The sequence below is a fragment of the Streptomyces sp. NPDC059875 genome, from assembly GCF_042731085.1.
GTDB lineage: Bacteria > Actinomycetota > Actinomycetes > Streptomycetales > Streptomycetaceae > Streptomyces.
Genome location: NZ_JBHWJZ010000027.1, coordinates 1 through 110,636, shown reverse-complemented (window position 1 = coordinate 110,636; position 110,636 = coordinate 1). Strand labels below are relative to the sequence as shown.

The 110,636-nt window shown below is 70.7% G+C and carries 113 protein-coding genes; 47 read left to right on the top strand and 66 right to left on the bottom strand.

The features are described 5' to 3' along the window. Positions 1 to 115 precede the first annotated feature (115 nt). The 6 genes from ACFV9D_RS28845 to ACFV9D_RS28820 all read right to left on the bottom strand — a co-directional run bounded on the left by ACFV9D_RS28845 (position 116) and on the right by ACFV9D_RS28820 (position 8,169). Entirely contained in the window at positions 116 to 1,687 is a 1,572-nt protein-coding gene (locus ACFV9D_RS28845) for an APC family permease (RefSeq protein ID WP_385152357.1), read from the bottom strand. 248 nt (positions 1,688 to 1,935) lie between these two features. After that, positions 1,936 to 3,387 carry an aldehyde dehydrogenase family protein gene (locus tag ACFV9D_RS28840; protein WP_385152355.1) on the bottom strand — a complete coding sequence of 484 codons (1,452 nt, stop codon included), beginning with the start codon at positions 3,385 to 3,387 and terminating at the stop codon, positions 1,936 to 1,938. Next, the gene (locus ACFV9D_RS28835; protein ID WP_385152352.1) at positions 3,384 to 5,111 is read right to left on the bottom strand and encodes an amidohydrolase family protein; all 1,728 of its coding nucleotides are present in this window, start codon (positions 5,109 to 5,111) and stop codon (positions 3,384 to 3,386) included. The genes ACFV9D_RS28840 and ACFV9D_RS28835 overlap by 4 nt, the downstream gene beginning before the upstream one ends. A 131-nt stretch (positions 5,112 to 5,242) precedes the next feature. Next, positions 5,243 to 6,367 (bottom strand): LLM class flavin-dependent oxidoreductase, encoded by a 1,125-nt coding sequence (locus ACFV9D_RS28830; RefSeq protein ID WP_385152349.1) that lies wholly within the window; start codon positions 6,365 to 6,367, stop codon positions 5,243 to 5,245. Between the two features lie 106 nt (positions 6,368 to 6,473). After that, positions 6,474 to 7,235, bottom strand: coding sequence for an SDR family NAD(P)-dependent oxidoreductase (locus tag ACFV9D_RS28825; RefSeq protein WP_385152347.1), 762 nt, complete (start codon positions 7,233 to 7,235; stop codon positions 6,474 to 6,476). A 13-nt stretch (positions 7,236 to 7,248) separates the two neighbouring features. Next, complete coding sequence (locus tag ACFV9D_RS28820) at positions 7,249 to 8,169, bottom strand: LLM class F420-dependent oxidoreductase (protein WP_385152371.1); 921 nt, start codon at positions 8,167 to 8,169, stop codon at positions 7,249 to 7,251. A gap of 205 nt (positions 8,170 to 8,374) precedes the next feature. Here ACFV9D_RS28820 and ACFV9D_RS28815 point away from each other — a divergent pair, with 205 nt between their 5' ends. Then, positions 8,375 to 9,229 (top strand): hypothetical protein, encoded by an 855-nt coding sequence (locus tag ACFV9D_RS28815; RefSeq protein WP_385152344.1) that lies wholly within the window; start codon positions 8,375 to 8,377, stop codon positions 9,227 to 9,229. 58 nt (positions 9,230 to 9,287) lie between these two features. Here the strand turns inward: ACFV9D_RS28815 and ACFV9D_RS28810 are convergent, their stop codons facing one another. After that, positions 9,288 to 10,505, bottom strand: coding sequence for an amidohydrolase family protein (locus ACFV9D_RS28810; protein ID WP_385152341.1), 1,218 nt, complete (start codon positions 10,503 to 10,505; stop codon positions 9,288 to 9,290). 177 nt (positions 10,506 to 10,682) lie between these two features. Between ACFV9D_RS28810 and ACFV9D_RS28805 the strand changes: the two genes are divergently transcribed. Together ACFV9D_RS28805 and ACFV9D_RS28800 are read left to right on the top strand one after the other, a co-directional pair. Next, positions 10,683 to 13,643 carry a BTAD domain-containing putative transcriptional regulator gene (locus tag ACFV9D_RS28805; protein WP_385152338.1) on the top strand — a complete coding sequence of 987 codons (2,961 nt, stop codon included), beginning with the start codon at positions 10,683 to 10,685 and terminating at the stop codon, positions 13,641 to 13,643. 216 nt (positions 13,644 to 13,859) lie between these two features. Continuing rightward, a complete protein-coding gene (locus tag ACFV9D_RS28800) occupies positions 13,860 to 14,063 on the top strand; it encodes a hypothetical protein (RefSeq protein ID WP_385152335.1) in 204 nt (67 codons plus the stop codon). A gap of 671 nt (positions 14,064 to 14,734) precedes the next feature. On the opposite strand, the gene ACFV9D_RS28795 is transcribed toward ACFV9D_RS28800, so the two are convergent. Together ACFV9D_RS28795 and ACFV9D_RS28790 are read right to left on the bottom strand one after the other, a co-directional pair. Next, positions 14,735 to 15,394, bottom strand: coding sequence for a hypothetical protein (locus ACFV9D_RS28795; RefSeq protein WP_385152332.1), 660 nt, complete (start codon positions 15,392 to 15,394; stop codon positions 14,735 to 14,737). An 83-nt stretch (positions 15,395 to 15,477) separates the two neighbouring features. Beyond that, positions 15,478 to 17,028 carry a FadD3 family acyl-CoA ligase gene (locus ACFV9D_RS28790; protein ID WP_385152329.1) on the bottom strand — a complete coding sequence of 517 codons (1,551 nt, stop codon included), beginning with the start codon at positions 17,026 to 17,028 and terminating at the stop codon, positions 15,478 to 15,480. 92 nt (positions 17,029 to 17,120) lie between these two features. On the opposite strand from ACFV9D_RS28790, the gene ACFV9D_RS28785 reads away from it, so the two are divergent. From ACFV9D_RS28785 to ACFV9D_RS28775, 3 genes are read left to right on the top strand one after another with little or no spacing between them, the layout of a single operon-like run. Continuing rightward, positions 17,121 to 18,263 (top strand): lipid-transfer protein, encoded by a 1,143-nt coding sequence (locus ACFV9D_RS28785; protein WP_385152326.1) that lies wholly within the window; start codon positions 17,121 to 17,123, stop codon positions 18,261 to 18,263. A 7-nt stretch (positions 18,264 to 18,270) separates the two neighbouring features. After that, positions 18,271 to 18,696 (top strand): Zn-ribbon domain-containing OB-fold protein, encoded by a 426-nt coding sequence (locus ACFV9D_RS28780; RefSeq protein WP_385152323.1) that lies wholly within the window; start codon positions 18,271 to 18,273, stop codon positions 18,694 to 18,696. Next, positions 18,693 to 19,463, top strand: a complete 771-nt coding sequence (locus ACFV9D_RS28775) for an enoyl-CoA hydratase/isomerase family protein (RefSeq protein ID WP_385152320.1) — start codon at positions 18,693 to 18,695, stop codon at positions 19,461 to 19,463. Before ACFV9D_RS28780 ends, ACFV9D_RS28775 begins: the two co-directional genes overlap by 4 nt. Here ACFV9D_RS28775 and ACFV9D_RS28770 read toward each other — a convergent pair. Then, the gene (locus ACFV9D_RS28770) at positions 19,429 to 20,046 is read right to left on the bottom strand and encodes a hypothetical protein (protein ID WP_385152317.1); all 618 of its coding nucleotides are present in this window, start codon (positions 20,044 to 20,046) and stop codon (positions 19,429 to 19,431) included. The genes ACFV9D_RS28775 and ACFV9D_RS28770 overlap by 35 nt on opposite strands. A gap of 106 nt (positions 20,047 to 20,152) precedes the next feature. On the opposite strand from ACFV9D_RS28770, the gene ACFV9D_RS28765 reads away from it, so the two are divergent. Then, positions 20,153 to 20,749: a hypothetical protein gene (locus ACFV9D_RS28765; RefSeq protein ID WP_385152315.1), complete on the top strand. Its 597-nt coding sequence runs from the start codon at positions 20,153 to 20,155 to the stop codon at positions 20,747 to 20,749. Positions 20,750 to 20,795: 46 nt separating this feature from the next. On the opposite strand, the gene ACFV9D_RS28760 is transcribed toward ACFV9D_RS28765, so the two are convergent. From ACFV9D_RS28760 to ACFV9D_RS28745, 4 genes are all read right to left on the bottom strand, one after another. Beyond that, a complete protein-coding gene (locus ACFV9D_RS28760; protein ID WP_385152312.1) occupies positions 20,796 to 23,195 on the bottom strand; it encodes a PQQ-binding-like beta-propeller repeat protein in 2,400 nt (799 codons plus the stop codon). A gap of 103 nt (positions 23,196 to 23,298) precedes the next feature. After that, a complete protein-coding gene (locus tag ACFV9D_RS28755; protein WP_385152309.1) occupies positions 23,299 to 23,532 on the bottom strand; it encodes a hypothetical protein in 234 nt (77 codons plus the stop codon). Positions 23,533 to 23,689: 157 nt separating this feature from the next. Continuing rightward, on the bottom strand, positions 23,690 to 25,249 hold the full coding sequence (locus tag ACFV9D_RS28750) for an RICIN domain-containing protein (RefSeq protein WP_385152306.1): 1,560 nt from the start codon (positions 25,247 to 25,249) through the stop codon (positions 23,690 to 23,692). A gap of 396 nt (positions 25,250 to 25,645) precedes the next feature. Next, on the bottom strand, positions 25,646 to 26,527 hold the full coding sequence (locus ACFV9D_RS28745; RefSeq protein WP_385152303.1) for a VOC family protein: 882 nt from the start codon (positions 26,525 to 26,527) through the stop codon (positions 25,646 to 25,648). A 304-nt stretch (positions 26,528 to 26,831) separates the two neighbouring features. Between ACFV9D_RS28745 and ACFV9D_RS28740 the strand changes: the two genes are divergently transcribed. Further along, positions 26,832 to 27,479 (top strand): TetR family transcriptional regulator, encoded by a 648-nt coding sequence (locus tag ACFV9D_RS28740; protein ID WP_362367284.1) that lies wholly within the window; start codon positions 26,832 to 26,834, stop codon positions 27,477 to 27,479. A gap of 117 nt (positions 27,480 to 27,596) precedes the next feature. On the opposite strand, the gene ACFV9D_RS28735 is transcribed toward ACFV9D_RS28740, so the two are convergent. The 3 genes from ACFV9D_RS28735 to ACFV9D_RS28725 all read right to left on the bottom strand — a co-directional run bounded on the left by ACFV9D_RS28735 (position 27,597) and on the right by ACFV9D_RS28725 (position 29,676). After that, complete coding sequence (locus ACFV9D_RS28735) at positions 27,597 to 28,067, bottom strand: nitroreductase family deazaflavin-dependent oxidoreductase (protein WP_385152300.1); 471 nt, start codon at positions 28,065 to 28,067, stop codon at positions 27,597 to 27,599. Further along, on the bottom strand, positions 28,067 to 29,236 hold the full coding sequence (locus tag ACFV9D_RS28730; protein ID WP_385152297.1) for an acyl-CoA dehydrogenase family protein: 1,170 nt from the start codon (positions 29,234 to 29,236) through the stop codon (positions 28,067 to 28,069). Before ACFV9D_RS28730 ends, ACFV9D_RS28735 begins: the two co-directional genes overlap by 1 nt. Positions 29,237 to 29,304: 68 nt before the next feature. Continuing rightward, positions 29,305 to 29,676: an iron chaperone gene (locus tag ACFV9D_RS28725; RefSeq protein WP_385152294.1), complete on the bottom strand. Its 372-nt coding sequence runs from the start codon at positions 29,674 to 29,676 to the stop codon at positions 29,305 to 29,307. A gap of 33 nt (positions 29,677 to 29,709) precedes the next feature. Here ACFV9D_RS28725 and ACFV9D_RS28720 point away from each other — a divergent pair, with 33 nt between their 5' ends. The 4 genes from ACFV9D_RS28720 to ACFV9D_RS28705 all read left to right on the top strand — a co-directional run bounded on the left by ACFV9D_RS28720 (position 29,710) and on the right by ACFV9D_RS28705 (position 33,209). Beyond that, a complete protein-coding gene (locus ACFV9D_RS28720) occupies positions 29,710 to 30,885 on the top strand; it encodes an acetyl-CoA acetyltransferase (RefSeq protein WP_385152291.1) in 1,176 nt (391 codons plus the stop codon). A 121-nt stretch (positions 30,886 to 31,006) separates the two neighbouring features. After that, a complete protein-coding gene (locus tag ACFV9D_RS28715) occupies positions 31,007 to 32,266 on the top strand; it encodes an FAD-dependent monooxygenase (protein WP_385152288.1) in 1,260 nt (419 codons plus the stop codon). After that, a complete protein-coding gene (locus ACFV9D_RS28710) occupies positions 32,263 to 32,919 on the top strand; it encodes a pyridoxal 5'-phosphate synthase (protein ID WP_385152285.1) in 657 nt (218 codons plus the stop codon). The genes ACFV9D_RS28715 and ACFV9D_RS28710 overlap by 4 nt, the downstream gene beginning before the upstream one ends. Positions 32,920 to 32,960: 41 nt before the next feature. After that, positions 32,961 to 33,209 carry an SCO4226 family nickel-binding protein gene (locus tag ACFV9D_RS28705; RefSeq protein ID WP_385152282.1) on the top strand — a complete coding sequence of 83 codons (249 nt, stop codon included), beginning with the start codon at positions 32,961 to 32,963 and terminating at the stop codon, positions 33,207 to 33,209. Between the two features lie 65 nt (positions 33,210 to 33,274). Here ACFV9D_RS28705 and ACFV9D_RS28700 read toward each other — a convergent pair whose 3' ends face one another. From ACFV9D_RS28700 to ACFV9D_RS28675, 6 genes are all read right to left on the bottom strand, one after another. Continuing rightward, positions 33,275 to 33,925 (bottom strand): TetR/AcrR family transcriptional regulator, encoded by a 651-nt coding sequence (locus ACFV9D_RS28700; RefSeq protein WP_385152279.1) that lies wholly within the window; start codon positions 33,923 to 33,925, stop codon positions 33,275 to 33,277. Between the two features lie 210 nt (positions 33,926 to 34,135). After that, a complete protein-coding gene (locus tag ACFV9D_RS28695) occupies positions 34,136 to 35,455 on the bottom strand; it encodes a dicarboxylate/amino acid:cation symporter (RefSeq protein ID WP_385152277.1) in 1,320 nt (439 codons plus the stop codon). Positions 35,456 to 35,806: 351 nt separating this feature from the next. Beyond that, positions 35,807 to 36,097, bottom strand: a complete 291-nt coding sequence (locus ACFV9D_RS28690; protein ID WP_385152275.1) for a DUF4229 domain-containing protein — start codon at positions 36,095 to 36,097, stop codon at positions 35,807 to 35,809. Between the two features lie 112 nt (positions 36,098 to 36,209). Next, positions 36,210 to 36,734, bottom strand: a complete 525-nt coding sequence (locus ACFV9D_RS28685; protein ID WP_385152272.1) for a GNAT family N-acetyltransferase — start codon at positions 36,732 to 36,734, stop codon at positions 36,210 to 36,212. A gap of 13 nt (positions 36,735 to 36,747) precedes the next feature. Further along, on the bottom strand, positions 36,748 to 37,911 hold the full coding sequence (gene mqnE / locus ACFV9D_RS28680; protein WP_329119378.1) for an aminofutalosine synthase MqnE: 1,164 nt from the start codon (positions 37,909 to 37,911) through the stop codon (positions 36,748 to 36,750). Between the two features lie 48 nt (positions 37,912 to 37,959). Next, a complete protein-coding gene (locus tag ACFV9D_RS28675) occupies positions 37,960 to 38,415 on the bottom strand; it encodes an Lrp/AsnC family transcriptional regulator (RefSeq protein WP_031013392.1) in 456 nt (151 codons plus the stop codon). 125 nt (positions 38,416 to 38,540) lie between these two features. Between ACFV9D_RS28675 and ACFV9D_RS28670 the strand changes: the two genes are divergently transcribed. Further along, entirely contained in the window at positions 38,541 to 38,669 is a 129-nt protein-coding gene (locus ACFV9D_RS28670; RefSeq protein ID WP_385152374.1) for a hypothetical protein, read from the top strand. On the opposite strand, the gene ACFV9D_RS28665 is transcribed toward ACFV9D_RS28670, so the two are convergent. From ACFV9D_RS28665 to ACFV9D_RS28655, 3 genes are read right to left on the bottom strand one after another with little or no spacing between them, the layout of a single operon-like run. Beyond that, entirely contained in the window at positions 38,666 to 39,346 is a 681-nt protein-coding gene (locus tag ACFV9D_RS28665; protein WP_385152269.1) for a UbiX family flavin prenyltransferase, read from the bottom strand. The two genes, ACFV9D_RS28670 and ACFV9D_RS28665, sit on opposite strands and share 4 nt — an antisense overlap. A 39-nt stretch (positions 39,347 to 39,385) precedes the next feature. Beyond that, a complete protein-coding gene (locus ACFV9D_RS28660; RefSeq protein WP_385152266.1) occupies positions 39,386 to 39,637 on the bottom strand; it encodes a type II toxin-antitoxin system RelE/ParE family toxin in 252 nt (83 codons plus the stop codon). After that, entirely contained in the window at positions 39,634 to 39,906 is a 273-nt protein-coding gene (locus ACFV9D_RS28655; protein WP_385152263.1) for a type II toxin-antitoxin system Phd/YefM family antitoxin, read from the bottom strand. Before ACFV9D_RS28655 ends, ACFV9D_RS28660 begins: the two co-directional genes overlap by 4 nt. A 253-nt stretch (positions 39,907 to 40,159) precedes the next feature. Between ACFV9D_RS28655 and ACFV9D_RS28650 the strand changes: the two genes are divergently transcribed. Both ACFV9D_RS28650 and ACFV9D_RS28645 read left to right on the top strand, forming a co-directional pair. Beyond that, positions 40,160 to 40,738, top strand: a complete 579-nt coding sequence (locus ACFV9D_RS28650) for a phosphoesterase (RefSeq protein WP_385152260.1) — start codon at positions 40,160 to 40,162, stop codon at positions 40,736 to 40,738. Next, on the top strand, positions 40,735 to 42,309 hold the full coding sequence (locus tag ACFV9D_RS28645; protein WP_385152257.1) for an alkaline phosphatase D family protein: 1,575 nt from the start codon (positions 40,735 to 40,737) through the stop codon (positions 42,307 to 42,309). The genes ACFV9D_RS28650 and ACFV9D_RS28645 overlap by 4 nt, the downstream gene beginning before the upstream one ends. Before the next feature lie 65 nt (positions 42,310 to 42,374). Here ACFV9D_RS28645 and mqnP read toward each other — a convergent pair whose 3' ends face one another. Both mqnP and ACFV9D_RS28635 read right to left on the bottom strand, forming a co-directional pair. Continuing rightward, positions 42,375 to 43,277, bottom strand: coding sequence for a menaquinone biosynthesis prenyltransferase MqnP (mqnP, locus tag ACFV9D_RS28640; protein WP_385152254.1), 903 nt, complete (start codon positions 43,275 to 43,277; stop codon positions 42,375 to 42,377). After that, a complete protein-coding gene (locus tag ACFV9D_RS28635) occupies positions 43,274 to 44,725 on the bottom strand; it encodes a menaquinone biosynthesis decarboxylase (RefSeq protein ID WP_385152251.1) in 1,452 nt (483 codons plus the stop codon). The genes mqnP and ACFV9D_RS28635 overlap by 4 nt, the downstream gene beginning before the upstream one ends. 89 nt (positions 44,726 to 44,814) lie before the next feature. Here ACFV9D_RS28635 and ACFV9D_RS28630 point away from each other — a divergent pair, with 89 nt between their 5' ends. Beyond that, positions 44,815 to 45,201, top strand: coding sequence for a PLD nuclease N-terminal domain-containing protein (locus tag ACFV9D_RS28630; protein ID WP_385152249.1), 387 nt, complete (start codon positions 44,815 to 44,817; stop codon positions 45,199 to 45,201). Next, on the top strand, positions 45,201 to 46,091 hold the full coding sequence (locus tag ACFV9D_RS28625) for a LysR family transcriptional regulator (protein ID WP_385152246.1): 891 nt from the start codon (positions 45,201 to 45,203) through the stop codon (positions 46,089 to 46,091). The genes ACFV9D_RS28630 and ACFV9D_RS28625 overlap by 1 nt, the downstream gene beginning before the upstream one ends. On the opposite strand, the gene ACFV9D_RS28620 is transcribed toward ACFV9D_RS28625, so the two are convergent. Beyond that, positions 45,988 to 46,935 (bottom strand): DMT family transporter, encoded by a 948-nt coding sequence (locus ACFV9D_RS28620; protein ID WP_385152243.1) that lies wholly within the window; start codon positions 46,933 to 46,935, stop codon positions 45,988 to 45,990. The genes ACFV9D_RS28625 and ACFV9D_RS28620 overlap by 104 nt on opposite strands. A gap of 180 nt (positions 46,936 to 47,115) precedes the next feature. On the opposite strand from ACFV9D_RS28620, the gene ACFV9D_RS28615 reads away from it, so the two are divergent. From ACFV9D_RS28615 to ACFV9D_RS28595, 5 genes are all read left to right on the top strand, one after another. Further along, complete coding sequence (locus ACFV9D_RS28615) at positions 47,116 to 47,856, top strand: DUF6879 family protein (RefSeq protein WP_385152240.1); 741 nt, start codon at positions 47,116 to 47,118, stop codon at positions 47,854 to 47,856. Continuing rightward, the gene (locus ACFV9D_RS28610) at positions 47,853 to 48,698 is read left to right on the top strand and encodes a helix-turn-helix domain-containing protein (RefSeq protein ID WP_385152237.1); all 846 of its coding nucleotides are present in this window, start codon (positions 47,853 to 47,855) and stop codon (positions 48,696 to 48,698) included. Before ACFV9D_RS28615 ends, ACFV9D_RS28610 begins: the two co-directional genes overlap by 4 nt. Before the next feature lie 434 nt (positions 48,699 to 49,132). Beyond that, positions 49,133 to 49,345 (top strand): hypothetical protein, encoded by a 213-nt coding sequence (locus ACFV9D_RS28605; protein WP_385152234.1) that lies wholly within the window; start codon positions 49,133 to 49,135, stop codon positions 49,343 to 49,345. A 161-nt stretch (positions 49,346 to 49,506) separates the two neighbouring features. Continuing rightward, positions 49,507 to 49,941 carry a glycine-rich domain-containing protein gene (locus ACFV9D_RS28600; protein WP_385152231.1) on the top strand — a complete coding sequence of 145 codons (435 nt, stop codon included), beginning with the start codon at positions 49,507 to 49,509 and terminating at the stop codon, positions 49,939 to 49,941. A gap of 74 nt (positions 49,942 to 50,015) precedes the next feature. Further along, on the top strand, positions 50,016 to 50,432 hold the full coding sequence (locus ACFV9D_RS28595) for a hypothetical protein (RefSeq protein ID WP_385152228.1): 417 nt from the start codon (positions 50,016 to 50,018) through the stop codon (positions 50,430 to 50,432). An 85-nt stretch (positions 50,433 to 50,517) separates the two neighbouring features. Here the strand turns inward: ACFV9D_RS28595 and ACFV9D_RS28590 are convergent, their stop codons facing one another. Both ACFV9D_RS28590 and ACFV9D_RS28585 read right to left on the bottom strand, forming a co-directional pair. After that, on the bottom strand, positions 50,518 to 50,850 hold the full coding sequence (locus tag ACFV9D_RS28590; RefSeq protein WP_385152225.1) for a hypothetical protein: 333 nt from the start codon (positions 50,848 to 50,850) through the stop codon (positions 50,518 to 50,520). A 23-nt stretch (positions 50,851 to 50,873) separates the two neighbouring features. Then, a complete protein-coding gene (locus ACFV9D_RS28585; protein WP_385152223.1) occupies positions 50,874 to 51,221 on the bottom strand; it encodes a hypothetical protein in 348 nt (115 codons plus the stop codon). A gap of 162 nt (positions 51,222 to 51,383) precedes the next feature. On the opposite strand from ACFV9D_RS28585, the gene ACFV9D_RS28580 reads away from it, so the two are divergent. After that, a complete protein-coding gene (locus ACFV9D_RS28580; protein ID WP_385152220.1) occupies positions 51,384 to 51,647 on the top strand; it encodes a GntR family transcriptional regulator in 264 nt (87 codons plus the stop codon). Between the two features lie 249 nt (positions 51,648 to 51,896). Here the strand turns inward: ACFV9D_RS28580 and ACFV9D_RS28575 are convergent, their stop codons facing one another. Further along, positions 51,897 to 52,385 carry a MarR family winged helix-turn-helix transcriptional regulator gene (locus ACFV9D_RS28575; protein ID WP_385152217.1) on the bottom strand — a complete coding sequence of 163 codons (489 nt, stop codon included), beginning with the start codon at positions 52,383 to 52,385 and terminating at the stop codon, positions 51,897 to 51,899. A gap of 135 nt (positions 52,386 to 52,520) precedes the next feature. Between ACFV9D_RS28575 and ACFV9D_RS28570 the strand changes: the two genes are divergently transcribed. The 6 genes from ACFV9D_RS28570 to ACFV9D_RS28545 all read left to right on the top strand — a co-directional run bounded on the left by ACFV9D_RS28570 (position 52,521) and on the right by ACFV9D_RS28545 (position 59,887). Continuing rightward, complete coding sequence (locus ACFV9D_RS28570; RefSeq protein ID WP_385152214.1) at positions 52,521 to 53,369, top strand: NAD(P)H-binding protein; 849 nt, start codon at positions 52,521 to 52,523, stop codon at positions 53,367 to 53,369. Between the two features lie 33 nt (positions 53,370 to 53,402). Next, complete coding sequence (locus ACFV9D_RS28565) at positions 53,403 to 54,809, top strand: DHA2 family efflux MFS transporter permease subunit (protein WP_385152211.1); 1,407 nt, start codon at positions 53,403 to 53,405, stop codon at positions 54,807 to 54,809. A 30-nt stretch (positions 54,810 to 54,839) separates the two neighbouring features. Beyond that, positions 54,840 to 55,292 carry a nucleoside deaminase gene (locus ACFV9D_RS28560; protein ID WP_385152208.1) on the top strand — a complete coding sequence of 151 codons (453 nt, stop codon included), beginning with the start codon at positions 54,840 to 54,842 and terminating at the stop codon, positions 55,290 to 55,292. Beyond that, on the top strand, positions 55,285 to 56,193 hold the full coding sequence (locus ACFV9D_RS28555) for an isopenicillin N synthase family dioxygenase (RefSeq protein ID WP_385152205.1): 909 nt from the start codon (positions 55,285 to 55,287) through the stop codon (positions 56,191 to 56,193). The genes ACFV9D_RS28560 and ACFV9D_RS28555 overlap by 8 nt, the downstream gene beginning before the upstream one ends. Before the next feature lie 89 nt (positions 56,194 to 56,282). Further along, positions 56,283 to 58,343 carry a hypothetical protein gene (locus tag ACFV9D_RS28550; protein ID WP_385152202.1) on the top strand — a complete coding sequence of 687 codons (2,061 nt, stop codon included), beginning with the start codon at positions 56,283 to 56,285 and terminating at the stop codon, positions 58,341 to 58,343. Positions 58,344 to 58,348: 5 nt separating this feature from the next. Next, the gene (locus ACFV9D_RS28545; protein WP_385152200.1) at positions 58,349 to 59,887 is read left to right on the top strand and encodes an ABC transporter substrate-binding protein; all 1,539 of its coding nucleotides are present in this window, start codon (positions 58,349 to 58,351) and stop codon (positions 59,885 to 59,887) included. 5 nt (positions 59,888 to 59,892) lie between these two features. Here the strand turns inward: ACFV9D_RS28545 and ACFV9D_RS28540 are convergent, their stop codons facing one another. The 8 genes from ACFV9D_RS28540 to hemL all read right to left on the bottom strand — a co-directional run bounded on the left by ACFV9D_RS28540 (position 59,893) and on the right by hemL (position 68,209). Next, on the bottom strand, positions 59,893 to 60,420 hold the full coding sequence (locus ACFV9D_RS28540; protein ID WP_385152197.1) for an SRPBCC domain-containing protein: 528 nt from the start codon (positions 60,418 to 60,420) through the stop codon (positions 59,893 to 59,895). A gap of 44 nt (positions 60,421 to 60,464) precedes the next feature. Then, a complete protein-coding gene (ccsB, locus tag ACFV9D_RS28535) occupies positions 60,465 to 61,541 on the bottom strand; it encodes a c-type cytochrome biogenesis protein CcsB (protein WP_385152194.1) in 1,077 nt (358 codons plus the stop codon). 11 nt (positions 61,542 to 61,552) lie between these two features. After that, the gene (locus ACFV9D_RS28530; RefSeq protein WP_385152191.1) at positions 61,553 to 63,229 is read right to left on the bottom strand and encodes a cytochrome c biogenesis protein ResB; all 1,677 of its coding nucleotides are present in this window, start codon (positions 63,227 to 63,229) and stop codon (positions 61,553 to 61,555) included. A gap of 8 nt (positions 63,230 to 63,237) precedes the next feature. Further along, a complete protein-coding gene (locus tag ACFV9D_RS28525; RefSeq protein WP_385152188.1) occupies positions 63,238 to 63,975 on the bottom strand; it encodes a cytochrome c biogenesis CcdA family protein in 738 nt (245 codons plus the stop codon). Between the two features lie 4 nt (positions 63,976 to 63,979). Continuing rightward, on the bottom strand, positions 63,980 to 64,585 hold the full coding sequence (locus ACFV9D_RS28520; RefSeq protein ID WP_385152185.1) for a TlpA family protein disulfide reductase: 606 nt from the start codon (positions 64,583 to 64,585) through the stop codon (positions 63,980 to 63,982). 95 nt (positions 64,586 to 64,680) lie between these two features. After that, positions 64,681 to 65,931 (bottom strand): hypothetical protein, encoded by a 1,251-nt coding sequence (locus tag ACFV9D_RS28515; RefSeq protein ID WP_385152182.1) that lies wholly within the window; start codon positions 65,929 to 65,931, stop codon positions 64,681 to 64,683. 278 nt (positions 65,932 to 66,209) lie between these two features. Then, positions 66,210 to 66,905 carry a histidine phosphatase family protein gene (locus tag ACFV9D_RS28510; protein WP_385152179.1) on the bottom strand — a complete coding sequence of 232 codons (696 nt, stop codon included), beginning with the start codon at positions 66,903 to 66,905 and terminating at the stop codon, positions 66,210 to 66,212. Next, entirely contained in the window at positions 66,902 to 68,209 is a 1,308-nt protein-coding gene (gene hemL, locus ACFV9D_RS28505; RefSeq protein ID WP_385152176.1) for a glutamate-1-semialdehyde 2,1-aminomutase, read from the bottom strand. Before hemL ends, ACFV9D_RS28510 begins: the two co-directional genes overlap by 4 nt. Before the next feature lie 256 nt (positions 68,210 to 68,465). Here hemL and ACFV9D_RS28500 point away from each other — a divergent pair, with 256 nt between their 5' ends. Next, positions 68,466 to 69,068, top strand: coding sequence for a hypothetical protein (locus ACFV9D_RS28500; RefSeq protein ID WP_385152174.1), 603 nt, complete (start codon positions 68,466 to 68,468; stop codon positions 69,066 to 69,068). Positions 69,069 to 69,109: 41 nt separating this feature from the next. On the opposite strand, the gene ACFV9D_RS28495 is transcribed toward ACFV9D_RS28500, so the two are convergent. Further along, complete coding sequence (locus ACFV9D_RS28495) at positions 69,110 to 69,730, bottom strand: hypothetical protein (RefSeq protein ID WP_385152165.1); 621 nt, start codon at positions 69,728 to 69,730, stop codon at positions 69,110 to 69,112. A 98-nt stretch (positions 69,731 to 69,828) separates the two neighbouring features. Then, on the bottom strand, positions 69,829 to 71,031 hold the full coding sequence (locus tag ACFV9D_RS28490; RefSeq protein ID WP_385152369.1) for an RNA-guided endonuclease InsQ/TnpB family protein: 1,203 nt from the start codon (positions 71,029 to 71,031) through the stop codon (positions 69,829 to 69,831). Positions 71,032 to 71,411: 380 nt separating this feature from the next. Here ACFV9D_RS28490 and ACFV9D_RS28485 point away from each other — a divergent pair, with 380 nt between their 5' ends. Further along, positions 71,412 to 71,798: a MerR family transcriptional regulator gene (locus tag ACFV9D_RS28485; RefSeq protein ID WP_385152366.1), complete on the top strand. Its 387-nt coding sequence runs from the start codon at positions 71,412 to 71,414 to the stop codon at positions 71,796 to 71,798. Positions 71,799 to 72,005: 207 nt separating this feature from the next. On the opposite strand, the gene ACFV9D_RS28480 is transcribed toward ACFV9D_RS28485, so the two are convergent. Continuing rightward, a complete protein-coding gene (locus ACFV9D_RS28480; RefSeq protein ID WP_385152163.1) occupies positions 72,006 to 72,863 on the bottom strand; it encodes an ABC transporter substrate-binding protein in 858 nt (285 codons plus the stop codon). Between the two features lie 251 nt (positions 72,864 to 73,114). On the opposite strand from ACFV9D_RS28480, the gene ACFV9D_RS28475 reads away from it, so the two are divergent. From ACFV9D_RS28475 to ACFV9D_RS28465, 3 genes are all read left to right on the top strand, one after another. Continuing rightward, a complete protein-coding gene (locus ACFV9D_RS28475; protein WP_385152161.1) occupies positions 73,115 to 73,360 on the top strand; it encodes a hypothetical protein in 246 nt (81 codons plus the stop codon). A gap of 120 nt (positions 73,361 to 73,480) precedes the next feature. Beyond that, on the top strand, positions 73,481 to 74,341 hold the full coding sequence (locus tag ACFV9D_RS28470) for a DUF6597 domain-containing transcriptional factor (RefSeq protein WP_385152158.1): 861 nt from the start codon (positions 73,481 to 73,483) through the stop codon (positions 74,339 to 74,341). 14 nt (positions 74,342 to 74,355) lie between these two features. Further along, positions 74,356 to 74,943, top strand: coding sequence for a GNAT family N-acetyltransferase (locus ACFV9D_RS28465; protein WP_385152155.1), 588 nt, complete (start codon positions 74,356 to 74,358; stop codon positions 74,941 to 74,943). Here the strand turns inward: ACFV9D_RS28465 and ACFV9D_RS28460 are convergent. After that, positions 74,940 to 75,383, bottom strand: coding sequence for a GNAT family N-acetyltransferase (locus tag ACFV9D_RS28460; RefSeq protein ID WP_385152152.1), 444 nt, complete (start codon positions 75,381 to 75,383; stop codon positions 74,940 to 74,942). The genes ACFV9D_RS28465 and ACFV9D_RS28460 overlap by 4 nt on opposite strands. Positions 75,384 to 75,532: 149 nt before the next feature. Here ACFV9D_RS28460 and ACFV9D_RS28455 point away from each other — a divergent pair, with 149 nt between their 5' ends. Further along, positions 75,533 to 76,384 (top strand): NAD(P)H-binding protein, encoded by an 852-nt coding sequence (locus tag ACFV9D_RS28455; RefSeq protein WP_385152149.1) that lies wholly within the window; start codon positions 75,533 to 75,535, stop codon positions 76,382 to 76,384. 134 nt (positions 76,385 to 76,518) lie between these two features. Beyond that, positions 76,519 to 77,256: a Mut7-C RNAse domain-containing protein gene (locus tag ACFV9D_RS28450; protein ID WP_385152146.1), complete on the top strand. Its 738-nt coding sequence runs from the start codon at positions 76,519 to 76,521 to the stop codon at positions 77,254 to 77,256. 31 nt (positions 77,257 to 77,287) lie between these two features. On the opposite strand, the gene ACFV9D_RS28445 is transcribed toward ACFV9D_RS28450, so the two are convergent. After that, positions 77,288 to 77,773 (bottom strand): MarR family winged helix-turn-helix transcriptional regulator, encoded by a 486-nt coding sequence (locus tag ACFV9D_RS28445; RefSeq protein ID WP_385152144.1) that lies wholly within the window; start codon positions 77,771 to 77,773, stop codon positions 77,288 to 77,290. Between the two features lie 32 nt (positions 77,774 to 77,805). Then, a complete protein-coding gene (locus ACFV9D_RS28440; RefSeq protein ID WP_385152141.1) occupies positions 77,806 to 78,366 on the bottom strand; it encodes a TetR family transcriptional regulator in 561 nt (186 codons plus the stop codon). A gap of 122 nt (positions 78,367 to 78,488) precedes the next feature. Between ACFV9D_RS28440 and ACFV9D_RS28435 the strand changes: the two genes are divergently transcribed. Further along, positions 78,489 to 79,889: an FAD-dependent monooxygenase gene (locus ACFV9D_RS28435; RefSeq protein ID WP_385152138.1), complete on the top strand. Its 1,401-nt coding sequence runs from the start codon at positions 78,489 to 78,491 to the stop codon at positions 79,887 to 79,889. A gap of 37 nt (positions 79,890 to 79,926) precedes the next feature. Here the strand turns inward: ACFV9D_RS28435 and ACFV9D_RS28430 are convergent, their stop codons facing one another. Continuing rightward, complete coding sequence (locus ACFV9D_RS28430; protein WP_385152135.1) at positions 79,927 to 80,397, bottom strand: hypothetical protein; 471 nt, start codon at positions 80,395 to 80,397, stop codon at positions 79,927 to 79,929. Positions 80,398 to 80,472: 75 nt separating this feature from the next. Between ACFV9D_RS28430 and ACFV9D_RS28425 the strand changes: the two genes are divergently transcribed. Next, the gene (locus ACFV9D_RS28425; protein WP_385152132.1) at positions 80,473 to 80,808 is read left to right on the top strand and encodes a YnfA family protein; all 336 of its coding nucleotides are present in this window, start codon (positions 80,473 to 80,475) and stop codon (positions 80,806 to 80,808) included. Between the two features lie 50 nt (positions 80,809 to 80,858). Further along, the gene (locus ACFV9D_RS28420) at positions 80,859 to 81,623 is read left to right on the top strand and encodes an SDR family NAD(P)-dependent oxidoreductase (protein WP_385152363.1); all 765 of its coding nucleotides are present in this window, start codon (positions 80,859 to 80,861) and stop codon (positions 81,621 to 81,623) included. Between the two features lie 62 nt (positions 81,624 to 81,685). Here the strand turns inward: ACFV9D_RS28420 and ACFV9D_RS28415 are convergent, their stop codons facing one another. Next, positions 81,686 to 82,879, bottom strand: a complete 1,194-nt coding sequence (locus ACFV9D_RS28415) for an RtcB family protein (protein ID WP_385152129.1) — start codon at positions 82,877 to 82,879, stop codon at positions 81,686 to 81,688. Positions 82,880 to 83,053: 174 nt separating this feature from the next. On the opposite strand from ACFV9D_RS28415, the gene ACFV9D_RS28410 reads away from it, so the two are divergent. The 3 genes from ACFV9D_RS28410 to ACFV9D_RS28400 all read left to right on the top strand — a co-directional run bounded on the left by ACFV9D_RS28410 (position 83,054) and on the right by ACFV9D_RS28400 (position 86,214). Continuing rightward, positions 83,054 to 83,938: a DUF3558 domain-containing protein gene (locus tag ACFV9D_RS28410; protein ID WP_385152127.1), complete on the top strand. Its 885-nt coding sequence runs from the start codon at positions 83,054 to 83,056 to the stop codon at positions 83,936 to 83,938. A gap of 107 nt (positions 83,939 to 84,045) precedes the next feature. Further along, positions 84,046 to 84,774 (top strand): DUF3558 domain-containing protein, encoded by a 729-nt coding sequence (locus ACFV9D_RS28405; protein WP_385152124.1) that lies wholly within the window; start codon positions 84,046 to 84,048, stop codon positions 84,772 to 84,774. A gap of 138 nt (positions 84,775 to 84,912) precedes the next feature. Then, complete coding sequence (locus tag ACFV9D_RS28400; RefSeq protein WP_385152121.1) at positions 84,913 to 86,214, top strand: DUF2637 domain-containing protein; 1,302 nt, start codon at positions 84,913 to 84,915, stop codon at positions 86,212 to 86,214. 24 nt (positions 86,215 to 86,238) lie between these two features. On the opposite strand, the gene ACFV9D_RS28395 is transcribed toward ACFV9D_RS28400, so the two are convergent. Beyond that, positions 86,239 to 86,445 (bottom strand): hypothetical protein, encoded by a 207-nt coding sequence (locus tag ACFV9D_RS28395; protein WP_385152118.1) that lies wholly within the window; start codon positions 86,443 to 86,445, stop codon positions 86,239 to 86,241. A 149-nt stretch (positions 86,446 to 86,594) separates the two neighbouring features. Next, complete coding sequence (gene lysS, locus ACFV9D_RS28390) at positions 86,595 to 88,319, bottom strand: lysine--tRNA ligase (protein ID WP_385152115.1); 1,725 nt, start codon at positions 88,317 to 88,319, stop codon at positions 86,595 to 86,597. A gap of 172 nt (positions 88,320 to 88,491) precedes the next feature. Between lysS and argS the strand changes: the two genes are divergently transcribed. After that, positions 88,492 to 90,255, top strand: a complete 1,764-nt coding sequence (gene argS / locus ACFV9D_RS28385) for an arginine--tRNA ligase (protein ID WP_385152112.1) — start codon at positions 88,492 to 88,494, stop codon at positions 90,253 to 90,255. 49 nt (positions 90,256 to 90,304) lie between these two features. Here the strand turns inward: argS and ACFV9D_RS28380 are convergent, their stop codons facing one another. Beyond that, complete coding sequence (locus tag ACFV9D_RS28380) at positions 90,305 to 91,771, bottom strand: helix-turn-helix domain-containing protein (protein WP_385152109.1); 1,467 nt, start codon at positions 91,769 to 91,771, stop codon at positions 90,305 to 90,307. A gap of 126 nt (positions 91,772 to 91,897) precedes the next feature. Next, positions 91,898 to 92,167 carry a DUF1876 domain-containing protein gene (locus tag ACFV9D_RS28375; protein ID WP_385152360.1) on the bottom strand — a complete coding sequence of 90 codons (270 nt, stop codon included), beginning with the start codon at positions 92,165 to 92,167 and terminating at the stop codon, positions 91,898 to 91,900. 173 nt (positions 92,168 to 92,340) lie between these two features. Between ACFV9D_RS28375 and ACFV9D_RS28370 the strand changes: the two genes are divergently transcribed. Next, positions 92,341 to 93,252 carry an NAD(P)-dependent oxidoreductase gene (locus tag ACFV9D_RS28370; protein ID WP_385152106.1) on the top strand — a complete coding sequence of 304 codons (912 nt, stop codon included), beginning with the start codon at positions 92,341 to 92,343 and terminating at the stop codon, positions 93,250 to 93,252. 32 nt (positions 93,253 to 93,284) lie between these two features. Here the strand turns inward: ACFV9D_RS28370 and hemB are convergent, their stop codons facing one another. From hemB to ACFV9D_RS28340, 6 genes are all read right to left on the bottom strand, one after another. Then, positions 93,285 to 94,286 (bottom strand): porphobilinogen synthase, encoded by a 1,002-nt coding sequence (gene hemB, locus ACFV9D_RS28365; protein ID WP_385152103.1) that lies wholly within the window; start codon positions 94,284 to 94,286, stop codon positions 93,285 to 93,287. 173 nt (positions 94,287 to 94,459) lie between these two features. Continuing rightward, the gene (locus tag ACFV9D_RS28360; RefSeq protein WP_385152100.1) at positions 94,460 to 96,130 is read right to left on the bottom strand and encodes a uroporphyrinogen-III synthase; all 1,671 of its coding nucleotides are present in this window, start codon (positions 96,128 to 96,130) and stop codon (positions 94,460 to 94,462) included. Next, positions 96,127 to 97,113 (bottom strand): hydroxymethylbilane synthase, encoded by a 987-nt coding sequence (hemC, locus tag ACFV9D_RS28355; RefSeq protein WP_385152097.1) that lies wholly within the window; start codon positions 97,111 to 97,113, stop codon positions 96,127 to 96,129. The genes ACFV9D_RS28360 and hemC overlap by 4 nt, the downstream gene beginning before the upstream one ends. Further along, entirely contained in the window at positions 97,110 to 98,465 is a 1,356-nt protein-coding gene (locus ACFV9D_RS28350) for a glutamyl-tRNA reductase (RefSeq protein WP_385152094.1), read from the bottom strand. The genes hemC and ACFV9D_RS28350 overlap by 4 nt, the downstream gene beginning before the upstream one ends. Continuing rightward, positions 98,462 to 99,253, bottom strand: a complete 792-nt coding sequence (locus ACFV9D_RS28345; RefSeq protein ID WP_385152092.1) for a redox-sensing transcriptional repressor Rex — start codon at positions 99,251 to 99,253, stop codon at positions 98,462 to 98,464. Before ACFV9D_RS28345 ends, ACFV9D_RS28350 begins: the two co-directional genes overlap by 4 nt. A gap of 272 nt (positions 99,254 to 99,525) precedes the next feature. Continuing rightward, positions 99,526 to 99,825 (bottom strand): glutaredoxin family protein, encoded by a 300-nt coding sequence (locus ACFV9D_RS28340; protein WP_385152089.1) that lies wholly within the window; start codon positions 99,823 to 99,825, stop codon positions 99,526 to 99,528. Between the two features lie 137 nt (positions 99,826 to 99,962). Between ACFV9D_RS28340 and ACFV9D_RS28335 the strand changes: the two genes are divergently transcribed. The 3 genes from ACFV9D_RS28335 to ACFV9D_RS28325 all read left to right on the top strand — a co-directional run bounded on the left by ACFV9D_RS28335 (position 99,963) and on the right by ACFV9D_RS28325 (position 103,637). Next, a complete protein-coding gene (locus ACFV9D_RS28335) occupies positions 99,963 to 100,913 on the top strand; it encodes an HAD family hydrolase (RefSeq protein WP_385152086.1) in 951 nt (316 codons plus the stop codon). A gap of 428 nt (positions 100,914 to 101,341) precedes the next feature. After that, positions 101,342 to 102,133, top strand: a complete 792-nt coding sequence (locus ACFV9D_RS28330) for an ECF subfamily RNA polymerase sigma factor, BldN family (RefSeq protein ID WP_137988687.1) — start codon at positions 101,342 to 101,344, stop codon at positions 102,131 to 102,133. A gap of 298 nt (positions 102,134 to 102,431) precedes the next feature. Continuing rightward, positions 102,432 to 103,637, top strand: coding sequence for a DUF5667 domain-containing protein (locus tag ACFV9D_RS28325; protein ID WP_385152082.1), 1,206 nt, complete (start codon positions 102,432 to 102,434; stop codon positions 103,635 to 103,637). Positions 103,638 to 103,719: 82 nt separating this feature from the next. On the opposite strand, the gene ACFV9D_RS28320 is transcribed toward ACFV9D_RS28325, so the two are convergent. The 8 genes from ACFV9D_RS28320 to ACFV9D_RS28285 form a co-directional block, all read right to left on the bottom strand. Then, positions 103,720 to 104,775, bottom strand: coding sequence for a lysophospholipid acyltransferase family protein (locus ACFV9D_RS28320; protein WP_385152079.1), 1,056 nt, complete (start codon positions 104,773 to 104,775; stop codon positions 103,720 to 103,722). A 2-nt stretch (positions 104,776 to 104,777) separates the two neighbouring features. Then, positions 104,778 to 105,818 carry an NAD-dependent epimerase/dehydratase family protein gene (locus ACFV9D_RS28315; RefSeq protein ID WP_385152076.1) on the bottom strand — a complete coding sequence of 347 codons (1,041 nt, stop codon included), beginning with the start codon at positions 105,816 to 105,818 and terminating at the stop codon, positions 104,778 to 104,780. A gap of 195 nt (positions 105,819 to 106,013) precedes the next feature. Then, a complete protein-coding gene (locus ACFV9D_RS28310) occupies positions 106,014 to 106,112 on the bottom strand; it encodes a 30S ribosomal protein bS22 (RefSeq protein ID WP_003948845.1) in 99 nt (32 codons plus the stop codon). Positions 106,113 to 106,244: 132 nt separating this feature from the next. Beyond that, complete coding sequence (locus tag ACFV9D_RS28305) at positions 106,245 to 106,454, bottom strand: helix-turn-helix domain-containing protein (protein WP_158988220.1); 210 nt, start codon at positions 106,452 to 106,454, stop codon at positions 106,245 to 106,247. Between the two features lie 131 nt (positions 106,455 to 106,585). After that, positions 106,586 to 107,401 (bottom strand): phosphatase, encoded by an 816-nt coding sequence (locus tag ACFV9D_RS28300; RefSeq protein ID WP_385152073.1) that lies wholly within the window; start codon positions 107,399 to 107,401, stop codon positions 106,586 to 106,588. A gap of 87 nt (positions 107,402 to 107,488) precedes the next feature. Continuing rightward, complete coding sequence (locus ACFV9D_RS28295; protein ID WP_385152071.1) at positions 107,489 to 108,667, bottom strand: acetoin utilization protein AcuC; 1,179 nt, start codon at positions 108,665 to 108,667, stop codon at positions 107,489 to 107,491. Next, positions 108,636 to 109,832, bottom strand: coding sequence for an MFS transporter (locus ACFV9D_RS28290; protein WP_385152068.1), 1,197 nt, complete (start codon positions 109,830 to 109,832; stop codon positions 108,636 to 108,638). The genes ACFV9D_RS28295 and ACFV9D_RS28290 overlap by 32 nt, the downstream gene beginning before the upstream one ends. 43 nt (positions 109,833 to 109,875) lie before the next feature. Then, the gene (locus ACFV9D_RS28285) at positions 109,876 to 110,523 is read right to left on the bottom strand and encodes an HAD family hydrolase (RefSeq protein WP_385152065.1); all 648 of its coding nucleotides are present in this window, start codon (positions 110,521 to 110,523) and stop codon (positions 109,876 to 109,878) included. Positions 110,524 to 110,636 lie beyond the last annotated feature (113 nt).

The following is a 110,636-nucleotide window of genomic DNA, read 5'->3' as shown; positions in this document are numbered from 1 at the left end:
GCGGGTCCCCGCCCGGGGCGCAGCGCCCGCGCCCCCCCAAACCGCCCTGGGGGGGGCCCCCGATCCGGTCCCGCCACCTCGGCGTTCGTGACTCAGGGGTGGGTACGGAGGACGGTCAGTCCGCCACCACCAGCGACGGCGTCTCCTTGGTGAGCACCTCGCCGCGGAAGAACGCGGGGCTCTTGCGCTGCATCACCAGCATGATCACCACGCCGACCAGCAGCAGTCCGACGCCGATCACGAAGACCGAGCCGACGCCGAAGACGGACGAGCCGCTGCCGTAGGCCGGGTCCCACATGTCGTACAGCGTCTTGCCGAAGACCGCGGTCAGCAGGATGCCGCCGAGGACCGGGCACAGGCCCTTGTAGACGAAGTCGCGGCCGGAGCGGAAGAGCTCCTTGCGGAAGTACCAGGCGCAGGCGAACGCGGTCAGCGAGTAGTAGAAGCAGATCATCAGGCCGAGCGCGTAGATCGTGTCGACCAGGACGTTCTCGCTGACGAGCGTCATCACCGTGTAGAAGACGCCGGTGGCGACACCCGCGACGACCGTGGCCTTGCCGGGGGTCTTGAAGCGCGGGCTGACCTTGGCGTACGAGGCGGGGAGCGCCTCGTACGTCGACATCGCGAGCACGGTGCGGGCCACCGGGATGAACGTCGTCTGGAGGCTGGCCGCCGCCGAGGCGAGGACGGCGATGAAGAGCAGGATGCCGAGGGCCGGGCCCATGACCGGGCCGGCGAGGGCGGCGAAGACGTTGTCGGAGGTCTCCGGGTTGGCGAGGCCGAGGCCGGTGTCGCCGGAGCCGACCGCCATCTGGGCGGCGATGCCGGTGGCGAGGTAGGAGCCGACCAGGACGACCATCGCGATGAGCGCCGCGCGGCCCGGGGTCTTCGCGCTGCCCGTGGTCTCCTCGTTGGTCGCCATGCAGGCGTCCCAGCCCCAGTACATGAAGATCGAGAGGGAGAGGCCGGCGGTGAAGGCCGCGAAGGACTGGACCGCGAACGGGTTCATCCACTCCCAGGAGAAGGACAGGCCCGTGTCGAAGGCGCCGCTGCCGGCCTTCTGGAAGGCCATGGCGACGAAGAGCGCGAGGACGACGAGCTGGAGGCCGACGAGGGCGTACTGCACGCCCTTGGTGGCGGTCATGCCGCGGTAGCTGATCGCGGTGGCGACGGCGATGAGCACGAGGCAGGTGCCGATGTGGACGGCCTTGTTGTCGTCCAGGGCGGCGATGGACTCGCTGCCGGTGATCTCACCGGCGAGGAGCCAGAAGTAGGAGGTCGCGACGCCGGCGAGGTTGGAGAGCACGATGATCGTCGCGATGACGAGGCCCCAGCCGCACATCCAGCCGATCCGGGGGCCGAAGGCCTTCACGGTCCAGGTGAAGGAGGTGCCGCAGTCGGGCATCACCCGGTTCAGCTCGCGGTACGCGAAGGCGACGAGCAGCATCGGGAGGAAGCCCGCGAGGAAGATCGCGGGCATCTGGAGTCCGACCTCGCCGGCCGTGGAGCCGAGCGTGGAGGTCAGACAGTAGACGGGGGCGACGGTCGAGATGCCGATGACGGCACTGCCCATCAGCCCGACGGAGTTCCCGCCGAGTCCCTTGGTGCGTACGCCTTGGGTGTCGCCCTTGGCGGCGACGCCCCTTACCGTGTCTCCGGCCTGGGGCCGTGCATCCACCTGAGTCATGAACAGGACGTTAAGTGCTGCGGTTTCCACATCCGGAGGCGTTGAGTCCGGGACGTTGGCCGATCTTCACCTTGCATTGAGAGGGCGACAAGACCCTCTCGGCATTGATTGAAAGATCGACCACCGGTTCGGACCGACCGATTGGTAGGCGTCTCAGAGGCCGTCCGATATGCGGGAACCGCAGCCGTGCCCTAAATGTCCGTTTCCAAATTTTCCCGAAGTATTTTCCGAGCCGCTCGGGGAGGGGGTCAGCCGGGCCAGACCACCGCCTGCGTCTCGCTGTACGCGTGCAGGGCGTAGGACCCCACATCCCGCCCCACGCCGCTCTTCTTGAAGCCGCCGAACGGCGCCTCCATGTTCCGACCGATCGTGTTCACGCCGACGCCGCCCGCCCGCAGCCGGGCCGCGATACGGAATGCGCGGGCCACGTCCCCGGACCACACGTAGTCGAGGAGCCCGTAGTCGCTGTCGTTCGCCAGCGCGACCCCCTCCTCCTCGTCGTCGAAGGGGACGACCACGACGACCGGTCCGAAGATCTCCTCCCGGACCACCCGCATGTCGTTCGTGCACTCCGCGAGCAGGGTCGGGGCCACGTAGAAGCCGCGCTCCATGGCCGGGCGCTCGCCGCCCGCCACGATCCGCGCGCCCTCCTTCCTGCCCAGCTCGATGTACGCCTCCACCCGGTCGCGGTGGGCCGCCGAGATCACCGGCCCGACCACCGTGCCCTGCGCCGCCGGGTCGCCGACCTTCAGATACCCCAGATAGCCGGTGAGCTTCTCGATCAGCTGGTCGTAGATCCCGCGCTGGGCGAGCACCCGGGTCGGAGCCGTACAGATCTGCCCGCTGTAGAAGGAGAAGGTGGTGCCGATCCCCATCACCGCGGAGTCCACATCGGCGTCGTCGAAGACCAGCGCCGCGCCCTTGCCGCCCAGCTCCATCAGCTGCCGCTTCAGCTCCCGCCCGCAGACTTCGCCGATGCGCTGCCCGACGGCCGTCGAGCCGGTGAAGGAGACCATGTCGACGTCCGGGGAGTCGACGGCCGCCTCGCCGACGGCGGTGCTCGTGCCGGTGACGACGTTGACGACCCCCGCCGGGACGCCCGCCTCCGCCAGGGCCCGGGTCATCGCGTACACGGAGAGCGGGTCCTGCGGAGCGGGCTTCACCACCACCGTGTTGCCCATCGCAAGCGCCGGGGCGATCTTGCCGGCCGGGTTGGCCCAGGGGTTGTTGTACGAGGTGATGCAGGTGACCACACCGACCGGGCGCCGTACCGCCACCGCCCCGAAGACCCCCGCCCTGCCCATCGGCCCGGCCTCGTTGATCTGCGGGGGCAGCGCCTGCTCGACCGGCTCCAGGGCGCCGCGCGCGTACCGCCGGAAGCGGGAGGAGCCGACGGCGACCTGCATCCCGCGCGCGGTGCCGGTCGTCGCCCCGGTCTCGGCCTGCGCGAGGGCCGTGTTCGCGTCGGCGTCGCGGGCCATCAGGTCCGCGGCCCGGTCGAGGATCGCGGCCCGCTCCTCCGGTTTCGTACGGGACCAGGTCGCGAAGGCCGCACGGGCGGCGGCCGCCGCCTCGTACACCTGGCTCCTGCTCGCCTCGGGCGCGAGGCCGACGACCTCCTCGGTGGCCGGGTTGACCACCTCGTAGTGCCCGCCGTCGGGCTCGACCCACTCGCCCCCGATGAACAGCCGCTGACTCATCGCGTGGACACCGTCCTCGTGTCGCGGCCGGAGCGCAGCACCCGGCCCGGTATCGCGCCGGTCACCTCGTCGTCGCGGATGGTCTCCACGCCGTTGACACGCACCGACACGATGCCGATCGCCCGCGAGTCGAGGCGCGGGCTGTCGCCGGGCAGGTCGTGCACCAGGGTCGCCGGGCCCGCCTCGATCCGCTCGGGGTCGAAGAGGACCAGATCGGCGTGGAAGCCCTCCGCGATCCGCCCCCGCTCGCGCAGCCCGAACAGCCGGGCCGGATCGTCGGTGAGCATCTTCACCGCCTGTTCGAGGGGGACCAGCTTCCGGCCCCGCAGACAGTCGCCGAGGAAGCGGGTGGTGTACGGGGCGCCGCACATGCGGTCCAGGTGCGCGCCGGCGTCGGAGCCGCCGAGCATCACGTCCTCCTGCTCCCAGGTCTCGCGGCGCAGCGCCCAGGAGGCCGGGTCGTTGTCGGTGGGCATGGGCCACAGCACGGTCTTCAGCTCGTCGTTGGCGCAGATCTCGACAAGGCACTGGAAGGGGTCCTGGCCGCGCTCGGCGGCGATGTCCTTCACGACGCGCCCGGTGAGGCCCTCGTTCTCCTTGGAGTACGTGTCCCCGATGACGTACCGGCCGAAGTGCGCGAGGCGGCGGAAGACACCGGCCTCCTTGGAGTCGGCGCGACGCAGCATCTCGGCCCGTACGGCCGGGTCGCGCAGCTTGGCGATCCGCTCGGGGACGGGGAGTCCCAGGATCTCGCCCCAGCCGGGGATGAGGTTGAGCGCGCAGAACGTGCCGAGCGACATGTTCATGGGGGTCAGGATCGGCATGGTGAGGGCGACGATCCGGCCGCCGGACTTGCGGGCGCGTTCGGAGGCGACGAGCTGGCGCGGGACGCGCTCGGGGACGGCGGCGTCGATGGTGAGGACGTTCCAGTTCAGGGGCCTGCCGGCGGCCGCCGTCATGTCGACGAAGAGGTCGATCTCCTCGTCGGAGAACTGGTCGAGACAGCCGGCCAGGATGGCTTCGAGCTGGGTGCCCTCGTGTTCGCCGACGGCCTTGGAGAGCGCGATCAGCTCGGCGGGCGTGGCGTGCCGGGAGGCGACGGGGGCGCCGTCGCCGTCGGAGTGGGTGGACGACTGGGTGGTGGACAGACCCCAGGCGCCGGCGTCCATGGCCTCGTGGAGCAGCGCCGTCATCCGGTCGAGCTGCTCGGGCGTGGGCTGCCCGCCGACGGCCTCGGCGCCCATCACGTACCGGCGCAGGGCGCAGTGCCCCACCATGAAGCCGGCGTTGACGGCGATCCGTCCTTCGAGGGCGTCGAGGTACTCGCCGAAGGACGACCAGCTCCAGTCGACGCCCTCCTCCAGGGCCTTGAGGGCCATGCCCTCGACCTTGGACATCATGCGGCGGGTGTAGTCGGCGTCCTCGGGCCGGTCCGGGTGGAGGGGCGCGAGGGTGAAGCCGCAGTTGCCGCCGGCGACGGTGGTGACGCCGTGGTTCATGGAGGGGGTGGCGAAGGGGTCCCAGAAGAGCTGGGCGTCGTAGTGGGTGTGGGGGTCGACGAAGCCGGGGGCGAGGACGAGGCCGGTGGCGTCCTGGGTGGTGCGGGCGGTGGCGTCCGCGTCGGCGAAGACGATCCGCCCGTCCTGTATCCCGATGTCGGCGACGCGTGCGGGGGCGCCGGTGCCGTCCACGACGGTGGCGCCCTTGATGAGGTGATCGAGCATGGGGTCCCTTCCTTCGTACGCCGGACATGCCCCGGCCGGGGACGCGGTAGCCGGCCGCGGCTACGACGTCCCCGACCGGGGCCGGTGCGGGGTGGTGGTCCGGGAAGACACCGCCCCGGTACGGGGCGGCCCTACTCCCCGGCCTGCTGCCGGAAGCGGGTCGTGCGGTGGACCGGGTCCGTGTCGATCTTGGGGATCACGTGCTCGCCGATCAGCTTGATCGAGTTCATCGTGTCCTCGTACGGGATCCCGATCGGCAGTCCGAAGGAGAGCTGGTCGGCCCCCGCCTGCTCCCAGCGCTTGCACTGGCGCAGGACCTCCTCCGGGTCGCCGCAGATCATCAGCTCCTCGGCGATGAGGAGTTCGATGATCTCGGCGCTGTACTCCGGCAGCAGCTCCGGCCACTCCGGGATGCCCTCGGGCCGCGGGAAGGTGTCGTGGTAGCGGAAGAGCAGCGACTGCAGGTAGTTGAGCCCGCCGCTCACCGCGATCTCGACGGCCTTGTCGTGCGTCTCGGCGCAGATCGCGGTCGAGGTGACCATCACGTTGTCGTTGACGAAGTCGCCGACCGCCTTGGCCTCCTTGATCGCCGTCTTGTACGACTCGACGACCCACTCCATGTCGGAGACCTTCTGCACGCTGAAGCCGAGGACGCCGAGACCCTTCTTGCCGGCCATGGCGTACGAGGACGGGGAGCCGGCCGCGTACCACATGGCCGGGTGGGACTTCCCGTACGGCTTGGGCAGGACCTTGCGCGGCGGCAGGGACCAGTGCTTGCCCTGGAAGCCGACGTACTCGTCCTGGAGCCACATCTTGGGGAACTCGGCGATCGTCTCTTCCCAGATCTCCTTGGTGTGGTTCATGTCGGTGATGCCCGGCATGAACCCGAGGATCTCGTGGGAGCCCGCACCGCGCCCGGAGCCGAACTCGAAGCGGCCCTGGGAGAGATGGTCGAGCATGGCGACCTTCTCGGCGACCTTGACCGGGTGGTTCACCGGCGCGAGGGGGTTGAAGATGCCGGAGCCGAGGTGGATCCGGTCGGTGGCGTGGGCGAGGTAGCCCAGGTAGACGTCGTTCGCCGAGAGGTGCGAGTACTCCTCCAGGAAGTGGTGCTCGGACGCCCAGGCGTACTTGAACCCGGACCTGTCCGCCTGGATGACGTACTCGGTCTCCTCCATCAGCGCCTTGTGCTCGGCCTCGGGATCGGTCTCGGCCCGCTTGCCGACGTATCCCTGTACGAAGATCCCGAATTCCAAGGGGGTTCACCGTCCTCGTTGTTTCTGACGTACCGTCAGATTCTCTGTGCCCGACTTTCGCACCGCACGGTGGGTGCGTCAATACCTGATGGAGCGTCAGAACCTGTCAGAACAGAGCGACGCCCGCCAGCCAGCCGCCGTCGATGACGAAGGGCTGGCCGGTGATGTACGAGGAGTCGTCGGCGGTCAGGAAGAGCGCGAGGGCCGCCACCTCCTCGGGCTTCCCGATCCGCCCCATCGGCACGAGCTTCTGGTACAGCCCCGCCGTCGCCTCGGGGTCCACGCCCTCCGGGTTGCTCATGGGGGTGTCGATCGCGCCGGGACAGACCGCGTTCACCCGGATCTTCTTGGCCGCCAGCTCCAGGGCCGCGACCCGGGTGAGCCCGAGCACGGCGTGCTTGGTGGCCGCGTACGCGCCGACGCCCGCCATGCCCGTCACGCCCGTGTACGAGGCGGTGTTGACGATCGTCCCGCCGCCGGCCGCCTCGATCTCCGGCGCGACCGTCCGTATCCCCAGGAAACAGCCGACCTGGTTGACCGAGACGATCGCCTGGAACTCCTCCAGCGGCGTCGACACCAGCTCGTTGAAGCGGAGGATGCCGGCGTTGTTCACGAGTCCGTCGATCCGCCCGAAGCGCTCCTTGGCGGCGGCGACCGCCCCCGCCCAGTCCTCCTCCTTCGTGACGTCGAGGTGGACGTAGACCGCCCGCTCCTCCCCCAGCTCCTTGGCCAGCGCCTCGCCGAGATCGTCGAGCACGTCCCCGAGGACGACCCGCGCCCCCTCGGCGGCGAAGAGCCGCGCCTCCTGCTCGCCCTGCCCGCGCGCCGCGCCCGTCACGACGACGACGCGCCCGTCCAGCTTGCCCATGTCCGTCCACTCCTCAGCTCAGGTGGGGGGCGACCTCGGCGGCGAACGTCGCCATCTGATCGGTGAGTTCGGTACGGCTCCGGGAACGGAACCGGACCTGGATCTGATGCACGCCCATCGCGCCGTACGCCCGCAGCGACTCGGCGAGGGCCTCCGGCTTCCCGGTCAGCGTCCGCCGGCCGACCTCCCAGCCGGCCTCGCCGACGTACAGGGGCTCGACGATCGCCCCGACGGTGATCGGCTCCTCGATCCCCGCCTCGGACCGCAACGTCCTCAGCCGGGCTATCTGGGCGGGGAGCTTCTCCCGCGGGTCGCCCTGCGGCAGCCAGCCGTCGCCCCTGAGGGCCGCCCTGCGCACGGCAGCGGGGGAGGATCCTCCGACCCAGACCGGCACCCGCTCCTGGGCGGGCCGGGGCCGCTGCCCCAGCTCCTTGAAGGAGAACCGCTCACCGCTGAACTCCGGGAACTCCTCCGGTCCGAGAGCCGCCTTGAGCGCGTCGATCATCTCGTCGAGGACTCCTCCGCGGCCCTCGAAGTCGGCGCCGACGGCCTCGAACTCCTCCTGCACATGACCCGCCCCGACCCCGAGGACCAGCCGGCCGCCGGAGAGGTGGTCGAGGGTCGCGTACGCCTTGGCGGTCACCAGCGGGTGGCGCAGCCCGACGACGGCGACGTGGGAGAGCAGCCGGACGCGCTCGGTCGCGGCGGCGAGGAAGGAGAGCGTGGCCACCGGGTCGTACCAGATGGTGCCCATCGGCCCGGCGAGACGGCGCGGGATGGCGACGTGGTCGCAGCTCGCGATGTAGTCGAAGCCGGTCCGATCGGCGACGCGGGCGATCTCCAGCAGGTCGGCGGGGCCGGCCGCGGCCTCCCAGGGCTCTGCGTAGAGGGTGCTCTGCGACTGGATCGGGAGCTGCATCCCGTAGACCACCATGGTGACCCCCTCACGGATCTGACGAATCGTCATATCGATTGGCGGCTCTCATGCTTGCGTCTGACGGTCCATCAGACAAGGGGTGTGTCGTGACCCGGTGACGGAACCGTCCCGGCAGAGTGCCGAACTCGTAACCGGCTGAGTGGCCCCTACAGCCGTCCCCGTACTCCCCCGCGAAGGCACCACACACCACTGAGGGGGAACCATGAACACCCAGCGCTTCGGGATGATCGCCGCCGTGACCGCGACCGCCGCCCTGCTGCTCACCGCGTGCGGGGGCACGGAGGACAAGGCCGCCGTCGAGGGGGCCGGCAAGGGGGCCGCGTCGTCGGCCGCATCGGAGTTCGACTTCCTGAGCGGCACGGCGAAGCAGAACAAGGCGCAGCCGAAGACCGGCGACTGGGCGAACGCTCCCGGGAAGCCGCAGAAGTGGGTCCAGCTGAGCGCGGCTCGGGCGGGCGCGCTGGACCCGGTCGTGGTCAACGGCGCGGGCTTCACGCTCTACCGCTTCGACAACGACACGGCGAACCCGTCGAAGTCCACCTGCAACGGCGCCTGCGCCACCACCTGGCCGCCGGTCGTCGTCGCCCCGGGCGGGCGGATCTTCATCGACGGCGTGAAGAAGTCCGACGTGGGCGTGGTCCGGCGGGACGACGGCAACCTCCAGGTCACCGTCAAGGGCTGGCCCGTCTACCGCTTCAGCAAGGACCTGCGGCCCGGGGACACCAACGGGCAGGGCGTCGGGGGCACCTGGTTCGGGGTGACGCCGGACGGAAAGAAGGCGGGCGGCGACGCTCCGGCCGAGGGCGGGGGCTCGGGGTCGAGCAGCGTCACGCTCTCCGACGAGAAGAACTTCGGCGACCCGTCGGAGGGCCTGGCCGGCACGGGCTGCCAGAACGTGGGCCGCGACAACCGCGCGTCCTCGCTCCAGGCGAGCGGCGCGGTGAAGATCTGGACGGAGAAGGACTGCAAGGGCACGTCGAAGTCGGTGACCGGCAACATCGCCGACCTCGCGTCGATCGGCTTCGACAACACGATCTCGTCGGTCCGCTTCGGCTGAGCGCCTGACATCGCCTGGAGGCCGCGACCCCTCTGGGTCGCGGCCTCCGCGCGTCGCGCTACGGCACCCAGAGCCCGTCCGCCGTCAGCCCGAGCAGCTCGATCGCGTTGCCGCGCACGATCCGCTCGACGACGTCGGGCGCCAGGTGCCCCATCTGGGCCTCGCCGACCTCACGGGACTTGGGCCAGGTCGAGTCGGAGTGCGGGTAGTCGGTCTCGTAGAGGACGTTCCCGACCCCGATCGCGTCGAGGTTCTTCAGCCCGAAGGCGTCGTCGAAGAAGCAGCCGTGGACATGCTCGGCGAAGAGCTCCGACGGCGGACGCAACACCTTGTCGGCGACGCCGCCCCAGCCGCGGTTCTCCTCCCAGACGACGTCGGCGCGTTCGAGGATGTACGGGATCCAGCCGATCTGGCCCTCCGCGTACATGATCTTCAGGTTCGGGAAGCGCTCGAACTTCCCGCTCATCAGCCAGTCCACCATCGAGAAGCAGCAGTTGGCGAAGGTGATGGTGGAGCCGACGGCGGGCGGGGCGTCGGCGGAGGTGGACGGCATCCGGCTGGAGGAGCCGATGTGCATGGCGACGACCGTGCCCGTCTCGTCGCAGGCCCGCAGGAACGGGTCCCAGTAGTCGGTGTGGACCGACGGCAGCCCGAGGTGGGGCGGGATCTCCGAGAAGGCGACGGCGCGCACCCCCCTGGCGGCGTTCCTCCTGACCTCCTCCGCGGCGAGCTCGGCGTCCCAGAGGGGGATGAGCGTGAGCGGGATCAGCCGCCCCCGGGCCTCCGGCCCGCACCACTCCTCCACCATCCAGTCGTTGTACGCGCGGACGCCGAGCAGCCCGAGCTCACGGTCGCTCGCCTCGGTGAAGGTCTGCCCGCAGAAGCGGGGGAAGGTGGGGAAGCAGAGCGCCGACTGCACATGGTTCACATCCATGTCGGCGAGCCGGTCGGGCACGCTGTAGGAGCCGGGCCGCATCTGCTCGTACGTGATGACTTCCAGCCGTATCTCGTCCCGGTCGTAGCCGACGGCGGTGTCGAGGCGGGTGAGCGGCCGGTGCAGGTCCTCGTACACCCACCAGTCGCCGATCGGCCCGTCGTCGCCCTTCGCCCCCATGACCGGGGCGAACTTCCCCCCGAGGAAGGTCATTTCCTTCAGGGGCGCCCGGACGATCCGGGGCCCGGTGTCGCGGTACCTGGACGGGAGCCGGTCCCGCCAGACGTGAGGCGGCTCCACGGTGTGGTCGTCCACCGAGATGATCTTCGGGAAGGTCTCCATACGTTTCACGGTAGCGCTGATCTGACGACCCGTCAGCTGCTCGGGAGGCCCGGACCGGCCGGATTCATGTCGGATCCTGTGGCAGGACTTGTGCAGACAGTGACCCGATGCTGACGTGTCCCCGCCGGACAAGGCAGACTGTCTTGGGCGAATCCAGCGGTACGAGCAGGGGGAGCTATGGACCGTGAGAACGGCCCGCGAGTTCCGGAGCAGCGCGCTCCGTCGACAGGTCGCGACGATGTCGGTCACGTCCTGCGTTTCGGCGTGCTCGGGCCGGTGCGGGCCTGGCGCGCCGGCGAGGCCCTGCCCTCCGGCTCCCCGCAGCAGCGGGCGCTGCTCGCCGCGCTCCTGCTGCGCGACGGGCGTACGGCCACGGCCTCGGAGCTGATCGACGCCATCTGGGGAGACGAATCGCCCTCGCAGGCGCTGGCGGCGGTACGGACGTACGCCTCGCGGCTGCGCAAGATCCTCGACCCCGGCGTCCTGGTCAGCGACGCCGGCGGCTACGCGATCCGTGTGCCGGCCGGCGTGGTGGACCTGAACATCGCCCAGGAGCTGGCGGCCGAGGCCGAGAAGCTGCGGGCGGCCGGGGACCGGGGCGAGGCGCGCGTCCGGCTGGGGAAGGCGCTCGCCCTGTGGGACGGGGAGCCCCTCGCGTCCGTTCCGGGGCCGTACGCCGAGACCCAGCGCGCCCGACTGGAGGAGTGGCGTCTCCAGCTCCTCGAAACACGCCTGGACATGGACCTGGAGGTCGGCGCCCACGCGGAGGCCGTCTCCGAGCTGACCGCTCTGACGGCGGCGCACCCCCTGCGCGAACGGCTGCGTGAGCTGCTGATGCTGGCGCTGTACCGCAGCGGCCGGCAGGCGGAGGCGCTGGCGGTGTACGCGGACACGCGCCGGCTGCTCGCCGACGAACTGGGCGTCGACCCGAACCCGGAACTCTCCCGTCTCCAGCAGCAGATCCTCCGAGCGGACGCCGAACTGGCCCGACCGGTGGAGGAGTCGGCTCCGGCGCCGGTCGTGTCCCGGCCCGCGCAGCTCCCGGCCACGGTGCCGGACTTCACCGGCCGCAGCTCCTTCGTACGGGAGCTGGGCGACCGGCTGGCCACGGCGGAGGGCTCCGTGATGGCCGTCTCGGCGCTCGCCGGCATCGGCGGCGTCGGCAAGACGACCCTCGCCGTGCACGTGGCGCACGAGGCGCGCCCGCACTTCCCCGACGGCCAGCTGTACGTGGACCTCCAGGGCGCGGGCTCCCGCTCGGCGGCCCCCGAGACGGTCCTCGGCGCCTTCCTCCGGGCCCTCGGCACACCGGACTCGGCGATCCCCGACTCGCTGGAGGAGCGGGCGGCGCTGTACCGCTCGACCCTCGACGGCCGCCGGATCCTGGTGCTTCTCGACAACGCCAGGGACGCGGCCCAGATCCGTCCCCTGCTGCCGGGCACGGCGGGCTGCGCGGCGCTGGTGACGAGCCGGATCCGGATGGTGGACCTGGCCGGGGCCCACCTGGTGGACCTCGACGTCATGTCTCCGGAGGAGGCGCTCCAGCTCTTCACGCGGATCGTCGGTTCCGAGCGCGTCTGCGCCGAACGCGAGGCGGCCCTCGACGTGGTCGCCGCATGCGGCTTCCTCCCGCTGGCGATCCGTATCGCCGCGTCCCGCCTGGCGGCGCGCCGCACGTGGACGGTGGCGGTCCTGGCCGCGAAGCTCGCCGACGAGCGCCGCCGCCTGGACGAGCTCCAGGCGGGCGACCTGGCGGTCAAGGCCACCTTCGAACTCGGCTACGGCCAGCTGGAACCGGCCCAGGCCCGCGCGTTCCGCCTCCTCGGCCTGGCCGACGGCCCGGACGTCTCCCTGGCCGCGGCGGCCGCGGTCCTGGACCTGCCGCTCCAGGACACCGAGGACCTGCTGGAGGCCCTGGTCGACACGTCCCTGCTGGAATCGGCGGCCCCGGGCCGGTACCGCTACCACGACCTGGTGCGCCTCTACGCGCGTGCATGCGCGGAGCGGGACGAACAGCCGCCGGTGGAGCGGGAGCTGGCGCTGTCGCGGCTGCTCGACTTCTACCTGTCGACGGCGGCGGGGGTGTACGCGATCGAGCGGCCGGGGGACCGCCTGGTCGACCACCTGGAACCCACGGAATACGAGGGCCTGACCTTCACCGACCGCCACGCGGCCCAGGACTGGCTGTACGCGGAGGCGAACTGCCTGCTGGCCTGCGTGAGGCAGTCGGCCGGCACGGGCAGCACGCTGCGGCGGGCGGTGGATCTGCTGTGGGCGTGCATCGACCTGGGCGAATCCGGCACCAACTCGAAGCAGTACGAATCGGTGGCCGCGGCTCTGCGTGAGGCGGCGCACGAGATCGGCGACGAGCACGCCGAGGGCCGTGCCTACATGACTCTCACCAACGTCCGTACCTACACGGGGCGGTTCGACGAGGCCGACCAGGATGCGGAACACGCGGCGCGGCTGGCTGCGCAGACTTTGGACACCCTGACGCTGCCCTGGGCGGCCAACGCCCGGGGCATCATCGCCATCTACCAGACTCGGCAAGCCGACGGTGAACAGCATCTGAGCAGAGCCATCGAGGGTTTCCGCGCAGACGGGAACAGCCCCGGCGAGGCGAGCGCCCTGTGCAACCTCTCGCGTATCCACCTGGCCACGGGCCGATTGGCCAGCGCGGTCTCCCTGGCGGAACAGGGCATCACCATCTACGACTCCATGGGGCACTCGCTCCGCGGGGCCAACGGCCGCTATGCGCTCGGCATGGCCCTGACCGAGAGTGGTCGGCATGCCGCGGGCGCGGCAGCACTGCGCGAAGCGCTGGCCGTCTTCCGGGACAGTCGTCAGCGACTGTGGGAGGGCATGACGCTCTTCCGGATCGCGGAGCTCGAACTGTCGGCCCGTCGCCCGGCGCAGGCCGCGGCGCTGGCGGAGCAGGCACTGGCCGTGCTGCACGGCATCGGCGGAGAGTGGCGCCGTGCGAACGTTCTCACCGTGCTCGGTCAGGCGCTCAGCGGCCTCGGCCAGATCGGCCGCGCTCAGGCCTGCTGGCGCGACGCACTCGCCATCCACGAGAGCCTGGACTCCCCCGAGGCAGATGTCCTCCGGTCCCTGCTCACGCCGTCCGCTGCCGCATAGAAGCGCCGCCGTCTGCGCGTTCATCGAACGTTTATCACCGCGCGCCATGCTCCTCTCATCGATCCGCCGCGTCGGGGGGCAGACGGGTCGCCGATGAGGCCGTCGCTCGCAAGCAATAGGGTGAACGGCCCTGAACCCGGCTGGTCGGCCACGGGGGAGCGGCCGGCCGGGTTCAACGGACTCAACTGCACTGCGACAACATGGGAGGGACTCATCATGGCCGAACCGCTCAAGACCGAGCCCGTACTGAAGCCCCAGGACCAGCACGCCACGGGCACGGAGGAGACCCCGGTCACCACCCAGGACCAGCACGCCACGGGCGGCGGCATCACCACGCTCGACCAGCACGCGACCGGCGGCGACATCACCACGCTCGACCAGCACGCCACATCGGAGCCGTTCAAGCCGACCCAGGGCTGAACCTTCCCGACGGGGGACGGCTTCGGCGACACCAACGGGGGAGCCGCCGAAGCCGTACATGTCCGGGGCCCAAGCGCCGGCGCTCGGGGGACGTCCGCAGGGCTCGGGGGAACCTGGCGGAGTGAGCGCGGGGCGCAGGCCGCAACCGGACGCATGATGGAGGGGCTGGGCTTCCACCCAGCCCCTCCGTCATGTGTTGGCAGCGACTCCCGGCCAACGTTGACCGGAACCTCACACAACTGTCGAACTGGTGTTCCCATCCTGGCAGGGTCGTCCCTGAACGAAGTTCCACCACCCTTACGAGGAGCTGGAAATGACCCGCACGAAGCGCTTCCTCGCCGGCAGCCTCGCCACCAGCCGCGCCCCCCGCGCGCTGTCCGCGACCCCGAGCGTCGCGCCGTGGCGCACCGCGATCTCCGCATGGCGGCAGGCGTTGCCGAGGACGTTCCGGACCAGCCGTTCCAACTGGCGTGCGTCGCCGGTGACTCGGGCCGGGCCGTCGGTCTCGCAGCGCAGCTTCAGCCTCCCGGCCTCCGGCAGGTGCTGGTGTTCGCGGATCCCTTACCGCCCGGCGCCGTCGACAGCGTCCTGCGGCGGGCGGAAGGGACGGGGTGGCAGCGGGTCCGCGCGGAGCACGGCATCGTGGTCCTCAGGCGGCCGTCGCCCGCGGCTCAGTTCCGCGCGAACGAGCCGATCCCGACCAGGCAGTACACGTACTCGTTGACGGTCGCCCCGTTGATCGTGTAGCGGTGCGAGAACGCGTACTGCGTCTTGGGGTTGTCGTTGCAGCGGTTCAGGTCGGACGTCAGGGGGATCGTCTCGATCACCCGGTAGTGCGCGTCCGAGGCCGAGCAGGGGACCTCCTCGACGTCGCTCACGCTCTGCGCGGTCGTCGAGTCCGGGAGCCTTCCGTTGAGGCAGGTGCCCTTGGTGAACGGGTCGGGCGGGGCCTCCGTCGTCGGGGCGGTGGTGGGCGGGGCGGTCGTCGCGGTGGCCGAGGTGGTGGTCGGGGCCGGTGAACCGGCCGTGGCGTCGTCGTCGCTGTCGTTCGTGAGGACGAGCGCGGCGATCACGGCGCCGATGACGCCGAGCGTCACCAGGCAGCCCAGGCCGCCGGACTTGCGGGGCGCCTGCGGCGGCCCGGTGACCCGGATGCGCAGGAGCACCGTGCCGTCGCCGAGCTGGGCCGGGACGAGATCGCCGTCGCGGCACGGCGGGACGCGGAGCTGGGTGGGGCCGGTCGGCAGCGTGACGGTGAGAATCACACCCGTCGCGGCCTGCTGAGGGGTCAGGGATATGGGGAGTTCGGGCGTCGACACCGGCTGCTCCAAGGGGACGAGGGAGAGGAAGTGGTGCGTGCGGATTGTGGCGGGCGCGCCCGCCCCCTGCCACACGGAAGCCGACGTTCCGCCGCTCAGGGACGATGTTGTGACCTGAGGACCCCCTTGACCACCTTTCCGCTCGCGTTCCGCGGCAGCTCCGCGACGAACTCCACCTCCCGCGGCACCTTGTAGTTCGCCATCTCCCGGCGCGCCCACGCGATCAGGTCGTCGCCCGTCACCCGGGCGCCCGCCCGCCGGACCGCGAAGGCCTTGCCCACCTCGCCGAGCCGCGGGTCCGGGATGCCGATGACCGCGACGTCGGCGATGTCGGGGTGCAGGCCCAGGAGTTGTTCGATCTCCGCCGGATAGGCGTTGAAGCCGCCGACGATGAACATGTCCTTGATGCGGTCCGTGATCCGCAGGTTGCCGGCCTCGTCCAGGACGCCCACGTCGCCCGTGTGGAGCCAGCCGTCCGCGTCGATCGCCCGGGCCGTCTCCTCCGCGTCCTCGAAGTAGCCGCTCATGACGTGGTGGCCGCGCACCAGGACCTCGCCCGCCGCCGAGAGGCGGACCTCCGTGTCGGGGATCGGGCGGCCCGAGGTGGTCGCGATGACCTCCGCCGGGTCGCCCCTGCGGCACATGGTGACGATGCCGCTCGCCTCGGAGAGGCCGTACGCCGTGAGGACCGTGCCGACCCCCAGCTCGCCGCGCAGACGCTCGACCAGCCGGAGCGGGACCACCGCCGCGCCCGTCACCACGAGCCGGAGCGCCGACAGGTCGTACGACGAACGGGCGGGGTGGTCCAGGAGCGACTGGTGCAGCGTCGGCGGGCCGGGCAGCACCGAGATACGTTCGGCGGCGATGTTCGCGAGGACGGTGTCCACGTTGAAGACGGGCTGCGGGACCATCACCGCCCCTCGCATCAGGCAGGCGATGATCCCGGCCTTGTAGCCGAAGGTGTGGAAGAACGGGTTCACGATCAGATAGCGGTCGCCCTCCCGCAGGCCCGCGAGGTCCGACCAGATCCCGTAGCAGCGCAGCGTCTGGGCGTGTGTGATCACCGCGCCCTTCGGGGCGCCCGTCGTCCCCGAGGTGTAGATGATGTCCGAGGGGTCTTCGGAGGAGATGGCGCCGGCCCGTGCGCGGACCTCGGCCGAGGAGACGGACTCGCCCTCGGCCAGGAAGTCCTTCCAGGTCGTGTAGTCCTCGGGCGCGGCGTCCGCGAGCACCACCACCCGTTCCAGGTACGGGAGTTCCACTCCCGAGCGGCGCAGCGACGCGACGTACGACGTTCCCAGGAACGTGCCCGTGATGAACAGCAGTTTCGCGCGGGACCGCGACAGCACGTAGGCCGCCTCCGTGCCCTTGAAGCGCGTGTTCAGCGGGACGAGCACCGCCCCCGCCGTCACCGCCCCGAGCGCCGAGACGATCCAGTCCAGGGTGTTCGGGGCCCAGATCGCGACCCGGTCGCCGGGCTCCACGCCCGCCGCCAGACAGGCCGCCGCCGCGCGTTCGACGCGCTCGCCCAGCTCCTCGTACGAGATCCGGGTACGGCCGTCGACCACCGCCTCCGCCGTCCCGTACCGCTCCGCCGCCGAGCGCACCAGCCCGGCTATCGAGCCCCATTCCAGGTCACCGCGCATCGCAGTCCCTCCCGCCGCACCCGTAGCTGACTATCCGTCAGATTAGCTGTAGCCTGACGCGCTGTCAGCAGCTCGCGATCGGGGAGGTTGCAGTGCTCAAGGACGCCACGGCCATCGTCGGGATCGGACAGACACCGTTCGCGAAACGGCTCCCCGAGTCCGAGAAGACCCTCGCCTGCCGGGCGATCCTCGCCGCCCTCGAGGACGCCGGCATCCCACCCGCCGAGGTCGACGCCTTCGCCTCGTACACGATGGAGGAGACCGACGAGGTCGAGGTCGCCAAGGCCATCGGCGCCGGTGACGTCACCTTCTTCTCCAAGGTCGGCTACGGCGGAGGCGGGTCCTGCGCGACCGTCGGGCATCTCGCCGCCGCCGTCGCCACCGGACAGGCGAGCGTCGGAGTGGCGTGGCGGTCACGCAAGCGCGGAAGCGGCCCCCGGCCGTGGACGAACACGCAAGCCCAGCTCGCCACCCCCGGCCAGTGGACCCGGCCCTTCGGACTCCTGCGCCCCACCGACGAGATCGGCATGCTCGCCCGCCGCTACATGCACGAGTACGGAGCCACCCGCGACCACCTCTTCAACGTCGCCCTCGCCTGCCGCAACCGCGCCAACCAGAACCCCGCCGCGATCACGTACGAGCGGCCGCTGACCCGCGAGATGTACATGACCGCCCGCTGGATCAGCGAACCCCTCTGCCTCTTCGACAACTGCCTGGAGACGGACGGGGCGCTCGCCTGCGTCGTCGTGAGCGCCGAACGGGCCCGCGACTGCCGGCAGAAGCCCGTGTACGTCCACTCCGTCGCCCAGGGCCTGCCCGCCCAGCACCACGGCATGGTCAACTACTGGAACGACGACCCGCTCTCCGGCCCCGCCTGGACCGCCGCCCGACACCTCTGGAAGCAGGCCGACTTCGGACCCCAGGACGTCGACGTCGCCCAGATCTACGACGCGTTCACCCCGCTCATCCCGCTCTCCCTCGAGGGATACGGATTCTGCGACCGAGGGGAGGGCGCCGCGTTCACCGAGGGCGGCGCCCTGGAGATCGGCGGACGGCTGCCGATCAACACCGGCGGCGGCGGCCTCTCCGAGGCGTACGTCCACGGCTTCAACCTCATCAACGAGGGCGTGAAGCAGCTCCGCGGCGCCTCCACCGCCCAGGTCCCCGACGCCGCCACCTGCCTGGTCACCGCCGGTGAGGGCGTCCCCACGTCGGCCATTCTGCTGAGGAGTTGAGACACCGATGCTGACCCCTGTCGTCGACGAGGACGGCGCGCCCTTCTGGGAGTACGCCGCCCGGGGCGAGCTCCGGATCCAGGGCTGCACCGACTGCGGCGAGCTGCGCTTCCCGCCCCGGCCCTGCTGCCCGCACTGCCAGTCCTTCCACAGCGAGTGGCGCCCGATGTCCGGTCGCGGCCGGATCTGGTCGTACGTGCTGCCCCACCCGCCGCTCCTGCCCGACTACGCCGCCCAGGCCCCGTACAACGCCGTCGTCGTCGAACTCATCGACGCGCCCCGCATCCGTCTCGTCGGCAACGTGGTCGCCGCCCCGGACGCCCCGCTCGACTCGGTCGACCCGGCGCGGCTGCGGATCGGGGCCGGGGTGAAGGTCGCCTTCGCCGAGATCGAGGGCGTCACCGTGCCGCGCTGGCTCCTGGAGCGCGGATGACCATCACCGTCGCACACGACAAGGAGACGGGCGTCGCGGTCGTCACCCTCGACCGGGCCGAGAAGCACAACGCCGTCACCCTGGACATGGCCCGCCGACTCGCCGCCACCTGGCGGGAGTTCCGGTACGACGACACCGTACGGGCCGTCGTCGTCACCGGCGCCGGCACCAAGGCCTTCTGTACCGGCATCGACCGCACGGCCGAGGTCCCCCAGCCCTCCTCCCCGTACACGATCGACGATCCGCTCATCGCGATCGGCCCCAAGGCGAACGACCTGTGGAAACCGGTCGTCGCCGCCGTGGAGGGGATGGCCTGCGGCGGGGCGTTCTACCTGCTCGGGGAGGCGGAGTTCCTCGTCGCCGGCGAGGGAGCGTCCTTCTTCGACCCGCACACCACCTACGGGATGGTCAGCGCCTTCGAGACGATCCACATGGCGCAGAAGATGCCGTTCGGGGAGGTGGCGCGGATGGCGCTGATGGGCACGGCCGAACGGATCTCGGCCCGCCGCGCGTACGAGACGGGGCTCGTCTCCGAGCTGACGGAGCCCGGCGGCGCGCTGGACGCCGCCCGCCGGGCCGCCGCCGTCATCGCCGGGTACCCGACCGAGGCGGTCCAGGGCACCGTCCGGGCCCTGTGGTCGGCCAAGGAGGCCGCCAGGGCGCAGGCCCTCGCCCACGCCCCGCACCTGATCACGCTCGGGAACCTGCCGCCGGAGCGGCAGGGCGAGCTGTTCACGAGGAGGGCGACGGACTTCCGGACGAGGTAGGCGAGGTAGGTGAGGTGGGCGTGGCGGAGGCGTCCGTCCTGCGGACGTCGTAGACCACGCAGTTCTTGACCCTGTCGACGAGCCGAGGGCTCGGCATCTTCACGTCGAACACCTTCGACTCCCCCGGCCCCACCGTCACCAGCTGGTCCGTCGAGTCGACCCCGTTGCCCGTGCCGCCCTCGAACCGCAAGGTCACCCGATAGGTCTCGGTGAACGACCCGCGCGAGGTGATCCGCAGCGACGCCGTGGTGTCCGCCTTGCGGGCCGGCTTGCCCTTGCGCTTCTTCTGCGCGGGCTCCACACAGTCGACGACCTCCACCGTCACGGTGGAGGAAGGAGACGCGGAGACGCTCGGCGTCGCGGGCTCGGTGGTGTACTCGCTGCCGCCGGATCCGCCGCTCGAGGCGTCGTCGTAGTCGTAGTCGTTGTTCTTCTTCTTGGAACTGGAGCAGCCACCACCACCGGAGCCGCTGCTCCTGCTCTTGCCGCTGCTGCTCGTCTGGAAACCCGTCAGCGCGAGCACCACCACCGTGAGCGTCGCCGCGAGCCTGATGCCCCGCCGGCGCGCCGTCCCCGTTGCCATCCCGGCCCTTCCTGTTGTGTCCGCGCCACCCTAGCGCCGCGTGGCGGGCCCCCCGCACCCGGCGTAGCGTCGACACCGAGAGCCGGACCGTTAAGGAGGCCGATCGATGGTCCGCAACGTCATCGGCTCGGTCCTGGCCCTCGCCGGAGCGACGGCCGCCGTCTGGAGCCCCTTCCGTGCCTGGTACGACGGCCGTCACGGCAGCGATTACCGCATCGAGGACCTGTTCGGCGGCATCACCGACGCCAAGGCGGAGGTGATCGGCTCGATCCTGCTGCCCTTCGCCTTCGCGGCCGTGGTCACCCTCGCCGGCGTGGTCTTCCGCTCCCGCCTGCTCGTGGCCTTCGCCGGGCTGATCGTGCTCGGCTTCACCATCCTGTGGATGGTCCGCGTCGGCCAGGCCGAGGGCAGCCTGTCGGTCGGCGGCGACGGTACGGGGCTCGGCGACGGCGTCGCGAACGCCTTCGGCGGCGGCGTGCTGCTCCTCATCGCGTCGGTGGTCATGTCGGGTCGCACCCGGAGCCACCGAGTGGACCTCGCACCGGCCGCCCCGACGCACCCGACGCCCTACGGCCCGCCGCCGGACGACGGCCCGCCCACTCCCCCGTACGGGACCCCCACCCCGTACGGCACACCCACGCAGACCATGGACGTCCCGGCCTGGGACCCGGACCGCGAGCCGCCCCCCAACCACCGCGCCTAGGGCCTGATCCGCCGGACGGACCCCAGGCCCACCGCGCCCGGCGGACTCACGCCCTCGGCGCCGCGCTCCGTCCCGTCGCCGTGCCCTTCACGGCGTCCAGCGCGTACACGCAGCGGTCCTTGCTGCACGCGTACACGACCCCGCCCCGCGCCACCGGCGAGCCGGTGATCTCGCCGCCGGTCGCGAGCTTCCAGCGCAGCTGGCCGCCCATCGCGTCCAGCGTGTAGAGGACGTGGTCCGCCGAACCGAAGTGCACCCGGCCGTCGGCGACGACCGGCGTGCCGATCAGCTCCCCGCCCGCCGCGAACCGCCACTTCGGCGTGCCCGTCACCGCGTCGAGCGTGTACAGCGCGCTGCCGCTGCCCACATGGACGTTGCCGTCGACGACCAGCACCGGCTCGATCGACTGACGGGACTCGGTGGCGATCCGCCAGCGGTCCTGGCCGGTGGTCGCGTCGAGCGCGTACACCGTGCCCAGGTAGTCGGCGAGATAGACCCCGCCGCCCGTGACGGCCGGACCGGGCGCGAACGTCGGCGGAGAGAGGAAGACCGCGGGCGCCTCGAAGTGCCAGCGGACGTGCCCGCCGGCGATGTCGATCGACAGCACGCGCGTCCCGGCCGCGACGTAGACGCAGCCGTCCTCCGCCGGGGTCACCCGGACCGGCGCGTTGCCGCAGGAGGCGGCGTCGCCGACCGGGTACGACCAGCGCTCCGCACCCGTACGGGCGTCCAGGGCCTGCAACCGGGCGTCGCGCCACACGTACACCGTGTCGCCGTGCACGGCCGGCCCCGCCTCCGGGGTCTCGAAGTCGGTCTGCGCGCCGGTGATCTCCCACAGCTTGGCGCCGTTGGAGGCCTCCCAGCCCTGGACCCCGCCACCCCGGGTGCCGGTGACGACCGTGCCCCGGTCGACCTTGAGGGAGTACACCCAGGCGTCCGTCTGCAGCCGCCAGCGCTCGCTGCCGTCGGTCGCGTCGAGCGCGTACAGCGTCGGCCCGTCGGAGGCGTGGATACGGCCCTGGGCCACCGCCATGGACCAGGCCACGTCCCGCGTCTTGAACTGGCGGCGGCCACTGGCCACGTCCAGGGCGTGCACCTCGAAGGAGGTCACGTAGAGGAGGTCCCCGGCGACGACCGGGGTGCCCCAGACGTCGTTCGACATCCGGAAGCGCCAGGGCCGCCAGTGCGCCGGCTCCTGCGCGGCCTCCGGCGCCTGGGCGGGGGCCGGCAGCGGGCGGGAGCCGGGCGGCGGGCCGGGCTCGGCGCCGTTCGGGCCGCCGCCGGGCGGGCGGATCCAGCCGGTGGCCGTGCCCGCGTCGACGGCGGAGCCGATCGCGGCGCGGGTGTCGGCGACCCGGGGGCCCGGACCGATCGGGACGGCGGCGCCGGCGAGCCGTACGGGACCGGCGGCCTCGGCCGGGGCGGCGTGCCGACCGCCACCCGCCTGGCCGGAGTGCGGGTCACCGCTCCACTCCGGCGCGGGCCGGGGCGGACGCGGCGGTGCGGGCGGGGCGGGCGGGGCGGGAGGCGCGGCGGGTGCCGGAGCCGTACGGCCGCCACCCCGACGCCGCTCGATCATGGAGGTGGCGGACAGCGGCAGCCAGGCCGAGGCCGTACCGCTGTCGTCGCTGCCCGAGCCGAAGAGATGGGGGGCGAGCTGGGCCTGGAGGTCGGCCGGGGTGGGGCGGCGCGAGACGTCCATCTGCATGCACGACTCGATGAGCGGGCGCAGCTCGTCCGGCAGCCCTTCCAGGTCCGGGCCCTCCCTGAGCAGCATGAAGACGGTCTCCACGGGGTTGGCGCCGTGGAAGGGGGCGTGCCCGGTGGCGGCGAAGACCAGCATCGAGCCGAGCGAGAAGACATCGCTGGCGCCGGTGACGCTGCGCGAGTCGCGGGCCTGCTCGGGCGACATGTACGCGGGCGTGCCGACGGCCACGTTGGTCATGGTCAGGCGGGTGTTCGAGACCCCGGACGCGATGCCGAAGTCGATCACCCGGGGGCCGTCCTCGACGACGAGGACGTTGGACGGCTTGAGGTCGCGGTGGACCAGGCCCGCACCGTGGATGGACTGCAGGGCCTCGGCGACACCGGCGGCCAGCCAGCGCACGGCCTGGGCCGGCAGCGGCCCGCACTCGTTCACTATCTCTTCGAGGGAGGGCGCGGGAACGTACGCGGTGGCCAGCCACGGCACGGCGGCCCGCGGGTCGGCGTCCACGACGGCGGCCGTGTAGAAGCCGGAGACGGCCCGGGCGGCCTCCACCTCACGGGTGAAGCGGACACGGAACAGCTGGTCCTCGGCGAGCTCGGTCCGCACGGTCTTGATCGCCACACGCCGCCCGGACGCCGAGCGCGCGAGATAGACAAGCCCCATGCCACCTGCACCGAGCCGGCCCAGCACCTCGAAGGGCCCGATCCGTCTCGGGTCGTGCTGCGTCAGCTGCTCCACTTGCCTGCCACCTCCCCGTACGGGCCATGAGAATACGGCCCCGTGGCCCTGATTCTTCCTGTCCGAGGCGGCGGTTGCGAACCCGGGGGCGGATCGGGGTGTCTTACCTCATATCGTCGGACGGGGCGGAGGTCTTTTCGGCGGGTTCGACGCTTTCATCACCGGGCACGGCGCGGGCTTCGTCCGCGCGCTCGGCGGTGGACTCGGCAACGGGCTCGGCGGACGGCCCCGCCAGGACCGCGAAGCGGGCGCCCTGGTTGTCGCGGAGGACGGCGATACGGCCGTGCGGGGTATTGAGCGGCCTGTCGGTGGTCGGGATGACGGCTGCCTGAAGCACGTCCGGGACCTGCGAACAGGCCCAACAGCCCGGCGGGCTGCCGCGTGAAGCGGCGGCAGCCCGCTCGGGGCCTATCCCGCCGCCGTCCAGGTCAGCCGGGTCCCCCTGCTCGTACCTCCGTCCGCGCACGCGAGGGTGACGGGGCCAGTGAACTTGCTCATACGCTGCTGCCGGTCCAGGCGTGCGCAGGGCTCGTGCTGTTGCACGACCACTGAACGGCCTCCGCTCCGTCGGTGCTACTGCCCCCGTAGATCGTCAGGCACAGATTGCTTCCGGAGTTCACCATGAGGACCCCACCTGCCGAGCTGCTGGCCTTGTACCACTGTTGCGCCGCACTGCCATTGCACTCCCACTGATTGATCACAGCGCCGTTCGATGTGCTTCCGCCATAGACGGTCATGCAGCCGCTGCTCTGGAAGTTCCGGATCTGGGTACCGTCCCAGAACCAGTTCTGCGAACTCGTTCCATTGCAGCCCCACTGCACGATGGTGATGCCGTCCTGAAGTTTTCCTCCGTACGGCAGCAGACACTTTCCGCTGCTGACATTCTTGAGCCGGAATGTCGTGATCGGGCGGGCGCTGGGCGAGAAGTCGAAGACGAGTCGCTGCCGATAGGGCTGATCAGCCTGGACGACCTCATTGATTCCCCGGACGCGTCCGGTCGAGGAATCCCAGTCGAGGTTCTGTGTCATGTCGGGGACAGCTGTCAAGACATACGTTGCACTGTTGGGCGTGGCCTTATGCACGCACGTCTGCTCGCGGTACGGCTTGTCGAAACTGGCCGGGCAGTAGCCGCTCATAAAGAACGTGCCCTGGGCGTACACGGCGCCCTGCATACGGACGATCGGGGAAACCCAAGCACCACTGGCCTGCCCCACCTTGGGCAGACCGGTGTTCAAGTCGAACGGCCAGCGAACAATCCGGCCTCCCCCAGACGGATCATTAACCCATTCGCTGGACAGCAGAGCCCCGTTGGCCCGGTCGAAGCTCAGCGAGTTCAGACACGGCCGGTCTCCGGAGACGGCGGCACAGGGGGTGCCCCCGTTCTCAGGTGTGCGGAACATGGCCGAGAGCGGCAGCACGTAGGGGAACCCGGAAGGGTCGTGCTGGGCTCGCAGGAGATCGGTGAGGCGGAAGACGTTGATGACGGCACCGCTGCCGACCAGGAGGTTGTCTCCGTACCAGACGACGCTGTCGGCGTGCGTCTGAAGCTGGACGAGCTCCCCGTGCATGTTGAATTCGGCCAAGAGGACGTCGATGTATCGGGGCGTCGCGGAAGAGCGGTCGACGAAACGCAACTTCGCCGGCAGGTCGCCGGAGTCGTGCCAGCTGGTGACCTCCCAACGCTTCGAATTCCATGTACCGTCGCTGCTTGCATGGTGCGGAACTGACAGGCCTTGAGGAGCCCAGCCGGTCGAACCGCTGTCGTCTTCGCTGTTGTTCCAGCAGTAGCCGTCGGCGTCCACACCGGGATTGAAGGGTGTGGGATAGCAGAGGCCGGCCTTCCCGGTTCCGGTGGCGACAATGGCGTCCAGCCCAACCTTGGACAGCCGGGGATCAGCCGCAATATGGGCGTCTACAGATTCTGTCCGGTCCGAGTGGCTGCGCATCTCGAATTCACTGTACGGAATTTCCGCAAATGACGTGTCGGCATGCGCGGTTCCCGCACCGACGGATATACCCGCGGCGAGCAGGATTCCTACCGTGGCCGCACCCATGGCCTGCCGAATCCCTCGGCAAACTCCGTTGTTTCTTCTCACGAGCGCAGATCATCGCACGCGAGATGGACCCTCTTTCTTCACCCCACCCCCAGAGCACCGAGTCGGTAAATTCACAACTCGCCCTTTTAGCAGTAATTTACTCGTGAAGGTAATAAATAGGGCGAATTATGTTCAGCGGCTACCCCCGGCACTCGGGGGTGAGCGCTGATCACGAGCCGCGTCGGCGTCCCCAGGTACCCAGTGAGGCCGGAAAGGGCTCCGCACGCCGGGATGCGACGTGGCCGAAGCAGGGAATCGCGAGAACGCCTGCCTGGCCACGGAGGCGGGAGTCGTCCTCGCCTCCACCCTCAGGGACGGCGTCTCGACTCACATCGCCGGACGCGGTGGGGGCTCTTAGGCGTTTTCGACGCTTTCGTCACCGCGCTCGGCGCGGGCTTCATCGGCGCGCTCGGCGGCGGACTCGGCAACGGGCTCGGCGGCGGGCTCGGCAACGGGCTCGGCGGACGGCTCCGCCAGGACCGCGAAGCGGGCGCCCTGGTTGTCCCGGAGGACGGCGATGCGGCCGTGCGGGGTGTCGAAGGGTGGGTTCGTGACCCGGCCGCCGAGGGAGACGGCGGTCGCGCAGGTCTCGTCGCAGTCCGTGACGGCGAAGTAGACGAGGACGTGCCCCGGCATCTCGGCCGGGAAGGCTTCGGTGAGGACGGCGCGGCCGCCGAACGCCGTGTCGTCGCCGGGGCGGGAGCCGGGCGGTGACCAGACGCGGTAGTCGAAGTCGGCCGCCCTGCCCTCCTCGTCCGGTTCCACCTGGCGGCCGAGGTAGCCGAAGACGGAGGCGTAGAAGGTGTCGACCGCGTCCCGTTCCCTCGTGTAGACCTCCATCCAGCAGAAGGAGCCGGGGAGCATCGTCTTCTCGAAGCCGTTGTCGTCGCCCGCCTGCCGCAGGCCGAAGACGGCGCCGCCGGGATCGGCGGCGAGCGCGAGGACGCCGAAGGGGCCGACCGGGTAGGGCTCCATGATCATCTGCCCGCCGGCGGCCTTGATCCGGGCGGAGAGGGTGCCCGCGTTCTCGGTGGCGAGGTAGACGGTCCAGGTGGTGGGCATCCGCCCGTCCCGCTTCGGTACGAGACCGGCGACCCGCCTGCCGCCGCTGAGGGCCTCGTCGCGGTCGGGGTCGAAGGTCCAGCCGAAGAGCTCACCGTAGAACCGCTTCCCCGCCTCGAGGTCGGGGAGCTGCGCTTCCACCCAGCACGGGGTGCCCTCTGTGAATACGGCCATGGTTCCACGCTAGGTCCGGGTGACCCGCCCCGCACGCCCCGTAATCGAACATACCGCCATATAGGGACCCGGCGCTCCCTGGCTTCCGTGAGTTGTCCACCGAAGTTGTCCACAGGCTGTTAATAAGCCTTTTCGAGTGTGGACGGCCCCCGGGGCGTCCCTCCGCGCCCTCCCGGGATCACCCCGACGCCTCCCCGGACCCTCCCGGAGCCGGGGGACCTCCGCGGACCGCCCCGGTCAGGCGGTGCACCCCATTTGCAGTCGGCCGAATCGCGCGCCGATCACCCCTCGGTAAGCTGACGGCATGACAGGACAAGTACGCACCGTCGACGGCCGCGTGGCCGGACGACGCGGTCAGGCGACGCGGCAGAAGCTGCTCGACTGCCTCAGCGAGATGCTCAGCTCCTCGCCGTACCGGGACGTCAAGGTCATCGACGTGGCCCGGAAGGCGGGTACTTCACCCGCGACGTTCTACCAGTACTTCCCCGACGTCGAGGGCGCCGTCCTCGAGATCGCGGAGGAAATGGCCAAGGAGGGCGCGGGGTTGACCGATCTGGTCTCCGGCCGCTCCTGGGTCGGCAAGGCGGGCTGGCAGACCTCCGAGGAACTGGTCGAGGGCTTCCTGGACTTCTGGCGCCGGCACGACGCGATCCTGCGGGTCGTGGACCTCGGGGCCGCAGAAGGCGACAAGCGGTTCTACAAGATCCGCATGAAGATCCTGAACTCCGTCACCAACTCCCTTACGGACGCGGTGAAGGAGCTCCAGTCGAAGGGCAAGGTCGACAAGGACGTCAGCCCCGCGGCGATGGCGGGCTCCCTGGTGGCGATGCTGGCCTCGGTGGCCGGTCACCAGAAGGGCTTCCAGACCTGGGGCGTGAAACAGGCCGAACTGAAGCCGAATCTCGCGCTGTTGGTGCACCTCGGGATCACGGGCAAGAAGCCGACGAAGTAGCGCGCACCCGTCCCTTCATCCGTCCTGTCGCGCCGACGGCGGTCCCGTTCGAGAGACTGCCGTCGGCGTTCCCATGTCCGGACCTGCCCGGGCCCACCACCGCCGGGCCACCCCGGGCTACCGCCGCGTCAGGCGGAAGAGCCGGATCTCCCGCTCCACCCTGGCCTGGTACGTCGCGTACGGCGGCCAGAACCGGAGCGCCGCCTCCCAGGCGGCCGCCCGCTCCTCCCCGCCGAGCAGCTCGGCCCGTACGGGGATGCTCTCGCCGCGCCAACTCACCTCCGCCTCCGGGTGTTTCAGCAGGTTCCCGGTCCAGGCCGGATGCCCTTCCCGCCCGAAGTTGGAGCCGATCAGCAGCCAGCTCCCGTCGGCCTCGGGCATGCAGGCCAGCGGTGTCACCCGGGGCAGCCCCGACTTCGCCCCCCGTACGGTGAGGATCAGACCGGGCAGCATCTGGGCGCTCAGCATCACCTTCCCCCGCGTCAGCCGGTGCACGGCCCGGTCCATCGCCGGGATGAAGTGCGGCGCGACCTTCGCGAACGTCCGCGTGGACGAGACCTTCTGCATCAGACGCACGCCGACGGCCACTACGCCGCCACCTCCCCGAAGAGTCCGGTCTCCTGCGCCACCCGCGCCCGCAGCCGGCGCACCGGCCCGAAGAGCAGCTCGTCGGCCGTCGCCCGTTTGAAGTAGAGGTGGGCCTCGTGCTCCCAGGTGAAGCCGATGCCGCCGTGCAGCTGGATCGTCTCCGCCGCCACGGCCCGCAGCGCCTCCAGGGCCGCCGCGAGGGCCAGCGCACCCGTACCGGGGTCGCGGGCGGCGCCGTACGCGAGCGAGCGCGCGGCCTCCACCTGCACGTACAGGTCGGCGAGCCGGTGCTTGACCGCCTGGAAGGAGCCGACGGGCCGGCCGAACTGTTCGCGGGATCCGACGTACTCGACCGTGCGGTCGAGAGCGGCCTGGGCCGCGCCGACCGCTTCGGCCGCGAGGACGGCCGAAGCCGTCCGCCCCACCGCGGCGAGCGCCCCGAGCACGTCGACCGGCTCTTCGCCGAGCAACTCGGCTTCCACGTCCCGTAGTTGCACGGAGGCCTGGGAGCGGGTGGCGTCCAGGGTCGGCTGCCGTACGCGGAGGAGTCCGGCGGCCTCGCCGCGTACCAGGAAGAGCATGGTCCGGCTGCGTGCGAAGCCGCCGGCGTGCGCGGCGACGACGAGCAGGCCGGCGCTGTGTCCGTCGAGGACCTGGGCCGCCTCTCCGTACAGCCGCCACCGCCCCTCCGCGGACCTCGCCTGTACGCCGCCGGCCCGGCCGCCCCCGGCCCAGGGCTCGTCGGCGTTGTCGCCGGTCAGTCCGAGCGCGAGGGCGAGGGAGCCCCCGGCGACGGCGAGGGCGCAGGTCAGCGACCCATCGGCGATGCGCGGCAGGAGGTCGGCGCGCTGCCGTTCGCCGCCGAGGGCGGCGATCAGCGGGGCGGCGAGGACGGCGGTGGCGAGGAGCGGGGAGGGGGCGAGGGCGCGGCCGGTCTCCTCGCAGGCGAGGGCGAGTTCGGCGGGGCCGCAGCCCACGCCGCCGTACTCCTCGGGCAGGGCGAGCCCAGCGAGTCCGAGGGTGCCGGACATCCGGTGCCACAGGTCGGTGTCGTACCCCTCGGGGGTGGTGACGGCGGCGCGGACCTCGGCGGGTCCGGAGCGTTTGGCGAGCAGTTCGCGCAGGGTGCGGCGGATCTCGTCCTGCTCCGCGGTGAAGGCGGCGTCCATGGAGCTCCCCTCCGTATCTGACGGCCCGTCATGTTAGGCCGGGGAGGGGCAGAAACACAGAGCCAGGATCAGCAGATCTCACCAGGGCCTCGCGCGGTCGCCCGCAGGAGGTCCCGTACGAGGTCGAAGTCGACGTTCTCGGTACGCCGGAAACGCAGGCAGCCCCTGCCCATGTCCTGATCGGCGAGCCGGTCCTCGAAGCCCTCCCGGATGTCCGGCCGCATCAGATAGAAGGAGATGTACTGCTTCTGCGCGGCGAAGGCGATCTCCGGCTCCCCGCCCGGGCGCCGGTAGACCGGCATCCCGTACGCCATGTCCTCCTCGAAGCCGTGGAGCTCCGTACGGCACAGCTCGCGCAGCCGGACCAGGACCGTCAGCCGGTCCGGTTCCACGATCTCGGCGAGGTAGCCGTCCACGTCCTCGGCGGCACTTCCGACCATCCCATTCTCCCTATCTGATGTACCGTCAGATTCATGCCCACCACTTCACGGAACCGCGACCACGCCGGGCGCCGCGTCGCCGTCGTCGGCATATCCCTCTCCGACTGCGGCCGCGTCGACGAGGCCACTCCCTACACTCTGCACGCCCAGGCCGCGCGCCGCGCCCTCGCGGACAGCGGTCTCGACCGCTCGGTGATCGACGGCCTCGCCTCGGCGGGCCTCGGCACCCTCGCACCGGTCGAGGTCGCCGAGTACCTGGGCCTGCGCCCCCGCTGGGTGGATTCGACCGCCGTCGGCGGCGCCACCTGGGAGGTGATGGCCGCGCACGCGGCCGACGCCATCGCCGCAGGGCACGCCAACGCCGTCCTGCTGGTCTACGGATCGACCGCCCGCGCCGACATCAGGGCCCGGCGCCGCACCGCGAACCTCTCCTTCGGGGCGCGCGGGCCGCTGCAGTTCGAGGTCTCCCACGGACACACACTGATCGCGAAGTACGCGATGGCCGCCCGGCGCCACATGCACGAGTACGGCACCACCCTGGAACAGCTCGCCGAGGTCGCCGTCCAGGCGCGGGCGAACGCCGCGCTCAACCCGGAGGCGATGTTCCGCGAGCCGATCACGGTCGACGAGGTGCTCGGCGGGCCGATGATCGCGGATCCCTTCACCAAGCTGCACTGCTGCATCCGCAGCGACGGCGGCGCCGCGGTGCTGCTCGCCGCCGAGGAGTACGTGCCGGACACGGCGAAGGCGCCCGTGTGGATCCTCGGCACGGGTGAACACGTCTCGCACACCGCGATGTCGCAGTGGGAGGACTTCACGGTCTCCCCCGCCGCGGTCAGCGGCCGGCTCGCCTTCGAACGGGCGGGGGTACGGCCGGAGGAGATCGATCTCGCGGAGATCTACGACGCCTTCACGTACATGACGCTGGTGACGCTGGAGGACCTGGGCTTCTGCGCGAAGGGCGAGGGCGGCCCGTTCGTCGAGGAGAAGGGCCGGCTCCCCGTGAACACCGACGGCGGCGGCCTTTCGGCCTGCCACCCGGGGATGCGGGGGCTGTTCCTCCTGGTCGAGGCGGTGCGGCAGCTGCGCGGGGAGGCGCCCGGGCTCCAGGTGCGGCGGGCGGACGGGAGCCTGCCGGAGCTTGCGGTGGCATCGGGGACGGGCGGCTGGTTCTGCTCCTCGGGAACGGTGGTGCTCGGCCGGGGCTGACCCCGGGGCCCGACCCCGCCCAGGGATCTATACAAACGTCATAGACAGGCGTGTAGGACATCCGTATAGTCATCTGTGCGGGGCCGGAACGGCCCCGCACCACCCGACGAGGAGTCCTGCCATGACGCGCACGCCCGCGAACAAGACGGTCCTGATCTCCGGCGCCTCCATCGCCGGCCCCGCCCTCGCCCTCTGGCTCCACCGCTACGGCTTCGCCCCGACCGTCGTCGAGCGCGCCCCCGAACTGCGCACCGGCGGCTACAAGGTCGACATCCGCGGCACCGCCGTCGAGGTCTGCCGCCGGATGGGCATCCTCGACGAGATCCGGGCCAACTCCACCGACATGGACGGTGGTTCGTACGTCGACGCACAGGGCCGCACCGTCGGGCAGATGCCCGCCGAGATCTTCGGCGGGCGCGTCGAGCAGGACGACGAGATCATGCGCGGCGACCTCGCCCGGATCCTGTACGAGCGGACCCGCGACGACGTCGAGTACCTCTTCGGCGACTCCATCGCCGCCCTCGCCGACGACGGAGACGGCGTGGACGTCACCTTCGAGAGCGGGACCCGCCGCCGCTTCGACCTGGTGGTCGGCGCCGACGGCATGCACTCGAACACCCGCCGGCTCGTCTTCGGCGACGAAGAGCGCTTCAAGCGCCACCTCGGCGCGTACATCTCGATCTTCACCGCCCCCAACCGGCTGGGCCTCACCCGCTGGGAGACGTACCACGCTCGCCCCGACAAGCTGATCTCCGTCTACAGCTCCGCGGGCGAGCAGGCGCACACCGCGAAGAACTGCTTCGTCTTCTCCTCGCCCGAGGAACTCGTCTACGACCACCGCGACACCGCGCGGCAGAAGCGACTGCTCGCCGACGCCTTCGCCGGAGACGACTGGGAGATCCCGCGGCTGATCGCGGACTCGGCCGACGCCGAGGACTTCTACTTCGACTCGATCGCCCTCATCGAGATGGACCGCTGGTCCAGCGGCCGCGTCGTCCTCCTCGGCGACGCCGCCCACTGCACCTCCCCCGCCTCGGGCCAGGGCACGGGCCTCGCCCTGACCGGCGCGTACGTCCTGGCCGGCGAACTCGCGGCGGCGGGCGGGGACCACCGTGCCGCGTTCGACGCGTACGAGCACGTGATGCGGCCCGGCGTGGAACAGAACCAGACGTTCGCGAAGGGCTTCGTGAAGGAGATGACGGTCTCCTCGCGCTGGAAGATCGCCCTGCGCATGGCCATGGTGCGCACGCTCCCCCGCACACCGTGGAAGAACCTCATCGCGAAGAAGATCCGCGACGACGTCCAGCGCGCGGCCCACGCCGTCCCGGTGAAGGAGTACGCGGACGGGCACGGGGACGGTCGGCCTAGGGTTTCCGCATGACCGACTTCGACAGCACGCTCCGCTCCCTCCGGGTCTGGGACACCGACCTGCCGGGCTTCGCCCCCGAGACCGCCCCCGCCGAGCCGCTGCCGCTGTTCCACGACTGGTTCGTGGCGGCGGCCCGGGCGGGACAGACCGAGCCGCACACGATGTCCCTGGCGACCGTCGACGAGGACGGACGGCCCGACGTCCGTACGGTCATGCTGCACGGCGCCGACGAGCGCGGCTGGCACTTCGCCTCGCACGCGGGCAGCGCCAAGGGCCGCCAGCTGGCCGCCCGTCCCGAAGCCGCCCTCGGCTTCTACTGGCCGGTCCAGGGCCGCCAGGTCCGGCTGCGCGGCCCGGTCACCACCGGCACGGCACGCGAGGCGTACGACGATCTGCACGCCCGCACGACGGGCGCGCTCGCCTCGGCGCTGGTGGGGCGCCAGAGCGAGGTGCTCGGCTCGGTCGAGGACCTGACCCGGGCGAGCGGAGAGGCCTGGGAGCGGGCGCAGGCGGAGCCGGAGGCCCACTCCCCCACCTGGACCGTCTACGTCCTCCAGCCGACCGAGGTCGAGTTCTTCCAGGGCGACGCACAGCGCCGGCACGTCCGGCTCCGCTACCGGCGGGGCGGGGCGTCGGGCTGGGCGCGGGAGTTGCTCTGGCCCTGACCCGGGGGCGGGCGCACCATGAGAAGAGGAGGTGGAACGAGATGAGTACGTACATGGACGTCCACCGGAACATGGTGGGCATCACCGCCGATCAGCTCAGGGAGGCGCACGCCGCCGACCTCGCCATCGAGAAGGACGAGGGCGTGCACTTCCAGAGGGCCTGGGCGGACCCGGCGTCCGGCACGGTCTACTGCCTCTCCACCGGCCCCTCGGCCGACGCGGTCCAGCGGATCCACCAGCGCACCGGCCACGCCGCCGACGAGATCCACGAGGTGCCGCTCAGCGTCTGAGCGAGGAGCCAGGTGACGGTCCGACGGCTCCCGGGCCTCGCGGGCGCCGGTTCATCTGCGCGGCGTCAACGGGGAGACCAGCGCTCGCTCTTCATGAGGTTGCCGAGCCCCGCCCACGCGAAGTTCATCAGCGTCGCCGCCGCCTCCCAGGCCGTCATGCCCGGCGTCTCGTTGGCCCAGGAGGCCAGCGACTCGGCCGCGCCGACCAGGGCCTGGGAGAGCCCGGCGACGTCCCGCTCGGCCAGCTCCGGATCCCGCCGCGTCTCGCGGTGCGTCTCCTCCGCGGCGGCCCCGATCAGCGTCCCCACGTACGCCACGATCTCGTCGCGCATCTGCGCGGCCTCGCTGGCGAACGGCTCCCCGTGCGTCCGCGCCTGCCTGCTCAGCACGGCCCAGCCGTCGGGGTGCTCGGCGGTGTGCGTGAAGAAGGCGAGCAGCCCGGCCCACAACTGCTCGTCGGCCGGCAGACGGGGGTCCACCCCGGCCGCGACGGCGGCGAGCAGCGCCTTCGCCTCCCGCCGGATACAGGCGGTGAAGAGCTCTTCCTTGGAGTTCAGATACAGATAGACCAGAGGCTTGGACACGCCCGCGAGCTCGGCGATCTCGTCCATGGAAGCGGCCTGGTACCCCCGCTGCCCGAAGGTCTGCACGGCGGCGTCCATCATCTGCTGCTCGCGCACCGCCCGCGGCAGCCGCTTGACCTTCGTGGCGCCCACCTCGGTCATCCTTCCCCCACCCCGCTCGCCTGATCCGGGGGAGAGCCTACGGCGTCTTCACTCGTGGGCGGCCGGCCCGTGGCCGAGAGCCGTCGCGGGTGCCGGAACGACCTGACCGCCGCACGACCGCCTGCAGGCGACCGGAAAGCCGTGATGCCCATGCCCCGTGACCGGGGGCATGGGCATCGACGGCGGCTGCGCGCCCGAGCGCTACGCGGCGACGGCCAGCGGCTCGCGCTCGTCGACCGGCGACGAGGAGGCGGCGTTGTACGCGTCGACGTCCAGGATCTTCTCGCGGGCGGCGACGACGACCGGGACCAGGGCCTGGCCGGCAACGTTCGTGGCCGTGCGCATCATGTCCAGGATCGGGTCGATCGCCATCAGCAGGCCCACGCCCTCCAGCGGGAGGCCCAGCGTGGAGAGGGTCAGGGTCAGCATGACCGTCGCGCCGGTGAGACCCGCGGTGGCCGCGGAGCCGACGACCGAGACGAAGGCGATCAGCAGGTAGTCCTGGATGCCCAGCTGGACGTCGAAGATCTGCGCGATGAAGATCGCGGCGAGCGCCGGGTAGATCGCGGCGCAGCCGTCCATCTTCGTGGTGGCGCCGAACGGGACGGCGAAGGAGGCGTACTCCTTCGGGACGCCGAGGCGCTCGGTGACCTTCTGCGTGACCGGCATGGTGCCGACCGAGGAGCGGGAGACGAAGGCCAGCTGGATGGCCGGCCAGGCGCCCTTGAAGAACTGCAGCGGGTTGACCTTGGCGACCGTCGCGAGCAGCAGCGGGTAGACGCCGAACATGACCAGCGCGGAGCCGATGTAGACGTCGGCGGTGAAGGTCGCGTACTTGCCGATCAGCTCCCAGCCGTAGTCGGCGATGGCGAAGCCGATGAGGCCGACGGTGCCGAGGGGGGCGAGGCGGATGACCCACCACAGGGCCTTCTGCAGCAGCTCGAGGACCGACTCGGAGAGCGCGAGGATCGGCTTGGCGCGGTCGCCGAGCTTGAGCGCGGCAACACCGGCGACGGCGGCCATGAAGACGATCTGCAGGACGTTCAGCTCGGTGAACGGCGTGATGACGTCCGTCGGGATGATCCCGGTCAGGAAGTCGATCCAGGTGCCCTCGCGCTTCGGCAGCTTGCCGTCCTGCGGGGTGAGCCCGGTGCCGGCGCCCGGGTTGGTGAGCAGGCCGATCGCGAGGCCGATACCGACCGCGATCAGCGACGTGATCATGAACCAGACCAGCGTCTGGGCGGCAAGCCGGGCGGCGTTGTTGACCTTGCGCAGGTTGGTGATCGACACCAGGATCGCGAAGAAGACGAGCGGGGCGACGGCCAGCTTCAGGAGCTGGACGAAGATGTCGCCGACCTGACCGAGCGTCTCCTTGAGCCAGCTGACGTCCTGGCTGCGGGCGAGCCAGCCGAGCAGGACGCCGAGCACGAGACCGGCGACGATCTGGGCCCAGAAGGGGATCTTGGGTATGCGGGAGGACGTCGGGGACTTCGTCTCCGGCGTGGACGCGGACGCGGACACAGACACACTCCACAGGTGCGTATCGGGGAAATACGGGGACGGGGGTGCGGTACACACGCGCTCAGGCGGTACCGCTGCATGATGCCGGGGTCAGAGCTCGCGGCAACAGACCGCGGACATACAGCGGCACAGATCGACATGCAGGCGCGCCACGAGCGGAATGCTCGCGGCATCGGTGAGGCGCACAGCTGTCGTCATGGCGAACACGTTAACACTTGAACTTTGAGAACCTCAAAGCCCTTCTTTGAGGTACCGGAGGCCGGTCAGGGCCTCCGAAACGCAGAACACCCCGGTCAGGAGCCTTCGAAGCTCCCGATCGGGGTGTGTGCTGTGAGGAACCTTACGTGGCGCTTATGCGTCCTCGCGGGCCTTGTTGGCCTCGAGGCGGCCCTTCGCCTGGTCCACCTTGGCCACGATCTGCTCGGACATGGCGTCCCGCTGCCCGCGCAGCAGCACGAAACTGAGCGGCGCGGAGATCACGATGGAGAGCAGGAGCACCCAGAGCAGGTTGGAGTCGCCGAGGCCGCGCGGCAGCACGCCGACGTAGACGAGTCCCCAGAGCGCGAAGAAGCACCCGGCGAAGATGCCGAGGCGCATGAGGGTGTAGCGGAGGGTCGCAGCGCCCGTCCCGTTCGCGGCCACGACGGCCCCTTTCTCTTCCGTGTCAGTTCGCCCCACCAGTGAAGCACGCGGAACAAAGGGGGCGGCCCGCAGGGCCTCGACGAGGGGTGGCGGTCGGGCGACGGGTGGGCGGTCAATTCAGGGGGAGCAGCATGAAAATGTCGTCCCGGTCGTCTCCCTCGGCCACCCGGATCGCGCCGGGCACCCGCCCGACCTCCTTGTAGCCGCAGGAGGCGTAGAAGCGGTCCACGCCCGTGCCGCCGCGGCAGGTGAGCCGGATCGCGTCGATCCCGTCGAAGCCGCGGACCGCGTCCTCGGCGGCGGCCATGAGGTCGCGTCCGTATCCCTTGCCCTGGTGGGAGGGGTGGACCATCACGGTGTACAGCCACACCCAGTGCTTCATGAGCCGGTGCGTGTTGTACGCGACGAAGGCGGTGGCGGCGACGGTGCCGTCCTCCTCGTACCCGACGACGAGCCGCATCCGGCCCTCGGCCATCGCGACGAGGTGCTTGACCAGCTCGGGCCGGACGTCGTCCAGGCTCACCGGCGGTACGAAGCCGACGGCGCCGCCCGCGTTGGAGACGTCCGCCCACAGGCGCAGGATGCCGTCCCGCAGGGCAGGGGACATGGAGGGATCGAGTGCGAAGCGCAGGGCCATCTCCGACCCGGCCTCAGACCCGCATCGGCTGGGGCGACTCGCGGCGGTCGGCGTCCGGACCCGGGTACTCGCGGATGATCTCGTACCGCGTGTTCCGCTCCACCGGGCGGAAGCCGGCGTCGCGGATCAGCTCCAGCAGGTCCTCGCGGCCCAGCTTGTTCGGCGTGCCGTAGTTGTCGGCGTCGTGCGTGATCTTGTACTCGACGACCGAGCCGTCCATGTCGTCCGCGCCGTGCTGGAGTGCCAGCTGGGCGGTCTGGACGCCGTGCATGACCCAGAAGACCTTGACGTGCGGCACGTTGTCGAAGAGCAGCCGGGAGACCGCGAAGGTCTTCAGCGCCTCGGCGCCGGTCGCCATCGTGGTGCGCGCCTGGAGCTTGTTGCGGACCTTGCCGTCCTGCATGTCGACGAAGTCGTGCTGGTAGCGCAGCGGGATGAAGACCTGGAAACCCCCGGTCTCGTCCTGGAGTTCACGCAGCCGCAGCACGTGGTCGACGCGGTGCCGGGGCTCCTCGATGTGCCCGTACAGCATCGTCGAGGGGGTCTTGAGGCCCTTCTCGTGCGCGAGGCGGTGGATCCGGGACCAGTCCTCCCAGTGGGTGCGGTGGTCCACGATGTGCTGGCGGACCTCCCAGTCGAAAATCTCCGCGCCGCCGCCGGTCAGGGACTCCAGGCCGGCCTCGATCAGCTCGTCGAGGATGTCGGAGGCCGACATGCCCGAGATGGTCTCGAAGTGGTGGATCTCGGTGGCGGTGAAGGCCTTGAGGGAGACGTTCGGCAGGGCCTTCTTCAGCTCGGAGAGCGAGCGCGGGTAGTAGCGCCAGGGGAGGTTGGGGTGGAGCCCGTTGACGATGTGCAGCTCGGTGAGGTTCTCGTTCTCCATCGCCTTGGCGAGGCGGACGGCCTCCTCGATGCGCATCGTGTACGCGTCCTTCTCGCCCGGCTTGCGCTGGAACGAGCAGTACGCGCAGGACGCGGTGCACACGTTCGTCATGTTGAGGTGGCGGTTGACGTTGAAGTGGACGACGTCACCGTTCTTACGGGTCCGGACCTCGTGGGCCAGGCCGCCGAGCCAGGCCAGGTCGTCGGACTCGTACAGCGCGATGCCGTCCTCGCGGCTCAGCCGCTCTCCGGAACGGACCTTCTGCTCCAGCTCGCGCTTGAGTCCCGCGTCCATGCGGCCGCCTCCCATGTCTGACGATTTCAGGCTCCACCCACCGTACTCTCAGCCCTCCTCGGGCAGATCTCCGACCCGGTTCTCCCACTTGGTGGAGAGCACGATCGTCGTACGGGTACGGGAGACGCCCTTGGTGCCGGAGAGCCGGCGGATCGTCTTCTCCAGGCCGTCGACGTCGTTGGCCCGGACCTTGAGCATGAACGAGTCGTCGCCGGCGATGAACCAGCAGTCCTCGATCTCGGCGAGGTCCTTCAGCCGGCGCGCCACGTCCTCGTGGTCGGCGGCGTCGGAGAGGGAGATGCCGATGAGGGCCGTCACGCCGAGGCCGAGCGAGGCGGCGTCGACCGTCGCGCGGTAGCCGGTGATGACGCCGGCCGCCTCCAGACGGTTGATGCGGTCGGTGACGGAGGGGCCGGAGAGCCCGACGAGCCGGCCGAGTTCGGCGTACGAAGCCCTGCCGTTCTCGCGCAGAGCCTGGATGAGCTGCCTGTCCACGGCGTCCATAGGTATGAAGCCTTCCATTGTCCAGCGATACCGCGAGTATAGGTATAGAATCTAAGGCACACAGGGGCGACACCCTGTGAATCTTTCAGTTGATCAAAGACGATCTTTCAGGAGTGGTGTTCACCGTGTACACGATCGAGATGGCCTACGCCCGTATGCGCGAGCTGCAGGACCTGGCCAACCGCTCGCGTGCCCACCAGCCGTCCGCCGCTTCCCGGCGCGCAGAGAAGAAGCGCGCCGCCAAGAAGCGCTAATCCCCCCGGGAGGCGGCTCCACCGAGCTCTCCCTCCCAACGGCGGTACAGCCGGTGCGGCACCCCTGCCGCGTCGAGCACCCGCCCGGCGACGAAGTCCACCAGATCCTGGATGTGCGTCGCCCCCGCGTAGAACGCCGGAGAGGCGGGCAGCACCACGGCGCCCGCCTCGTCCAGCGCCACCAGCTGCTTCAAGGTCTGCCCGCTCAGCGGGGTCTCCCGCACCGCGACCACCAGCGGCCGCCGCTCCTTGAGCGTCACGCTCGCCGCCCGCTGCAGCAGGTCCTTCGAAAGCCCCAGCGCCACACCCGCCACCGAGGCGGTCGACGCGGGCACGATCAGCATCCCCTTCACGGGGTACGAGCCACTGCTCGGCCCCGCGGCCAGATCCCCGGCGCTCCAGTACCGCACGTCGCCGATGTCGGGAGCGAACGTCCCCGGCTTCCCGTCGGCACCCCGCGCCAGCCACTCCGCCAGGTCCTCGCGCCAGTGCGCGTCCCGGAAGGCGATCCCCGTCTCGTCGAGCAGGGTCAGCCGCGACGCCCGCGAGACCACCAGATCGACGCTCTCCCCCGCTGCGAGCAGCCCCCTCAGGACGGCGGCCGCGTACGGGGTTCCCGACGCCCCGGACACCCCGACCACCCAGGGACGACGCTGCTGTTTCTCTACCGGCTCCACGCCGACGAGCCTATCCGGCGGCCCGCGCGGGGCGCCTCCTCAGGCTGCCCTTCCGACCTTGACGACGTACACCGTGATCGTCACGTCGTCCGGGCGGTACAACACACGCCAATCCCCTACCGACAACCGGTAGTACCCAGAGCCGCCCAAGGGACGCGCCTCGGCGGGGCGCGCCTGGTCGGCCAACGACCGGACGGCCGCCGCGCACGCCTTCGCGCCCACGGGGTCGACCGTGCGAAGACGGCGGAACTCCTGCATTGCCAGGTGCTCCCACACCACGGCGTAGGTCACCGCTGCGCCTCCAAGTCCTCGGCCTCCAGCTGGGCCATGAACTCCTCGTGGCTGAGCGGCGCGCCGCCCGGATCCGCCTCGCGGCGCCTGGCCTCGGCGATGTCCGCCTCGTCGCGCAGGCGCTGGAGTTCGGCGAGCTCCTCTATCGGCACGAGCGCCGCCGCGGGCTTGCCGTACTCGCTGATCAGGATGTGCTCATGGCCGTGGCGGACCCGGCCTACCAATTGCCCCAGCTGATTGCGGGCTTCCACGAGCGGATAGGTGTCCATACCGAAACAGTACACACCCGCGGGTCCGTACTGCTCCCGCCGCACGTCGGGCGGCACCGGGGTGGACCGGGAGACACCCGCAACCTGCTCACACGGTCAGGCGCCGGCCTTCGTCTTCCGCCGCGGGATCCGGCTACCCGGTAGTTGTCTGTACAACTCGCGACCTCCGTTCTCCGACCCGTCTTCCCCGGTTCACTCCCAACTGGTGCGATGCGCAAGCCGATTTCAGCTGCGCTCGATCCAGGAGGCTTGAGTGAATCTCGTAGTCAACGGCGACGCCGAGAGCGGACCCGGAGGGTTCGCCGAGCCGGTCACCGCCGTGACCGGCTGGGAGGTACGAGAAGGGGCACCCGCGCTCATCGCGTACAGCCTCGGGGGTGGTTACCCCGGGCCCGCCGACCCCGGACCGGCCGCCCGGGGCACCCGGTTCTTCTCCGGCGGCAACAGCCCCCGTACCGCTCTCGTCCAGGACATCGCCCTGCCCACGCTCGGCACCACCGGGCGGCGGGCCGTCGACGCAGGGCAGGTGCGCTACACGCTCGCCGGCTGGCTGGGCGGATACGCGACCCAGGAGGACGGCGCCCGGCTCTCGGTGGAGTTCAGGGACGGCCAGGGCACGCCGGTCGCCCTCTCCGTACTCGGTCCGGTGACGGCCGCCGAGCGGCTGTCCCGTACCGCGCTCCTGGAGCGCACCGCGACCGCCACCGTGCCGCCCGGCGCCCGCACCGCGCGCGTCCTGCTCGTCCTCACCCGCAGCGGCGGCGGGACGTCCAACGACGGTTACGCCGACGCCATATCGCTCACGCTGCACACCACGGGGGGACGCAAGTGACCAGGCTCAACCGACGCGATCTGCTCAAGGCCGCCGGAGCCGCCGGAGCCCTGAACCTCGTCTGGCCGCTGGCCGCCGGGCTCTCGCCCGCCCAGGCCCTGGAGGCCGCCCAGGCGCTCGGCGCGGAGTACGATCCGGCGCCGTTCACCCTGGGCGTGGCCTCGGGCGACCCGCAGCCCGGCAGCGTCCTGCTGTGGACCCGGCTCGCGCCCGAGCCGCTGGCCGCCGAACAGCAGCTGCCCGAGATCGTCGAGGTCGACTGGGTGGTCGCGACCGACCCCCGGCTGCGGAGCGTCGTCGCGCGCGGTACGGCTCCGGCCTCCGCGACGCTCGGCCACAGCGTCCACGTGCCCGTCCACGGCCTGCGCCCCGGCACCCGCTACTGGTACGCCTTCACGGCGCTGGGCAAGCGGAGCCGGATCGGCCGCACGAAGACCGCGCCCGTCGGAGGCGTCGCCTCTGTCCGCTTCGCCGCCGCCAACTGCCAGGCGTTCCACGACGGTTTCTACGCCGCGCATAGCGGAATCGCGCGCGAGGACGTCGACTTCGTCGTCCACCTCGGTGACTACATCTACGAGCACGGGCAGGTCGGCGGTGTCCCCGCGGACCACGTCCGCGACCACGAGGGCCCGTCGATCTTCACGGTGGCCGACTACCGCCGCCGCCACGCTCTCTACAAGGGCGACGCCTCCCTGCGCGAGGCGCACGCCGCCCACCCCTGGTTCCTGACCTGGGACGACCACGAGGTCGTGAACGACTACTCCGGTACGGGCGGGGGCGCGCCCTTCATGCAGCGGCGGGCCGCCGCGTACCAGGCGTGGTACGAGAACATGCCGCACCGCGACGGCGGGGCCGGCGCCTCGACCGCGCTGCCGGACCCCGAGATCCACCGGGTCCGCCGCTGGGGCGACCTGCTCGAGCTGACGGTGCTCGACCTGCGCTCGTACCGCTCGGCGCAGAACCTCGCCGACGGCACCATCCTCGGCGCCGGCCAGAAGTCCTGGCTGAAGCAGAACATCGACCGCGCCCCGGACACCTGGCACGTCTGGGCCAACTCGATCATGCTCAGCCAGCTGCGCGGCCGTCCCGGCGGCTCGTACATGTTCACCGACCAGTGGGACGGCTTCCTCGCCGAGCGCAAGGAGGTCCTGGGGCATGTGCACAGCACCGGGATGGAGGACCTCGTCGTCATCACCGGCGACTGGCACTCGGCCTTCGTCGACGACATCCGGCCCGACTTCGACAACGTCGCGTCGCCCGTCATCGGTACGGAGTTCACCGCGCACTCGGTGACCTCGGGCGCGTACTCGGCGAGCTGGAACGCGACGAACGGCCCGGTCATGGGCGCGGCCAACCCGCACCTGAAGTACTTCGAGGGCAACCGCTACGGCTACGACGTCTACGAGGTCACCCCGGAGCGCTTCAGCGCCCACATGCGGGTGATCGGCGACCGCCGCGACCCGGCCTCCCCGGTCACCACGCTGACCACGTTCCACGTGGACCGCGGCAGGGCCGGCTCGTACGAGGATCCCGCGACGAAGAACTCCCCGGCGCAGTACCGCCGCGACTGAGCCACGGGGCCGTCCCGCCGTGCCCCACGGCCGGCGGGACGGCAGCCCTGGCAGCCCTGGCAGCCCTAGACGGTCAGGCCGCGCACCAGCAGGTCGAGCAGCGCGCAGGCGAAGAGGGAGATCCCGATGAAGCCGTTCGTCGTGAAGAACGCCCGGTTCAGCCGGGACAGGTCGTGCGGCTTCACAATCGTGTGCTCGTAGCAGAACGCCACGATCACGATCACCAGACCGATCCAGAAGAACGTCCCGGCCTCGGTGGCCAGCGCGTACCAGACCAGCAGACCGGTCGTGACGACGGCCGAGCCCCGCGCACCCCACAGCGCCGCCGGGACGCCGAAGCGGGCCGGCACGGACATCACGCCGTGGGCGCGGTCCGCCTGGACGTCCTGACAGGCGAAGATCAGGTCGAAGCCGCCGATCCAGATGCCGACCGCGAGCCCGAGGATCACCGCGTCCCAGGACCACTCCCCGGTCACCGCGAGCCAGGCGCCGATCGGCCCTATGGCCTGGGCGAGCCCGAGGATCGCGTGCGGGAAGTTCGTGAACCTCTTGCCGTACGGGTAGACCACCATCGGCACCACGGCGAGCGGCGCGAGCGCCAGGCACAGCGGGTTCAGCAGCGCGGCGGCCCCCAGGAACACGACGACCGCGACCCCCGCCCCCGTCCACGCCGACCGCACCGACACGGCCCCGGTCACCAGCTCGCGCTGGGCGGTCCGCGGGTTACGGGCGTCGATCTCCCGGTCGATGATCCGGTTGCAGGCCATCGCGAAGGTCCGCAGCCCCACCATGCAGATGGTGACGAGGAGCAGCTTCGCCCAGTGGATGTTCCGGTCCAGCTGGAACATCGCGGTCAGCGAGGCGATGTACGCGAACGGCAGCGCGAACACCGAGTGCTCGATCATCACAAGGCGCAGGAAGGCCTTCGTACGGCCCGGCTGCGCGCCGGGTACGGCCGCGGTGGTCACAGGCCGTACTCCTTCCAGCGGCGGTCCACCAGGGCCGCCGTCGCCGGGTCCGACTCCACCATGTCCGGCCAGCCGCCGTCCCGGGTGTAGCCCTCCTCCGGCAGCTTCTTCGTCGCGTCGATGCCCGCCTTGCCGCCCCAGAACTGCTGGTACGAGGCGTGGTCGAGATGGTCCACCGGGCCCTCGACGACCGTCAGGTCGCGGGCGTAGTCCGTGTTGCCGAGCGCCCGCCAGGACACCTCGTGCAGGTCGTGCACGTCGCAGTCCTTGTCGACCACGATGATCAGCTTGGTCAGCGACATCATGTGCGCGCCCCAGATGGCGTGCATGACCTTCTGCGCGTGCTTCGGGTACTTCTTGTCGATCGAGACGATCGCGCAGTTGTGGAAGCCGCCCGACTCGGGCAGGTGGTAGTCCACGATGTCCGGCACGATGATCTTGAGGAGCGGCAGGAAGAAACGCTCCGTCGCACGGCCGAGCGGCCCGTCCTCCGTCGGCGGCCGGCCGACCACGATCGACTGGAGCAGCGGACGCTTCCGCATCGTCACACAGTCGATCTTCAGCGCCGGGAACGGCTCCTGCGGCGTGTAGAAGCCCGTGTGATCGCCGAACGGACCCTCGGGGAGCATCTCGCCCGGCTCCAGCCAGCCCTCGACGACCACCTCGGCCTGCGCCGGCACCTGGAGCGGCACCGTCTTGCAGTCGACCATCTCGATCCGCTTGCCCTGCACGAAGCCCGCGAACAGGTACTCGTCGATGTCACCGGGCAGCGGCGCCGTCGACGCGTACGTCACCGCCGGCGGACAGCCGAAGGCGATCGCGACCGGCAGTCGCTCGCCCTTCGCCGCCGCCACCGCGTAGTGGTTGCGGCTGTCCTTGTGGATCTGCCAGTGCATGCCGATGGTGCGCTTGTCGTGCCGCTGGAGGCGGTACAGCCCGAGGTTCCGCACGCCCGTCTCCGGGTGCTTGGTGTGCGTCAGACCCAGGTTGAAGAAGGATCCGCCGTCCTTCGGCCAGGTGAACAGCGCCGGGAGCATGTCCAGGTCGACGTCGTCCCCGGTGAGGACGACCTCCTGGACGGGAGCGTCCTTCACCTTCTTCGGCGGTACGTGGACCATCGACCCCAGCTTGCCGAAGGCCTCGCGGACCCCGACGAAGCCGTGCGGCAGCTCCGGCTTCAGCAGCCCGCCGATCTTCTCGCTGATCTCGCCGTACGACTTCAGCCCCAGCGCCTTGAGCAGCCGGCGGTCCGTCCCGAAGACGTTCATCGCGAGCGGCATGGCGGAGCCCTTGACGTTCTCGAAGAGGAGCGCCGGACCTCCCGCCTTGTTCACCCGGTCGACGATCTCCCCGACCTCCAGGTACGGATCGACTTCGGCCTTGATGCGCTTGAGGTCGCCTTCGCGCTCCAGTGCCCTGAGCAGCGAGCGGAGATCGTCGTAAGCCATAGGGGCAAGTATCGGTCACCGGCTAGGCTTGACCCGTCACCGGGGCCGAAGAAACGAACCCCGCCACTGTTTCCAGGGGGCTGTCCCACATGCTCAGGGCGCTGATGTACATCCTGCCGCTGGCGCTGACGATCTACGCGTTCATCGACTGCCTCAACACCCCCGAGGACGAGGCCAAGCACCTGCCCAAGGTCGTCTGGGTCATCATCATCCTGCTGTTCTGGATCGTCGGCCCGATCGTCTGGTTCGCCGCCGGCAAGATGCGCAAGCCCCCGACCGGCGGCCGCACCCCCTCCGAATGGCACCGCAACCACCGCCACGAGTGGGTCGCCCCCGACGACAACCCCGAGTTCCTCAAGTCCATCCGCGAGGAGAACAAGAAGGACGAGTCCCTCCTCAAGGACTGGGAGGCGGACCTGCGCCGCCGCGAGGAGGAGCTGAAGAAGCGCGAGCAGGACGGCGACAAGGAGCAGTGATGGAGCTGCGGCTCCTTGTCACCTTCGAGAAGGTCGCCACCGTCCTCTCCTTCACCCGCGCCGCGGCCGAACTGCGGTACGCCCAGTCCAGCGTGACCAGCCAGATCCGCGCCCTGGAGTCCTCGCTCGGCGTGGAGCTCTTCGAGCGCCTGGGCAGCCGCATCCGGCTCACCGAGGCCGGCGAGCGGCTCCTGCCGTACGCCCGCCGGATCATCGAGCTGTCCGAGGAGGCACGGGCCGCGGTCGTGGAGACCGAGGAGCCGGCCGGGGCGATCGCGGTCGGCACGATGGAGTCGCTGACCTCCTACCGGCTGCCGCCGCTCCTGGAGCTCTTCCACCACCGCTACCCGAAGGTCCAGCTGTCGTTGCGCCCCACGCTCGGCGACGAGACCCGGCAGGCGCTGCGCCAGGGGACGTACGACGTCGGCTTCCTGATGGAGCCGGAGACGGAGCACGCGGGCCTGGAGAGCGAGGTCCTCGCCGAGGAGCCGCTGGTCCTGGTCGCGTCACCGCGCCATCCGCTGGCGGGACGTACGGATCTGACGCCGGCCGACCTGGCGGTGGCTCAACTGGTGGGGACCGAGCCGGGCTGTCCGTACCGCGATCTGTTCGAGCGTGAGCTTCGGGAATGGTCCCCACCGTTCATGGAGTTCGGCACGATCGAGGCGACGAAGAGGGGCGTGGCGGGCGGCCTGGGCATCGCCCTGGTGCCCCGGGTCACCGTCTCCGAGGAGCTGGCGTCCGGGGCACTGGTGGAGCTGGACTGGAAGGTGCCCTTCACCCTCTTCACGCAGATCGCGTGGCGGCGGGGGAAGCGGCTTCCGGCTCATGTGCGGCTGTTCGTGGAGCAGACGCGACGGCTCGTGCGGGAGCAGAGCCCGACAGGGTGACCTTCAGGCTCGCCAGGACGATCAGCGGGACACCGAGCGCCTGGACGAGGCCGATGTGGTGCCCGTACACCGCCCAGTCGGCGACCATCGCGACGGCGGGGTAGGTGAAGGCGAGCACGGCGATCTTGGCGGTGGGCAGCTTCTGGTACGCCGCGTACATCAGCACGTACATCAGCCCGGTGTGGATCAGTCCGAGGCCTGCGAGCCAGCCCCAGCCGGCGCCGAGACGCGAGGCCGCGCCGAAGTCGGCGAACGGCAGCAGCAGCGGGAGGCCGACGAGGACCTGCACGAGGGCGATGAGATGCGGCCGAACGCCGGTGATCCGCTTGGTGACGATCGTCGACAGCGCGTAGAGCACGGCGGCGGCGAGCGCGAGCCCGAGCCCCTTCAGGGAGGCGGTGTCCCCGGGCCGGATGCCGGAGACGAGGACGAGCCCGACGAAGGCGACACCGAGCCAGCCGAACTTGGCGGCCGTGATCCGCTCCCGGAACAGCACCGCGCCGAACACCACCAGGAAGAACGGCTGCGTGTGGTAGACGACGGTGGCGAACGAGATCGAGGTGGCTTCGTACGCCTCGAAGAGGAAGACCCAGTTGAAGACGATGAACACCCCGCCGAGCGCGGCGAGTCCGAGCTTCTTCGAAGTGAAACCGTGCCCGGTGAAGTAGCCCCGGGCGAGGCTGTACGCGCCGAGGGCGGCGGCCCCGAAGAGGCACCGGAAGAACACCACGTTGAAGGGCGACGCCCCGGACTCGACGACGAAGATGCCGAGGGTGCCGGAGAGCACCATGGCGAGGGTCAGTTCGACGGTTCCCCTGGTCTGCGTTCCGCTCTCGTTTCTCATGACTGCGACGCTACGGAGACGGGCCCGGCCCGGTCCACGAGCCAGTGGGGCGTCCTGCCGATGCCCCCCATCGGCGGAGCCGATGACCCCATCGCGCGCAATCGCGCGCAATCCGAACCCTCACCGCCGCACAGCCACGCATTCTGGAGCCCCAACCACCCAAACAAGGGAGGCCCGGACATGCCGCTCAGGTTCCTCGGCACGACCAGCGATGACGGCGACTGCCCCACCCTGTACGAGGTCGAGTCCACGGGCGAGATCCTCGTGCAGGGCGAGCGCGTCACCGACCCCACCCAGCTCGCGGAGCTCCGCGACGTCAAGGAGTCGGAGACGTTCGTGACCGTTCCCCGCGAACTTCTGGCCCGCTTCGCCCCGCGCGCCGAAGCCCGTGAGGTGGTCCCGTTCTCCGACATCAGCGACCTCTTCGCCGAGTTCAAGCACACCGCGTGGCGCCTGGAGACCCGCCGCGGCTACGCCTCCGACCGCAAAAGCCCGAGGTGGGCCCGCTGGAAGGCGGGCGCCGACATCACCGCCGACCCACTCAACGCCTGGCGCGAGAACGTCCAGAAGCAAGTGGCCGCCGGAAAGCGCTTCGAGCGCGTGCGCCTGGTCGACGAACCGCTCACCGAAGGGCAGGCTTTCCTCGTCGCCTCCGGGCTCGGGAATGTCGCAGCCGGCGAGGACATCCGCAACCTCACCCGCACCGAGGCGGAGCAACTGCGGCTGCCCGACTACGACTTCTGGCTCTTCGATTCGCGCACACTCGTCCGCTTCGTCTTCGACGAAGACGACCACACTCTCGGCGTCATCGTCTCGGAGGACCCGGCCGAAGTCGCCACGGCCTGCCAGGTACGGGACGCCGCATGGCACCACGCCGTGCCCACCGCCGAGTACGCGAAGCGGGTACGTTCCTCGATGTGAGCAGTACCGACTTTCAGTCTGGCCGGGAGGCCCTCGGCGCGCGGCTGCGCGAACTGCGCGCCGAGACCGGCCTGAGCGGAAAGGACTTCGCCGAGCGCCTCGGCTGGCCCGCCTCCAAGGTGTCACGGCTCCAGACCGGCAAGCAGACCCCGTCCGTCGGCGATGTGGAAGCGTGGGCTCGCGCCGCAGGACAGCCCGAGGTCGTCGCCGAGCTCAAGGCCCGTACCGCCGGCCTTGAGACCACCTACCGTTCGTGGAGACGCCAGCTCGCCGCCGGCCACCGTGCGCGCCAGGAGCAGGGCGTCGCCGAGACCGCCGCAACCAGCCTCACCCGTGGCGTCGAGGTCGTCCGCGTGCCCGGCCTGCTCCAAACCCCGGAGTACGCCCGGTACATCTTCGAGCAGAACGCAGAGTTCCGGCAGACCCCCCGAGACGTGGACGCCGCTGTTCGGGCCCGCGTACGGCGCCAGGGAGCGCTCTACGACCCCGACAAGACTTTTCACTTCCTCGTCTACGAACCCGCGCTGCACGCACGCACATCCCCCGTTCCGGTCCACGTCGCCCAGCTCGACCGCCTCATGGGTGTGATCGGCCTCGACAACGTGAAGCTCGGCATCATCCCCCTCGGCGCTCGGCTGCGGCGCGCTCCGTCGCACGGCTTCTGGATCTACGACCGGCGCCTCGTCATCGTCGAGACCATCAACACCGAAATGTGGCTCGCGGACGAGGCGTCTGTCACGTTGTACGAACGGTCGTGGGAGTGGCTTGCGGAGTCCGCCGTGTACGGCGGGCAGGCGCAGCGCCTCATCGGTCGTGTACGGGCCGCTCTCGGGGCTGCCTGAGCAATCCGTCGGAGTCACCGGGGCTTCCCGCGCAATCCGGCGCAATATGCACATGGCCCCGCAATTGCACGGCCTACCGTCCCGGTCATGGCGATCCGCACCCGCAGGGAACGGCCCTGCACGCACTGCCCGAAGCCCGGCGCCGACGTCTGCGTTCGCGCGCACGCCGACGGCCTGCACGTCTTCGCCCACCGGGCCTGCGCGGCAGCCCGGGGCGAACAGCCCATGCACGTCTTCGCTGAGGAACCGCGTCGGGCTTGGCAACCCGCGGCGAGCACCGCAAACGGGTTCTTGATGGTGCGGCCTGCCTGCCAGTTCGGCGAACACCGGTGGTGCAAGCCTGGCGCCGTATACACCAGCTACGGCGACCTGGCCGTGCCTCCCAGCCGCTGTGACTGCCCTTGCCACGCCCGCATTGCGCCCGAGGAGGCGAGATGGCGAAGCACTGCGCCTACTGCGACCGGCCGATCCATGGCGAGGCCCTACCAATCAGCGACGGTGCCGCGAGCGGCGTCCACATCCCCGCGTACTGGCACGCGGATCCGGCGGAGTGCGGCCCCATGGTCGCGTCCACGTCGCCGCTCGACACCCTGTCGAGCCCTGTGGAACGCCACATCGCGCGAGCCATGCAACATCACTCGCCCTGAACTCCTGCCCGCGGCGGCGCCGATCGCACGCGGGCGGGGCACCGCCCCGGTCTCCTCCTGGCCGGACAGCGACCGGGGCGGAACCGGGCTCTCGCCGAGAGCCCGGCGCACGACGGCAAGCGGGTGGGCCGCATGCCGAGCACGCACTCAAGGAGCATTGCATGACCGCGACCTCACTTGAAGTCCGTCATGGCCGGGACCTCGTCCCGCCGCCGCTGTTCCAGCGGCTCGCCGCCTTCTGCGCGGACGAGTACCGCATCGACCTGCCCACGGCCGAACGCGTCATGGACCAGGGCCTGGCCTTCCTCTGGACCATGGGCACCACGGGCAAGGGCGACGTCATGGCGCCGAGTAGGGACGTGGACCCCGCGTGGCACACGTTCATGCTTCACAGCCAGGAGTACACGGACTGGTGCCAGGAGCACTTCGGCCGCTTCCTCCACCACGCCCCGAACAGCAAGACCCGCACGCTCGGCCTCATGTACGACGTCACGGACATGATCCGTGACGCCGGCTTCGCCGTCGACAAGAAGCTGTGGGGAACCGCGGCGGAGTGCAACGAATCCGCGTGCTGCGGCGACGGCCCCTGCTGCTGATTCCCTTCTCCCGGCTGTCCGGCACGCGCCGGCTGTGCGCGTGCCGGACGGCACCCCATCGAAGGCCGACCCCCATGCCCCTCGTCGACAGCGACCGCGTCACCGTCTTCCACATGTTCGGTGAGATCCTCGCCTACACCACCCGCTCCGAAGGCGACATCCCGTACGGCGAAGTCGGGATCGTGGCCGTCCTCGGCCCCGACACCTCGCCGGCCATCCTCTGGTCGCTGGCCGTCCAGCACTGCCGCGAGCGCGACCAAGCCGATCAGCACGCTCGGTGGATCGTGAGCCAGGCGTCCCGGGCCCGCGTCTCCGGCGGCGGCCGACTGGCTGAACTGCGCACCGCAAAGTGGGAGTTCCAGCGACACAAGGAGCACCGATTCGGCGCCCTGTACTTCAACCACGAGGTCCTGCGGACCGGACAGATGCGCGTTGTCGGCCTGGACCTCGCCCCACTCAAGGAGGCAGCTACGGCGGCGCGCCGCTACTGAATCCCTTCGCCGAAGAGGGCGTGCAGGAGCAGCAGGAGCGCCACAGTTGAGACCGCAAGGAGCGCGGCCGTCCAGGCGCGGCACCTCATGGGCAGTCTTCGTCGGGCAGGGCGAAGGTCGGAAAATGGCAGACGCACCCGCACACGAGATGACGGACGCCCTGTACGCCGCTGTCACGGGGCACGTGGTCCCGGCAGCGGTCGTGGCGGCCGACGATGCAGCGCGGTGACCGGAACTCCGGCTCGGGCGCGGCCGTAAAGGCGCGGGCCAGCAGGGGCACGCTCACCGCGTCGGCGATCTCCGGCGTCACCCACCAGCCGTCCCCCGCACGGTCGCGGTGCGGACCGTCGTGCCCCACGTCGAGCACGCAGACCGAGCCCGCGCACACCGGCCGCACCACTTCCGCGATCGCGAACACGGACCGCCTCGCCCCACAACGGCTCATCGGGCACCCCCGGCATGGATGTTCCGGTGGTCGACGTCCACCCCGACGGTCGCTAGCCACAGCGCCCGCCGACGCCTCCGCTGTACCGCCCGAGCGGAGCCCGCCGTCAGGTAGGGGCGCTCCAGGGGTGACCGGGCCCCGTCGAGGAGCATCGCCTGCTCACGGGCGTACGGAGACCGGCGGGTGGGGACACGATGGCGCGGCGCCGGGGGCGGGAAGGTCGGGCGGCGGTGGGTGACCGGTCGGGGGCGGTGCCTGCCGGTGGGCGGCAGGGTCAGCATGAGCAGCCCGAGTAGAACGGGGATCAGCGCCTTGCCCAGTACGCGCGCGATAGGGTTCCGCACGTCATCAACTCCCTTGAAGTTGGTGGCCATGCCCCGGGGCCGGTACCAGCGGTCGCCGGGGTCATTTCGTGCCCACACCGTAGTGCGTGATGCACAGTGATGCATCACTGTGCAGCTAGACCCATCCGAACGTGTCTTTGTATGACTATCTAGCGTTGACCTATGAGCCTTGACCCGCAGTCGGCACGCCCGCTGTACATGCAGCTGGCCGACGTGATCGCAGCGAAGATCGCCTCCGGGGAGTTCGCCCCCGACCGGATGATCCCCACGCCCGGCCGCCTCTCCGAGGAGTACGGCATCGCCGTGCTGACCGCCCGCCGGGCCATGCGGGAACTCCGCGAGCGCGGACTGATCATCACCGTGCCCGGTAAGGGTTCCTACGTCCTGCCCGCTGCCGGAAAGAACAGCCCTCCGACCGAGGCGTGACACCCCCGCCCCGCCGGGGAGGGGCCCCATGGACCAGGAACAGGCCCGCCGCTGGCTCGCCACCCCCTTCGCCGAGGACGGCGCCAACGCCTTCCGACTCGGGGTTGCCCCATCGTGCCGCGCGTGATTCGGCTTCTCGCGGGGCTTGGGCGTCGTCGCATGACGTCCGGTTCGTGATCACGTGAGCCCGCGGCCAGGGGGCGTCGCCCTGCCGATGGGCCGGTGCCGACGTCGCGTCAGGTGGTTGCGCTAGGAGGTCTTGTCCTCGGCGCGCTGGGCGAGGCTGTCCTGGGAGTCGACGTACTTGAGCAGGAGACGGGCGAACTCCAGTCGTTCGTGCTCGGTCCACTCGCCGGTGATGTACTCGAAGGCCGAGCGCTGGTGGCGACCGAAGCGGGTCATCAACTCCCTGCCTTCGGGGCTGAGATGGAGAACGGTGCGGCGGCCGTCCTGCTGGGAGGCCGCCCGGACGAGATAGCCGGCCGAGATGCAGTCGGAGACCATGCGACTGGCCACCGACGGGTCCACGCCCAGGTGCCGGGCGACCGAGCCGACCGTGACCTCGCCGGTGTCCTCCTGCTCGGCGTCCAGGACGATCCTGAGCACCAGCGTGCGGCTCAGGTCCTTCTGGGAGATCGGGTCCTGGACCTCCAGGAGTGAGGAGCGCCGGAGCTTCCCGAAGGCCGGGCCCACAGCGTTCATCAGCTCGTCCGCCGTCTTCGGCTCACGCTTCGTCATGCCCTCATCGTACAGATATGGATGACTCCTCGAAGGCATGTGTTGACTCGCAATCGTGTGCATGCGAGCATGCATATGTCGAACGGCAAAGAACGACACCGAGCGGCACCGAACTTCGAACGAAGGAGCTTTCCCATGACCACGCTCATCACCGGCGCCCGCGGCAAGGTCGGCCAGGGCGTCATCGCCCGCCTGCACGCCGCCGGCCACACCGTCCGCGCCGCCAGCGCCGATCCCGCCGAGCTGACCGTCCCCGACGGCGTCGAGACCGTCGAGCTCGCCCTCGACCACCCCGCGGGCCTCGACTCCGCGCTCCGCGACGTCCGCCAGGTCTTCCTCTATCCCGAGCCCGCCGGCATCCACGAGCTGATCAAGGCCGCCGAGACCGCCGGCGTCGAGCACGTCGTCCTGCTCTCCTCGTCCTCGGTCCTCGGCCCCGACGCCGAGGACGACCCGCTGGCGAGCCACAGCCTCGAGGTCGAGCGCGCCCTCGCCGAATCCGACCTCACCTGCACCTTCCTGCGGCCCGACGCCTTCGCCAGCAACTCCCTCGGCTGGGCGTACTTCATCGGCAGCTCCCTGCCGGTCCAGCTCGCCTATCCGGACGCGCACATCGCGCCCATCCACCCCGAGGACATCGCCGACATCGCCGTCGAGGCCCTGACCGGCCACTCCCTCACGGGTCGCTCGATCACCCTGACCGGCCCCGAGTCGCTCACCTTCCGCGAGCAGCTCGCCGTTCTCTCCGACGCCGTCGGCCGCGCGATCCCGGTCGAGCACATCACCCGCGCCGAAGCGGAGCAGCAGATGGGCCGCCACATGCCCGCGGTCATGGTCGGCTCGCTGCTCGACCTGTGGCAGGCCGCCGCCGCCCACGGCCCCGCCACCGTCGCCGACACCACCGAGTCCCTGCTCGGCCGCCCCGCCCGCACCTACCGGCAGTGGGCCCGCGAGAACGCCGGCGCCTTCGCCCCGCAGCACTGACCGACCCACCCCGACCCCTTCAAGGAGTCCCCCATGTCCACCACCCTCCCCGAGACTCCCACCGCTTTACCGACCACCGATCGCCGCCGATGGGCCGTCCTCGCCGTTGTCCTCTTCGCCGCGGCCCTCGACCTCCTCGACGCCACGATCACCAACATCGCCGCCCCGACCATCGCCGCCGACCTGCACGGCGGAGAGTCCCTCGTCCAGTGGCTCGGCGCCGGTTACGCGCTGTCCATGGGCGTCCTGCTCGTGGTCGGCGGCCGGCTCGGCGACAGGTTCGGCCGACGCCGGCTGTTCCTGATCGGCCTCACCGGCTTCACCCTCGCGTCCGTCGCCTGCGGGCTCGCCTACGACCCTGCCTCCGTCATCGGCTTCCGCCTGCTCCAGGGAGCCTTCGGCGCCCTGGTGATCCCGCAGGGCTTCGGCATCCTCCGCGCGGTCTTCCCGCCCAAGGAGATCGGCAAGGCGTTCGGCGTCTTCGCCCCCGCCCTCGGACTGTCGGCCATCAGCGGCCCGGTCCTCGCCGGTGTCCTCATCGACGCCTTCGGCTGGCGCTCCATGTTCCTGATCAACATCGTGCTCGGCGGCCTCGCGATCGTCCTCGCCGTCCGGCTGCTGCCCCGCGACACGGGCGACCGGGAGGTGACCCTCGACGGCCTGGGATCCGCCCTGCTCGCCGCGACGATGCTCGGCCTGCTCCACGGGCTGATCGACGGCGCCGCACACGGCTGGACCCTCGGCCCGGTCCTCTCCCTCGCCGCCGGCACCGCCTTCTTCGCGCTGTTCTGCCTGCGCCAGCGCCGCGCCGCCGCTCCCCTGATCGAACCGTCGCTGCTGCACAACCGCGGCTTCACCTCGGGCCTCGTCCTCGGCCTGGTCTTCTACGCGGCGGTCGCCGGCCTGCTCTTCGTCCTGTCCCTCTACCTCCAGGACGGCCTGCACCGCACGCCCACCGGGGCCTCCCTCGGCCTCGCCCCCGTCGCCGCCGGCATCATCGCCGCCTCGATCGCCTCGCACCGGCTCAAGGCACGCCTCGGCCGCACCCTCATCCTCATCGGCCTGCTGCTCACCCTGACCGGCACCCTGGCCCTGCTCGCGCTGGTGCAGGCCACCACCCCGACGGGCTGGACGCTGCTCGTCCCGGTGTTCGTCACCGGCCTCGGCCTCGGCACCTGCTTCGGCACGATCTACGAGGTCACCCTCGGCGACATCGCCCCGAACGAGTCCGGCAGCGCCTCCGGTTCCCTGACCGCCGTCACCCAACTCGCCAACAGCATCGGCGCCGCGGTCGTCACCACCGTCTACTTCCACAGCTCCGGCGGCTCCCCGGAAGCCACCGTCCACAGCCTCGCCCTGGTCGCCGCGGCCGTCCTCGTCTGCTCCGCCCTCGTGCGGCTCATGCCCCGCACGGTCCAGCCCCGCGACCACAAGGTGTGACACCGCCGCCCGCGCGGGAAGAGTCCCCTCGTGGACCAGGACCAGGCACGCCAGTGGCTCGCGACGGCCCTCGTCGAGGCATGGGCCGGGCTCGCCGAGGGCGGGATTCCGATCGGGGCCGCCCTCTACGCGGCCGACGGGACGCTGCTCGGGCGCGGGCACAACCGGCGCGTGCAGGACGGGGACCCGTCGGCGCACGCGGAGACCGCCGCGTTCCGGGCGGCCGGCCGGCAGCGCTCGTACCGGGGGACGACCATGGTGACGACGCTCTCGCCCTGCTGGTACTGCTCCGGCCTGGTGCGGCAGTTCGGGATCTCGCGCGTGGTCGTCGGGGAGGCGGAGACCTTCCACGGCGGCCACGACTGGCTGGCCGAGCACGGCGTCGAGGTCCTGGTGCTCGACGACCCCGAATGCCGTGGGCTGATGCGGGAGTTCATCGTTAAGCACCCGGCACTGTGGAACGAGGACATCGGCCATGAGTGAAGCGAGCCTCCCCACCATCGACCTCGCCCGTGATCCCGCCCCGCAGCTCCCCGCCGTCGACCGCGCCCTGCGCGAGGCCGGGTTCCTGCTGGTCGCCGGGCACGGGGTCGACCCCGGCCTGCGGGCGGAGATCCGGGCCGTCGCCCGCCGGTTCTTCCACCTCCAGCCCGCCGCGAAGGAGCCGTACGCCGTGCGGGTCGGCGGGCGCGGCTGGCTCGGGCCGGGCGCGGAGGCCAACGGGTACGCGGAGGGCACGGCGACCCCGCCCGACCTGAAGGAGTCGCTCTCCTTCGCGGCGGACGAGCCGACCGGCGACCCGGTCGTGGACGCCGAGTGGTTCCTGCCGAACACCTGGCCCGCAGAGGTGCCGGAGCTGAAACCGCTCGTCCAGAGGTATCTCGCGGAGATGCAGGCCCTGTCAGACCGAGTTCTCGACCTGCTCGGCGTCGCCCTCGGCGAGGAGCGGGACTTCTTCACCCGGCACACCGGGCACCCGACCTTCGGCTTCAACATCAACTGGTACCCGGGGCGGGAGCGGACCGGCGAGCCGGAGCCGGGGCAGTTCCGGATCGGGCCGCACACCGACTTCGGCACGGTGACCATCCTCGACCGGCAGGCCGGCCGGGGCGGTCTCCAGGTCTTCACCGACGCCGGCGGCTGGCAGGACGCGCCGTACGATCCCGCCGCCTTCACCGTCAACATCGGTGACGTGATGGCCGGTTGGACCGGTGGACGGTGGCGCTCAGGTCGTCACCGCGTGCTGCCGCCGCCCGCGGAAGCGCCCGCCGAGGAGCTGATGTCGCTGGTCTATTTCTACGAGTGCGACCCCGGCACCACGATCCACGGCATCGAGTCCCATTCCTATCTCCGGGCTCAGCTCGACGCCATCGCCACGGACTGACAACACCTGCACAACAGACTCGAAAAGCCTGCCGCTTTCCCAACACACCGTCGATATCCTGGAGTTGACTGTGACGGGGGTGACGGGGCGTGGACAGAGAGCTGTACGGCCGCGAGGCGGTCTTCCAGGAATCCGGACTCGCCGCGCGGCTCACCGGCCTGGCCCCGTACCGCTTCGCCCGCACCGCGTACGAGCACGGCGACGATCCGCCGGTCACCGTCTTCACCGGCGGCCGGGGCATGGGCAAGACGGCCCTGCTCAAGCAGCTCCGCAACGCGTACAAGGGGGCCACTCCGCTCGCGTTCCTCGACTGCGCGCACATCGAGCCGCCCGCCGACCACGGGCCCGGCTGGAACCCGCTCACCGGAGCCCTCGCCGAGCTCGCCGGGCAGCTCGCCCCGCGCGGGTTCGCCAGCGCCCCCGTGGAGTTCCCGCGGCTGTCGCTCGGTCTGGTCGCCGTCGCCTCCATCAGCTGGTCGCGGGAGGACGAGGAGCGCGCGCGGCGCGATCTGCAGCGGCTCGGGCCGGTCCTCGCGACCGTCGACGCGGCGAAGGGGGCCGGTGCCACTTGGGTCACCAAGGTCCTGAGCAAGCTGGCCGCCAACTTCGCCGAGGCCACGGCGCCGATGGCCGGGCTCCTGGCCGAGGCGACCGTGGAGACCGTCCTGGAAGAGGTCTTCGGCCGCAGCCAGCGCAGGTCGGAGAACTGGTACGGGCTCTACCGCAACGCCGGAGGCCGCGGCAAGATCGGCCTGCAGTACCTCGCCAACGACTTCGATCAGGGCGGCCGGCGCCGCGAGGAGGCCGAGGGCTTCCTGGTCCGCGCGCTCGTCGAGGACCTGCACCGCGCCTTCACCGGGCTGCTGCGGGCCGGTGCCCGCAGCGGCCGCCCCGTCCTCCTCCTCGACAACGCCCATGAACCGCTGGGCCGTCGCCTGCTCGAACCGATCCTGCGGGACCGGGCCGCCGGGCGCCGCGACCGGATCGTGGTCCTCGCCTCCTCCCGCGTCCGCGACCACGAGGGCATGCGCCGCGCGACCCGGCTGAGGCTGCCCGAGACCGCACGGCTGGCTCCCTGCCCCCGCGGCACGGACGTCACCTCCGGCATCCTCGCCGTCGAGCTCACCCCGCTCTCCCCCGCGCACGCCCAGTCGGCCTTCGACCGGCACGACCCGGCCGGCCGGACCCCGGCCGACCTGGCGCGGGGCGTCCACCGGCTCGCCGGCGGGCGCCCACTGGGAGTGACCCTCCTCGGCCGTACCGCGGGCGAGGCCCCGGCGGAGCTGCGCGCGGACCTCACCCCGGGCGCGCTGCTCGACCTGACGGTGGAGCTGCGCGAGGACACTCCGCCGGTGCCGGTCGCGCCGACGCTGCTCGGCGAGCTGCTGCCCGGGGAGCACCACGGCCGGCTCGCGGTGCTCGCCGCGGCCCACGACGAGACCTCCGCCCGGCTCCTCGCGCACACACGGCTGCCCGGGGAGTCCCCGGACGGCGACATGGCCCTGGAGGTCCGCGACCGGCTGCGCGCCGAGGGCTGGCCGGAGAGCCCGGAGCACTTCGTCGCCGATCCGCTGCTGCGCGCCCTGCTGCTGCACCGGCTGCGCTTCGAGGACGGCGAGGGGTACGCGACCTGGCGGGCCGTCCACGAGACCCTGCACCGGCACTACGACCAGGAGGGCGGGCTCCCGTACCGGCTGCACCACGAACTCGCCCTCGGCCGGACCCAGCAGGCCGTGACCCATCTGCGGGTCACGTTCCCCCGTCCGGACATCGAGGACTGGCTCGGACGGCTGCGGTTCATCGCCTCCGCCCCCTACCCGCGCACCCGCGACCGGACCGGTCCCGATCCGCGCCGGGCCGTCGCGCTCGGGCAGCGGCCGCCCGACCTGATGCCGGCCGGTCTCGACGCCGCCACCACCGAACTCCACCTGCGTCTGCGGCGGTTGCTGCACGCGGTCTGGCTGTTGACCGACCCGCTCGCCCTGCCCGACGACGAGGTGACCGAGAAGCTGGCGTTCGAGCTGCGCCAACTGTCCGGCCGCCATCTGACGGGCAACCGACCGCTGTGGGACGCGGCCACCCACTGGCCGACGGACATCCGCGCCTGGCGGGAGCTCTCGCTCCCGCCGGCGCGCGAGGACGGAGTCTGAGGACCATGCTCGACTGGCTGCGCTTCCACCTCTGGCACACCCCGCGCCAGAAGGTCCTCACGACGGTGGTGACCCTGGCCGTCGTCGGCAGTCTGACGGGGTACGCGGTGAACCGCGCCACCACCCCGGAGGACCGTTCCTGCGCCGCGGGGGTGGAACGGCCCCAGGGCAGTACCGAATGCATCGGCGTCAACGGCGACGGATTCGACTTCGGCGTCCCGTCCCTGACCGAGGTGGCCGGGCTGATCCGCGAGGAGAACCGCACCCTGAAGCCGGGCGAGTACGCCACGGTCGCCCTGCTGCTGCCGCTGACCTCCACGGACAGCGGCATGCGGGAGAAGGTCCTGCACGAGGTGCAGGGCGCGTTCGCCCGGCAGTACCGGGCCAACCACGAGTCCAACAGCGAGACCCCGAAGATCCGGCTCGTCCTCGCCAACACCGGTAAGGGCAACGCCCATTGGCAGACGACGGTCGAGCAGCTGAAGACGATGACCGGCGGCACCGACCGGCTGCGGGCGGTCTCGGGCGTCGCCACCTCCTCGACCGAGGTACGGCAGGCGGTGACGTCCCTGACGGGTGCGGGCATCGCGGTCGTCGGCACCACCATCACCGCCGACGACATCGCCAACGGCCCCGGCGCCGGCAAGAACCGCTACCCCGGTCTGGCCCGTGTCTCCCCCACCAACGGAGACGAGGCGAAGGCGCTGGCCCACTTCGGGAAGGTCGAGGCGGCGAAGGCGCTGCTCGTCCAGGACACCCGGACCGGCGACCACTACACGGACACGCTGAAGGCGGCGTTCTCGGCCTCCCTCAAGGGCGCGCCGTACGAGCCGCAGCTGTTCACCTCGCCCGCCGACCCGACGGAGGAGGGCACGACCGCGAATACCTTCCGCCAGATCACGCATCTGATCTGCGACACGAGGGCGGAGACGGTGTTCTTCGCCGGCCGGCACACCCAGCTGCGGCAGTTCATCAACGCGCTCGGCGCCCGCGGCTGCGCGGAGCGTTCGTTCACGATCCTGACCGGTGACGAGGGCTCGTACCTGGGCGCGGACCGCAAGCTCAACCGGGCCGCGCTGAAGGCGAAGCTGACCGTCCGCTACGCCTCGCTCGCGCACCCGGACGCCTGGAAGCCCGCGAAGGGTCGCCCGGTGCCGGCGACGGGCGGCTCGACGGCCGCGTACGAGACCTTCCTCGCGGACATCGCCAAGGTGGCGAAGAAGCCGGTCCCGCTCGCGGACGGCCAGGCGATCGTGGCGTACGACGCGATGGCGGCGGCGGTCCACGCGATCCGCCAGGCGACCCCGCAGGGCGCCCAGTACCCGTCACTGGCGGACGTGGCCACGCAGTGGCCCCAGGTGAAGGGCTCGCTCCGGGTCGACGGCGCGAGCGGCTGGATCTGCCTGGACAACTTCGGCAACCCGTACAACAAGGCGGTCCCGATAGTGGAGCTGGCCCAGGACGGCTCGCAGAGGTTCGTCCAGATCGCCTGGCCGGAAGGCAACCCCCCGACACAGGACTGCCTGCCACCGAGGCGGGGTTAGCCCCTCTACGGCTCCCACTTCGGCCAGCGCGCCTCGTCCCGCTCGTACCGCTCCCGCAGCTCACGCCAGCGATCCGGCGTCCAGGTCCGCCAGTCCGTGGGCCGGCCCTCCAGCGCCTCGTCCAGGCGCTCGAAGTGCTCGTGCCACCCGGCGAGGAAGTCCAGCTTCTCCTCCCGCGTCCCACGGAACTCGTTCGTGAAACGCAGCACGGTCGCCCCGCCGCCCCCGGCCGGTTCCAGGTGGAACCGGATCCGGCCGTGCGGCGGGCCGACCGTGTACTCGGCCACGTACTCAGGGTCCCAGGCCGTCACCGTCCCCGAGACCACCGTGTCTCCGTTCAACCAGCGCAGCGTCACCGCTCCGCCGAGCCTCGGCTCCAGCGGATCCGCCTCGCAGAGCCACTGCGGCAGACCCTCCGGCGTCGCGACGGCCGCCCAGACCCGGATCATCGGGTGGGGCAGATCGATCACGTACCGCAGGTGATGCAGGTTGCCGTCGTGGGTCTCGCACCTGCCCCGAGGTATCTCGCTCATACCTCCAGCGTCCCGCCGGGGCCCGTCACCCGCTAGCTCAGGGCTCAGACGCCCGCGTACGAGTGCTTGCTGGTCACGAAGATGTTGACCCCGTAGTAGTTGAAGAGGAAGCAGCCGAAGGCGATGAGCGCGATGTACGCGGCCTTGCGGCCCTTCCAGCCGGCCGTCGCGCGCGCGTGCAGATACGCCGCGTAACCGACCCAGGTGATGAACGCCCAGACCTCCTTGGCGTCCCAGCCCCAGTAGCGGCCCCACGCGTCGCCGGCCCAGATCGCGCCCGCGATGATCGTGAACGTCCACAGCGGGAAGGTCGCCGCGTTGACCCGGTACGCGAACTTGTCCAGCGTCGCCGCGGACGGCAGCCGCTCGAGGACCGAGCGGGCGAAGGCGCCGGGCTTCCCGCCGTTCGCGATCTTGTTCTCGTAGGAGTCGCGGAAGAGGTAGAGCAGGGTGCCGACGGCCCCCAGGTAGAGCACCGAGCCGCAGAAGATCGCGGTCGAGACGTGGATCCACATCCAGTAGGAGTCCAGCGCGGGGACGAGCTGGTCGCTCTCGGTGTAGAGCACGGTCGTGGCGACGCCCAGGTCCAGCAGGACGGTCGTCACCAGCGGCAGACCGATCCAGCGGACGTTCTTCTTCGCGAGCAGGAAGGCGAGGTACACGCCGACCGCCACGGTGGAGAAGGTGGTGGAGAACTCGTACATGTTGCCCCAGGGGGCGCGCTGCACGGCGATCGCACGGGCGATCACGCCGGCCGCCTCGATCAGGAACGCGAGCGTCGTGAGCGAGACGGCGATACGGCCGTACAGATCGCCCTTGACCGTGCCGCCGGCCGCGCCGGGGCCGTCGGGCACGTCGCGGACGCCGGCGCCGGACCGGGTGACGACCTTGGGCTTGTCCAGGACGGCGGTGCCGCCGGCCTGCCTGACCTGGACGGTCACGGCCGGAGCCGGAGTGTCGACGGTCAGCGCGGCGGCCGTACGGCCGACCTTGCTGCGGCTGCCGAACACCCACTCGGCGATGTGCGCCAGGAAGGCCAGGGTGTAGACGGCCATCGAGGAGTAGATGAGCGTGTTGCTCATCTGCGCCAGGCTCTCGTTGGTCTCGGCAGCGAGACTCACGGCGGCGAGATTCACTTCTCAGCCCCTTCGGCTTCTGCTGTGGCAGGTTCGGGCGCGGTCGGCGCCTGTGCGTTGAGCGTGACCGCGAGTTCGGCCAGCTCCTCCGGGAGCTTGGCGGACTCGCTCCGGCCAAGACCCGCCATCTCGACGACGGTGACGCCGTCCTTCCCCCGAACGGCCCCGACCCAGACCCGGCGCCGCTGGATGAACAGCGAGCCGGTCAGACCGGCGATCGCGGCGATCGCGCCCGCGAGGGCGAGACCGTTGCCGGGCTGCTGGGAGACCTGGAAGCTCGCCCACTCCTTGATGTCCTTCTCGAAGGTGATCGAGCCGGCACCGTCGGGCAGCGTCATCGTCTCGCCGGGCAGCAGCCGGTTGGCCTTGCCCGTGCCGCCCTCGACCTCGAACTGGGTCATCTTGGACTTGTCCAGCTGGTACACGTTCTGCGGCAGCCCGGAGTCCACACGCAGATCGCCGTGGAAGCCGGTGAGCGCCATGACGGGGAAGTCGAGCGCCGGGAACTGCGAGAACATGTCGCCCTTGCCGGCGCCCGCGAAGGTCGGCACGAAGAAGGCCTGGAAGCCCAGCTGCTCCTTCTTGCCGTTCTTGTCGCGGTAGCCGTCCATCACCTTGATCGCGCCGGTGGAGGTGATGTTGTTGTCGAACGGCAGCAGCGGGACCGCGCCGTGGAAGACGACCTTGCCCCGGCCGTCCTTGACGGTGACCACGGGCGCGTACCCGTGGGCGATCAGGTACACCTTGGAGCCGCCGACCTGCAGCGGCTCGTTGACGCGGATGACCGCCTTCTTCTCCGCGCCGCCCGCCTCGGAGTACGTGACGGCGGCCTCGAAGGTGCGCGGGGTGCCGCGCTGCGGGCCGCTCTTCTCGTACGTACCGGTGAAGCTGTCCAGCTGGAACCCGAACGGCGCGAGGTCCTCGGTGCTGTAGAGGGAGCCGGACTTGAAGTCGTCGTACTGGGTGAGGGTGTTGGAGAAGCCGTCGCCCTCGATGATCAGCTTGCCGCCCTCGGACTTGAAGAGCTGTCCCCACGCGAAGGCGACCAGCATCACGATCAGCGCGATGTGGAAGAGCAGGTTCCCGGCCTCGCGCAGATAGCCCTTCTCGGCGGCGATGGCGTCCTTGACGGTGTGCGCGCGGAAGCGGCGGCCCTTGAGGAGCGCGAGCGCGGCCTCGCGGACCTGCTCGGGCTCGGCCTCGGTGCGCCAGGTCGTGTACGCGGGAAGCCGGGTGAGGCGGCCGGGGGCGCCGGGCGGCAGTCCGCGGAGCTGGCCGACGAACTGCCAGCTGCGCGGCACGATGCAGCCGATGAGGGAGACGAACAGCAGGATGTAGATCGCGGAGAACCACACCGAGCCGTAGACGTCGAAGAGCTGGAGCTTCTCGTAGATCGGCGTGAGCGTCTCGTGGGCTTCCTTGAAGGTCTGCACCTTCAGCTCGTCCGCGCTGGTCTGCGGGATGAGCGAGCCGGGGATCGCGCCGAGGGAGAGCAGGAAGAGCAGGATCAGCGCGACCCGCATCGAGGTCAGCTGTCGCCAGAACCAGCGGATCCAGCCGAAGACTCCGAGGGTGGGGCCGCCGACGGCGGTCTCCTCCTTGGGCGCGGTGGAGAGCTGAGCCCCGGCCTCGCCGAGGTTGTCCTGCTCCTGGGTCGTTTCGGTCTTGCTCATCGGAACTCTCAGATCCCCACCGTGAAGCCGCTGGACCAGCCCTGCATCGTCGCGACCATGCTGTCCCACGCGCCGGTGAGCAGCAGCAGGCCGGTCAGGATCATCATGCCGCCGCCGATTCTCATCACCCACACATAGTGCTTCTTGATCCAGCCGAACGTGCCGAGCGCCTTGCGGAAGGCGACCGCGGCGAGGATGAAGGGGACGCCGAGGCCGACGCAGTACGCGACGGTCAGCAGCGCGCCGCGGCCGGCGCTGGCCTCCTGCGCGGCGAGCGCGTTGACGGAGGCGAGGGTCGGGCCGATGCACGGGGTCCAGCCGATGCCGAAGAGCGCGCCGAGCAGCGGCGCGCCGACGAGTCCGGTGACGGGCTTCTTGTGGAAGCGGAACTCGCGCTGGGTGAACCAGGGCATGAGGCCGAGGAAGAAGACGCCGAGGGCGATCATCAGCACACCGAGGACGGTGGTGAGCGTGTCGCGGTACTCCTGGAGCGTCGAGCCGAAGTAGCCGAAGAGGGCGCCGCCGGAGACGAAGACGGCGGAGAAGCCGAGGACGAAGAGGGAGGCGCCGGCGGCCATCCGGCCGCGCTTGGCCTCGGCCAGGTCGGTGCCGGTGACGCCGGTCACGTAGCTCAGGTAACCGGGGACGAGCGGCAGGACGCACGGCGAGAAGAAGGAGACCAGGCCGCCGAGGACGGCGATGGGCAGGGCGAGGAGCAGCGCGCCGCTGAAGACCGTCTCGTTCACCGGATCACTTCTCCGCGAGAAGCGGCTCGATCATCGAGCGGAGCTTCTTCTCGTCGAGGGCCATGAGGGAGCGCGCGGCGATCTTCCCGTCCCTGTCGAGGACGACGGTGGAGGGAATGGCCTGCGGGTTGAGCGTGCCCTTGGGGAATCCGTTGACGATCAGCTTTCCGGCCGGATCGTAGAAGCTCGGGTACGGGACCTTGTAGTCCTCTTCGAAGGCGAGCGCGGGCTGCTTGTTGGGGTCGCGGGTGTTGATCCCGACGAACTCCACGCCCTTGTCCTTGAGCTCGTTCGCGACCTTGGTGAAGTGCGGTGCCTCGGCGCGGCACGGCGGGCACCAGGAGCCCCAGACGTTCATCACGACGACCTTGCCCTTGAGGTCGGCGATGTCGAGCTGCTTGCCCTCGAGCGTCTCGCCCGCGATCGCGTTGGTCGCCTTGCGCTCGCCCTTGGCGACGGTGGAGACACCCCCCGTGTTGGTCACGAAGTTGGTTCCACCGCCGCCGCCGGACTTGCCGTTGTCGTCCGATGTGCAGGCCGACAGCGCGAGGGCGGCCGACAGCGTTCCGACGGCGAGCAGGGTGCGTCGAGAGGCACGGCTAGAGCTCATGTGAAAAGTTTCGCATGGGCGTTTGGGGGATCTTGGGCGCCCCCCTGGGTGCCCGTAAAGCCCCTTGTCAAGGGGGCTTAAGGGACGTACGAGCCCTAAGCGGTCCTGAGGAAGGTGTTCCAGCCGCCCGTGGGCGACTGGCCGACCTCGAGCGTACGGAGCTTGGCGAGGATCTTCGGGTCCTGCACGTCCAGCCAGTCCACGAACTGGCGGAAGGAGACCAGCCGGACGTCCGGCTTGCCCGCCATGCCCTTGAGGGCCTCCTCGACGGCGTCCATGTAGATGCCGCCGTTCCACTGCTCGAAGTGGTTGCCGATGTAGAAGGGCGCCCGGTTGGACTCGTAGGCGCGGTTGAACCCGGCGAGGTACGCCTCGGTGGCCTGCTTGCGCCAGCCCGGGTAGCGCGAGGGCACCCCCTTGGTCGTGTTCTTCGACTGGTTGGCGAGCATGTTGTAGTCCATGGACAGGACCTCGAAGGAGTGGCCGGGGAAGGGCACGGCCTGCAGCGGGAGGTCCCATATGCCCTGGCGCTTGACCGGCCACATCTGGCGGCCGCCCGGCGAGCTGGCGTCGTAGCGCCAGCCGAGCCGCTTCGCCGTGGGCAGGAGGTTGTCCTGGCCGAGGAGGCAGGGGGTGCGGCCGCCGACGAGTTCCTTGCTGTAGTCGAAGGGCAGCGGGTCGAGGTCGGTCCAGCCGCTGTTCGTCTTCCACTCGGTGACGAACTTCGTCGCCTGGTCGATCTCGCTCTGCCACTGGGCCGGGGTCCAGTTGCCGACGGAGCCCGAGCCTCCGCAGAAGTGGCCGTTGAAGTGGGTGCCGATCTCGTGTCCGTCGAGCCAGGCCTGGCGGACGTTCTTGAGGGTGTCCTTGATGTGGTCGTCGGTGAGGTAGCCGATGTCGGAGGCGCCGACGCGGTTGTTCGGGGGGCGGTAGAGGTTCTTCTTCGACTCCGGCAGGAGGTAGATCCCGGAGAGGAAGAAGGTCATCGCGGCGTCGTGGTTCTTGGCGAGTTCGAGGAAGCGGGGGAAGAGGCCGTTGCCGACCTCGCCGGCACCGTCCCAGGAGAAGATCACGAACTGCGGCGGGGTCTGGCCCGGTTCGAGCGGCACGGGGGCGTCGGGCTGGTTCGGCTGCTTTCCGGTGTCGGCGGTGGAACCGTCACCGATGAGTCGGGCCTCTTTCTCGGTGGCTGCGGGCGCGCTCGGGGATCCCGAGGCGTCGCCGCCCTTGCCTGGTCCGGAATTGCCTGACTTGTCCTGGTTGCTGATGCCGCATCCGGCGACCCCGATCGCCGCCGCGGCCCCAACGCCCGCCCCCAGCAGACCCCTTCGACTGATCCCGCGCATGACGTCCCCATTCGCGCTTACGTATGACCGAAAGGTCATCCAAACCGACAATGAGTGAGATGCCGGGAGGAACGCGGAGGTTCCGGGAATTAGCACAAAAATTTCAGGGCGACCAGATGACTTCATGTCATCCGATCGCCCTGAGGGGTGTACCCGAGGGCCCGCGCCTCGAACGTTTCTCCGCAGAACCTCTACGCATCGAACGTCCAAGCACGCGGGGAACTGCGCGACCGCCCACGGCCGGCCCGCGGGATTCCTACCGGTCTTCCCGCGAAGCGTTACGCGCCGAAGGCCTTCGCCTTGCCCTTGACCGGCTTCGCGCCCGCGAGCAGATGCGCGGGCACCAGGTCACGCGCCGGCTCGCTGTAACCGACCGAGACGATCTTGTCGCCCTGGTACGTGAACGAGGTCAGCGAGGCCAGCGTGCACTGGCGCCGCCGCGGGTCGTGCCACAGCTTCCGCTTCTCGACGAAGCTGCGCACGATCCAGATCGGCAGCTGGTGGCTGACGCAGACCGCCTCGTGACCACGGGCCGCGTCCTTCGCCGCGTCGAGGGCGCCCATCATCCGTACGACCTGGTCGATGTACGGCTCGCCCCAGGACGGCTTGAACGGGTTGGTGAGGTGCTTCCAGTTGCCCGGCTTGCGCAGGGCGCCGTCGCCGACGCCGAAGGTCTTGCCCTCGAAGACGTTGCCGGCCTCGATGAGCCGCTCGTCCGTGGCCAGATCCAGGCCGTGGCTCTTGGCGACCGGCTGGGCGGTCTCCTGGGCGCGCTCCAGCGGGGACGCCACGACGTACGTGATGTCCCGGGCGGCCAGGTGCTCGGCGACCCGGTCGGCCATCTGCCGGCCGAGCTCGGAGAGGTGGTAGCCGGAGCGGCGACCGTAGAGGACGCCGTCGGGGTTGTGCACCTCGCCGTGGCGCATGAGGTGGACGACGGTGATGTCGTCGCCGCTCGGAAGGCTCGTGCTCATGCCGTGGCCTCCGCGGCGGCGCGGGCGGCGGCGGGCAGCGCGGCGGCGATCCGCTCGATCGCGCGCTCGTCGTGGGCCGTGGACACGAACCAGGACTCGAACGCGGACGGCGGCAGGTAGACCCCGTCGGCCAGCATCGAGTGGAAGAAGGCGTTGAAGCGGAAGGCCTCCTGCTTCTTCGCGTCGTCGTAGTTCCGCACCTCGCCGGCCGTGAAGAAGACGGAGAACATGTTGGAGGCGGTCTGCAGCCGGTGCGCGACACCCTCCTTGGTGAGCGCGCCGGTGACGAGCTCCTGGATCTCCTTCGAGACCGCGTCGACCTTGGCGTACGCGGCGTCGTCGAGCAGCCGCAGCTGCGCGAGGCCGGCGGCGGTGGCGACCGGGTTACCGGAGAGGGTGCCGGCCTGGTAGACCGGGCCCGCCGGGGCGAGGTGCCCCATGACGTCGGCGCGGCCGCCGAAGGCCGCGGCCGGGAAGCCGCCGCCCATGACCTTGCCGAAGGTCATCAGGTCGGGCTTCACGCCGTCGACGCCGTACCAGCCGGCGCGGGAGGTCCGGAAGCCGGTCATGACCTCGTCGGAGATGAAGAGCGCGCCGTTCTTCTCGCACGCGTCCTTCAGGCCCTGGTTGAATCCCGGCAGCGGCGGGACGACCCCCATGTTGCCCGGCGAGGCCTCGGTGATCACGCAGGCGATCTCGCCCGGGTACCGGTGGAAGGCCTCGTGCACGGCCTCCAGGTCGTTGTACGGCAGGACGATCGTGTCGCCGGCCTGCGCACCGGTCACGCCGGGCGTGTCGGGCAGACCGAAGGTGGCCACACCGGAGCCGGCCGCGGCGAGCAGCGCGTCCACGTGCCCGTGGTAGCAGCCGGCGAACTTCACGACCTTGGCGCGGCCGGTGAAGCCCCGGGCGAGCCGGATCGCCGACATCGTGGCTTCCGTACCGGAGGAAACCAGCCGAACCTGCTCGACGGGCTCGATCCGGGCGACGATCTCCTCGGCGAGGGCGACCTCGCCCTCGCCGGGCGTGCCGAAGGAGGTGCCGCGGGCGACGGCGGCCTGCACCGCGGCGATCACCTCGGGGTGCGAGTGGCCGAGGATCATCGGCCCCCACGAGCAGACGAGGTCGACGTACTCACGACCGTCCGCGTCGGTGAGGTACGGGCCGGTACCGGACACCATGAACCGGGGCGTTCCGCCCACGGCCCGGAAGGCGCGCACCGGTGAGTTCACGCCGCCGGGCGTCACGAGGGACGCGCGGTCGAAAAGCGTCTGTGAGACTGGGGCTTCGTATGAATACGGCACTGTGGTCCTGACCTGCGAGTAAGTCTGCGAGTACGGAGAGACGGCGTGGGCACCCTGTGAATTACGCCAAGGCGTCGGTCCTCCGCGTCTGCGAAACTGGGGCGTCATAGGGATGGCTCACGGAATCCATGGTGTCAGAGGGCCGGACGTTCTTGCGGACAGGTGTTTCACCGCGAGAGCGTGGGGGAGGTCACTGTCACGATGATCGGGTTGCGCGGCGGGGGTCGTGTTGCCTAAAAAGCAGTCGGGTGGAGATATGCATCGCGGTGGCGGACTGGGTGAGGGGACGGACGATCTGGGTCCGGAGCCTGCCCGGCGGGGGCGGCACCGGCGACGGCGTACGGAAGAGCCCACGCAGTCCTCGGAATCCACGAAGGCCGGGGGATCCACGGGACCCACGACGGAGGGCGGGAGTGGCCGGTTGGGGGTGACGTACAAGTACTTCGGCGCACCCGACGGCGCCACGGCGGCCCGCGTCCCGATCTCGATGCGCCCGGAGGAGCTGGGCGGCGACGAGCTCGGCATGGGCGGCATGTTCACCAAGATCAAGCCCGAGACCATAGCCGCGATGGTCCTCACGGGCATCCAGGGCATGCCCCTGCACAAGGTGCCCCCGCTGGAACTGGTGGTCCTCCACCCCGACTACGCCGTGGTGAAGCTGCCCATGACCGTGGTCGACCCGCTGCGCGGCATCGGCGAGGAATCCGTCGGCGCGGCGGCCTTCATCTGGTCCACGGTCCCGGACCGCGGCGGCCCGCGCGACGCGTTCAACGTCTACCAGCTGCTCCACGAGTGGCAGGACTTCTCGGTCCGTCTGCACGAGGCGGGGCACCAGCCGTACTGCCTGGTCTGGCCGTAGCGGCAGGCGGGACGCGGGCGGCCGGCCGCGGGACATGGCGCTCACTCCCCCTGGCCCGTCCCCGGGCCCGTTCCCCGGCCCGCTCCCCGGCCCGTCCCCTGATCTCGGGCGGCGGCGGCCTTCGCACGCTCGGCGGCCAGTTCACGGGCCGAGGCCAACCGGTACGGAACGTCGACGACCACGACGTTCTTCATGAACAGCAGCCGGGTCTTGAGCCGCAGCGCGCTCTGGTCGTGCAGGGGCTGCTCCCACCAGTGACCCACCACGTACTCGGGGATGACCACCGACATCACCGAGTCCCCCGTCCGCTCGGGCGCCTCCCGGATGTGCCGCAGGACGGGCTGGACGATGGAGCGGTACGGGGAGCTGAGAACCCGCAGGGGTACGTCGATGCCATGGGCCTCCCAGGTCGCCCGGAGCACCTCCGCCTCCGCCGGGTCCTCCGCGACGGTGACCGCGGTCAGTGAGGCCGGCCGCAGCGTCTGCGCGTACGACAGGGCCCGCAGGCTCGGCGCGTTCACCGAGGCCACCAGGACGATGACGTGGTTCTCCGCGAGGGCGTGGGGGCGGGCGCCGGGTTCGACGGCGACCTCCGCGGCCACCGTCTCGTAGTGCCGGCGGACGCCCTTCATCCCGGCGAAGAGCACCGGCATCGCGATCACGACGAGCCAGGCGCCGTGCGTGAACTTGGTGATCGGCGAGAGAAGGACGATGCCGTTGGATTGAAGTGTTCTCCTTCGTAAACGGAGGAGATTCCCTCCTACCTTGCGGTGGCGGGCTTGACGCGGCGTGCGCGCCTGGCGACTGCCCTCCCGGCAGCCGGGATGAGCGCTAGGCCCATCCGGTAGAAGTGAAGAACATTCCTCGACGCGTTGTGGTCGGCGTTGCCGAACCAGCCGCAGCCGGGGTTCTTGCACACGAACACGGCCTGGGACTCCCGGCTGCCTGGCGTGGTAACGCCACAGGCGGAACAGCGCTGGGAGGTGCCGGGAGCGGGGACCTTGGCCAGGGTGCCGCCGTTGCGAGCGGTCTTGTACGCCAGCAGTCCGACCGTGCGGCCCCAAGCCTCCTGGGCGATGGAGCGATTGAGGCCGGACTTCTGGGCGACGTTCTTTCCCGGCTGATCGACAGTGCCCTTGGCGGACCTGACCATGCTCGTGATCTGCAATGCCTCCACCACGACGGTGCCGTACTTCTGGGCGATCGTCGTGGTGCTCTGGTGCTGCCAGTCCAGGTGCCTGCGCTTGGCTCTCGCACGAAGCCCTTGGATCCGGTCATAGGTGCGCCGCAGACGCCGGGAGGTCTTCTCCCCACGCTGGCGGCAGGTCTTGCGGCGAGCGGCACGCTGTTCCAGGCGGAGCAGTGTGGCCCGTTCCTTCTCCGTCAACCACTCGCCGTGTTCGTACGTGGTCCCGTCTGAGAGGGCGAGCGGGACGGTTACGCCGACGTCGATGCCGACCTCTGGGCCCCGGTGGGACTCAGGCGTGGGTTCGTGGGTCTGGACGCGGAAGGCGATGTGCCAGCCGAGCGCGTCCTTGACCAGCCGAGCGCCTGTGATTCGGTTGTCGGTGTCGGCGCGCTTGCCGACGGGGAGATCCTTCGTCCACCGGAAGCGGACCCGGCCGACTTCGGGGATGTTGACCATGCCCCAGCGGCGGTGCACGCGGGTGATATGCAAGTCCCGGCCCTGCGGGATGTCCACGGCCATCCCGGTGCGAAGGCGTGCCTTGAAGTTCGGCTCATCCGCCCGGCCGTCGAAGCAGTTCTTCCATGCCTGGAAGTACGTCTTCAACACGGCTTGCGCCGCCTGGGCGGGGGGCACGGCGATCCAGTCGATCTCTAGGCGAGCCTGGCGGATCGCCCCGTCAGCAGCAGGGAGGGACCTGCGCTCCCTGGGGAGCATCGTCCACCAGTCGTGCAGCAGGTTCCACAGAGTGCGGGCGGCGTGCGCCTGCTCGTCCATGAGCCGGATCTGTGCAGGTGTCAGCGCCAGCCGGGCACGGTGCCCGAACTTTCGCTTGACCATCGCACGTCCGCTCACACCCTGAAGCTAGATCACGCCGACAAGCCCTCAATGGTGATGTCGCGACTTGACGCATATTAGCTGCAACCTGCATATATGACTGCTTTCGCCGCCAGTTTTCGCCGCACCGCGATCACCGACGAGATACCACCCAAGCAACGGCAACAGGGGCTCGCCGAGCCGGCCGCTGCCCAATGGCCGCCCTACGAGCAGGCGTTTCGCCGCACTTCCAGCTCTCATAAGTGCTGAAGTTAGGACAAATGCCTATGTAGTGCGCGGAAGCCGCGCGGGAAGGACGGGGCACCGTGAGCAGAGTGCGCATGGCCGGCGAACCCATGCAGATCGGCGAGGTCGCCGCCCGGACGGAACTGTCCCTGCGGACCATCCGCCAGTACGAGGACAGCGGCCTCGTCGTCCCCTCCGCATCGTCCCAGGGCGGATTCCCGCTCTACACGGACGCCGACGTGGACCGGCTGATGGTGATCCGCCGGATGAAGCCCCTGGGCTTCACGATCGACGAGACCCGCGACCTCCTCGCGGCAGTGGACCGCCTGGCGGACCCCCGCCTCTCCCCCACCGAACGCGCCACCCTGACCGCCCGAGTCCACCACTACGAACAAGCCGCCACGGAACGCGTCGCCGAACTCCGCACCCAACTCGCCCGAGCAGAAGAATTCGCAGCCTCGCTGCGAGCACGCATGGGCTGACGCCTCGCTACGGGCACCCGTTCCCTACGGGGCGAACCCACCGGACGACGGCCGGTTGTGGGCAATCGTCCCGCTGGGGGTCCCCCCAGGACGAAGTCCTAGGGGGAGGGACGGGTGGGCACAACCCACGGGAGCGGCGCCCGTCCCCGGGCCGTTCAGGCCGGGCGCCTGGGGCCGGGACCCGGGGGGCCAGGCCCACGTGGCGCCCTACCCCCGGAGCGCCTCCGCGAGGTCCCGGAACACGCGGGCGTACGCCGCCGAGCTCGGCGGCGTCTCCGGGTTCCACGGCGCCACACCCGCATGCCCCACCGGCGGAAACGCACCGGGCCCGACCGCGTTCGCCCGGCTGTCGTACAGCACCAGGCCCGGGTTCAGCCGAGCCGCATGCTCCCAGTCCGCGGTGAGCCAGTTCGCGCCCGCGCCAGGGCCGGGATCGAGCAGGCGGACGCCGAGCTCCTGCAACCGGGCCAGCTCGGGCCAGGCATGCGGCCGAGCCAGATGGACCTGGTCGGGCCCGGCCCCCGAGAGCGCGAGGACGGTGACGTCCGTACCCGCGGCGGCGGACCGCAGGACGTCCTCGGCAGCACCGACGGAGTCGACGGCCGCGCCGACGGAGTCCACGGCCGCGCCCCCGGACGCACCGAGCGCCACCCCCAACTCACCGAACCGCCCGATGATCGTCGGCAACGTCAGCTCGTTCCCCACGGACAGCGCCACCAGCCCCGCCCCCAGCCGCTCGGCGACGGCCTCGTCCAGCGCGTACGCGCTCTTCCCGTCGTAGGTGACATCCACGACCAGGTCGGGGCGCAGGCTCCGCACGACGTCCTCGTCCAGGTTCCGCCCCGGCCCCAGGTACGGAACACCGGCCGCCGCCAGCCCTCCCGCCTTGACCGGATCGAGCACCTGGCCGTCGTGCCCGGAGCCGTACACCGCGACCGGCGTCACACCCAGGTCGAGCAGCGCCGCCCCGGCCCGTACATAGGCCACCACCCGCTCAGGCGGGCGCACGGCGGTCAGCTCCGCACCCCTGTCGTCGGTGAACCCCCACACCCCTGCGTCCGACATGCGGCTGCTCCCTCCCCGGCCGGAACTCTCCCTCTCCCCGCCACCTTGGAGCCGTTCCCCGGCCCGCACAAGAGGGCCTCGCGCCCCTCTGACCGGGCGGGACCTAGGTCCCGGACCCCCCTGCCGAAAGTCCCCCACGGTGGTGTTAACTGAACAGGTCGGGAGGAAGCAGTAGGAATCGTCAGTGCCGTACGCACGGGCCGTCTGCCAGGGCGCGCCCCCGTACCGGCCTTCGCTCCCTGGAGTCAGCCATGTCGTCCTTGCCCGGCCAGTTCTCGGACCCTCGTGTGATCACGCTCTTCGGGCTGCTCGCCGTCTCCGCCGCGGTCTGGGTGGCGCTGGGGCTGCGCTCCCGCGCGCGCCGCGCGCAGGCGGCCGCGCCGCTGGAGCGGGTCTGGCACCCTCAGGAGAGCGTGTCGCTCACCCCGGCCGAGGAAGACGCCTTCGGCCAGGTCGTCTCGCGCCTCTCGGTGGGTTCCGCGGGCCGCCTGCGCTGACCCGAAAGTGGACGCTGCGGTGAACCGAAAGCAGACCGCGCGCGCCCCCGCCCGCGGTGAACCCGGAAACGGACCCTTGCGCGCCCCCACCTGTCAGACCGCGCCCCTAGGCTCCGCGCCATGACTCCCAACGGTCCGCGCCGTGACACCCGCGGCATCGTCGACGCCGCCGAGCTCCTCACCCGCGTCCGGTTCCGCCGCCACGAACCGGCTCCGGAGCTGCGCCCGTATCTCGAGCACTACTGGTTCATCGACTGGGATCTCTCCGAGCCGTACGCCAGCCATGTCGTCCCGCACCCGTCCGTGAACCTCGTCTTCCAGCGGTACGCGGGCACTGGCGACGCCTCCGGCAAGGTCCCCCACGAGGTCCCCGCGGAGGTCTCCGGAATCGGGCTCGAACTGTTCACGAAGAAGCTCACGGGCGTCGGCCGGGTCTGCGGAGTGCAGTTCCGGCCGGGCGGCTTCCGGCCGTTCGCCCCCGCGTGGCCGGTGTCGGAGTGGACGGGCCGCCGCGTCCCGCTCGACGAGGTGTACGCGGACGCCGACGCCGCCTCCGTGGAGGCCGTACTCGCCCCCCAGGCCGAGCACGCGCGCGTGGCGGCGCTCGATGCCTTCCTGCTGGCCCGCGGTCCCGCGCCCGATCCGCAGGCGGCTCAGGCCATGGCGCTGGTGGATCTGGTCCGTACGGACCGTACGATCCGCCGGGTGTCCGAACTGGCCCGCGTGGAGGGGCTGTCGAGCCGGTCGCTCCAGCGGCTCTTCTCGAACTGCGTGGGAGTCGGCCCGAAATGGGTCATCCTGCGCTACCGCATCCACGAGGCACTGGAGCGCGCCGAGACCGCGGAGGGTCAGGAGCCCCTGGACTGGTCCCGCCTCGCGGACGAGCTCGGCTACAGCGATCAGGCCCACCTCGTACGGGACTTCACGGCAACGGTCGGGGTACCGCCTACGGCGTACGCCCGCCGGGTGTCCGACCCCTGACCTACAGTGCGGCCATGGACACCGACCTGCCGCCCACCTCACCCACCGGGCCCAGCCACGCCTCACCCACCGAGTCCGGCCCGCCCGCCTCGCCCGTGCGTCTCGAGCCCTGGTCCGAGGACGACTTCGAGCTGCTGCGCGCCATGAACGCACCCGAGCTCATGGAGCACCTCGGCGGCCCCGAGAGCGAGGAAGCGCTCGTCAAGCGGCACCGGCGCTATGTGAAGCTGAGCGCCGAGCGGACGAGCGCGGGCCGGATGTTCCGGATCGTGCTGCTTCCCGAGGAGGTAGCGGCCGGCAGCATCGGCTTCTGGGAGCACACGTCGGACGAGGAGCCGGTCTACGAAACGGGCTGGACGGTGCTCCCCGGGTTCCAGGGGCGGGGTGTCGCGACGGCAGCGACCCGCGCGGTCGCCGAGCTGGCGCACGCCGAGGGCACGCACCGCTTCCTGCACGCCTTCCCGTCGACGGACAACGGGCCGTCGAACGCGGTGTGCCGCAAGGCCGGCTTCGAGCTGCTCGGCGCGCGCGACTTCGAATACCCGCCGGGCCATCAGCTGCGCTGCAACGACTGGCGCCTGGACCTGGAGGGTCTCGCCTAGCCGTCCTGGGGCTTGAGCTCCTTGGTGAAGTGGAAGGCCACGATGTCGAGGCGCTCGCGCAGATAGAAGCGGTGGGCTCCGGTGCGGTGCGTGCCGGAGTCCAGGTTGAGCTCGTGGCAGCCCGCCTCGCGCGCGTGGTTCTCCAGGTGGGCCAGGAGGCCGTGGCCGACACCGGTGGAGCGGGCGTCGGCGGCGGTCACCAGGTCGTCGACGTAGAGCTTGCGGATCGAGCTGGTGTTGTCGATGATCCGCCAGCCGGCGGCGCCCACGCAGGAGCCGTCGTCCGCGTAGGCGGCGGTGAAGCGCAGTCCCTGGGCGCGGCCACGCTCGTGGACCTCGTGGAAGAGCTCCGCCGTGAGGTGGGGGCGCAGCTCGCGCAGGACGGGGAGCAGGTCGGCTTCCAGGCGCGGGTCACCGTGCTCGAGGTCGATGATCTTCATGCCGGGACCGTACCGCAGGGGCTCGGCCACCCTGTCAGGGATTTATCAGGGTTGACGAGCAGGGGGCGCTCACGGATATTTATCTGCGTGACACAGATTCTTCTTCACGCAGTCGATTGCGTGAGGATCTCCTCGAAAGGACCCCTGTCATGACCGTTCTCGTCACCGGAAGCCGCGGCCGCGTGGGCTCCACCCTCCTCGAACTGCTCCACGGCGCCGGCATCGAGGCCAGGGCAGCGTCCAAGGACCCTGCAGACCTGTCCCCACCCGACGGCGTCGAAACCGTCCGCTGCGATCTTTCCGATCCGGGGGACTTCGAGGCCGCCCTCGACGGCGTCGACTCCGTCTTCCTGTATGCCGAGCCCTCGCACATCGACGCCTTCGTCTCGCAGGCCCGGGCGGCCGGCGTCCGGCACATCGCCCTGCTCTCCTCCAGCTCCGTCCTCGCCCCCGACGCCGCACAGAACCGGATCGCCGCCCCCCACCTGGCCGTCGAGCGCGCCCTCGCGGCCGCGGCGGCCGACGGAGCCTTCGAGGCGACCTATCTCCAGCCGGGCGCCTTCGCGACGAACGCCCTGCAGTGGTCGTGGGCGATCAGGTCCTCGCGCCAGGTGGAGCTCCCGTACCCCGGATCGCACGGTGATCCGATCCACGAGAGGGATGTCGCCGAGGCCGCGTTCGCGGTCCTGACCGAGCCCCGGCTGCGTGGCTCCTCGTATCTCCTGACCGGCCCCGAGTCGCTCGCCTTCACCGAGCAGCTGGCGATACTCGCGGAGGTGACGGGCCAGGCGGCGAGGACGGCCGTCGTCACTCCCGAGCAGTGGAAGGAGTCGGTCGCCGACTTCGTTCCGGAGACCTTCGCCGACGCCATGCTCACCTACTGGGCCTCACAGGACGGCCGGCCGGTGCCCCTGACGCGGACGGTCGAGGACCTCACCGGACACCCGGCCCGCACCTTCGCCGAATGGGCCGGCGACCACGCGGACTCCTTCCGCCCGTGAGGGCCACGTCCGGGGCCACCCCCGCCAGGGCCACCCCGGTCCCGCCCTCCTCGCCGCCCCGGTCCGCCCTCCGGTCCCGCCCTCCGGGTCGAATTCCCTGGCCGCGCGGCGGGCCTCGGTGACATCCTGTCCCCGTGAACGGACCGGAGATCCAGATCAGCTTCGCCCCCGCCCTGCGGCTCTTCGTCTCGGCGGAGCGCCGCCCGGGGCGTACCGCCGTGGCGACCGACGGAGCCTCCACGCTCGGCCATGTCGTGGAGTCGCTGGGTGTCCCGCTGACCGAGGTGGGGCGGCTGCTGGTGGACGGGCGCCCGGTGGAGGTGTCGCACATCCCCGCCGCGGGCGAGACGGTCGAGGTCGAGGGCGTCGAGCGACCCCAGCCGGTCCCCGGAGCGCCGCTCCGGTTCCTCCTCGACGTGCATCTGGGCACGCTGGCCCGGCGGCTGCGACTGCTCGGGGTCGACGCGGCCTACGAGAGCGAGGACATCGGCGATCCCGCGCTGGCCGCGCTCTCCGCAAAGGAGCGGCGGGTGATGCTCTCCCGGGACCGTGGCCTGCTGCGTCGCCGGGAGCTGTGGGCCGGTGCCTATGTGTACAGCGACCAGCCCGACGACCAACTCCGCGACGTGCTGGAGCGGTTCACGCCCGCGCTGGCGCCGTGGACCCGCTGCACCGCGTGCAACGGGCAGCTGACCGACGCCGACAAGGACTCGGTGCGCGAGCGGCTGGAGCACGGCACGGAGAAGACGTACGACGTCTTCGCGCGGTGCACGGAGTGCGAGCGGGTGTACTGGCGGGGCGCCCACCACGCCCGCCTGGAGGCGATCGTCACCGACGCGCTGCGCGAGTTCGGCGGCGCGGCGGCACGCTGATCCGGCCGGCCCGGCAGCCGACCCGGCGGGGTCAGCCGAGTTCCCCCGTGCGCAGCCGCTCGACCTGTTCGGCGCTGAGCTCGACGGTCCGTCGCATATGGGCGATGAGCAGGGCGACCTCGGCGTCGCTGTACGCGTCGAACATCGTGCCCCACGCCCCGTTGAGCTTTCGCCAGAACGCGCTGAGCTCCGCCATCCGCTCGGGCACCCCGGTCACGAGTACGCGTCGCCTGTCCTCGGCGTCCCGCTCGCGCGTGACATAGCCGGCCCGCTCCAGCCGGTCGACGAGCCTCGTCGCGGAGCCGGTGGTCAGCCCCGTCAGCTCGGCGATCCGGCCGGTGGTCACCGGGCCGGGCTCCAGCGAGAGCAGGTTCAGACACTGAACGTCGGTCGGGTGGAGCCGCAGATGGTCGGCGACGGCCTGGTTGAACAGGGCGTACGCGGCCATGTAGCGGCGGGCCTCGCCGTACAGCTCGGTCATCAGACCGTCCCGCCGGGCGGAGCTCTTCTGCGTCATGCAGAAATTGTACGAAGCAGACTCCTGCGGTTCTACGGCTCCGGGGCCGTCAGATAGCGCTGGACGGTCGGGCCCAGCCAGGCGACGATCTCGTCCCTCGACATCTCGACGGCGGGCGGAAACCGCAGCACATAGCGGGTGAGCGCCATACCGAGGATCTGCGAGGCGACGAGCGCGGCCCGGCGCGGCGCCTCGGCGGGGTCCGGGCAGACGCCGAGGGCGACCGGACCGAGCTGCCCCGCGAAGATCGTCTGCATCCGCTCGACGCCCGCGGCGTTGGTGACACCGACCCGCAGCAGCCCGGTCAGGACGTCGTCACGCTCCCAGCGGTCGAGGAAGTGCGTGACCAAGGCGGCGCCGACGTGCCGGGACGGCAGGATCGCGAGCTCGGGAAGGTCGAGCTCGAACTCGGACGCCGCGGCGAACAGCCCCTCCTTGCTGCCGTAGTAGCGCATCACCATCGAGGGATCGATGCCGGCGTCGCGGGCGATGGCCCGGATGGTGGCGCGCTCGTAGCCGTCGGAGGCGAATCGTTCGCGGGCGGCTTCGAGGATCGCGGCGCGGGTGGCGTCGGAACGGCGGGCGGTCGTCATGCCAACAATTGTAGGCCAACACCTGTTGACACGCCATTACGAGCGCCTCTACATTTACCAACAAGCGTTGACCAACAGATGTTGGCCAACGGTCGTGGGCACCACCGCATCAGGAGGCAGCCATGAACCACCTGGACACGGACGTCCTCGTCGCAGGCGCGGGCCCCACCGGAATGCTGCTCGCCGGCGACCTCGCCGCCGCCGGCCTGCGGGTCACCGTGGTCGAGCGCCGCCCGCACGGCATCAGCAACATGACCCGCGCCTTCGGCGTGCACGCCCGCACCCTGGAGCAGCTCGACGCCCGCGGCCTCGCCGACGAACTGATCGCCACCGGAACCCCCATCACCGAGCTGCGGCTCTTCCGCCGCCTCACCCTCGACCTGGCCCGCCTCCCCTCCCGCTTCCCGTACCTCCTCATCACCCCCCAGTACAAGGTCGAGCGACTCCTCGAACGGCGCGCACTGTCCTCAGGTGTGGAATTCCGCTATGGAACGGAACTGCGCGGACTGAGCCAGGACGCCGACCAGGTCACCGCCGAACTCACCGACCCCGACGGCACGCCCACCACCCTCCGCGCCCGCTACCTCGTCGGCACCGACGGCGTGCGCAGCGCGGTCCGGACCGCCCTCGACCTGCCCTTCCCCGGCACCGCGGTGATCCGCTCCATCGTCCTCGCCGACGTCCGGCTCACCGAGGAGCCCGAGGAACTGCTCAGCGTCAACGGCGTCGGGGACGCCTTCGCCTTCATCGCCCCCTTCGGCGACGGCTGGTACCGCGTCATGGGCTGGAACCGCGCCCGCCAGGTCCCCGACAGCGAGCCCGTCGACCTCGACGAGGTCCGCGACATCGCCCGCCTCGCCCTCGGCACCGACTACGGCATGCACGACGCCCGCTGGATCTCCCGCTTCCACAGCGACGAACGGCAGGCCCCGGCCTACCGCGTCGGCCGCGTCTTCCTCGCCGGCGACGCCGCCCACGTCCACTCCCCCGCCGGCGGGCAGGGCATGAACACGGGCCTCCAGGACGCCGCCAACCTCTCCTGGAAACTCGCCGCCGTCCTGCGCGGCGAGGCCCCCGACCCCGAGGCGCTCCTCGACAGCTACCAGTCCGAGCGCCACCCCGTCGGCGCCGCCGTGCTCCGCAGCAGCGGCGCCATCGTCCGGCTCGCCATGGCCCGCGGCCCGCTCCTGCGCACCGCCCGCGCGCTCGCCGCACAGATCCTCGACACCGTGCCCCCCGCGGCCGCCAAGGCGATGGGCATGATCAGCGGGATCGGCATCGACTACGCCGGAGGCGCCCGGCGCGTCCCGGACCTCAAGCTGCGGGAGGGCAGGCTCTACGAGCTGCTGCGCGCGGGGGAGTTCGTCCTGATCGCCCCCGAAGGCACCACCCCGGACCTGCCGCCCGCCCCCACCACTCCGGCCCGCCTCGTCCGGGCGACCTGGACCGACCCCACCCGCCGCTCGACCCTCCTGGTCCGCCCCGACGGCTACGCCGCCTGGACCGGCCGCACGGACCGCTGACGACACCGGACAGCCAACGCGCCGCCCGGCTCCCCGATCAGAAGACGTACGGGTCACCGGTCGCCAGGACCAGGACGCGATGCCGGTCGTTCTTCGCGTTCCCGTCGGTGGCCCCGTCGGTCCAGACGGTCGCGATGTCGACCGTCATCTCGTCCGGAGATCCCGCCGTCAGCAGATCAAGAGCCAGCTCACCGATCGCCCCGGCGGCCCGCAGCTCACCCGTCCGACAGACCACCACCCGGTCGCTCCCCCACAGACAGGACGGGGGCAGCTCCTGCCCGCCCGCCATCGGCTCGGAGAATTCGAGCCGCACGGTCGCCTGGGACACGTCCGACGGCCCGTGGTTCTCACTCACCAGCCAGACGCCGAGCCGCCCCTCCCAGAGGGAGAGATGACCGTGGTGGGCGAGATCGGCCTCGGCCCCGGCGGCACCGGAACTCCCGCCCGCTCCGACCACCACCACGGCCGCCAACGCCGCTCCGAACAGCGCCCTGCACATCACACTCATACCCAGAAGATACCGACAACTCCTCACATATTCTGACTACCCGTCAGTCAGCGTGTCCCATGGCACGCTGACCGCATGCTGATCGCCCGCTCCGCCGCCCTCTTCGCCCTCGCCGCCCTCTTCGAGATCGGCGGCGCCTGGCTCGTCTGGCAGGGCGTCCGCGAACACCGCGGCTGGATCTGGATCGGCGCCGGAGTCCTCGCCCTCGGCGTCTACGGCTTCGTGGCCACCCTCCAGCCCGACGCCGAATTCGGCCGGATCCTCGCCGCCTACGGCGGAGTGTTCGTCGCCGGATCCCTCGCCTGGGGCATGGTCGCCGACGGCTACCGCCCCGACCGCTGGGATGTCCTCGGCGCCCTCATCTGCCTCGCCGGCATGGCCGTGATCATGTACGCCCCACGCGCCCGCTGACCGCCGCATATCCTGACCGCACAATCGACCACATGCGCGAGGAGCACGTCATGACCGCCGCCGGTACCCCCATCGCCGTCGTCACCGGAGCGAGCAGCGGTATCGGCGCCGCGACGGCCCGGCAACTCGCCGCCGCCGGATACCGCGTGGTCCTCACCGCCCGCCGCAAGGACCGCATCGAGGCACTGGCCGCCGAGATCGTCGAGGCCGGCCACCAGGCCACCGCGTACGCCCTCGACGTCACCGACCGCGAAGCCGTCCAGGCCTTCGCGACCGCCTTCCGCACCATCGCCGTCCTCGTCAACAACGCCGGCGGCGCACTCGGCGCCGACACCGTCGCCACCGGCGACCCGGACGACTGGCGCCAGATGTACGAGGTCAACGTCATCGGCACGCTCAATGTCACCCAGGCCCTGCTCCCCGCCCTCACCGCCAGCGGCGACGGCACGGTCGTCGTCCTCTCCTCCACCGCCGGCCACTCCACCTACGAGGGCGGCGCCGGCTACGTCGCCGCCAAGAACGGCGCCCGCGTCCTCGCCGAAACCCTCCGCCTGGAGATCGTCGGCACCCCGGTCCGCGTCATCGAGATCGCCCCCGGCATGGTGAAGACGGACGAGTTCGCGACCACCCGCTTCCGCGGCGACACCGAGAAGGCCGCCAAGGTCTACGCGGGCGTGGCCGAGCCCCTCACCGCCGACGACGTCGCCGACACCATCACCTGGGCCTGCACCCGCCCCCCGCACGTCAACATCGACCTCCTGGTCGTCCGCCCCCGCGCCCAGGCCTCCAACACCAAGGTCCACCGCGAGCTGTGACCGGACGGTGAGCACGCGAAGAGGGGCCGACACCAGGGTGTCGGCCCCTCTTCGCGCGTCTCTCAGCCCTTCACGCAGATGACCTGCTTCAGCTTCGCGACGACCTCGACCAGGTCCCGCTGCTGCTCGATCACCTTCTCGATCGGCTTGTACGCACCCGGGATCTCGTCCACGACGCCGGAGTCCTTTCGGCACTCCACGCCCCGCGTCTGCTCCTCCAGGTCCCGCGTCGAGAAGCGCCGCTTCGCCGCGCTCCGGCTCATCTTCCGGCCGGCGCCGTGCGAGGCCGAGTTGAAGGACGCCTCGTTCCCGAGGCCCTTCACGATGTACGAGCCAGTACCCATCGAGCCCGGGATGATCCCGTACTCGCCGGAGCCGGCCCTGATGGCTCCCTTACGGGTGACCAGCATGTCCATACCCTCGTACCGCTCCTCCGCCACGTAGTTGTGGTGGCAGGAGATGACCGGATCGAAGGTCACCTTCGCCTTGCGGAACTCACGCCGGACGACCTCCTGGAACAGCGCCATCATGATCGCGCGGTTGTACTTCGCGTACTCCTGCGCCCAGAAGAGATCGTTCCGGTACGCGCCCATCTGCGGGGTGTCCGCGACGAACACGGCCAGGTCCCGGTCCACGAGCCCCTGGTTGTGCGGCAGCTTCTGCGCCTCGCCGATGTGGTACTCGGCGAGCTCCTTGCCGATGTTCCGCGACCCGGAGTGCAGCATCAGCCAGACGGAGCCCTCCTCATCGAGACAGAATTCGATGAAGTGGTTGCCGCTTCCAAGCGTTCCCATCTGCTTCTGGGCACGTTCATGACGGAATTTGACCGATTCGGCGATGCCGTCGAAGCGCGACCAGAAGTCGTCCCACCCCGCCGTCGGGAACTGGAACAGCCGCGAGGGGTCCACCTCGTCGCGGTGCATCCCCCGCCCCACCGGAATCGCCTGCTCGATCTTCGACCGCAGCCGCGACAGATCCCCCGGCAGGTCGTTCGCGGTCAGCGACGTCCTGACCGCCGACATCCCGCAGCCGATGTCCACACCCACCGCCGCCGGGCAGACCGCCCCGCGCATCGCGATCACCGAGCCGACCGTCGCGCCCTTGCCGTAATGCACGTCCGGCATCACGGCCAGGCCCTTGATCCACGGCAGCGTGGCCACGTTCTGGAGTTGCTGCATGGCGCCGCCCTCCACCGTGGAAGGATCGGTCCACATCCGGATGGGCACCTTCGCACCCGGTACCTCTACATACGACATACTTCCTCGATTCCCCCAAAAAGCCTGATAACGCAAAAACCGGCTCCAAGGCCCGTACAGGTGACAACGGACCGGCATCAACGGCAGCGCGTGCGATAGACATTGTGTCCACCCACCGGTCTCCGGCGGCAAACAGTTTTCGGGGAAGTCTTCGGGAGAAGGGAGCCTGGGAGCGTGCAGCGACAGGCGTACGTACCCGGTCTGACGGCGCTCGCAGCGGCGCTCGCCTTGGGCCTCACCGGATGCTCCTCGGGCGCCGGGACCGGCGTCGACGCCGTCGACTCCAAGGCCGGCCCCGCCGCCGCCCCCGCCCCTCCCGGCCGCTACCGCACCCTCTTCGAGCCCTGCGGTTCCGTCCCGCAGTCCACCCTCAGGGACCTGCTCCCCGGCGCCGCCCAGCTCCCCGACAAGGAGCGCGACCAGGCGTACCGCGGTACGGCCGCCGTCACGTACGACACCGATCGCCGGGTCGGCTGCAGCTGGAAGGCCGACACTCCCGACGCCTCGCACCGGCTGCGCCTCGACATCGAGCGGGTGGTGTCGTACGACCCCGCCGTCAGCGACGACGACCGTGCGCAGGTGGTGTTCTCGGAGAAGCAGATCGCCGCGGACCTCCCCGTGCCCCCTCAGGCCCCACCGGCCACACAGGCACCGCAGACGCCCGGAACCCCCACCGGCAGCCCGGGAAGCACCGGAAGCGCCGGCGCCACACCTCCCGTGAACGCGACCACCCCGACCCACGCCCCCTCCGGTTCCGCCGACCAGACCCCGGCCACCCCGGGCACGCCCACCGCCCCGGCCGTCGCCCCCACCACCGGTCTGGAGCCCCGCGTCCTGGACGACCTCGGGCAGGTCGCGTTCCTCGACGACATGCTCAGTTCGGGCGGCCCGAACGGCCGGCACCGCACCGTGAGCGTGGTGTTCCGCACATCCAACGTCATCGTGACGGTCGAGTACGTGGAGCAGACGAGCGGCTCCGCGGAACCCCCGGACAGCCAGGAACTGCAGGAAAAGGCCCGGAGTCTGGCCCGGTCGCTGGCGGAGCGGCTGGAGGAGTAGCCGTCCGGACCCGCTCCGTGAGCGCGTCGCGAGCACGTAACGTGTCGGCGTACCGTGGCCGCCGGCCGGACCGTACCCGGACCGTACGACAAGCGACTGAAGGAACCATGCACCGATCAGCCCCGCGACTCACCCGCATACTCGCCTGCGCAGCCGTCCCGGTGATGCTTGTCGTCGCCGGCTGCTCGTCGGACTCCGACGGTGGTTCGGACTCGCCGGACAAGGGCAAGGGTTCGGCGTCCTCCGCGACCCCCGGTACCCAGAAGTCGACGAAGACGGTCGAGCCCGCGAAGTTCGCGAAGCTGCCCGATGTCTGCAAGTCGATCTCGGCGAAGACGACCGAGAGCCTGGTGCCCAAGGCGAAGGCGAAGAACGGTACGACCGCCACCTCCAGCGACACGACGAGTCGCGGTGGCTGTTCGTGGAACGGTCTCGACGACAAGGGCGTGAAGGGCTCGCAGTACCGCTGGCTGGACGTCTCCTTCTACCGCTACGAGTCGGACGCCTCGCTCGGCAGCGGCCAGGAGCGGGCCCAGGAGAACTTCACCAAGGAGCTGGCCAAGGTTCAGGCGACCGAGGGTGCCAAGAAGCTGCGCACCACGGACGCGCCGGGCGTCGGTGAGCAGTCGAAGGCCGTCGCGTACGAGCTGAAGAAGACGGGCGAGGACTTCAAGTACGCCTCGGTCGTCGCGCGGACGGGCAACGTGCTGGTGCTGCTGACGTACAACGGTGCCGGTTACGCGGGGGCGGATGCGCCCTCGGACAAGACGATGATGGACGGCGCCGTGAAGGCCGCCAAGGAGGCCGTGGCAGCGGTCGCGGCGACCGCCAAGTAACAACTGCGCGGTCGCACGTCGCGAACACCCGTATTTGCGCATGTTTTCGAGGAGTCCGTCCCTCCCCCGGGGGCCGGGCTCCTCGCGCATGTGCCACGCTGTGCCCGCGAGATGTGGAATGACGGGAGGGGATCGCGGGTGGCCGCGGTGCAGCTGACACGCACGCACAAAATACTGATCGGTGTGGTGGTCGCCGGTGCGGTGATCATCGCCGGCATCGGTTTCGCGGGTTCGTACGCCGCTGTGCGCGAGCTCGCCGTCGAGAAGGGCTTCGGCGACTTCTCGTACTTCTTCCCCATCGGCATCGACGCCGGCATCTGTGTGCTGCTTGCACTGGACCTGCTGCTGACCTGGATCCGGATCCCGTTCCCGCTGCTTCGGCAGACGGCGTGGGTGCTGACCGCGGCGACGATCGCGTTCAACGGTGCGGCTGCCTGGCCGGACCCGCTGGGTGTGGGTATGCACGCGGTGATCCCGGTGCTGTTCGTGGTCGCGGTGGAGGCGGCCCGTCACGCGGTGGGCCGGATCGCCGACATCACGGCCGACAAGCACATGGAGGGTGTGCGGCTCACGCGTTGGCTGCTGTCGCCGATACCCACGTTCCGGCTGTGGCGGCGGATGAAGCTGTGGGAGCTGCGCTCGTACGAGCAGGTCATCAAGTTGGAGCAGGACCGGCTGATCTACCAGGCCCGGCTCCAGGCGCGCTTCGGGCGGGCGTGGCGGCGCAAGGCGCCGGTGGAGGCGCTGATGCCGCTGCGGCTCGCGAAGTACGGCGTGCCGCTGGCGGAGACGGCGGCGGCGGGGCTCGCGGCGGCGGGTGTGGAGCCGGCGCTGATACCGGCGCAGCCGACGACCGCCCAGCCGCAGGCGGTCCCGGCAGGTCAAGCGGTACAGGCGATCCAAGCAGGCCAGGCGGTCCAAGCAGGTCAGGCGGTCCAAGCAGGTCAGGCGGTTCAGCCGCCGGTCCAGCTCGCCCCGCAGCCTCAGCTCCCCCAGTCCCCGGTCGGCGGTCCGGAGCTGCCCCCGAACCACGACAGCCCGTGGTTCCAGGCCCAGGCCCTGCCGCCGGAGGCGCACGCGTCGGCCTTCGACCCGCAGTACGTGGAGGGCTTCGAGACGATTCCGGTGGCGGTCCCGAAGGGCCCGGAGGATGTCACGATCCCGGGCCCGCGCCAGGAGAACGGTCCTGAGCAGTTCGAGGAGTATCCGGAGTACGTGGAGCCGGAGCCGCCTGCGGACGAGTTCTCCGAGGCGGCGTACAAGGCGATGTGGGACTACGTCGAGGAGCGGCAGGACTTCCCCAACGCCGAGCAGCTCGACATATGGCTCAGCGACATGTACGGCGTGCAGCACCCGCGCAGCGCGTCGATCCTGCGGGAGCTGACTCCGCAGCTGCGTCACCGTATCGAGCGGGAGATGGCTGAGAACCACATCCCGTGACCGGGAGCGGGGGCGGGTCGGGGCTCAGGCCTTGGCCCGCTTTTTCGCGCTCTCGCCCCAGAGGGCGAGCGCGGCGCCGGCGAGCGTCAGGACGGCGTACCCGGCGGTGGGGATCTCCCACCACTTCTGGAGCAGGCCCCAGGCCTTGTCTCCGAAGATCTGCCCGCCGGCTCCGAGTGCGCCCTGGACGAGGGCGATCCATCCGATGACTGCGATGACTTCGTTCTTCATGCCTCCACGGTCCCCTGCGGGGCGCCCGGTTTCGTCGTGCCCACGTCGGAACCGCGCCTAGTCCGAAGGATGCAGAAGCCCGCCGCCCGGCCCATGGCGAAGGGCCGCCACCGGAAACCCGATGACGGCCCTCGCCCGACTCCGTACCGCTACGCGCCCAGCAGCTTGCGCACCCGCTCGGCTCCGACCGCCAGCAGCAGCGTCGGCAGACGCGGGCCGGTTTCGCGGCTCACCAGGAGCTTGTAGAGCAGGGCGAAGAACGCGCGCTGGGCGATCTTCAGCTCCGGGGTCGGCTTGGCCTCGGGGTCGAGGCCGGCCATGACCTTCGGGACGCCGTAGACGAGCGTGGTCAGGCCGTCCAGGGACCAGTGGGTGTCCAGGCCGTCCAGGAGGAGGCGCAGGGATTCGCGGCCCTGGTCGTCGAGGGAGCCGAGGAGCTCGGCGTCCGGCTCGTCGCGGACGATGGTGCGCTGGTCGGCCGGGACCTGGGTGGTGATCCAGTTCTCGGCGCGGTCCAGACGCGGGCGGACCTCGTCGAGGCTGGTGACCGGGTTCTCCGGGTCCAGCTCGGTCAGGATCCGCAGGGTCTGCTCGTCGTGGCCGGCCGTGATGTCCATGACCGAGGCCAGCGTCCGGTACGGCAGCGGCCGCGGCGTGCGCGGCAGCTCACCGGCGGCCGTGCGCGCGGCCCGCGCGTACGCCGCCGCGTCCGCCGGCAGCACGGAGCCGTCGGCGACCTTGGCCTCCAGCTTGTCCCACTCGTCGTAGAGCCGCTGGATCTCCTGGTCGAAGGCGATCTTGAAGGACTGGTTCGGCTTGCGGCGCGCGTACAACCAGCGCAGCAGCGGCGCCTCCATGATCTTCAGTGCGTCCGCCGGGGTGGGCACGCCGCCCTTCGAGGAGGACATCTTGGCCATGCCGCTGATGCCGACGAAGGCGTACATCGGGCCGATCGGCTGGACGCCGTCGAAGATCTCGCGCACGATCTGGCCGCCGACGACGAACGACGAGCCGGGGGACGAGTGGTCCACGCCCGACGGCTCGAAGATCACGCCCTCGTACGCCCAGCGCATCGGCCAGTCGACCTTCCAGACCAGCTTGCCGCGGTTGAACTCGCTGAGCTTGACGGTCTCGGAGAAGCCGCACGCCGTGCAGGTGTACGCCAGCTCGGTGGTCTCGTCGTCGTACGACGTGACGGTCGTCAGGTCCTTCTCGCACTGCCCGCAGTACGGCTTGTACGGGAAGTAGCCCCCGACGCCGCCGGAGCCGTCGTCCTCGCTCGCCGCGCCGGAGCCCTCCTCGGCCTCCAGCTCGGCCTCGTCGACGGGCTTCTGCGACTGCTTCTTCGGCGCCTTCTTCGTCCGGTACTGGTCGAGGATCGCGTCGATGTCACCGCGGTGCTTCATCGCGTGCAGGATCTGCTCGCGGTAGGTGCCCGCCGTGTACTGCTCGGTCTGGCTGATCGGGTCGTACTCGACGCCCAGCTCGGCCAGCGCCTCGACCATGACGGCCTTGAAGTGCTCGGCCCAGTTCGCGTGCGGCGAGCCGGCCGGGGCCGGGACGGAGGTCAGGGGCTTGCCGATGTGCTCGGCCCAGGACTCGTCGATGCCCGCGACGCCGTTCGGCACCTTGCGATACCGGTCGTAGTCGTCCCACGAGATCAGATGCCGGACCTCGTACCCCCGCCGGCGGATCTCGTCGGCGACCAGGTGCGGGGTCATGACCTCGCGGAGGTTGCCCAGGTGGATCGGGCCGGAGGGGGAGAGTCCGGAGGCGACGACGACCGGTTTGCCAGGCGCACGTCGCTCCGACTCGGCGATGACCTCGTCCGCGAAACGGGAGACCCAGTCGGTCTCTGTGCTGCTCTGAGCCACGGTCGGTACGTCCTTCTTCCTTGATCCCTCGAAAGCCTTGCGGCCTTACGTCAGCCATTCTCCCAGACGGAACGGCGCACTCCGAGGTTGTCCACAGGTGGAGAAAACACGTTGCCCACCCATGGGACACTTGACAAGCGATATAGCCCACCACCGACAGGAACGGAAGCTCATGGCCTCGGTCCCTTCCCTCGCTTCGACCGTGCAGCAGCGCCTCGCGGAAGGTCTCTCGGCAGCCCTGCCGGAGGCCGGTTCCGCCGACCCGCTGCTGCGACGAAGCGACCGGGCCGACTTCCAGGCCAACGGCATCCTGGCGCTCGCCAAGCAGCTCAAGGGCAACCCGCGTGAGCTGGCGACGAAGGTCGTCGACGGCATCCCGGCGAACGACGTGCTGAAGGACATCGAGGTCTCGGGCCCCGGCTTCCTGAACATCACGGTGACCGACGAGGCGATCGTCAAGACCCTCGCCGCCCGTGCCGCCGACGACCGCCTCGGTGTGCCGTACGCGGAGAACGCGGGCACGACGGTGATCGACTACGCGCAGCCGAACGTGGCCAAGGAGATGCACGTCGGCCACCTCCGCTCCGCCGTGATCGGCGCCGCGATGGTCGAGATCCTGGAGTTCACGGGCGAGAAGGTGGTCCGTCGCCACCACATCGGCGACTGGGGCACCCAGTTCGGCATGCTCATCCAGTACCTGATGGAGCACCCGCACGAGCTGGACCACAAGTCCGAGGACGAGGTCTCCGGTGAGGAGGCCATGTCGAACCTCAACAGGCTCTACAAGGCCTCACGCGCGCTGTTCGACTCCGACGAGGAGTTCAAGACCCGGGCGCGGGCGCGGGTCGTGGACCTCCAGGCCGGTGACGAGCAGACCCGTGCCATGTGGCAGCGGTTCGTGGACGAGTCGAAGATCTACTTCTACTCGGTCTTCGACAAGCTCGACATGGACATCAACGACCCGGACGTGGTCGGCGAGTCGGGCTACAACGACATGCTGGTGGAGACCTGCCGCATCCTGGAGGACTCGGGTGTCGCGGTCCGCTCCAACGGCGCGCTGTGCGTGTTCTTCGAGGACGTCAAGGGCCCGGACGGCAACCCGACCCCGCTGATCGTCCAGAAGTCCGACGGCGGCTTCGGCTACGCGGCCACCGACCTGTCCGCGATCCGTGACCGTGTGCAGAACCTGAAGGCGACGACCCTGCTGTACGTGGTCGACGCCCGCCAGTCGCTGCACTTCAAGATGGTCTTCGAGACCGCCCGCCGGGCCGGCTGGCTGAACGACGAGGTCAAGGCGGTCCAGCTGGCCTTCGGCACGGTGCTCGGCAAGGACGGCAAGCCGTTCAAGACCCGTGAGGGCGAGACGGTCAGGCTGGTGGACCTGCTGGACGAGGCGATCGACCGGGCCGCGTCCGTGGTCCGGGAGAAGGCGCGCGACCTGACCGAGGACGAGATCGCCGAGCGGGGTGCCCAGGTGGGCATCGGCGCGGTGAAGTACGCGGACCTGTCCACGTCGGCGGCGCGGGACTACAAGTTCGACCTGGACCAGATGGTGTCGCTGAACGGCGACACGTCGGTGTACCTCCAGTACGCGTACGCGCGTATCAAGTCGATCTTCGGCAAGGCGGGAGACCGCGCCCCGGTCGCCCACCCGGAGCTGGAGCTGGCCCCGGCGGAGCGCGCGCTCGGCCTCCACCTGGACCAGTTCGGCGAGACCGTGGCCGAGGCGGCGACCGAGTACGCCCCGCACAAGCTGGCCGCGTATCTGTACCAGCTGGCGTCGCTGTACACGACGTTCTACGACCAGTGCCCGGTCATCAAGCCCGAGCCGCCGCAGGAGATCGCGGAGAACCGCCTCTTCATCTGCGACCTCACGGCCCGCACGCTCCACCAGGGCATGGCCCTGCTGGGCATCCGGACGCCCGAGCGTCTCTGACAGTGAGCTGCGAGAAGGCCCCGACACGCTCTGTGTCGGGGCCTTCTCGTCATGGGGCGGCCCAGACGCCCTCGTCGGGCCGGTAGCCGTACACCTTCTTGCCCTCGATCGCGCTCGTACGGAACGGCTGCCCGCCGTCGTCGATGCGGACCCGATCGCGCCGCTCCCCGCTGCTCCACTCGAGCTCCAGGTACCAGGCGGCGACGTACTCCTCGGTGTGCACGGACAGGTTGAGGACCTGGGGGTCGCTGGTGGAGACCTTGTACGGGAAGTCCTTGGCCGGCACGACCCCGTCGCCGTCGATGCCGGCGACCGGCTTCGCGAAGGGGCGGGGGGCGTCGAGGTCGATGTCGAAGGTCTGCGGGGTGAGGCCGCTGCCGCAGCCGTCGCCCATCGCGTAGACCGACCGGTTCAGGGGCGTGCCGCGCTCCACCACCCGCACGCGCAGGGCGCTCAGGACGACGGCCTCGTCGGTGCGGCCGGTGACGGTGAGCTGGAGCTGCATGCTGCCGCCGTCGACCCCGCCGAGGGCGCGCGCCCAGACGCGGCTGTCCTGTGGTGTGGGCGGCGACGGCACCTCTTCGGGCCGCCTGTCCAGGGCGTAGAACTGGCCGCAGGCACCTGCCCAGTTGTACGAGCTGATGCCCACGCTCACGGGCGTTCCGGTCTTCTCGCGCGGCGCTGCGGCGGAGGACTCCTTCGCCGCGGAGGACGGGGGCGCCGCGCTCGGTGTCGTGGAGGCGGGGACGGAGGCGGACGGGGCCGCGGAGCCGGAGCCCGACGCCGAGGGCGTGGAGGTAAGGGTGCCGTCCGCCTCCGCGGCCGGACCGGCCACCGCACCTCCGTCGCCGCCACCCGTGCCCTCCCAGCCGCGGACGGCGTAGGCGACGGGCACGGCGAGCACGACGACGGCGGCCGCGGCGAGAGCCATGCCCAGGCGCTTGCGCGAGCGGGAAGTCCCGGTGGCGGGCGGTCGGTTGAGCGACTGCACGGTGACGACGTCGACCGCGGCCTCGGGTGCGGCCTCGGGTGCCGGCGGCGCCTCCTCGCCCTTCGCGGGCTCGACCGCGGCCAGCTCGGGTTCGACTTCGGGCCCGGGCTCGGGCCGGCGCTCGGCTTCAGCCTCCGGCCCGTACTCGGGCTCGCGCACGGCTTCAGCCCCCGGCCCGGGCTCCGGCTGCGCCTCCGGCCCCGGCCCCGCCTCCGCCCCTGCCTCCGCCTCCGGCTCCGGGGCGACAACGCTCGGCGCCGCCTTCCCCCGCTTCCGGCCCTCGTCCGCCAGGATCCAGCTGCGGTGCAGCCGGATGACCTCCTCACGCGAGGCCCCGCACAGCCGCGCCAGCCGCTCAACCGAGGCGAACTCCGTCGGAACGGCGTCGCCGTTGCAGTACCGGTGCAGTGTCGACGTGCTGACGTGCAGCTTCTTCGCCAACGCCCCGTAACTGAGCCCGGATCGCTCCTTCAGCCCCCGCACCAGCTCCGCGAATCCGCCCGGCCCCTGCGCTCCTGTCGCCACGCGCCCCGCTCCCCCTCGCCTCGCCGTGCCCGGCACTCATTGTCCCCCTGCGACGGCACGTCGATCAGCCCGCCCCACCGGGTGTGACCATCACCGCTGCCGCCGGGCAGCGGTGATGGCTCGAAATCAGCGGATCGGGTGGGACGTCCTGCCGGAGACCTCGTCGATCTCCACGTGTGCCTTCTGGAGCATCTGGGAGGCGAGATCCATGAGCGCCCGGGCGCCCGCGATCTCCTCGCCGACCCGCAGCTGCTCCGGGTCGGACGGGTGCCTGTGGGCATTGCCGTGGGCGCGGAACTCGGTGCCGTCACCGAGCCGCACCATGGCCGCCGCTCGTGTGCTGGGGCCTTCCTCCTGGAACTCCATCTCGATGTGCCATCCGACAAGGGTCTGCATCATGAGGACCACCTCCTGAGGTACTTCCAGGGTGCGCCGCGCGGCCCATCCTTACCAATCGGTGCGTACCTGACTATTAAGTCGGTACTTGTGGGACGAACCGCCCCGGAGAAGGATCGAAAGCGAGCCGGACAACGGCTCGAACCCCCGATTCCAAGCCCCGGAGCACACCCATGTCCGCAACCACCTCCCCCGCCTCCGTCCAGGCCCCCGCCTCCGCCCCCTCCTCCGCCCCCGTCTCGGTCCTCGGCCTGGGCATGATGGGCACGGCCCTCGCGACGGCCTTCCTGCAGGCAGGCCACCCGGTCACCGTCTGGAACCGCTCCCCCGCCAAGACGGGCCCGCTGGTCGCGCAGGGCGCCCTGCCCGCCGCCACGCCGACGGACGCGGTGGCGGCGAGCCCCCTGGTCGTCCTGTGCCTGCTGTCGAACGACAACGTCGACGAGCTGCTGGCCACGCTCCCCGAGGACCTCACGGGCAGGACCCTGGTCAATCTCACGAACGGCACGCCGGAGCAGGCGCGGACGCTCTCCGCCCGGGCCGAGAAGCTCGGTGCCCGATACCTCGACGGCGGCATCATGGCCGTCCCGCAGATGATCGCGGGCCCGGACGCGTACGTGTTCTACAGCGGCGACGAGCAGGCGTACGAGACCCATCGCGCGACCCTGGCCGCGCTCGGCGGCACCAGGTGGACGGGCACCGACCCGGGCCGGGCGGCCCTGTACGACCTCGGCCTGCTGACCGGCATGTACGGGATGTTCGCCGGCGTGATGCAGGCGCTGGCCCTGGTGCGCACGGAGAACGTCGGCGCCGAGGAGTACGCGGAGCTCCTGGTCCCGTGGATGACGGCGATGCTCGGCGGCGTCCCCGGGATCGCCCGGGACATCGACTCCGGGAACCACCTCACCGATGTCTCCAGCCTTGCCGTGAACCAGGCGGCGTTTCCCAACTTCATCTCGACCTTCAAGGCGCAGGGCGTCAGCACCGAGCTCTTCGAGCCCCTCCAGGCCCTCCTGGACCGCTCGATCGAGGAGGGCTACGGGGCGGACGGCATGTCGCGACTCGTGGAGATGCTGACGCGATAACCGCTTGCGCGAGAGGCGAGCGCACCCGCCCGTCAGACTCCGCGGCTGAGCTTCCGGGCGACCTCGGTCGCCCAGTACGTCAGGATCATCTGCGCACCCGCGCGCCTGATCCCGGTGAGCGTCTCGAGGATGGCCTTGTCGCGGTCGATCCAGCCCTTCTCCGCCGCGGCCTCGACCATCGCGTACTCACCGCTGATCTGGTACGCGGCGACCGGTACGTCCACGGCCTCGGCGACCTTCGCCAGCACGTCCAGGTAGGGGCCGGCAGGCTTCACCATCACCATGTCGGCGCCCTCCTCCAGGTCGAGCGCCAACTCCCGCAGCGACTCACGCACGTTGGCGGGGTCCTGCTGATACGTCTTGCGGTCACCCTGCAGAGACGACGCGACGGCCTCACGGAACGGCCCGTAGAAGGCGGAGGAGTACTTCGCCGTGTACGCGAGGATCGACACGTCCTCCTTGCCGATGGTGTCCAGCGCGTCCCGGATCACCCCGACCTGACCGTCCATCATCCCGGACGGCCCGACGACGTGGACCCCGGCGTCGGCCTGGACCTGCGCCATCTCGGCGTAACGCTCCAGCGTGGCGTCGTTGTCGACGCGCCCGTCGGCGTCCAGGACGCCGCAGTGCCCGTGGTCGGTGTACTCGTCGAGACAGAGATCGGACATGATCACCAGATCGTCACCGACCTCGGCCTTCACGTCCCTGATCGCGACCTGCAGAATCCCGTCCGGGTCGGTCCCCGCGGTCCCGGCGGCGTCCTTCTTCTCGTCCTCCGGCACACCGAAGAGCATGATCCCGGAGACCCCGGCCTCCAGCGCCTCCACGGCGGCCTTGCGCAGGGTGTCCCGCGAGTGCTGCACCACCCCGGGCATCGCGGCGATCGGCCGGGGCTCGCTGATCCCCTCGCGCACGAACGCGGGAAGGATCAGATCGGCGGGGCTCAGCCGCGTCTCGGCCACCATCCGCCGCATGGCAGGAGTCGTCCGCAGCCGCCGCGGCCGCGCCCCGGGAAAGGTTCCGTACGAGTTCATACGCCCGAGGCTACGCCGGTAGGGGCCCTGCCTTTGCCGACGAGTTGTGGGCATACGTTCCGCAGGGGCTGGGGGTCCCCCACCCCACCCCCGTGTGCCGGCACCTTCACAAGGCCCCGAAACGCACCGGGGTGCGGGACCCCCACAAGGCCCCGCACCCCAAGAAAACCGAACTACGTCGTCCGCCGACGCCTCGCCCCCGGCCGCCGCTCCGACGGCCGCGTCACCGGATCCCCCGCCTCCAGCGCCGCCGCCCGCCGCCGCAGACCGAAGTCCGCCAGCGCCTCCGCGAGCTTGTGCACCGACGGCTCCGGGGACAGGACATCGACCCGCAGGCCGTGCTCCTCCGCCGTCTTCGCGGTCGCCGGGCCGATGCAGGCGATGACCGTCACGTTGTGCGGCTTGCCCGCGATACCGACCAAATTCCGCACGGTCGACGACGACGTGAACAGCACCGCGTCGAAGCCGCCGCCCTTGATCGCCTCACGCGTGTCCGCCGGCGGCGGCGACGCCCGCACCGTCCGGTAGGCGGTGACGTCGTCGACCTCCCACCCGAGCTCGATGAGCCCCGCGACCAGCGTCTCCGTCGCGATGTCGGCGCGCGGCAGGAAGACACGGTCGATCGGGTCGAAGACCGGGTCGTACGGCGGCCAGTCCTCCAGAAGCCCCGCAGCGCTCTGCTCACCGCTCGGCACCAGGTCCGGCTTCACACCGAAGTCGACGAGCGCCGCGGCCGTCTGCTCGCCGACCGCCGCGACCTTGATCCCGGCGAAGGCCCGCGCGTCGAGCCCGTACTCCTCGAACTTCTCCCGCACCGCCTTCACCGCGTTCACGCTGGTGAAGGCGATCCACTCGTACCGCCCGGTCACCAGACCCTTGACGGCACGTTCCATCTGCTGCGGCGTCCGCGGCGGTTCGACGGCGATCGTCGGCACCTCGTGCGGCACCGCACCGTACGAACGCAGCTGGTCGGAGAGCGACGCGGCCTGCTCCTTCGTGCGCGGCACGAGCACCCGCCAGCCGAACAGCGGCTTCGACTCGAACCACGCCAGCTGGTCCCGCTGCGCCGGGGCGCTGCGCTCGCCGACCACGGCTATGACCGGGCGGTGGCCCTCGGGCGAGGGGAGCACCTTGCCCTGCTTGAAGACCTGCGCGATCGTGCCGAGCGTCGCGGTCCAGGTCCGCTGCCGGGTGGTCGTGCCGCCGATGGTCACGGTGAGCGGGGTGTCCGGCTTACGGCCAGCCGCCACCAGTTCACCGGCCGCCGCCGCCACGGAGTCCAGCGTGGTGGACACGACGACGGTGCCGTCCGAGGCACCGACCTCGGTCCAGCAGCGGTCGTCGGCGGTACGGGCGTCCACGAAGCGCACATCGGTGCCCTGCGCGTCACGCAGCGGAACACCGGCGTACGCGGGTACGCCGACGGCCGTGGCGACACCGGGCACCACCTCGAAGGGGATGCCCTCGGCGGCGCAGGCGAGCATCTCCTGACCTGCGTTTCCGTCGAGGCCGGGGTCGCCGGTCACCGCACGGACGACCCGCTTGCCGCCTCGTGCGGCCTCCATGACAAGATTGGTCGCATCCCTCAACACGGGGACACCGGCGGTTGTTGACGCCTCGTCAACAACCGTCAGCTCAGGCGTGCTCACGCCCGCGCGCGCATGGCCGCGAACGACTTCGAGCACCTCCGGCTCGGCGATCAGGACGTCCGCGCCGGCAAGGGCTTCGACGGCCCGGAGTGTCAGCAGTCCCGGGTCGCCGGGTCCGGCTCCGAGGAAGGTGACGCTCCCGTGACCGAAGAAGGCCGGAGACGCGGGGCTGGTGGTCGGGCTGGTGGGGCTCAAAGTGCTCGCTCCCCCATAAGACCGGCCGCACCCTTGGCGAGCATCTCGTGCGCGAGTTCGCGTCCGAGCTCCATCGCCTCGTCGTGCGACGCGGGTACGGGACCGGTGGTGGACAGCTGCACCAGCGTCGAGCCGTCGGTGGTACCGACGACGCCGCGCAGGCGCATTTCAGTGACAATCTGCCCGCGGCCGGAATCCTCGGCCAGCAGGTCGGCCAGCGCACCCACGGGTGCGGAGCAGCCGGCCTCCAGGGCGGCGAGCAGGGATCGCTCGGCGGTCACGGCGGCCCGGGTGTGCGGGTCGTCGAGCTCGGCGAGCGCGGCGACGAGGGCGGCGTCGGACGCCACGCACTCGATCGCCAGTGCCCCCTGGCCGGGGGCGGGCAGGACGACGTCGACCGACAGGTGGTCGAGCGACAGGGAGCCGGTGAGCTCCTCCGTCCCGCCGATGCGGTTGAGACCGGCCGCGGCGAGAACCACCGCGTCCAGCTCTCCACTGCGTACGTATCCGACGCGGGTGTCGATGTTCCCGCGGATCGGCACGGTCTCGATGGTCAGCCCGTGGCTGCGCGCGTACGCGTTGAGCTGGGCCATCCGGCGCGGCGAACCGGTGCCGATCCGGGCGCCCTGCGGCAGCCGGTCGAGCGCCAGTCCGGCGCGGGCGACCAGCACGTCGCGCGGGTCCTCGCGCTCCGGGATCGCGGCCAGCACCAGCTCGGGGTGCTGGGCGGTCGGCAGGTCCTTCAGGGAGTGGACGGCGAAGTCCACCTCGCCGGCCAGGAGCGCGTCGCGCAGGGCGGCGACGAACACCCCCGTACCGCCGATCTGCGCGAGGTGCTCACGCGAGACGTCCCCGTACGTCGTGATCTCCACGAGCTCGACGGGCCGGCCGGTCAGCTGCCGGACGGCGTCGGCCACATGCCCGGACTGGGCCATGGCGAGCTTGCTGCGCCTGGTCCCGAGCCTCAGTGCCCTCTCGGTCATACTCGCCCTCGGTTCTTGACGTCGGCGTCATTCAGGTCGGCCCGGGAGACGGAGGCGACCGTCTCCGGGTCGAGGTCGAAGAGTGTCCGCAGCGCGTCGGCGTACCCGGCGCCGCCGGGCTCGCTGGCCAGCTGCTTGACCCGCACGGTCGGCGCGTGCAGGAGCTTGTCGACCACCCGGCGCACGGTCTGGGTGATCTCGGCGCGCTGCTTGTCGTCGAGGTCGGGCAGCCGTCCCTCGAGCCGGGCCACCTCGCCCGCGACGACATCGGCGGCCATGGTGCGCAGCGCGACCACGGTCGGCGTGATGTGCGCGGCGCGCTGGGCGGCACCGAAGGCGGCGACCTCGTCGGAGACGATCGCGCGCACCTGGTCGACGTCGGCGGCCATCGGGGCGTCGGCGGAGGCGTCCGCCAGCGACTCGATGTCGACGAGCCGGACGCCCGCCATGCGGTGGGCGGCGGCGTCGATGTCGCGGGGCATGGCCAGGTCGAGCAGGGCGAGCGGGGCCGTACGGACGGCCATCGCGGTCTCGACGGCCTCGCCGCTCAGGACGAGTCCGGTGGCTCCGGTGCAGGAGACGACGATGTCGGCACATGTCAGTTCGTCGCCGACGGCAACCATCTCGACCGCGCGTGCGGCCACGCCCGTGCCTCCGGGCTCGGTCAGGATCTGGACGAGTCGCTCGGCACGGGCGGTCGTACGGTTGGCGATCACGATCTCGGAGACCCCGACACGCGCGAGCGTGGCGGCGGCCAGCGAGGACATCGAGCCGGCGCCGATGACCAGGGCGCGCTTGCCCGCCGCCCAGCGCTCGACGTCGGTGCCGTCGGCGAGCTGTTCCAGGCCGAAGGTGACCAGCGACTGCCCGGCCCGGTCGATCCCGGTCTCGCTGTGGGCACGCTTGCCGACCCGCAGGGCCTGCTGGAACAGGTCGTTCAGGAGCCGGCCCGCGGTGTGCAGGTCCTGGCCGAGCGCGAGGGCGTCCTTGATCTGGCCGAGGATCTGGCCCTCGCCGACGACCATGGAGTCGAGCCCGCACGCCACCGAGAAGAGGTGGTGGACGGCCCGGTCCTCGTAGTGCACATAGAGATAAGGGGTGAGCTCTTCGAGGCCGACGCCGCTGTGCTGGGCGAGCAGCGTGGACAGCTCGGCGACACCGGCGTGGAACTTGTCCACGTCGGCGTAGAGCTCGATGCGGTTGCAGGTGGCCAGGACCGCGCCCTCGGCGGCCGGTTCGGCGGCGAGGGTGTCCTGGAGCAGCTTGGCCTGGGTGTCCGCGGCGAGCGAGGCCCGCTCGAGGACGCTGACCGGGGCGCTGCGGTGGCTGAGGCCGACGACGAGGAGGCTCATGCCGGCATCACGGCGGGGACGTCCCCGTCGGGTCCCTTGCGACCGGAGCCCTTGCGCTGCGGCTCGCCGGCCGCGCCGAGAGCCGTGGGCGGGGCGGGTACGGCGGTGGTCTCGGACTCCGCCTCCTCGCCGGCCTTGCGCTGCTCGTGGAAGGCGAGGATCTGCAGCTCGATGGAGAGGTCGACCTTGCGCACGTCCACGCCGTCGGGCACGGAGAGCACGGTCGGGGCGAAGTTCAGGATGGAGGTGACTCCGGCGGCCACGAGCCGGTCGCAGACCTGCTGGGCGACGCCGGCCGGGGTCGCGATGACGCCGATGGAGACGCCGTCCTCCTCGATGATCTTCTCGAGGTCGTCGCTGTGCTGGACGGGGATCCCGGCGACCGGCTTGCCGGTCATGGCGGGGTCGGCGTCGATGAGCGCGGCGACGCGGAAGCCACGGGAGGCGAACCCGCCGTAGCCGGCGAGGGCCGCGCCGAGGTTACCGATACCGACGATGACGACCGGCCAGTCCTGGGTCAGGCCGAGTTCGCGGGAGATCTGGTAGACGAGGTACTCGACGTCGTAGCCGACGCCGCGCGTGCCGTACGAGCCGAGGTAGCTGAAGTCCTTGCGCAGCTTCGCGGAGTTGACCCCCGCGGCGGCTGCGAGTTCCTCGGAGGAGACCGTGGGTACGGAGCGCTCCGACAGTGCGGTGAGCGCACGCAGATACAGCGGAAGCCGGGCGACGGTGGCCTCGGGGATTCCTCGGCTACGGGTCGCCGGTCGGTGAGTTCGGCCAGTTGCCACGGTGCTCCTGCGGGATGAGCGGGGCTGCAGGCGGCCGTGTGTCCCAGGACCGCCCCGTCGAATGCAGGCTATGTCTTTGTGAACGCGTGCACAAAGATGGTGTCCGTTTTGTCCGGCCAAAGTGACCGGGGTCACGCGGTCGGTTCGCGTCATGACGGAACCGTGGAGCGCGTCAGCCCGTTGAGAACCCGAAGGGGGCAAAACCGCACACTCTCCTCACGATCACGCCCCCGAACGTCAACAAAACGTCCACGATGGTAACCGTCTTCCGGTCAGCCACCCAGTTCACGCCGGAGCCGCCCGGCGTCCACACGCCAGAAGGTGTGCTGCTCGCCGTCGACCAGGACCACGGGAATCTGCTCCCAGTACGCCCGGTACAGCTCCTCGTCCTGGGTGATGTCGTTCTCCTCCCAGCGCGCCCCGGTCTCGGCACAGACCGCCTCGACCACGGCCCGGGCGTCGTCGCAGAGATGGCAGCCCGGCTTCCCGATCAGCGTCACGGTCCGCACGGCGGCGGGAGCCGGAGCGGCGGGGGTGTCCGTCTTCTTCGTCCGTCCAAACATGCCGTCCATTCTGCGCTGCCGCGAGCGGCGCCCCCTGTCTCCAGCTTGCTCCCCCATTGTCCGTTTAACAGGAGGGTCGCGGAGTGTTCACGCCTCGGCATCCCGAGAGGTCGGGAAGTACCGAACAGACTGGCTATGCTCACGACATGGCCGCAATGGGATGGCTCACCCCCCGTAGGCGCTCCGCCACCGCGCGCAGCGTTCTGGCAGGCGAGGCCGCCGCCGAGGCGGCGCGCAAGTCCTCGCAACAGCTCGAACTGGAACGGGAGACAGCGGCGCGGGCCGAGCCCGCCGAGCCCTCCGAGCCCGAGTTCCCCGTCGTGGGCGACGCCGAGGCCGCCGCCTTCTTCGACCTCGACAACACCGTGATGCAGGGCGCCGCGATCTTCCACTTCGGCCGGGGCCTGTACAAGCGGAAGTTCTTCCAGCGACGCGAACTGGCCCGGTTCGCCTGGCAGCAGGCGTGGTTCCGGCTGGCCGGCGTCGAGGACCCGGAGCACATGCAGGACGCGCGCGACAGCGCCCTGTCCATCGTCAAGGGCCACCGAGTCTCCGAACTGATGTCGATCGGCGAGGAGATCTACGACGAGTACATGGCCGACCGCATCTGGCCCGGCACCCGCGCGCTCGCGCAGGCTCATCTCGACGCCGGCCAGAAGGTCTGGCTCGTCACGGCCGCCCCGGTCGAGACGGCCACGATCATCGCCCGCCGGCTCGGCCTGACCGGCGCGCTCGGCACGGTCGCCGAGTCCGTCGACGGGGTGTACACCGGCAAGCTGGTCGGCGAACCGCTGCACGGACCCGCCAAGGCGGAGGCCGTCCGCGCACTGGCCGCGGCCGAGGGCCTGGACCTGAACCGCTGCGCCGCGTACAGCGACTCGCACAACGACATCCCGATGCTCTCGCTGGTCGGCCATCCGTACGCCATCAACCCGGACACCAAGCTGCGCAAGCACGCCAAGGCGCGCGAATGGCGCCTGCGGGACTACCGGACGGGCCGCAAGGCGGCCAAGGTCGGCATCCCGGCCGCGGCGGGCGTCGGCGCGCTGGCGGGCGGCACGGCCGCCGCGGTCGCCCTGCACCGCCGTCGCCGCTGACTCCTGGGCGGCGCGCCCGGCGCGCCACACCCTGCCGATACGTTTCGGCTGCGATCGTCTGCGACAACCCGGGACCAACCCCCCTCACCCGTACGTGGTCGAACACCACCGCACAGGTCGACTGAGGGCATTCGCCTCCCTCTACCCAGCAGCGTGCCGGATCACTCCCCGCCTTAGCACTCGGGCACAACTGAACCCGCACGTAGTCACACTCGGAAGTAATCCGATCAACAACCAGTCACGAAGTGCGAGTGATCCCGTCCACAAGCGGTAACAGCTACGACGGAATCGGTGATTTACGCAACTGGGTGTAGCGCTGCCTGTACGAAGCGTTATTCTCCTCAGACGCACAACGGAACCCACACGTCGCCACGACGAGTGAACGGTCCCGCACTGCACGTGATGGAAGCTCTGCCTCTGGGAGTCCCGTGTACCCACACGTCGGGGTTGACGCCTCGGGCCTGGCTACGCTGCGCGCAACGGTCCTCGACCACTTGCGCGGCTTCGTCCCCACCGCGTACGCCGGCCCTGTCCCCGCCTTTGCCTTTGCCGCACCGGCACCCGCCGGTCCTTGCTATGCCCTTGCCGAGAGCGGTGCCGCTGTCGGCAGACGGGGCAGCCGCGGCGGCACCGGAACCTCGACCGCCGCCCGACGCCCCACCGCCGACAGCGACAGCGCGCGCATGATGGACCTCGTCGAGCGCGCACAGGCCGGTGAGGCCGAGGCTTTCGGCCGCCTGTACGACCAGTACAGCGACACGGTCTACCGCTACATCTACTACCGCGTCGGCGGAAAGGCGACGGCGGAGGACCTCACCAGCGAGACCTTCCTGCGCGCCCTGCGCCGGATCTCCACCTTCACCTGGCAGGGCCGCGACTTCGGCGCCTGGCTGGTCACCATCGCCCGCAACCTGGTCGCCGACCACTTCAAGTCGAGCCGCTTCCGACTGGAAGTGACCACGGGCGAGATGCTCGACGCCAACGAGGTCGAGCGAAGCCCCGAGGACTCCGTCCTGGAGTCCCTCTCCAACGCGGCCCTGCTCGACGCCGTCCGCCGGCTCAACCCCCAGCAGCAGGAGTGCGTGACCCTGCGCTTCCTGCAGGGCCTCTCGGTCGCCGAGACGGCCCGGGTCATGGGCAAGAACGAGGGTGCGATCAAGACCCTCCAGTACCGTGCCGTGCGCACGCTGGCGCGGCTGCTCCCGGACGACGCCCGCTGACCGCTCCGCGCCCCCCACACGCGCCCCCCACCGACCGCGACGCGCCCCAACCCCCGCACCGCCCCCCACGTTCCCCGACCCCCGCCCAACTCACAGTCGGTGACGCCTCGATGACGCACTGGTCCGATCATCTTTCGCGCGTAACCCAAGTGCCGCGCCGCTCGTTGTGCGGAATGCAGGCTCCCTGTGGTCACGCCATGCCCGCAGCCACTCACTCTTTCGTGTGGATGTGTTCAAGGTGTGCAACCTTCCGGACACCCCGGGGAGTCGACCGTCATGACGAGAGGAGGTGCCGCCAGTGATCGCGAACGTATCGGCGCACCGGCGGGCGAACGCCTTCGCCCAGGCCCTGGATGATCGGACGCCCGAGGACGCGACGGCCGAGCGGCCCGAGGCGTCGGCCGAACCGGCCGAACAAGGGCGGCTGTTGGCCCTGGCGAACGGTCTCGGCGAACTGCCGAAGCCGAAGCTGGACCCCGAGGTCAAGGTGGTGCAACGGGCCCAGCTCGTCGCCGCCATGGAAGCGATGCTCGCGGAGGGGAGCGCGTCCGCGGGCCCTACGGTGCCGGAGCAGCGGACATCGAGCGGACGGGGAGCCCACAGGGCCTCCCCGCTCCGAAAACTGCGCCCCCGCTCCCGCTGGTCGAAGGGCATCGCCGCGGGCGGCCTCACGGTCGGTGTGGCCGCGGGCGCTTTCAGCGGTGTGGCCGCTGCCAGCTCCGACGCCCTTCCCGGTGACTCGCTCTACGGGCTGAAGCGCGGAATGGAAGACATCAAGCGCGGGATGGCCGACGACGACTCCGAGCGGGGCGGGATCTTCCTGGACCAGGCGTCGACCCGGCTCAGCGAGGCCCGCAGACTCATGGAGCGAGGCCGCCTCGGCGACCTCGACCACGAATCGCTCGGCGAGATCCGCCGGGTCCTCGGAGGCATGAAGCACGACGCCTCCGAAGGCCACCGGCTGCTGCGCCAGGCGTACGAACGGGACGGCGAGATCGGGCCGATGGCCCGGCTCAACTCCTTCGCCCAGTCCCATCGCGACACCTGGAACGGCCTGCGCGGCCGGCTGCCCGTGCAGCTCACCGACGTCGGCAACGAGGTGAACGACGTCTTCGTCGCCATAGACGAAGAGGTCGAGCCGCTCCAGGGGATGCTCCCACGCACCCCGGAAAGGGGCGCGGTCGGCACCGGCGACCCCGGCTCCCCGCAGGGCACCCCGCGGACGCACACCCAGCGCCCGCCGTCCTCCCCCGCCGCCCCCTCCGCGGGCAGCGAAGGCTCCACCCGGCCCCAGCCCTCGGGCTCCGGCTCGGGCACGGGCTCCCCGGAGAGCGACGGTCTGCTGGGCGGCAACACGGGCGGCCTGCTCGACAACCCGCCGACGGGCATCCCCACCGCCCCCTCGGAAGGCCAGTCGACACCGGCCATGCCGGACGTCACGATCCCGCCCCTGCTGCCGGGCCTGCTCCCCGGCCTGGGCATCGACAGCGAGGACGCTCGCTGAGACGACGATGGGGCGCCCCTCCACAGAGAGGCGCCCCATCGTCGTACCGCCAAACCGGCGTACCGCCGGAAGAGCGAACCGGTCAGAAGAACACGGACCTGCGCTGCACCAGCAGCTTGTAGAGGGTGTGCTGGATCTGCTCCCGCACCTGGTCCGTCAGGTTGAACATCAGCATCGGGTCCTCCGCCGCCTCCGGCGGATAGCCGTCCGTCGCGATCGGCTCACCGAACTGGATCGTCCACTTCGTCGGCAGCGGCACCGCACCCAACGGCCCCAGCCACGGGAAGGTCGGCGTGATCGGGAAGTACGGGATGCCCAGCACCCGCGCCAAAGTCTTCGCGTTCCCGATCATCGGGTAGATTTCCTCCGCGCCCACGATCGAGCACGGCACGATCGGCACCCCGGCCCGCAGCGCCGTCGAGACGAAGCCGCCCCGGCCGAAGCGCTGCAGCTTGTAGCGCTCGCTGAACGGCTTCCCGATGCCCTTGAACCCCTCCGGCATCACGCCCACGATCTCGCCGGCCCTCAGCAGCCGCTCGGCGTCCTCCGCACAGGCCAGCGTGTGCCCCGCCTTGCGGGCCAGCTCGTTGACCACGGGCAGCATGAAGACCAGATCGGCGGCGAGCAGCCGCAGATGCCGCCCGGCCGGATGGTGGTCGTGCACGGCGACCTGCATCATCAGACCGTCCAGCGGCAGCGTCCCGGAGTGGTTCGCGACGACCAGGGCGCCCCCCTCGGCGGGGATGTTCTCGACCCCCTTCACCTCCACCCGGAAGTACTTCTCGGCCAGCGGCCGCACCAGCGACATCAGGACCTGGTCGGTGAGCTCCTTGTCGTAACCGAACTCGTCGACCTCGTACTCGCCGGTCACCCGCCGCCGAAGGAACGCCAGCCCGCCCGCGAGACGCCGCTCCCACCCGTGCCCACGCTCCGCACCCGGCCCGCGTGCCGCGGCGGGCCCCGTCCCGGCATCCTGCGGCTCCACCACCGGCTCCGCGGCCTGCGAGACGAACCCGGCAGCCTCCGGCCCGTGCTGGCCCGGCAGGGCGCGCACTGCGGCGTCCCGACCCGCCCTCGCGGGCCGCCGCCGCGCCCGTGAACGGTCGTCGTCGAACGGAATGACCTTGGCGTCCGCCATCGTTACCTGGGCTCCTTCTGATCCAGCCGGGCCGCGACCCGGTCCACGGCCCCCGCGAGCGTCTCCGGCGGAAGCAGCCCCGGCCCACGGCTGCGGGCGAAGTCCGCGAACGTCTCGGCCGTCGTGAACCGAGGAGCGAACCCCAGCGTCTCGCGCATCTGGACCGTGGAGACGACCCGGCCGTGGGTGAGCAGCCGGATCTGCTCCGGCGCGAAGTCGGTGACGCCGACCGTCCGCAGCGCTGAGCCGACCCAGGTGACCGCGGGCAGCAGCACCGGCACCGTCGGCCGCCCGAGCCGCCGCGCGCACTGCGACAGCAGCAGCACACCGTCGCCGGCCACATTGAACGTGCCGCTGTTCAGCGTCGCCCGGCGCGGCTCACGCGAAGCGAGCTCCAGCACGTCGATCACATCGTCCTCGTGCACGAACTGCAGCCTCGGGTCATAGCCGAAGACGGTCGGCATGAGCGGCAGCGACAGATACTCGGCGAGCGGGGAGTCCACCCGCGGCCCGAGGATGTTCGCGAACCGCAGCACGCACACGGCCACGTCCGGGCGACGCCGCGCGAAGCCCCGTACGTACCCCTCGACCTCGACGGCGTCCTTGGCGAAACCACCGCTCGGCAGCGACTTGGGCGGCGTCGTCTCGGTGAAGACGGCCGGGTCGCGCGGCGCGGAGCCGTAGACGCTCGTACTGGACTTGATCACGAGCCGCTTGATCCGCGGCGACTTCTGGCAGGCGCCCAGCAGCTGCATGGTGCCGATGACGTTGGTCTCCTTGACCGACGTCCGGCCGCCGGCGCCGAGCGCCGTACCCGTGACGTCCATGTGGACGACCGTGTCGACGTCGTGCTCCGCGAGAACCTTGGCGATCGCGGGCTGACGGATGTCCGCCCGGACGAAATCGGCCCCGCCGAGATCGTGCGTCGGCGCGACCGCGTCCACGGCGACCACTCGGTCCACCTCGGGATCCCGTTGGACACGCCGTACGAATCGGCCTCCGAGATGCCTGGCCGCACCGGTGACGAGCACGACCTTGCCCAAGATCAGCGCCTTCCGTCGATCTCTCCCCCGAGTTCCTCCCCAGGGGGCCTGTGCGCCACCGTAGCGCCTCGTTGTTGCGCTGTGATGACCGCCGTGGGCAACCGGGTGGAACCCGTCGAAAAATAGCGTGGCCCCCCACCGGAACCGGTGGGGGGCCATGCTCGACGCACAAACAGCCGTCGTTACAGCCGTCGCTTACTTCTTGTTGCGACGCTGAACGCGGGTGCGCTTGAGCAGCTTGCGGTGCTTCTTCTTGGCCATCCGCTTGCGCCGCTTCTTGATAACAGAGCCCACGACTACCCTCGCTCACTTCTCTTCACTCGGTGCGGGGCGTCTGGGCCCACACGACCTACGAGGGCTTAGCCTACCGGCACGAGCGCCCACCTCGTAATCCGAGGGGCGGACAGGCTCCCGGCCGCGGGCCCCCTACGCGGTCTCCACCCCCACGAAGGACTCCCTGAGGTACTCGTGAACCGCCTGTTCCGGGACCCGGAAGGACCTGCCCACCCGGATCGCCGGCAGATGACCGCTGTGCACCAAGCGGTACACGGTCATCTTCGACACTCGCATCACCGAGGCGACTTCCGCCACGGTCAGAAACTTGACCTCGTTGAGAGGTCGATCGCCAGCAGCCATGACCCACCACCTGTACCTTCCGCACACGACGCCCACCGGCTTCCCCTCCGGTGACCCTGCGTCGCTGTGCGCTCACGCTCCAGACTAGGGGCGTGTGGTACGAGTGGGGAAGAGGAGCAGCCATCGGCCGTTTACCGTGACAGACTCGCTCGATTGAGTACATAGCGAGTAAGCGGGCGGTAGTAATCCGACCGCACGGCATCATCAAGCGGAACGGCCACGGAGACCTGCCCCTCCGCCTCCCCGACGAACAGCGCGGGATCGTCCGTGTCCGCCAGGCCGATCGCCTCGAAACCCAGCTGACCTGCCCCGCAGACCCAGCCGTGGTCCCCGACCACGAGCTCGGGGAGCGGCCAGCCCCCCTCCACGGCACCCTCGAGAACGGCCCTAACCGGCAGCGGCGAGTGGGTGTGCGCCCCCGTCTCACGCCCGGTTCCCGACAGACCGGGTTCTCGCACCAACGCGACACCTCGTACGTAATCGAGGTTGTACGTGCGTAGACCGAACCGGGTCGTTATGTCGACACATCGCCCCTGCGCGGGTGTGAGAACAAGACATCCCGCCGCCGACAAAGCGTCTGCGAGCGCTGCGTAGAACCCCAGCAAACGATGCGGATGACCGGTCCCGAACAGCACCGGAGCGCGCCGCCCCGCCGCCTCGCCCAGCCGCGCCGCGAACGCGTCGAGCCCGCCCAACGTCCGCTCCGGATCGATGACATCGGGCCCCGAACGGTGCGCCGGATCCCCGGACACCCCGCACTTGTCCGCCATCAGCCGCAGCAGTTCACCCTCGCCCCAACCCCACTCGGGGTCGAGCCCCAGCAGCACCCGCGGATCCCGCGCGGCGAAGAGCCGGTAACTCCGCAGGCTCTCCTCCCGCGAGGTCGCCACCGTCCCAGCCAACCCAGCCGCCAACAAATGCGCCCGCAACGCCCCGGTACTCAGCACCCCATCGATGCTGCCCGAGCAGACCCGACCCCGGGTCAGAACACCTGGGAGACCCCACAGTTGGCGTAACCACACATTCCCGAGGCCCTACGCGAGCAGCCCCCTGAGCGGAAACGCCGCCCGCCGCGTCGCAAGCACCGCCTGGTCCAGCCGGTCCGCCGGGTCGTAGCCCTCCTCCCAGTCGCGCCAGCCCACCGGCCACCGTCCGTCCGTCATCCGCGCCGGCCCCAGCTGCCGCGTCCGCGCGTACACCAGGTCCCGCCAGGACGACGGAATCACCGACTCGGGATCGATCTCGGCATGCCCGGCGATCGCCACCAGATGCGTCCACGACCGCGGCACCACATCCACCACCGCGTACCCGCCACCGCCCAGCGCGACCCACTTCCCGCCGTCCACATGGGCGTGCGCGAGCTCATGACAGGCCACCTGCACGGCCCGCTGCGCGTCCAGCGACACCGCCAGGTGCGCCAGCGGATCCTCGAAGTGCGTGTCCGCGCCGTGCTGCGTCACCAGCACCTGCGGCCGGAAGTCCGCGAGCAGCTCCGGCACGACCGCGTGGAACGCCCGCAGCCACCCCTCGTCCCCGGTCCCCGCCGGCAGCGCCACATTCACCGCGGACCCATGGCCCGCACCCGCCGCACCCGTCTCCTCGGGCCACCCCGTCTGCGGGAACAGCGTCCGCGGATGCTCGTGCAGCGAGATCGTCAGAACCCGCGGATCCTCCCAGAACGCCGCCTGCACCCCGTCCCCGTGATGCACGTCCACATCCACGTACGCGACGCGCTCCGCACCCAGCTCGAGCAGGCGGGCGATGGCCAGCGACGCGTCGTTGTAGATACAGAACCCGGACGCGCTCCCCGGCATCGCGTGATGCAGCCCGCCCGCGAAGTTCACCGCATGGGCGGCCTCGCCGCGCCACACGGCCTCCGCCGCACCCACCGACTGGCCCGCGATCAACGCGGACGCCTCGTGCATCCCGGCGAAGGCCGGATCGTCGACCGTCCCGAGCCCGTACGCCAGATCCGCGGCCCTCGGGTTCGCGGAGGCGGCCCGCACCGCGGCCACGTAGTCCTCACGGTGCACCAGCCGGAGCGTCGAGTCCCCGGCCGGCTTCGCCGCCACCACGTCCACGGCCCGGTCGAGCCCGTACGCCCGCACCAACCCCATGGTCAGCGCGAGCCGCACCGGATCCATCGGATGCTCGGACCCGAAGTCGTACCCCGTGACAGCTTCATCCCACATCAACAGTGCGCGGCCGCTCATGCCCGCCACCGTATCGGGCCGGTCGAGAACCGAACGACGTGGCGTACGCCACCGTCACCAGGACCAACACCATCGGCACCAGCATCGCCCCCCGATAGCTCCAGGCGTCCCCGAGCGCCCCCACGAGCGGGGACCCGATCAGGAACCCCACGTAGTTGAAGACATTGAGCCGCGCGACCGCCGCATCACTCTCACCAGGGAAGAGCCGTCCCGCGGCCGCGAAGGTCTGCGGCACGATCACACTCAGCCCGAGCCCAAGGACGGTGAACCCGGCCATCCCCACCCAGGCACCCGGCGCCACCGCGACGACCGCGAACCCGAGCGCGGCGAGAACGGCCCCGCACCGCACGACCACGGCGGCCCCCAGCCGCCGCACCCCGAAGTCACCCACCGCCCGCCCGAGCAGCGTCGTGACCATGTACGCGTTGTACGGCACGGTCGCCAGCTCCTCCGAGCTGCCGAGCACGTCCTGGAGGTACTTGGCGCTCCAGTTGGAGACCGTTGAGTCCCCTATGTACGCGAACGTCATGACGAGACACAGCGGCAGCAGCAGCTTGAAGGAAACCCCCGCGCTCCCCTTCGTCTCCTCGCCGACGGGCAGCTCCACCCCCGGCGTGTACCAACGGCTCCCGATCAACGCGGCGGGCAGCAGCACGACCACGACGGGCAGATAGGAGACGAACAGCGACAGGTCCCAGTGCGCCCCCACCCAGGCGAGCGAGGCCCCCGCGATCCCGCCCAGGCTGTACGCGGCATGGAAACCGAGCATGATGCTCCGCCCGTACGCCCGCTGCAGGCTGACCCCGAGCATGTTCATCGACGCGTCCAGCGCACCGACCGCGAGCCCGAAGACCCCGAGGGCGACGGCGGCCTGCCACAGCCGGCTCCCCGCCCCGACCCCGAGCAGCGCCAGGAGGACGAGCGGCTGCGCCCACCGCAGCACCACCCCCGGCCCCACCCGGGCCACCACCTTCTCGGTGCCCACACTGGCGACACCGGCCAGGATCGGCACGGCGGCCAGGAAGACGGGCAGGAGCGCGTCCGAGATCCCGTACCGGTCCTGGATCGCCGGTATTCGGGTCACAAGGAGCGCGAACGTCACTCCCTGCACGAAGAAACTGACCGCCAGGGATCCCCGCCCACGCCTCAACCGCGCATCCGTCATGGCGGCACAGCGTAGGACCCGGCCCTACCCATGGGTAGATGGATCACACGCCCAATATCGCCGGAAGCTCGTCCATCCTGCCGAAGAACCCATTGGCGCCGGCGAGCTTCTCCTCGGGCGTCATCGCAGTGAACCCGTACACGTCCATCCCTGCCGCCACGGCCGCCTGGACCCCGAGCCGGCTGTCCTCGACGACCACACACCGCTCGGGCGCGATCCCCATACGGGCGGCGGCATGCAGGAACAGGTCGGGCGCCGGCTTGCCCCGCCCGACGTCCTCTGCACTGAAGATGTTCTCGTCCCGGAACCACGCGTCGAGCCCGGTCTTCCGATGCCCGACACGAATCCGCTCGTGGGACCCGGAGGACGCGAGACAGTACGGAACCCCGTGGGCGACGAGCCGCTTCAGCACCTCGATCACCCCGGCGACCGGCTCCAACTCCCGCTCAAAACCCGCGAACGTGCGCGCGTGCAGTGTCTCGTCGAAGTCCGCAGGCAGCCGCTGCCCGGTCCGCTCCCCGATCAGATCGTGTACGCGGTGGATGGCGGCCCCCATGTAGTCGCGCAGGGAGTCCTCGTAGGAGGTGGGGTGCCCGAGCTCGGTCAGATAGCCGGCCAGGATGGTGTTGGCGAGGGGCTCACTGTCGACGAGCACACCGTCGTTGTCGAAGACGACCAGGTCATAGCGCATGCCCCCACGATAGGCGGCTCCAGAACGCAGAAAAGCCCCGCACCAGAAGGTGCGGGGCTTTCCCACAATGATTGTTCGGCGGCGTCCTACTCTCCCACAGGGTCCCCCCTGCA

Bases quoted from the DNA above. Each gene is read 5' to 3' on its own strand.
- ACFV9D_RS28845 (WP_385152357.1), bottom strand. From the start codon at position 1,687: ATGACTCAGGTGGATGCACGGCCCCAGGCCGGAGACACGGTAAGGGGC.
- ACFV9D_RS28840 (WP_385152355.1), bottom strand. From the start codon at position 3,387: ATGAGTCAGCGGCTGTTCATCGGGGGCGAGTGGGTCGAGCCCGACGGC.
- ACFV9D_RS28835 (WP_385152352.1), bottom strand. From the start codon at position 5,111: ATGCTCGATCACCTCATCAAGGGCGCCACCGTCGTGGACGGCACCGGC.
- ACFV9D_RS28825 (WP_385152347.1), bottom strand. From the start codon at position 7,235: ATGGGCAAGCTGGACGGGCGCGTCGTCGTCGTGACGGGCGCGGCGCGC.
- ACFV9D_RS28820 (WP_385152371.1), bottom strand. From the start codon at position 8,169: ATGGTGGTCTACGGGATGCAGCTCCCGATCCAGTCGCAGAGCACCCTC.
- ACFV9D_RS28815 (WP_385152344.1), top strand. From the start codon at position 8,375: ATGAACACCCAGCGCTTCGGGATGATCGCCGCCGTGACCGCGACCGCC.
- ACFV9D_RS28810 (WP_385152341.1), bottom strand. From the start codon at position 10,505: ATGGAGACCTTCCCGAAGATCATCTCGGTGGACGACCACACCGTGGAG.
- ACFV9D_RS28805 (WP_385152338.1), top strand. From the start codon at position 10,683: ATGGACCGTGAGAACGGCCCGCGAGTTCCGGAGCAGCGCGCTCCGTCG.
- ACFV9D_RS28800 (WP_385152335.1), top strand. From the start codon at position 13,860: ATGGCCGAACCGCTCAAGACCGAGCCCGTACTGAAGCCCCAGGACCAG.
- ACFV9D_RS28790 (WP_385152329.1), bottom strand. From the start codon at position 17,028: ATGCGCGGTGACCTGGAATGGGGCTCGATAGCCGGGCTGGTGCGCTCG.
- ACFV9D_RS28780 (WP_385152323.1), top strand. From the start codon at position 18,271: ATGCTGACCCCTGTCGTCGACGAGGACGGCGCGCCCTTCTGGGAGTAC.
- ACFV9D_RS28775 (WP_385152320.1), top strand. From the start codon at position 18,693: ATGACCATCACCGTCGCACACGACAAGGAGACGGGCGTCGCGGTCGTC.
- ACFV9D_RS28770 (WP_385152317.1), bottom strand. From the start codon at position 20,046: ATGGCAACGGGGACGGCGCGCCGGCGGGGCATCAGGCTCGCGGCGACG.
- ACFV9D_RS28765 (WP_385152315.1), top strand. From the start codon at position 20,153: ATGGTCCGCAACGTCATCGGCTCGGTCCTGGCCCTCGCCGGAGCGACG.
- ACFV9D_RS28750 (WP_385152306.1), bottom strand. From the start codon at position 25,249: ATGGGTGCGGCCACGGTAGGAATCCTGCTCGCCGCGGGTATATCCGTC.
- ACFV9D_RS28745 (WP_385152303.1), bottom strand. From the start codon at position 26,527: ATGGCCGTATTCACAGAGGGCACCCCGTGCTGGGTGGAAGCGCAGCTC.
- ACFV9D_RS28740 (WP_362367284.1), top strand. From the start codon at position 26,832: ATGACAGGACAAGTACGCACCGTCGACGGCCGCGTGGCCGGACGACGC.
- ACFV9D_RS28730 (WP_385152297.1), bottom strand. From the start codon at position 29,236: ATGGACGCCGCCTTCACCGCGGAGCAGGACGAGATCCGCCGCACCCTG.
- ACFV9D_RS28725 (WP_385152294.1), bottom strand. From the start codon at position 29,676: ATGGTCGGAAGTGCCGCCGAGGACGTGGACGGCTACCTCGCCGAGATC.
- ACFV9D_RS28720 (WP_385152291.1), top strand. From the start codon at position 29,710: ATGCCCACCACTTCACGGAACCGCGACCACGCCGGGCGCCGCGTCGCC.
- ACFV9D_RS28715 (WP_385152288.1), top strand. From the start codon at position 31,007: ATGACGCGCACGCCCGCGAACAAGACGGTCCTGATCTCCGGCGCCTCC.
- ACFV9D_RS28710 (WP_385152285.1), top strand. From the start codon at position 32,263: ATGACCGACTTCGACAGCACGCTCCGCTCCCTCCGGGTCTGGGACACC.
- ACFV9D_RS28705 (WP_385152282.1), top strand. From the start codon at position 32,961: ATGAGTACGTACATGGACGTCCACCGGAACATGGTGGGCATCACCGCC.
- ACFV9D_RS28685 (WP_385152272.1), bottom strand. From the start codon at position 36,734: ATGGCCCTGCGCTTCGCACTCGATCCCTCCATGTCCCCTGCCCTGCGG.
- mqnE (WP_329119378.1), bottom strand. From the start codon at position 37,911: ATGGACGCGGGACTCAAGCGCGAGCTGGAGCAGAAGGTCCGTTCCGGA.
- ACFV9D_RS28675 (WP_031013392.1), bottom strand. From the start codon at position 38,415: ATGGACGCCGTGGACAGGCAGCTCATCCAGGCTCTGCGCGAGAACGGC.
- ACFV9D_RS28655 (WP_385152263.1), bottom strand. From the start codon at position 39,906: ATGGACACCTATCCGCTCGTGGAAGCCCGCAATCAGCTGGGGCAATTG.
- ACFV9D_RS28635 (WP_385152251.1), bottom strand. From the start codon at position 44,725: ATGGCTTACGACGATCTCCGCTCGCTGCTCAGGGCACTGGAGCGCGAA.
- ACFV9D_RS28630 (WP_385152249.1), top strand. From the start codon at position 44,815: ATGCTCAGGGCGCTGATGTACATCCTGCCGCTGGCGCTGACGATCTAC.
- ACFV9D_RS28625 (WP_385152246.1), top strand. From the start codon at position 45,201: ATGGAGCTGCGGCTCCTTGTCACCTTCGAGAAGGTCGCCACCGTCCTC.
- ACFV9D_RS28620 (WP_385152243.1), bottom strand. From the start codon at position 46,935: ATGAGAAACGAGAGCGGAACGCAGACCAGGGGAACCGTCGAACTGACC.
- ACFV9D_RS28615 (WP_385152240.1), top strand. From the start codon at position 47,116: ATGCCGCTCAGGTTCCTCGGCACGACCAGCGATGACGGCGACTGCCCC.
- ACFV9D_RS28605 (WP_385152234.1), top strand. From the start codon at position 49,133: ATGGCGAAGCACTGCGCCTACTGCGACCGGCCGATCCATGGCGAGGCC.
- ACFV9D_RS28600 (WP_385152231.1), top strand. From the start codon at position 49,507: ATGACCGCGACCTCACTTGAAGTCCGTCATGGCCGGGACCTCGTCCCG.
- ACFV9D_RS28595 (WP_385152228.1), top strand. From the start codon at position 50,016: ATGCCCCTCGTCGACAGCGACCGCGTCACCGTCTTCCACATGTTCGGT.
- ACFV9D_RS28580 (WP_385152220.1), top strand. From the start codon at position 51,384: ATGAGCCTTGACCCGCAGTCGGCACGCCCGCTGTACATGCAGCTGGCC.
- ACFV9D_RS28575 (WP_385152217.1), bottom strand. From the start codon at position 52,385: ATGACGAAGCGTGAGCCGAAGACGGCGGACGAGCTGATGAACGCTGTG.
- ACFV9D_RS28570 (WP_385152214.1), top strand. From the start codon at position 52,521: ATGACCACGCTCATCACCGGCGCCCGCGGCAAGGTCGGCCAGGGCGTC.
- ACFV9D_RS28565 (WP_385152211.1), top strand. From the start codon at position 53,403: ATGTCCACCACCCTCCCCGAGACTCCCACCGCTTTACCGACCACCGAT.
- ACFV9D_RS28555 (WP_385152205.1), top strand. From the start codon at position 55,285: ATGAGTGAAGCGAGCCTCCCCACCATCGACCTCGCCCGTGATCCCGCC.
- ACFV9D_RS28545 (WP_385152200.1), top strand. From the start codon at position 58,349: ATGCTCGACTGGCTGCGCTTCCACCTCTGGCACACCCCGCGCCAGAAG.
- ACFV9D_RS28540 (WP_385152197.1), bottom strand. From the start codon at position 60,420: ATGAGCGAGATACCTCGGGGCAGGTGCGAGACCCACGACGGCAACCTG.
- ACFV9D_RS28530 (WP_385152191.1), bottom strand. From the start codon at position 63,229: ATGAGCAAGACCGAAACGACCCAGGAGCAGGACAACCTCGGCGAGGCC.
- ACFV9D_RS28520 (WP_385152185.1), bottom strand. From the start codon at position 64,585: ATGAGCTCTAGCCGTGCCTCTCGACGCACCCTGCTCGCCGTCGGAACG.
- ACFV9D_RS28515 (WP_385152182.1), bottom strand. From the start codon at position 65,931: ATGCGCGGGATCAGTCGAAGGGGTCTGCTGGGGGCGGGCGTTGGGGCC.
- ACFV9D_RS28510 (WP_385152179.1), bottom strand. From the start codon at position 66,905: ATGAGCACGAGCCTTCCGAGCGGCGACGACATCACCGTCGTCCACCTC.
- ACFV9D_RS28500 (WP_385152174.1), top strand. From the start codon at position 68,466: ATGCATCGCGGTGGCGGACTGGGTGAGGGGACGGACGATCTGGGTCCG.
- ACFV9D_RS28490 (WP_385152369.1), bottom strand. From the start codon at position 71,031: ATGGACGAGCAGGCGCACGCCGCCCGCACTCTGTGGAACCTGCTGCAC.
- ACFV9D_RS28485 (WP_385152366.1), top strand. From the start codon at position 71,412: ATGGCCGGCGAACCCATGCAGATCGGCGAGGTCGCCGCCCGGACGGAA.
- ACFV9D_RS28480 (WP_385152163.1), bottom strand. From the start codon at position 72,863: ATGTCGGACGCAGGGGTGTGGGGGTTCACCGACGACAGGGGTGCGGAG.
- ACFV9D_RS28475 (WP_385152161.1), top strand. From the start codon at position 73,115: ATGTCGTCCTTGCCCGGCCAGTTCTCGGACCCTCGTGTGATCACGCTC.
- ACFV9D_RS28470 (WP_385152158.1), top strand. From the start codon at position 73,481: ATGACTCCCAACGGTCCGCGCCGTGACACCCGCGGCATCGTCGACGCC.
- ACFV9D_RS28465 (WP_385152155.1), top strand. From the start codon at position 74,356: ATGGACACCGACCTGCCGCCCACCTCACCCACCGGGCCCAGCCACGCC.
- ACFV9D_RS28460 (WP_385152152.1), bottom strand. From the start codon at position 75,383: ATGAAGATCATCGACCTCGAGCACGGTGACCCGCGCCTGGAAGCCGAC.
- ACFV9D_RS28455 (WP_385152149.1), top strand. From the start codon at position 75,533: ATGACCGTTCTCGTCACCGGAAGCCGCGGCCGCGTGGGCTCCACCCTC.
- ACFV9D_RS28445 (WP_385152144.1), bottom strand. From the start codon at position 77,773: ATGACGCAGAAGAGCTCCGCCCGGCGGGACGGTCTGATGACCGAGCTG.
- ACFV9D_RS28440 (WP_385152141.1), bottom strand. From the start codon at position 78,366: ATGACGACCGCCCGCCGTTCCGACGCCACCCGCGCCGCGATCCTCGAA.
- ACFV9D_RS28435 (WP_385152138.1), top strand. From the start codon at position 78,489: ATGAACCACCTGGACACGGACGTCCTCGTCGCAGGCGCGGGCCCCACC.
- ACFV9D_RS28430 (WP_385152135.1), bottom strand. From the start codon at position 80,397: ATGAGTGTGATGTGCAGGGCGCTGTTCGGAGCGGCGTTGGCGGCCGTG.
- ACFV9D_RS28425 (WP_385152132.1), top strand. From the start codon at position 80,473: ATGCTGATCGCCCGCTCCGCCGCCCTCTTCGCCCTCGCCGCCCTCTTC.
- ACFV9D_RS28420 (WP_385152363.1), top strand. From the start codon at position 80,859: ATGACCGCCGCCGGTACCCCCATCGCCGTCGTCACCGGAGCGAGCAGC.
- ACFV9D_RS28415 (WP_385152129.1), bottom strand. From the start codon at position 82,879: ATGTCGTATGTAGAGGTACCGGGTGCGAAGGTGCCCATCCGGATGTGG.
- ACFV9D_RS28405 (WP_385152124.1), top strand. From the start codon at position 84,046: ATGCACCGATCAGCCCCGCGACTCACCCGCATACTCGCCTGCGCAGCC.
- ACFV9D_RS28395 (WP_385152118.1), bottom strand. From the start codon at position 86,445: ATGAAGAACGAAGTCATCGCAGTCATCGGATGGATCGCCCTCGTCCAG.
- argS (WP_385152112.1), top strand. From the start codon at position 88,492: ATGGCCTCGGTCCCTTCCCTCGCTTCGACCGTGCAGCAGCGCCTCGCG.
- ACFV9D_RS28375 (WP_385152360.1), bottom strand. From the start codon at position 92,167: ATGCAGACCCTTGTCGGATGGCACATCGAGATGGAGTTCCAGGAGGAA.
- ACFV9D_RS28370 (WP_385152106.1), top strand. From the start codon at position 92,341: ATGTCCGCAACCACCTCCCCCGCCTCCGTCCAGGCCCCCGCCTCCGCC.
- hemB (WP_385152103.1), bottom strand. From the start codon at position 94,286: ATGAACTCGTACGGAACCTTTCCCGGGGCGCGGCCGCGGCGGCTGCGG.
- hemC (WP_385152097.1), bottom strand. From the start codon at position 97,113: ATGACCGAGAGGGCACTGAGGCTCGGGACCAGGCGCAGCAAGCTCGCC.
- ACFV9D_RS28350 (WP_385152094.1), bottom strand. From the start codon at position 98,465: ATGAGCCTCCTCGTCGTCGGCCTCAGCCACCGCAGCGCCCCGGTCAGC.
- ACFV9D_RS28340 (WP_385152089.1), bottom strand. From the start codon at position 99,825: ATGGACGGCATGTTTGGACGGACGAAGAAGACGGACACCCCCGCCGCT.
- ACFV9D_RS28335 (WP_385152086.1), top strand. From the start codon at position 99,963: ATGGCCGCAATGGGATGGCTCACCCCCCGTAGGCGCTCCGCCACCGCG.
- ACFV9D_RS28320 (WP_385152079.1), bottom strand. From the start codon at position 104,775: ATGGCGGACGCCAAGGTCATTCCGTTCGACGACGACCGTTCACGGGCG.
- ACFV9D_RS28305 (WP_158988220.1), bottom strand. From the start codon at position 106,454: ATGGCTGCTGGCGATCGACCTCTCAACGAGGTCAAGTTTCTGACCGTG.
- ACFV9D_RS28295 (WP_385152071.1), bottom strand. From the start codon at position 108,667: ATGAGCGGCCGCGCACTGTTGATGTGGGATGAAGCTGTCACGGGGTAC.
- ACFV9D_RS28290 (WP_385152068.1), bottom strand. From the start codon at position 109,832: ATGACGGATGCGCGGTTGAGGCGTGGGCGGGGATCCCTGGCGGTCAGT.
- ACFV9D_RS28285 (WP_385152065.1), bottom strand. From the start codon at position 110,523: ATGCGCTATGACCTGGTCGTCTTCGACAACGACGGTGTGCTCGTCGAC.